Source organism: Paenibacillus sp. FSL R5-0519, from assembly GCF_037974275.1.
Lineage (GTDB): Bacteria > Bacillota > Bacilli > Paenibacillales > Paenibacillaceae > Paenibacillus.
In genome coordinates this window covers 403,699-519,041 of sequence record NZ_CP150234.1, presented here as the reverse complement: position 1 = coordinate 519,041, position 115,343 = coordinate 403,699, and the positions used below count along the sequence as shown (strand labels likewise).

General features: G+C 47.0%; 89 protein-coding genes, 1 tRNA gene, 3 rRNA genes and 1 other annotated feature (2 of these 94 only partly in view). Of the genes, 10 read left to right on the top strand and 83 right to left on the bottom strand.

The annotated features are described in order from the left end of the window. The 22 genes from rpsL to MKY73_RS02020 form a co-directional block, all read right to left on the bottom strand. A protein-coding gene (rpsL, locus tag MKY73_RS02125; RefSeq protein ID WP_017692070.1) for a 30S ribosomal protein S12 crosses the window boundary here: on the bottom strand, positions 1–125 show its beginning. The gene continues 298 nt to the left of window position 1, outside the view; 125 of the gene's 423 nt are visible here — the first part of the coding sequence; its start codon is at positions 123–125; its stop codon lies beyond the left edge, outside the window. Positions 126–278: 153 nt separating this feature from the next. Beyond that, positions 279–527 carry a ribosomal L7Ae/L30e/S12e/Gadd45 family protein gene (locus tag MKY73_RS02120; protein WP_047841123.1) on the bottom strand — a complete coding sequence of 83 codons (249 nt, stop codon included), beginning with the start codon at positions 525–527 and terminating at the stop codon, positions 279–281. A 205-nt stretch (positions 528–732) separates the two neighbouring features. Then, a complete protein-coding gene (gene rpoC, locus MKY73_RS02115) occupies positions 733–4,347 on the bottom strand; it encodes a DNA-directed RNA polymerase subunit beta' (protein ID WP_339238005.1) in 3,615 nt (1,204 codons plus the stop codon). A 113-nt stretch (positions 4,348–4,460) separates the two neighbouring features. Next, positions 4,461–8,006: a DNA-directed RNA polymerase subunit beta gene (gene rpoB, locus MKY73_RS02110; protein ID WP_091039164.1), complete on the bottom strand. Its 3,546-nt coding sequence runs from the start codon at positions 8,004–8,006 to the stop codon at positions 4,461–4,463. A 394-nt stretch (positions 8,007–8,400) separates the two neighbouring features. Further along, entirely contained in the window at positions 8,401–9,021 is a 621-nt protein-coding gene (locus MKY73_RS02105; RefSeq protein WP_339305451.1) for a class I SAM-dependent methyltransferase, read from the bottom strand. Between the two features lie 96 nt (positions 9,022–9,117). Continuing rightward, positions 9,118–9,480, bottom strand: coding sequence for a 50S ribosomal protein L7/L12 (rplL, locus tag MKY73_RS02100; protein ID WP_278298116.1), 363 nt, complete (start codon positions 9,478–9,480; stop codon positions 9,118–9,120). A 71-nt stretch (positions 9,481–9,551) separates the two neighbouring features. Continuing rightward, positions 9,552–10,055 (bottom strand): 50S ribosomal protein L10, encoded by a 504-nt coding sequence (gene rplJ, locus MKY73_RS02095; RefSeq protein WP_278298115.1) that lies wholly within the window; start codon positions 10,053–10,055, stop codon positions 9,552–9,554. 23 nt (positions 10,056–10,078) lie between these two features. Beyond that, positions 10,079–10,226 (bottom strand) — a sequence feature (ribosomal protein L10 leader region). Positions 10,227–10,294: 68 nt separating this feature from the next. Beyond that, positions 10,295–10,987 carry a 50S ribosomal protein L1 gene (gene rplA / locus MKY73_RS02090; protein ID WP_017692063.1) on the bottom strand — a complete coding sequence of 231 codons (693 nt, stop codon included), beginning with the start codon at positions 10,985–10,987 and terminating at the stop codon, positions 10,295–10,297. 94 nt (positions 10,988–11,081) lie between these two features. Beyond that, entirely contained in the window at positions 11,082–11,507 is a 426-nt protein-coding gene (gene rplK / locus MKY73_RS02085) for a 50S ribosomal protein L11 (RefSeq protein ID WP_017692062.1), read from the bottom strand. Positions 11,508–11,575: 68 nt separating this feature from the next. After that, complete coding sequence (gene nusG, locus MKY73_RS02080; RefSeq protein ID WP_024633599.1) at positions 11,576–12,109, bottom strand: transcription termination/antitermination protein NusG; 534 nt, start codon at positions 12,107–12,109, stop codon at positions 11,576–11,578. A 21-nt stretch (positions 12,110–12,130) separates the two neighbouring features. Continuing rightward, positions 12,131–12,322 carry a preprotein translocase subunit SecE gene (secE, locus tag MKY73_RS02075; protein ID WP_017692060.1) on the bottom strand — a complete coding sequence of 64 codons (192 nt, stop codon included), beginning with the start codon at positions 12,320–12,322 and terminating at the stop codon, positions 12,131–12,133. 17 nt (positions 12,323–12,339) lie between these two features. Further along, on the bottom strand, positions 12,340–12,489 hold the full coding sequence (gene rpmG, locus MKY73_RS02070) for a 50S ribosomal protein L33 (protein ID WP_072735843.1): 150 nt from the start codon (positions 12,487–12,489) through the stop codon (positions 12,340–12,342). 304 nt (positions 12,490–12,793) lie between these two features. Next, positions 12,794–13,438, bottom strand: coding sequence for an RNA polymerase sporulation sigma factor SigH (gene sigH / locus MKY73_RS02065; RefSeq protein ID WP_017692059.1), 645 nt, complete (start codon positions 13,436–13,438; stop codon positions 12,794–12,796). Positions 13,439–13,609: 171 nt separating this feature from the next. Beyond that, a complete protein-coding gene (locus MKY73_RS02060; RefSeq protein ID WP_036607162.1) occupies positions 13,610–14,131 on the bottom strand; it encodes an NYN domain-containing protein in 522 nt (173 codons plus the stop codon). Between the two features lie 5 nt (positions 14,132–14,136). Beyond that, positions 14,137–14,883 (bottom strand): 23S rRNA (guanosine(2251)-2'-O)-methyltransferase RlmB, encoded by a 747-nt coding sequence (gene rlmB, locus MKY73_RS02055; RefSeq protein WP_339238014.1) that lies wholly within the window; start codon positions 14,881–14,883, stop codon positions 14,137–14,139. 70 nt (positions 14,884–14,953) lie between these two features. Then, the gene (locus MKY73_RS02050; protein WP_339305450.1) at positions 14,954–15,406 is read right to left on the bottom strand and encodes a ribonuclease III domain-containing protein; all 453 of its coding nucleotides are present in this window, start codon (positions 15,404–15,406) and stop codon (positions 14,954–14,956) included. Continuing rightward, entirely contained in the window at positions 15,403–16,803 is a 1,401-nt protein-coding gene (gene cysS / locus MKY73_RS02045) for a cysteine--tRNA ligase (RefSeq protein ID WP_339305449.1), read from the bottom strand. The genes MKY73_RS02050 and cysS overlap by 4 nt, the downstream gene beginning before the upstream one ends. A gap of 42 nt (positions 16,804–16,845) precedes the next feature. After that, entirely contained in the window at positions 16,846–17,505 is a 660-nt protein-coding gene (gene cysE / locus MKY73_RS02040) for a serine O-acetyltransferase (protein WP_339238019.1), read from the bottom strand. Between the two features lie 539 nt (positions 17,506–18,044). After that, entirely contained in the window at positions 18,045–19,502 is a 1,458-nt protein-coding gene (gene gltX / locus MKY73_RS02035; protein WP_339305448.1) for a glutamate--tRNA ligase, read from the bottom strand. A gap of 33 nt (positions 19,503–19,535) precedes the next feature. Next, positions 19,536–20,012, bottom strand: coding sequence for a 2-C-methyl-D-erythritol 2,4-cyclodiphosphate synthase (gene ispF / locus MKY73_RS02030; RefSeq protein WP_339238023.1), 477 nt, complete (start codon positions 20,010–20,012; stop codon positions 19,536–19,538). Next, positions 20,009–20,704 carry a 2-C-methyl-D-erythritol 4-phosphate cytidylyltransferase gene (gene ispD / locus MKY73_RS02025; RefSeq protein WP_339238025.1) on the bottom strand — a complete coding sequence of 232 codons (696 nt, stop codon included), beginning with the start codon at positions 20,702–20,704 and terminating at the stop codon, positions 20,009–20,011. The genes ispF and ispD overlap by 4 nt, the downstream gene beginning before the upstream one ends. Positions 20,705–20,786: 82 nt before the next feature. Then, a complete protein-coding gene (locus tag MKY73_RS02020; protein ID WP_339238027.1) occupies positions 20,787–21,872 on the bottom strand; it encodes a PIN/TRAM domain-containing protein in 1,086 nt (361 codons plus the stop codon). Between the two features lie 174 nt (positions 21,873–22,046). Here MKY73_RS02020 and MKY73_RS02015 point away from each other — a divergent pair, with 174 nt between their 5' ends. Then, the gene (locus tag MKY73_RS02015) at positions 22,047–22,442 is read left to right on the top strand and encodes a hypothetical protein (RefSeq protein WP_017692049.1); all 396 of its coding nucleotides are present in this window, start codon (positions 22,047–22,049) and stop codon (positions 22,440–22,442) included. Positions 22,443–22,568: 126 nt separating this feature from the next. On the opposite strand, the gene pssA is transcribed toward MKY73_RS02015, so the two are convergent. From pssA to MKY73_RS01955, 12 genes are all read right to left on the bottom strand, one after another. Beyond that, entirely contained in the window at positions 22,569–23,300 is a 732-nt protein-coding gene (gene pssA, locus MKY73_RS02010) for a CDP-diacylglycerol--serine O-phosphatidyltransferase (protein ID WP_339305447.1), read from the bottom strand. 45 nt (positions 23,301–23,345) lie between these two features. Further along, entirely contained in the window at positions 23,346–24,422 is a 1,077-nt protein-coding gene (disA, locus tag MKY73_RS02005; protein ID WP_062836168.1) for a DNA integrity scanning diadenylate cyclase DisA, read from the bottom strand. Positions 24,423–24,435: 13 nt separating this feature from the next. Beyond that, on the bottom strand, positions 24,436–25,803 hold the full coding sequence (gene radA, locus MKY73_RS02000) for a DNA repair protein RadA (protein ID WP_036671578.1): 1,368 nt from the start codon (positions 25,801–25,803) through the stop codon (positions 24,436–24,438). Positions 25,804–26,064: 261 nt separating this feature from the next. Further along, entirely contained in the window at positions 26,065–28,527 is a 2,463-nt protein-coding gene (locus tag MKY73_RS01995) for an ATP-dependent Clp protease ATP-binding subunit (protein WP_339238032.1), read from the bottom strand. A gap of 182 nt (positions 28,528–28,709) precedes the next feature. Beyond that, entirely contained in the window at positions 28,710–29,780 is a 1,071-nt protein-coding gene (locus MKY73_RS01990) for a protein arginine kinase (protein WP_339305446.1), read from the bottom strand. Between the two features lie 28 nt (positions 29,781–29,808). Beyond that, positions 29,809–30,333: a UvrB/UvrC motif-containing protein gene (locus tag MKY73_RS01985; RefSeq protein ID WP_339238036.1), complete on the bottom strand. Its 525-nt coding sequence runs from the start codon at positions 30,331–30,333 to the stop codon at positions 29,809–29,811. A gap of 31 nt (positions 30,334–30,364) precedes the next feature. Then, a complete protein-coding gene (locus MKY73_RS01980; protein ID WP_062836165.1) occupies positions 30,365–30,826 on the bottom strand; it encodes a CtsR family transcriptional regulator in 462 nt (153 codons plus the stop codon). A 461-nt stretch (positions 30,827–31,287) separates the two neighbouring features. Beyond that, the gene (locus MKY73_RS01975; protein ID WP_339305445.1) at positions 31,288–32,463 is read right to left on the bottom strand and encodes a GNAT family N-acetyltransferase; all 1,176 of its coding nucleotides are present in this window, start codon (positions 32,461–32,463) and stop codon (positions 31,288–31,290) included. 177 nt (positions 32,464–32,640) lie between these two features. Next, positions 32,641–32,757: ribosomal RNA gene (gene rrf / locus MKY73_RS01970) — 5S ribosomal RNA — on the bottom strand. Between the two features lie 143 nt (positions 32,758–32,900). Then, positions 32,901–35,825 (bottom strand): 23S ribosomal RNA (locus MKY73_RS01965). 216 nt (positions 35,826–36,041) lie between these two features. Then, positions 36,042–36,117 (bottom strand) — tRNA-Ala (locus MKY73_RS01960). A gap of 107 nt (positions 36,118–36,224) precedes the next feature. Next, positions 36,225–37,776: ribosomal RNA gene (locus MKY73_RS01955) — 16S ribosomal RNA — on the bottom strand. The 16S, 23S and 5S rRNA genes sit together here with 1 tRNA gene alongside, the layout of an rRNA operon. Before the next feature lie 763 nt (positions 37,777–38,539). Between MKY73_RS01955 and MKY73_RS01950 the strand changes: the two genes are divergently transcribed. Continuing rightward, positions 38,540–39,904, top strand: coding sequence for a molybdopterin-dependent oxidoreductase (locus tag MKY73_RS01950; protein WP_339305444.1), 1,365 nt, complete (start codon positions 38,540–38,542; stop codon positions 39,902–39,904). 122 nt (positions 39,905–40,026) lie between these two features. On the opposite strand, the gene ligA is transcribed toward MKY73_RS01950, so the two are convergent. The 15 genes from ligA to uvrB all read right to left on the bottom strand — a co-directional run bounded on the left by ligA (position 40,027) and on the right by uvrB (position 67,436). Further along, entirely contained in the window at positions 40,027–42,048 is a 2,022-nt protein-coding gene (ligA, locus tag MKY73_RS01945; RefSeq protein WP_339305443.1) for an NAD-dependent DNA ligase LigA, read from the bottom strand. 265 nt (positions 42,049–42,313) lie between these two features. Then, positions 42,314–44,668: a DNA helicase PcrA gene (gene pcrA / locus MKY73_RS01940; RefSeq protein WP_339238044.1), complete on the bottom strand. Its 2,355-nt coding sequence runs from the start codon at positions 44,666–44,668 to the stop codon at positions 42,314–42,316. A 481-nt stretch (positions 44,669–45,149) separates the two neighbouring features. Then, positions 45,150–45,854, bottom strand: a complete 705-nt coding sequence (locus MKY73_RS01935; protein ID WP_339305441.1) for a heptaprenylglyceryl phosphate synthase — start codon at positions 45,852–45,854, stop codon at positions 45,150–45,152. Between the two features lie 178 nt (positions 45,855–46,032). After that, positions 46,033–46,908, bottom strand: a complete 876-nt coding sequence (locus tag MKY73_RS01930) for a phosphatidylinositol-specific phospholipase C/glycerophosphodiester phosphodiesterase family protein (RefSeq protein ID WP_339238048.1) — start codon at positions 46,906–46,908, stop codon at positions 46,033–46,035. A 133-nt stretch (positions 46,909–47,041) separates the two neighbouring features. Then, a complete protein-coding gene (rfbD, locus tag MKY73_RS01925; RefSeq protein ID WP_339305439.1) occupies positions 47,042–47,923 on the bottom strand; it encodes a dTDP-4-dehydrorhamnose reductase in 882 nt (293 codons plus the stop codon). Continuing rightward, a complete protein-coding gene (gene rfbB, locus MKY73_RS01920; protein ID WP_339305437.1) occupies positions 47,920–48,945 on the bottom strand; it encodes a dTDP-glucose 4,6-dehydratase in 1,026 nt (341 codons plus the stop codon). The genes rfbD and rfbB overlap by 4 nt, the downstream gene beginning before the upstream one ends. Before the next feature lie 54 nt (positions 48,946–48,999). Then, positions 49,000–49,548, bottom strand: coding sequence for a dTDP-4-dehydrorhamnose 3,5-epimerase (gene rfbC / locus MKY73_RS01915; protein WP_339305435.1), 549 nt, complete (start codon positions 49,546–49,548; stop codon positions 49,000–49,002). Between the two features lie 180 nt (positions 49,549–49,728). Further along, positions 49,729–50,607: a UTP--glucose-1-phosphate uridylyltransferase GalU gene (gene galU / locus MKY73_RS01910; RefSeq protein ID WP_339305434.1), complete on the bottom strand. Its 879-nt coding sequence runs from the start codon at positions 50,605–50,607 to the stop codon at positions 49,729–49,731. 258 nt (positions 50,608–50,865) lie between these two features. Further along, positions 50,866–54,516, bottom strand: coding sequence for a DEAD/DEAH box helicase (locus MKY73_RS01905; RefSeq protein ID WP_339305433.1), 3,651 nt, complete (start codon positions 54,514–54,516; stop codon positions 50,866–50,868). Between the two features lie 110 nt (positions 54,517–54,626). Continuing rightward, on the bottom strand, positions 54,627–57,140 hold the full coding sequence (locus tag MKY73_RS01900) for a DUF3656 domain-containing protein (protein ID WP_339305431.1): 2,514 nt from the start codon (positions 57,138–57,140) through the stop codon (positions 54,627–54,629). 503 nt (positions 57,141–57,643) lie between these two features. After that, the gene (locus MKY73_RS01895) at positions 57,644–59,539 is read right to left on the bottom strand and encodes a stalk domain-containing protein (RefSeq protein WP_339305429.1); all 1,896 of its coding nucleotides are present in this window, start codon (positions 59,537–59,539) and stop codon (positions 57,644–57,646) included. A gap of 43 nt (positions 59,540–59,582) precedes the next feature. After that, positions 59,583–60,752, bottom strand: a complete 1,170-nt coding sequence (locus MKY73_RS01890; RefSeq protein ID WP_339305427.1) for a trypsin-like peptidase domain-containing protein — start codon at positions 60,750–60,752, stop codon at positions 59,583–59,585. 361 nt (positions 60,753–61,113) lie between these two features. Next, positions 61,114–61,326, bottom strand: a complete 213-nt coding sequence (locus MKY73_RS01885; protein WP_017692026.1) for a hypothetical protein — start codon at positions 61,324–61,326, stop codon at positions 61,114–61,116. 337 nt (positions 61,327–61,663) lie between these two features. Further along, a complete protein-coding gene (gene uvrA / locus MKY73_RS01880; protein WP_339305425.1) occupies positions 61,664–64,522 on the bottom strand; it encodes an excinuclease ABC subunit UvrA in 2,859 nt (952 codons plus the stop codon). Positions 64,523–65,444: 922 nt separating this feature from the next. Further along, positions 65,445–67,436, bottom strand: a complete 1,992-nt coding sequence (gene uvrB / locus MKY73_RS01875) for an excinuclease ABC subunit UvrB (RefSeq protein WP_091013102.1) — start codon at positions 67,434–67,436, stop codon at positions 65,445–65,447. A 169-nt stretch (positions 67,437–67,605) separates the two neighbouring features. Here uvrB and MKY73_RS01870 point away from each other — a divergent pair, with 169 nt between their 5' ends. Continuing rightward, positions 67,606–68,403: a flagellar motor protein gene (locus MKY73_RS01870; protein ID WP_339238065.1), complete on the top strand. Its 798-nt coding sequence runs from the start codon at positions 67,606–67,608 to the stop codon at positions 68,401–68,403. After that, a complete protein-coding gene (locus MKY73_RS01865; RefSeq protein ID WP_339257606.1) occupies positions 68,387–69,229 on the top strand; it encodes a flagellar motor protein MotB in 843 nt (280 codons plus the stop codon). Before MKY73_RS01870 ends, MKY73_RS01865 begins: the two co-directional genes overlap by 17 nt. A 177-nt stretch (positions 69,230–69,406) precedes the next feature. Here the strand turns inward: MKY73_RS01865 and MKY73_RS01860 are convergent, their stop codons facing one another. Genes MKY73_RS01860 through MKY73_RS01850 form a run of 3 tightly spaced genes read right to left on the bottom strand, consistent with a single transcriptional unit; the run spans position 69,407 to position 72,722 of the window. Beyond that, a complete protein-coding gene (locus tag MKY73_RS01860) occupies positions 69,407–70,585 on the bottom strand; it encodes an ABC transporter permease (RefSeq protein ID WP_339305424.1) in 1,179 nt (392 codons plus the stop codon). After that, positions 70,578–71,774, bottom strand: a complete 1,197-nt coding sequence (locus MKY73_RS01855; RefSeq protein ID WP_339305422.1) for an ABC transporter permease — start codon at positions 71,772–71,774, stop codon at positions 70,578–70,580. Before MKY73_RS01855 ends, MKY73_RS01860 begins: the two co-directional genes overlap by 8 nt. A gap of 12 nt (positions 71,775–71,786) precedes the next feature. Then, positions 71,787–72,722: an ABC transporter ATP-binding protein gene (locus MKY73_RS01850; protein ID WP_339305420.1), complete on the bottom strand. Its 936-nt coding sequence runs from the start codon at positions 72,720–72,722 to the stop codon at positions 71,787–71,789. Between the two features lie 211 nt (positions 72,723–72,933). Here MKY73_RS01850 and MKY73_RS01845 point away from each other — a divergent pair, with 211 nt between their 5' ends. Together MKY73_RS01845 and MKY73_RS01840 are read left to right on the top strand one after the other, a co-directional pair. Beyond that, positions 72,934–74,145 carry a sensor histidine kinase gene (locus tag MKY73_RS01845; protein ID WP_339305418.1) on the top strand — a complete coding sequence of 404 codons (1,212 nt, stop codon included), beginning with the start codon at positions 72,934–72,936 and terminating at the stop codon, positions 74,143–74,145. Between the two features lie 21 nt (positions 74,146–74,166). Beyond that, positions 74,167–74,856 (top strand): response regulator transcription factor, encoded by a 690-nt coding sequence (locus MKY73_RS01840; protein ID WP_339305416.1) that lies wholly within the window; start codon positions 74,167–74,169, stop codon positions 74,854–74,856. 89 nt (positions 74,857–74,945) lie between these two features. Here MKY73_RS01840 and MKY73_RS01835 read toward each other — a convergent pair whose 3' ends face one another. The 5 genes from MKY73_RS01835 to ftsE form a co-directional block, all read right to left on the bottom strand. Continuing rightward, the gene (locus MKY73_RS01835; RefSeq protein ID WP_339305414.1) at positions 74,946–76,274 is read right to left on the bottom strand and encodes a PDZ domain-containing protein; all 1,329 of its coding nucleotides are present in this window, start codon (positions 76,272–76,274) and stop codon (positions 74,946–74,948) included. 64 nt (positions 76,275–76,338) lie between these two features. Continuing rightward, complete coding sequence (locus MKY73_RS01830; RefSeq protein WP_339238080.1) at positions 76,339–77,811, bottom strand: S41 family peptidase; 1,473 nt, start codon at positions 77,809–77,811, stop codon at positions 76,339–76,341. A gap of 135 nt (positions 77,812–77,946) precedes the next feature. Next, positions 77,947–79,227, bottom strand: a complete 1,281-nt coding sequence (locus MKY73_RS01825; RefSeq protein ID WP_339305412.1) for a peptidoglycan DD-metalloendopeptidase family protein — start codon at positions 79,225–79,227, stop codon at positions 77,947–77,949. A 188-nt stretch (positions 79,228–79,415) separates the two neighbouring features. After that, complete coding sequence (gene ftsX, locus MKY73_RS01820; protein ID WP_339305410.1) at positions 79,416–80,333, bottom strand: permease-like cell division protein FtsX; 918 nt, start codon at positions 80,331–80,333, stop codon at positions 79,416–79,418. After that, positions 80,323–81,009: a cell division ATP-binding protein FtsE gene (gene ftsE / locus MKY73_RS01815; protein ID WP_024631580.1), complete on the bottom strand. Its 687-nt coding sequence runs from the start codon at positions 81,007–81,009 to the stop codon at positions 80,323–80,325. The genes ftsX and ftsE overlap by 11 nt, the downstream gene beginning before the upstream one ends. 254 nt (positions 81,010–81,263) lie before the next feature. Here ftsE and MKY73_RS01810 point away from each other — a divergent pair, with 254 nt between their 5' ends. Beyond that, a complete protein-coding gene (locus MKY73_RS01810) occupies positions 81,264–82,694 on the top strand; it encodes a VanW family protein (protein ID WP_339305408.1) in 1,431 nt (476 codons plus the stop codon). Between the two features lie 230 nt (positions 82,695–82,924). Here MKY73_RS01810 and MKY73_RS01805 read toward each other — a convergent pair whose 3' ends face one another. From MKY73_RS01805 to MKY73_RS01790, 4 genes are all read right to left on the bottom strand, one after another. Next, positions 82,925–84,478 (bottom strand): MDR family MFS transporter, encoded by a 1,554-nt coding sequence (locus MKY73_RS01805; RefSeq protein WP_339305406.1) that lies wholly within the window; start codon positions 84,476–84,478, stop codon positions 82,925–82,927. A 72-nt stretch (positions 84,479–84,550) separates the two neighbouring features. Continuing rightward, entirely contained in the window at positions 84,551–85,234 is a 684-nt protein-coding gene (locus MKY73_RS01800; RefSeq protein ID WP_339305404.1) for a hypothetical protein, read from the bottom strand. 32 nt (positions 85,235–85,266) lie between these two features. Next, positions 85,267–85,995, bottom strand: a complete 729-nt coding sequence (locus tag MKY73_RS01795; RefSeq protein ID WP_339305403.1) for a polymer-forming cytoskeletal protein — start codon at positions 85,993–85,995, stop codon at positions 85,267–85,269. Between the two features lie 14 nt (positions 85,996–86,009). Continuing rightward, a complete protein-coding gene (locus MKY73_RS01790) occupies positions 86,010–86,633 on the bottom strand; it encodes a YhbD family protein (RefSeq protein ID WP_339305401.1) in 624 nt (207 codons plus the stop codon). A 298-nt stretch (positions 86,634–86,931) separates the two neighbouring features. Between MKY73_RS01790 and MKY73_RS01785 the strand changes: the two genes are divergently transcribed. Then, the gene (locus MKY73_RS01785; protein ID WP_339305400.1) at positions 86,932–87,720 is read left to right on the top strand and encodes an alpha/beta hydrolase family protein; all 789 of its coding nucleotides are present in this window, start codon (positions 86,932–86,934) and stop codon (positions 87,718–87,720) included. Positions 87,721–87,915: 195 nt separating this feature from the next. Here MKY73_RS01785 and argH read toward each other — a convergent pair whose 3' ends face one another. From argH to argC, 7 genes are all read right to left on the bottom strand, one after another. After that, the gene (argH, locus tag MKY73_RS01780) at positions 87,916–89,319 is read right to left on the bottom strand and encodes an argininosuccinate lyase (RefSeq protein WP_339308461.1); all 1,404 of its coding nucleotides are present in this window, start codon (positions 89,317–89,319) and stop codon (positions 87,916–87,918) included. A gap of 105 nt (positions 89,320–89,424) precedes the next feature. Continuing rightward, complete coding sequence (locus MKY73_RS01775) at positions 89,425–90,660, bottom strand: argininosuccinate synthase (RefSeq protein ID WP_017692004.1); 1,236 nt, start codon at positions 90,658–90,660, stop codon at positions 89,425–89,427. Between the two features lie 157 nt (positions 90,661–90,817). Continuing rightward, positions 90,818–91,783, bottom strand: a complete 966-nt coding sequence (gene argF / locus MKY73_RS01770) for an ornithine carbamoyltransferase (protein ID WP_047840650.1) — start codon at positions 91,781–91,783, stop codon at positions 90,818–90,820. A gap of 201 nt (positions 91,784–91,984) precedes the next feature. Further along, a complete protein-coding gene (locus MKY73_RS01765) occupies positions 91,985–93,238 on the bottom strand; it encodes an aspartate aminotransferase family protein (protein ID WP_339305398.1) in 1,254 nt (417 codons plus the stop codon). Positions 93,239–93,605: 367 nt separating this feature from the next. Then, positions 93,606–94,445 (bottom strand): acetylglutamate kinase, encoded by an 840-nt coding sequence (gene argB, locus MKY73_RS01760; protein WP_339305396.1) that lies wholly within the window; start codon positions 94,443–94,445, stop codon positions 93,606–93,608. Between the two features lie 336 nt (positions 94,446–94,781). Further along, positions 94,782–96,020: a bifunctional glutamate N-acetyltransferase/amino-acid acetyltransferase ArgJ gene (gene argJ, locus MKY73_RS01755; protein ID WP_339305395.1), complete on the bottom strand. Its 1,239-nt coding sequence runs from the start codon at positions 96,018–96,020 to the stop codon at positions 94,782–94,784. 134 nt (positions 96,021–96,154) lie between these two features. Next, entirely contained in the window at positions 96,155–97,204 is a 1,050-nt protein-coding gene (gene argC / locus MKY73_RS01750; RefSeq protein ID WP_339305394.1) for an N-acetyl-gamma-glutamyl-phosphate reductase, read from the bottom strand. 330 nt (positions 97,205–97,534) lie between these two features. On the opposite strand from argC, the gene cls reads away from it, so the two are divergent. Continuing rightward, positions 97,535–98,983, top strand: a complete 1,449-nt coding sequence (gene cls / locus MKY73_RS01745; RefSeq protein WP_339305393.1) for a cardiolipin synthase — start codon at positions 97,535–97,537, stop codon at positions 98,981–98,983. A 252-nt stretch (positions 98,984–99,235) separates the two neighbouring features. Here cls and MKY73_RS01740 read toward each other — a convergent pair whose 3' ends face one another. The 5 genes from MKY73_RS01740 to MKY73_RS01720 form a co-directional block, all read right to left on the bottom strand. After that, positions 99,236–100,144, bottom strand: coding sequence for a YitT family protein (locus MKY73_RS01740; protein ID WP_339305391.1), 909 nt, complete (start codon positions 100,142–100,144; stop codon positions 99,236–99,238). A gap of 134 nt (positions 100,145–100,278) precedes the next feature. Next, positions 100,279–101,392 (bottom strand): peptide chain release factor 2 gene (prfB, locus tag MKY73_RS01735; protein WP_339305389.1). Its coding sequence is split into 2 segments (ribosomal slippage): positions 100,279–101,319 and positions 101,321–101,392, totalling 1,113 coding nucleotides; the frame shifts between segments, so codons are not numbered across the junction. A 287-nt stretch (positions 101,393–101,679) separates the two neighbouring features. Beyond that, positions 101,680–104,184: a preprotein translocase subunit SecA gene (secA, locus tag MKY73_RS01730; RefSeq protein WP_339238115.1), complete on the bottom strand. Its 2,505-nt coding sequence runs from the start codon at positions 104,182–104,184 to the stop codon at positions 101,680–101,682. Positions 104,185–104,973: 789 nt separating this feature from the next. Then, positions 104,974–105,537, bottom strand: coding sequence for a ribosome-associated translation inhibitor RaiA (gene raiA, locus MKY73_RS01725; protein WP_124116500.1), 564 nt, complete (start codon positions 105,535–105,537; stop codon positions 104,974–104,976). Positions 105,538–105,969: 432 nt separating this feature from the next. Next, positions 105,970–106,167, bottom strand: coding sequence for a cold shock domain-containing protein (locus tag MKY73_RS01720; protein WP_024631599.1), 198 nt, complete (start codon positions 106,165–106,167; stop codon positions 105,970–105,972). Positions 106,168–106,899: 732 nt separating this feature from the next. On the opposite strand from MKY73_RS01720, the gene MKY73_RS01715 reads away from it, so the two are divergent. Continuing rightward, entirely contained in the window at positions 106,900–107,268 is a 369-nt protein-coding gene (locus MKY73_RS01715) for a hypothetical protein (RefSeq protein WP_315937661.1), read from the top strand. Between the two features lie 477 nt (positions 107,269–107,745). On the opposite strand, the gene MKY73_RS01710 is transcribed toward MKY73_RS01715, so the two are convergent. The 10 genes from MKY73_RS01710 to flgK form a co-directional block, all read right to left on the bottom strand. Further along, positions 107,746–108,087, bottom strand: a complete 342-nt coding sequence (locus MKY73_RS01710; protein ID WP_339305387.1) for a flagellar protein FliT — start codon at positions 108,085–108,087, stop codon at positions 107,746–107,748. Then, on the bottom strand, positions 108,080–108,490 hold the full coding sequence (fliS, locus tag MKY73_RS01705; RefSeq protein WP_074096610.1) for a flagellar export chaperone FliS: 411 nt from the start codon (positions 108,488–108,490) through the stop codon (positions 108,080–108,082). Before fliS ends, MKY73_RS01710 begins: the two co-directional genes overlap by 8 nt. Before the next feature lie 17 nt (positions 108,491–108,507). Beyond that, on the bottom strand, positions 108,508–110,388 hold the full coding sequence (fliD, locus tag MKY73_RS01700; RefSeq protein WP_339305385.1) for a flagellar filament capping protein FliD: 1,881 nt from the start codon (positions 110,386–110,388) through the stop codon (positions 108,508–108,510). Positions 110,389–110,405: 17 nt separating this feature from the next. Beyond that, complete coding sequence (locus MKY73_RS01695) at positions 110,406–110,789, bottom strand: flagellar protein FlaG (RefSeq protein WP_339305384.1); 384 nt, start codon at positions 110,787–110,789, stop codon at positions 110,406–110,408. 135 nt (positions 110,790–110,924) lie between these two features. Continuing rightward, positions 110,925–112,673, bottom strand: a complete 1,749-nt coding sequence (locus MKY73_RS01690; RefSeq protein WP_339305383.1) for a flagellin — start codon at positions 112,671–112,673, stop codon at positions 110,925–110,927. A gap of 146 nt (positions 112,674–112,819) precedes the next feature. Continuing rightward, complete coding sequence (gene csrA / locus MKY73_RS01685) at positions 112,820–113,065, bottom strand: carbon storage regulator CsrA (RefSeq protein ID WP_339305382.1); 246 nt, start codon at positions 113,063–113,065, stop codon at positions 112,820–112,822. A gap of 1 nt (position 113,066) precedes the next feature. Beyond that, positions 113,067–113,495: a flagellar assembly protein FliW gene (fliW, locus tag MKY73_RS01680; RefSeq protein WP_339305381.1), complete on the bottom strand. Its 429-nt coding sequence runs from the start codon at positions 113,493–113,495 to the stop codon at positions 113,067–113,069. A gap of 103 nt (positions 113,496–113,598) precedes the next feature. Beyond that, positions 113,599–114,168, bottom strand: coding sequence for a DUF6470 family protein (locus tag MKY73_RS01675; RefSeq protein ID WP_339305380.1), 570 nt, complete (start codon positions 114,166–114,168; stop codon positions 113,599–113,601). 17 nt (positions 114,169–114,185) lie between these two features. Continuing rightward, a complete protein-coding gene (gene flgL / locus MKY73_RS01670) occupies positions 114,186–115,106 on the bottom strand; it encodes a flagellar hook-associated protein FlgL (RefSeq protein ID WP_339305379.1) in 921 nt (306 codons plus the stop codon). A 24-nt stretch (positions 115,107–115,130) separates the two neighbouring features. After that, positions 115,131–115,343, bottom strand: partial view of a flagellar hook-associated protein FlgK gene (flgK, locus tag MKY73_RS01665; protein ID WP_339305378.1) — the final stretch only. It continues 1,326 nt past the right edge of the window; 213 of the gene's 1,539 nt are visible here — the last part of the coding sequence; its start codon lies beyond the right edge, outside the window; its stop codon occupies positions 115,131–115,133.

Here is a 115,343-nt window from a genome sequence, read left to right as displayed (position 1 = left end):
TGTGGGGCACTGATGTTAGTAGATTCACGTTTCAAAGCGTTGAATCCTTTTTGCAAAGCTGGAGATTTTGACTTCTCAACTTTTGCTTGACGTCCTTTACGAACCAGTTGATTGATAGTTGGCATGTGATTGCCACCCCCTTCCTCAAATATTCATGTTTCTTTATAAACCTCTTTTCGCTAAGTCCACAGACCCAGGCGGTTCATAAAAAGACAAATGAAAAGTTTTTGCCTTGGAGAATCCTTAAAAGTTCTCGGACAAAAACGTTCCTTACACTATCATTTTACGACAGCAGCCATAGCTGCTCCCACTCCAATCCCGCAAGCTTTGCCGAGATTTTTCATTGTATCCACTTTCGTGTACTTTACATTGTGTTGTTCACACAAAGCAATGATTTTGGAAGTGAGCTGCGGATCACTATCTTCTGCGACATAGACTTCAGAAGCCATACCTGTCTGCACCATCCGCATGGTCTGTTTGGTACCTATTTTGACATGAGCATCTTGCAAGGCTTTTTCATTAGACATTGTGCATTCCTCCGAATAGAACCATGTACAATCAGCTGCCCACGCACCTTTGATATATTAGCATCTAGCGCAAGCATTGTCAATGCTAATCCTAAAAGATTTTATAAAAGTTTACGTACATCAGGATTCGTCCGCCTGCACTATACAAGCGTCCGCCTCCTGACGCACAAAACTTTCATTCCCCTCTAAATGAGAAGAAATCTATTTAATCAACCGAAACTGGCTCGAGTTCTTCTACTGAAGATTGGCCATCTTCTGGCTCAGCAAACTTGATGCTGCGGTAACGGTGCATACCTGTACCTGCAGGGATCAATTTACCGATGATTACATTTTCCTTCAGACCAAGCAACTGATCGACTTTACCTTTGATCGCTGCATCTGTCAGTACACGTGTAGTTTCTTGGAACGAAGCCGCTGAGAGGAACGAGTCTGTTTCCAGGGATGCTTTCGTAATACCGAGCAGGATTGGTTTAGCAACCGCTGGCTCTTTATCACTAAGAATCGCAATTTTGTTAGCTCTTTCGTACTCATGCGTATCTACGAACGACCCTGGCAACAGCGTTGTATCCCCTGCATCTACGATGCGGATTTTACGCAGCATTTGACGGATCATAACTTCAACGTGTTTGTCATTGATTTCTACGCCTTGGTTACGGTATACGCGCTGTACTTCCTGCAAAATGTAGTTTTGTACGCCACGTACGCCTTTAATGCGCAGCATTTCTTTTGGATCGATGGAACCGTCTGTCAACTCATCACCAGCTTCAATTTCCATGCCTTCGCTTACGCGCACACGGGAACCGTAGGTAACAGAGTATACTTTGGACTCCGCTTCACCTTGAATTTCAATTTCACGACGATCTTTCGCTTCGCGAATCTCTTTAACTACACCATCAATTTCACTGATCGTTGCTTGACCTTTAGGATTACGAGCTTCAAACAACTCCTGGATACGCGGCAAACCTTGCGTAATATCGTCTCCGGCTACACCGCCGGTGTGGAACGTACGCATTGTCAACTGTGTTCCTGGCTCACCAATGGATTGTGCTGCAATAATACCAACTGCTTCACCGATCTCCACATGTTTACCTGTCGCAAGGTTACGACCGTAACACTTCTTGCAGACACCATGACTTGCACGGCAGCTGAGTACGGAACGGATTTGCAATTTGGTTACGCCCGCTTTGATGATTGCCTCTGCTTTGTCGGAGTCAATCAATTCATTACGACCTGCAATGATTTCTTTCGTTTCCGGATGACGAACTGTCTCGAAGCAGTATCTGCCTTCAATACGGTCATAGAGATCTTCAATAACCTCTTTACCATCCTGGATACGACTTACCGTAAAGCCTTTATCTGTACCACAATCATCATCACGCACGATTACATCTTGGGCTACGTCTACGAGACGACGAGTCAGGTAACCTGAATCGGCTGTACGCAGGGCTGTATCCGCCAAACCTTTACGCGCTCCGTGAGTGGAGATAAAGTACTCGAGCACTGTCAGACCTTCACGGAAGTTCGATTTGATTGGGAGTTCGATGATTCGACCAGACGGGTTGGCCATCAGACCACGCATACCGCCCAATTGGGTGATTTGCGATTTGTTACCCCGTGCTTTGGAGTCTACCATCATCATGATCGAGTTGTAACGGTCCATGGACTTCATCAGAATCTCAGTGATGTCATCTTTGGATTTTGACCAGATATCAATGATACGGTCATAGCGCTCTTCATTCGTAATCAGACCACGACGGTACTGATTCGTAACGATTTGTGCTTTATCCTCAGACTGTCTAAGAATTTCAAACTTCTCAGGCGGAACGATAACATCAGATACCGCAACCGTGATACCGGCACGGGTAGAATATGTGAATCCAAGTTGTTTGATTTTATCCAAAATAACGGCTGTTTCCGTTGTGTGATAAATTTCGAAACAACGTGCAATGATGGAACCGAGATATTCTTTGCCGACACCGCCAGCCAGAGGAGCATTCATAATAGCCTCTCTGAGGTCAGCACCTTTTTCATATACAAATGAGTGATCTGCAGTACCTTGGTACAAGTTCGCACGAGTCGCATCATTGATATACGGGAAGCTTGCCGGGAAAATTTCATTGAAGATAATTTTACCGATAGTAGTCAGCAACATTCCTTCTTGTTGCTCTTCCGTGAAGCTTGTTTTACCAAGCGCCTTAACCGGAATAGCTACACGAGCGTGCAGACCAGCAGTACCACGTTGGTATGCCGACACAGCTTCGTTCACTGTACGCAGGATCATACCTGTGCCCTTTTCTTCTTTGTTGTCCATAGTGAGGTAATAAGAACCAAGCACCATATCCTGAGAAGGAGTAACAACCGGTTTACCGTCTTTCGGGTTCAAAATGTTTCCTGATGCAAGCATCAGAATACGTGCTTCCGCTTGAGCTTCAGCGGACAACGGAACGTGCACGGCCATTTGGTCACCGTCAAAGTCGGCATTGTATGCCGTACATACGAGTGGGTGAAGACGAATTGCTTTACCTTCAACGAGAATCGGTTCAAACGCTTGAATACCGAGTCTGTGAAGCGTAGGGGCACGGTTCAACAGAACCGGATGCTCCTTGATTACTTCTTCAAGAACATCCCATACTTCAGGACTTACACGCTCAACTTTACGTTTCGCGCTCTTGATATTGTGGGCAAGCCCTTTATTTACAAGCTCTTTCATAACGAAAGGCTTGAACAATTCAAGTGCCATATCTTTTGGCAGACCACACTGATACATTTTCAGATAAGGTCCGACAACGATAACGGAACGACCAGAGTAGTCAACCCGTTTACCGAGCAAGTTCTGACGGAAACGTCCTTGTTTACCTTTCAGCATGTGGCTGAGGGATTTCAATGGACGGTTACCAGGACCCGTTACCGGGCGACCGCGACGACCATTATCGATCAATGCGTCAACAGCTTCCTGCAACATCCGTTTTTCATTTTGCACGATAATATCTGGCGCGCCCAGATCAAGAAGACGTTTCAGACGGTTATTCCGGTTAATTACACGGCGATACAAGTCATTCAAGTCAGACGTTGCAAAACGTCCACCGTCCAACTGTACCATTGGACGAAGTTCCGGTGGGATAACAGGAAGTACATCCATGATCATCCACTCTGGCTTGTTGCCAGAGTTACGGAAAGCTTCGATAACTTCCAGACGTTTAATTGCACGATTACGACGTTGTCCTTGCGCAGTCCGGAGCTCTTCTTTCAGGAACTCGAGCTCTTTATCTATGTCAAGATCTTGAAGCAGTTTTTTAACCGCTTCTGCGCCCATGCCTGCCTGGAAACCATAACCGTATTTTTCACGGTAGCTGCGGTATTCTTTCTCGGACAACAGCTGTTTTTTCTCCAGTGGAGTTTCTCCTGGATCCGTTACAACATATGATGCAAAGTAGATAATCTCTTCAAGAGATCTTGGAGACATATCCAGAGCAAGACCCATACGGCTCGGAATACCTTTGAAGTACCAGATATGCGATACCGGAGCAGCGAGCTCAATATGGCCCATCCGTTCGCGACGTACTTTCGCACGTGTTACTTCGACGCCACAACGATCACAGACAACGCCTTTATAACGAACGCGTTTGTATTTACCGCAATGACATTCCCAGTCTTTTGTAGGGCCAAAAATCTTTTCGCAGAACAGCCCTTCTTTTTCCGGTTTCAACGTACGATAGTTGATCGTTTCCGGTTTTTTCACTTCTCCGCGGGACCAAGAACGAATTTTCTCTGGGGAAGCAAGCCCGATCTTCATGTATTCGAAATTGTTGACGTCCAACAAGGAGCAACCCTCCTTAACCAATTCCTGTAATCTAGGTTACGCCCTCTCCGGCCGAAGCCGGAGCAAGACGCGAGCCTGATGAAAAACGCCGGTCATCATGCGCTCGAAGCGAATTATTCCGCTCCGACCTCTGTACCCTCAAGGTTGAGGCTGAGCTTATCGCTCGCAGCGTCATCTTCATCGTCCATTTCTCTCATTTCAATCTCTTGCTCATCTTCACTCAAAATCTTAACGTCCATACCCAAGCTTTGCAGCTCTTTGATCAATACTTTGAATGATTCAGGAACACCTGGTTCAGGAACATTCTCGCCTTTGACAATGGATTCATATGTTTTAACCCGACCAACAACATCATCGGATTTAACAGTCAAGATTTCTTGCAGCGTATAAGCAGCACCGTACGCCTCAAGCGCCCATACTTCCATCTCCCCGAAACGCTGTCCACCAAATTGGGCTTTACCACCCAATGGCTGTTGCGTAACAAGTGAGTAAGGACCCGTGGAACGGGCATGGATTTTATCATCAACCATGTGTGCCAATTTGATCATGTGCATGACACCAACGGTAACTTCACGTTCAAACTCTTCACCTGTACGACCATCATACAGGACGGTTTTTCCATTACGTTGCATTCCTGCTTCTTCCATCGTATCGAAGACATCATACTCCTTCGCTCCGTCGAATACAGGAGTTGCTACGTGAATACCCAGTTGCATTGCGGCCATACCCAAGTGAACCTCAAGTACTTGACCGATATTCATCCGGGACGGTACGCCCAGTGGGTTAAGAACGATCTGAACCGGTGTACCGTCTGGCAGGAAAGGCATATCTTCTTCCGGCAAGATGCGGGCCACGACCCCTTTGTTACCATGACGTCCGGCCATTTTATCACCCTCGGAAATTTTCCGTTTTTGAGCGATATATACACGAACGAGTTGGTTAACACCTGGAGGCAGTTCATCACCGTTTTCACGGGTAAATACTTTCACGTCTACTACGATACCGTCGGTACCATGAGGTACACGCAAGGAAGTATCACGTACTTCACGTGCTTTCTCACCAAAGATCGCATGCAGGAGACGTTCTTCTGCTGTCAGCTCTGTTACACCTTTAGGTGTTACTTTACCAACCAGAATGTCGCCAGCACTGATCTCAGCACCGATGCGGATAATACCGCGCTCATCCAAGTTACGCAACGCTTCTTCCCCAACGTTAGGGATGTCACGTGTGATCTCTTCAGGTCCGAGCTTGGTATCACGTGCTTCAGACTCATACTCCTCGATATGGATGGATGTGTATACATCTTCCTTAACGAGTTTTTCACTAAGCAAGATCGCATCCTCGTAGTTGTAACCTTCCCAAGTCATGAAGGCAACAACAACGTTACGTCCCAGAGCCAATTCACCCATTTCCGTTGAAGGACCGTCAGCTAGGATATCGCCAGCTTTGACAGCGGCACCTCTTTTGACAATCGGACGCTGGTTAATGCATGTTCCTTGGTTCGAACGCATAAATTTGTGTAATTTATATTTAACGATATCGCCTTTAACTTCCTGACCGTCCACTTCTTCAACACGCCGGAGCCAAATCTCGTTCGCAGAAGAACGTTCAATAATTCCGTCATAATCGGAGACAATACATACACCAGAGTCTTTTGCAGCTTTGTGCTCCATACCTGTTCCTACAAGTGGTGCTTTAGGAATCAAGAGTGGAACCGCCTGCCGCTGCATGTTAGATCCCATGAGTGCACGGTTGGAGTCATCGTTCTCAAGGAACGGGATAAGCGCTGTAGCGACGGATACAACCTGTTTAGGAGATACGTCCATGTAGTCAACTCGCTCACTCGGCATCGTAAGGATGTTATCCGACTGTTTGTTGTAACGTACAATGATCGCTTCTTCTTCAAATGTACCGTCTTCGTTCAACTTCGCATTCGCTTGTGCGATGACATAGTTGTCCTCTTCGTCCGCTGTCAGGTAATCAATTTGCTCGGTCACAATACCTGTCTTCGGATCAACCCAACGATATGGAGCTTCAATGAAGCCATATTCATTCACACGGGCGAACGTTGACAAGGAGTTGATCAAACCGATGTTTGGTCCCTCTGGAGTCTCGATTGGACACATACGGCCATAGTGGGATGGATGGACGTCACGTACTTCCATACCTGCGCGCTCACGCGTCAAACCACCGGGTCCGAGTGCGGACAAACGACGTTTATGTGTCAACTCACCCAACGGGTTCGTTTGATCCATAAACTGTGACAATTGAGAGCTACCAAAGAACTCTTTAATGGATGCAATAACAGGACGTATGTTGATCAATGCCTGTGGTGTAATGACGTTGGCATCCTGAATGGACATTCTCTCACGAACCACACGCTCCATACGGGACAAACCGATACGGAACTGGTTCTGCAGGAGTTCACCCACTGAACGCAAACGACGGTTACCCAGATGATCGATATCATCCGTGCTACCAATTCCCTGCAGAAGGTTAAGGAAATAACTGATGGACGAAATGATATCCGCCGGAGTCACGTTTTTAACGGACTTGTCAATGTTTGCATTGGCAATCAGTTTGACCACTTTGCCATCTTCAGTTGGTGAGAATACATCAATCGTTTGCATAGGGATATCATTGGCATCCAAAACGCCGTTACCCACGTGATACGTGCGGAATCCAACGCTCTTCTCCAGATATGGCATGATTTCATCCAACAAACGACGATCAACCATTTGGCCTGCTTCAGCAATGATTTCACCTGTTTCAGCGTCAACAAGTGATTCAGCCAAGCGTTGGTTAAACAAACGGTTTTTGATGTGAAGTTTTTTATTCATTTTGTAACGACCTACATTAGCAAGGTCATAACGTTTTGGATCAAAGAAACGTGCTACGAGCAAGCTTTTCGCATTATCCAATGTTGGTGGCTCGCCCGGACGAAGACGCTCGTAGATCTCAATGAGTGCTTTCTCCGTGGAATCCGTGTTGTCTTTGTCCAGTGTGTTGCGGATATATTCGTCATTACCGAGCAGATCCAGAATCTCAGCATCTGTGCCAAAACCAAGTGAACGCAGGAGAACCGTAACCGGTATTTTACGTGTACGGTCGATCCGGACGTAAACAACATCCTTCGCGTCCATCTCCAGTTCGAGCCAAGCGCCGCGGTTAGGAATAACTGTAGCGGTATACGTTTTTTTGGCGTTTTTATCTACTTTGGTACTGAAGTAAACGCTAGGAGAGCGAACCAACTGGCTGACAATAACCCGTTCCGCACCATTAATAATAAATGTGCCCGTGTTGGTCATCAGCGGGAAATCTCCCATGAATACTTCCTGCTCTTTGACTTCGCCGGTTTCCTTATTAATGAGCCGGACTTTGACCCGAAGCGGTGCTGCATAAGTAACGTCACGCTCTTTCGCGTCGTCTACTGTATACTTCGGTTCACCGAGACTGTAATCGATAAATTCCAAAATCAAGTTGCCTGTGAAATCCTGGATCGGCGAGATATCCTGGAACATTTCGCGCAACCCTTCCTCCAAAAACCAATCATATGATTTTTGTTGGATTTCAATCAGGTTAGGAACTTCGAGTATCTCGTTAATTCGTGCATAACTGCGCCGAGTGCGTCGACCATATTGAACAAGATGTCCTGCCAACTTAAACTCACCCCTCAATGTCTACTCACTTTAAAAATTTCGTTGCGAACCTCTGTTTGTAACCTTATAATGGTACACATACAGAGCAAAGCAATGCATCCACAAATAAAGAAAAGCCCTTACTCGAAATGTCGTTCGAAAAAAGAGCAACTTTGATCGGCGGATGTCTTTCCAAAACATTCTTATCCCCAGTTTGCCCAAAATGTACATATTATACGCCAAACGTAGGCATAATAAGCCCGTTCGGCGTAAAAAAAGGTTGACATTTTTAGTTAGCTAAAGCCAAGTAGGGCATCTTAATACTGACATTTTACAATAATACCACGACCTGAATTTCAAGTCAATAGTCCTATTGCAAAAAAAATGATCCCCTGCTTACTTTACAAACTCGGATTCAGCTTTTAGTAGAATCCTCTTCCGATTTCATCGCTTTGAAAATCCGGTAGCCTTTATCCTTCGTCACTTCTTCCACTCTTCCAAACAAAGATTCCAACTTCGCTTTTGCTGATGGAGCCCCTTGTTTCTTCTGAATGACAATCCACAACGAACCACCTACCTTCAGATGACGATGTGCCTGTTCGAAAATAGTATGAACCGTCTCTTTCCCAGCCCGTATAGGCGGATTGGTTAAGATAACGTCAAAATCTTGCTTTTTTACTTCAGCCAGTAGATTACTTTGCAATACGGTAACATTGTTAATCCCATTCGCTTTTGCATTTTCCCTGGAAAGTTCAACGGCTCTCTCGTTGATATCGATCATGGTGACATGTCCGTCCGGTACAAGTTTGGCTGCTGTAAGACCCATCGGTCCATATCCACAACCCACATCGAGAACATGAGCCCCTGATGGCAACTCTATCGCATCAATCAATACTCTGCTGCCATAATCGATTCCGTTTTTGGAAAACACACCGGCGTCCGTCACGAATCGCAGACTGAATCCGCGAAGAACCGCTTCAGTTGCTCTGCGATCATGCGCTACTTGCGGTTTGTCCGAATAATAATGATTGGACATGCCCTCACTCACTTTCCATTTACAATTACAGCAACAAACCCCTTGATATAAGTCAAGGGGTTTGTTGTTTTGTTCATCTAGCTTATAAAAGCTAAATTATTTAACTTCGATTGTAGCGCCAGCTTCTTCAAGCTTAGCTTTAACCGCTTCTGCTTCTTCTTTAGCAACTTTTTCTTTCAGTGCTTTTGGAGCGTTGTCAACCAGTTCTTTTGCTTCTTTCAGGCCAAGACCTGTGATTTCGCGAACTGCTTTGATAACGTTGATTTTGGAAGCACCAGCGTTAGTCAAGATTACGTCGAACTCGGATTGCTCAGCTTCAGCAGAAGCAGCGCCCGCACCTGCAGCAGCTACTGGAGCTGCAGCAGTTACGCCGAATTCTTCTTCGATTGCTTTAACAAGATCGTTCAATTCCAGTACAGTCATGCCTTTGATTGCTTCCAAGATTTGCTCTTTACTCATGAGTGAACCTCCATATATAATATTATTTTTTTAATTCATTTGCCGCCTAAGCAGCGTTTAGATCAAGTTGCTTACGCGCCTTGCTCTTCTTTTTCTGCAACTGCTTTAACCGCAAGCGCGAAGTTGCGCACTGGCGCTTGAAGCACGCTGAGGAGCATGGAAAGGAGTCCATCGCGGGATGGCAGTTCTGCCAACGCCTTAACTTCTTGTACTCCGATTACGCGACCTTCTACGATAGCACCTTTCAATTCCAGTGCATCGTTCTTTTTCGCGAAGTCGTTCAGAATTTTAGCGGGAGCCACAACGTCGTCTGCGCTGAATGCAATTGCAGTAGGACCTGTAAGAACACTATCGAGTTCTGTCAGTTCTGCTGCTGCAGCTGCACGGCGAAGCAACGAGTTTTTCAGCACTTGGAATTCGATCCCTGCTTCACGAAGTTGCTTACGCAACTCAGTTACTTGGGCAACGTTCAATCCGCGATAGTCAACAACAACAGTTGTAACGCTCTCGCGCAATTTTGCTGTTACTGCATCAACGGACTCTTGTTTTGCTTGAATCACTTTTGCGTTTGCCAATCTGTACACCTCCTGGTCAAATTTATCCCATTAAGAAAAGCCTCCGTAGAATCACGAAGGCTTGATATATACTCATCATCGATTTGCATCGTTCTAAGTTCTATAATCACACCTCGGCAGGAAATTAAGCCTAATGGCACCTACTGTCTACGGCAAGCATATTCAAATGTCAACGGTCAGTCACTCGGACTCACAACTTTTATATCTTATCAAAAACAGGACAAGCCTGTCAAGAGATATTATCTAAAAGCTGCTGCGTTCACGCGTGCTCCAGGGCCCATCGTGGAAGAAAGACTAACATTCTTCAGATAAACACCTTTTGCTGCCGCTGGTTTAGCACGATTCAGAGCTTCCATGAGAGCTTTGAAGTTCTCATTAAGTTGCTCAGAAGAGAAAGAAGCTTTACCAATCGGTGCATGAATTTGACCTGCACGATCCAGACGATATTCGATTTTACCGGCTTTAATTTCTTGAACAGCCTTAGTTACATCGAAAGTTACCGTTCCGGCTTTAGGGTTAGGCATCAGACCTTTACCGCCGAGCAGTCGGCCCAATTTACCTACTTCACTCATCATATCTGGTGTCGCTACGCAGACGTCGAATTCGAACCAGCCTTGTTGGATTTTGTTGATCATGTCTGCATCACCAACATAGTCCGCGCCAGCCGCTTCCGCTTCTTTCGCTTTGTCACCTTTTGCAAATACCAATACGCGTTGTGTTTTACCTGTGCCGTGTGGCAAGACAACAACACCACGTACAGCCTGGTCTTGCTTACGAGGGTCTACACCCAAACGAACTGCCGCTTCGATTGTTTCATCGAATTTTGCAGTAGCTGCCTTTTTCACAAGCTCTACAGCTTCTGAAGGCTCGTAAGTTGCTTCGCTGTCAATCAGCTTAGCAGCTTCCAGGTATTTTTTACCGTGTTTAGCCATGTTTTATTCCTCCTTTGTGGTGTTAGCGGATATACCTCCCACATCAACCGGTCGCGAATCGACCGGTTTTACGAAGCCATGTTTCTTATGAAAATTAGTCTTCGATGGTGATACCCATGCTGCGGGCAGTACCTTCGACCATACGCATAGCGGACTCAACGTCTGCTGCATTCAGGTCAGGCATTTTTGTTTCTGCGATTTGACGAACCGCATCACGTTTAACAGTAGCAACTTTTTTCTTGTTCGGTTCTCCGGATCCTTTTTCAACTTTAGCTGCCACTTTCAACAGAACTGCTGCTGGTGGAGTTTTAGTAATGAAAGTAAAGGAACGGTCCTCGAATACAGAAATTTCAACTGGAATAATCAATCCTGCTTGATCAGCTGTACGAGCGTTGAATTCTTTACAGAATGCCATGATGTTGACACCTGCTTGACCCAAAGCTGGACCTACTGGTGGCGCTGGATTTGCTTTACCTGCTGGAATCTGCAGTTTTACCATTTTGATTACCTTTTTTGCCATGATTGACACCTCCTTGCAAAATAGTGGTTAACGGGCCTTGCAGCCCTCCCACAAGAAACTTGAAGAAACTATATCTTCTCCACTTGCGTATATTCCAACTCAAGCGGTGTTTCCCGTCCAAACATGTTCACGTGCACTTTCAACTTGCTTTTGTCTACCAAAATTTCTTCCACGGAGCCTACGAAATTCGCAAAAGGACCGACTTTAATACGCACTGATTCCTTAATATCGAACTCAATTTTCGGCTTAGGTTCAACCATGCCCATGTGCTTCAGAATTTGTTCCACTTCTTCAGGCAACAAAGCAGTTGGTTTGGACCCAGAACCTGTCGAACCGACAAATCCTGTAACACCTGGTGTGTTGCGAACAACATACCAAGAATCATCCGTCTGTACCATTTCCACCAAGACATAACCCGGGTAAACTTTACGCATAACGGTTTTTTTCTTACCGTCCTTGTTTACCACTTCTTCTTCCATAGGAACAAGAACGCGGAATATCTTGTCTTCCATGCCCATAGACTCGACGCGTTTTTCCAAATTGGCCTTGACCTTGTTCTCATACCCTGAATAGGTATGAACGACGTACCATCTTTTTTCCATATCAAGCCACCGGAACCCTTCTTAAATAATCGCTTCGATCACAAAGGAGATGCCAATGTCAATGACCCAAAAAAACAGCGTCATAACCACAACAGTACCAAGTACGATCAATGTGTAGTTGGTCAGCTCTTTACGATTAGGCCAGCGAACTTTTTTAAGTTCAGCCCAGCTTTCTGAGAAAAAGGAAATCAGAGATTTGAAACTTCGTTTCACGCCGACACCTCCAAAAACTATCTGGTTTCGCGATGAGAAGTCTGCTCGTTACAAAACTTGCAAAATTTCTTCATCTCCATGCGGTCGGGGTGATTACGCTTGTTTTTTGTCGTAGTGTAATTTCTTTGTTTGCAGTTAGTACAAGCCAAAGTAATAATTACCCGCATGATGTACACCTCCCGAAGACTTCCACATTCAAGCAGAGTCTCTAAATTGATCCTGAAAAAAAGCCATAAATTTAGGCCTACCTAAAACACTTTATCACAAGGGTATAACCATGTCAATGAAAGAATAGCCTTTCATTCATTGGGTATTACTTCCGTACAACGTACATTCGTTTCGCATCTCTGTTTTTCTCTTCTCCTATACGGACCGAGCGATTACTAGTATAAACATTCTTTGATTTTATAAACTTGAGACAGTAAAAAAAGACTCAAACACCGAGCCTTTTCCATCAACGACAACATGTGTTCAATTATCTCGAACTTCCAGGTACTTTTCAAGTTTGCGCTTGACGCGCTGAAGTGCATTATCAATGGACTTCACATGTCTGTCCAAATCTACTGCAATCTCTTGATAAGATCTCCCGTCCAGATACAACATCAATACTTTACGCTCCAGATCACTTAGAATCTCGGACATTTTATCTTCCAGGCCCACAAACTCTTCCTGATTGATGATTAATTCTTCCGGATCACTGACCTGGGTTCCACAAATCACATCGAGTAACGTACGATCAGACTCTTCGTCATAAATGGGTTTGTCCAGAGATACATAAGAATTAAGCGGAATATGCTTCTGACGTGTTGCTGTCTTAATCGCCGTGATAATCTGTCTTGTAATACACAGTTCAGCAAAAGCCTTGAATGAAGCCAGCTTGTCCCCTTTAAAATCTCGAATGGATTTATAGAGGCCAATCATTCCTTCTTGAATAATATCTTCCCGGTCTGCCCCAATCAGAAAATAAGATCTAGCCTTGGCGCGTACAAAGTTACGATACTTGTTAATCAAAAACTCTAACGCTTCGCTTTCGCCTTCACGGAAAGCTTCGACAATGTCTTCGTCACTTTGGTAATCATACTTAGATAACATGATATCTTTGAGGTCGACACTCACAGACAATCCCTCCGGCTGCAACGCAAGGTACCCCGTTACTCTACTCTATGAAATATAGGATCAGTATATATGATGGTACCTCACACCGTCAACCACGCTCTGCCTAAAAAAGAACATCAATAACATAAATGTCAAGAGTTTCAATATTCTAATTTTTGTAAAAACGAACTGTTATTCCCGGCGCCACCGCTCAAACTCTTTCAATACATCCGGACTCAACTTGCCCCCGAGTGTGTTACGCGTGGTCTTCGCCTGATCTTCTTCCAGTCGTTTTTTTAATTCTTTTTCGTTCTGCTCAACTTCAATGAGCAGTTCCCTTGCAGATACGCGTAGCGCTCCCTGTCCGAAAATGACATGTTGCTCTACCATATCGCTCGTAGCCACATAGATTTGGCGTCTTCGCATGCTTAGTTCCCGAACGAGTCTCTCAATGCATTCGTCTGCCGTCTCTTTTTCCTTTGTAAAATAGATCTGCACTTTGCTCTGTGTAAAGGATTTACCGAGTCCAGGCACGAGGTAGGCGTCAAACACAACAATGACTCGCCGGCCGGAGAAAGCCTGATAGTCAGCAAGACGAAAGAGCAGCCTGTTGCGTGCCTCTTCGAGTCCACTTTCCGCCAGTTTGGTTAACTCCGGCCAGTCGCCAATCATGTTGTACCCGTCTACAAGAAGCACATCACGGGAATCAGCCATACCTTCTATTCCTGCGCTTGACGCGAGCGGAGCACTTCATACATGACAACACCCGCTGCCACGGAAGCATTCAAGGAGTTAATCTGACCTTGCATCGGTAATTTGATCAGTACGTCGCATTTCTCACGAATAAGTCGTCCCATTCCCTTGTTTTCATTCCCGATTACCAGTGCAACAGGGCCAGTAAAGACTCCATTACCAAAGACACCTTCATGAGCTGTGACATCTGTCCCTACAACCCATACACCTTCCTCTTTGAGGCGATCAATGGTCTGACCAAGATTACTTACACGAGCCACGGGCACGTACTCCACTGCGCCTGCTGACGTTTTGGATACCGTTGCTGTTACTGCTGCCGAGCGACGTTTGGGTACGATAACACCATGTGCACCCGTGCAGTCTGCTGTCCGCAAAATCGACCCCAGGTTATGAGGATCTTCGATCTCATCCAGTAGAATCAGGAAAGGATGCTCATTCTTTGCTTTCGCTGCGGCAAGAATGTCTTCTACCTCCACATAAGCGTAAGGTGCAGCTTGTGCAACTACCCCCTGATGCTGAATGCCTGGTACCGTTTGATCCAGCTTACGCTTGTCCACGTGTTGAATGACAATACCTAGTTTTTTGGCTTCCGAGATAATAGGTTGAGTCAGATGTTTCTGTGCTGTATCGGCAATCCATATTTTATTAATGGTCCGGCCTGAACGCAGCGCCTCCGTTACGGAGTGTTTACCGGCAATCCATTCTTCTTCCATCGTTGTTCGATCCTCTCTGTAATGCGTTGTTTTGTTGAAATTTCTATTTTTTTGTCGGCGCTGGCGATTGTTATTCCGCGTGCTCAATGCCAAGCCCGATCAGTTCAATCATGCGATCATGATGACCACTGCTGTAGAGGTAACCAATGAGACATTCAAAAGCCGTGGCATGTCTGTACTCCAACACATCGGCATTTTTGGGTACACTACCCGACTTGGCATTCCGCCCTTGCCGGACAATATCGCGTTCTTCCTCTGTCAGTTCAGCCTCAATCGTTGTAAGTATGCGGCTCTGTGCCTTCGCTGATACCAGCCCGGTCGCACTACGGTGCAGATGATTGGGACGCATGTTGGGCTTCGACAACAGATATTGACGAACAGCCACCTCATATACCGCATCACCAATATAGGCCAGTGCAATAGGTGGAATCAACCTCGCAGGTCTGGAAGGAGGGTACGGGAACCAGCCTCCCTCTGTGACCTGCTCCTGTTGTTTTGGTGTATTTGGATGTCCTTCGCTCATTTGCGCCGCCATCTCATACCCTGCGCCGTATCCTCAAGCAGAATGCCCCGTGCAGACAACTCATCACGAATTTCATCCGCTCTTGCCCAGTTTTTGGATTTGCGCGCTTCTACACGTTCTTCAATCAGATGTTCCACTTCCTCATCCAGAAGTTCTGGCTCTCCATCTGTATAGATGCGAAGCACAGCATTCAATTCACTGAACAATTCAAGGAGCGCACGTATGTCTGCCGCATTGACGACTTCCTGCTGTAACAGTTGATTGGCTTCCCCTGCCCACTCAAACATAGCAGTGATCGCATCAGGAGTATTGAAATCATCCTGCATTTTCTCATGATATTGCTGACGGATTTGGTCGAGTCTTGCCGCAAACGCTGCTGTGATATCCTGATCTACGGTTACCGCGCTCAGACGATGGTTCAGGTTACCTACAGCATTCGCAATCCGGTCCACACTATTCTGTGCCTGCTCCATCGTATCATCCGTGAAATTCAACGGGTTACGATAGTGGGTAGACAACATAAAGTAACGAATCGCTTCGCGTTTATATTGATTCCGCAAATCTTTAACAAGAACACCGTTACCGAGTGATTTCGACATCTTCTCGTTATCAATCCGGATGAATCCATTATGCATCCAGTAGTTCGCAAGTGGTTTACCTGTTAACACCTCGGATTGGGCGCATTCGCACTCATGGTGCGGGAACTGCAGATCCTGTCCACCTCCGTGAATGTCCAGTGTGTCCCCAAGGTACTCCCTAGCCATGGCGGAGCACTCAATATGCCAACCTGGTCGACCATCGCCCCAAGGACTGGACCAATAGATCTCACCTGGTTTGGCAGCCTTCCAGAGCACGAAATCTTCGGGATGCTCTTTGCGCTCGTCCACACCTACACGGATTCCAAATTGCAGCTCCTGTAAATTTTGCTTCGATAGCTTACCATACTCGCTGAATTTGCCTGTACGGTAATAGACGTCACCGCCATTTTCGTATGCGAAACCTTTTTCAACCAACTCACGGATAAAATCAATAATGAGCGGCATGTTTTCCGTTACTCTCGGGTTGCTGCTTGCCTTGGGAATACCCAATCCCTCAAGGTCTTCATAATAGGCTGCAATAAACTTCTCCGCGACGTGAGGAACGTCTGTTCCAAGTTGTTCTGCCTTGCGAATTAGCTTATCGTCCACATCCGTGAAGTTCACCACATAGTTTACATCATGTCCTGTCTGTTCCAGGTATCCACGAACCGTGTCGAAAAAGATAACCGGGCGTGCATTTCCAATATGAATATAGTCATATACCGTTGGTCCGCAGACATACATTTTTACTTTCCCTGGCTCTTGGGGAACAAATTCTTCTTTTGTACGACTCATCGTATTATAAATCTGAAGCGTCATGGTCACTTATCCTTTCATCCTATACTGCCTTTATTTATTGTATCACGTATCATGCACAGTCTCATTTGCACGGGCATTCTGCAGTGTACGTACTTCTTCCTGCAATCGTTCAAGTTCTTTTTGCATACCACGCAAGGAGTCAACGACCGGATCGGGCAATTGTTGACTGAGGCGGTCTACCCGTCGGCCATCCTGTTTAACAATTCTGCCCGGTATACCTACCACGGTACTATTGGAAGGGACCTCCTTAAGCACAACAGAGTTCGCCCCAATGTTGCTTTGATCCCCCACGCTAAATGAACCCAGCACCTTTGCTCCAGATGAGATAACCACATTATTACCAATGGTCGGATGTCTCTTTCCTTTTTCTTTCCCTGTTCCGCCAAGCGTAACCCCCTGATAGATAACAACATCATCGCCAATCTCACATGTTTCTCCAATAACGACGCCCATTCCATGGTCAATAAACAACCGATTCCCGATCGTAGCTCCAGGATGTATCTCAATCCCTGTCATAAAACGGCTAACCTGCGAAATGAACCTGGCCACCGAGAACCATCTTCGCTTGTATAAAAAATGAGCCATCCGGTGTGCCCATATCGCATGCAGCCCTGAGTAGGTTAGTACCACTTCAAACCAACCTCGGGCCGCCGGATCGTTTTCAAACACCGCCTGGATATCTGATCTGATCTTCTTGAACATGCTCGTTCCCCTCTTGTTCAGGTTCCCGTCCTCCGGCTTACCGGACGGCGCGTTCCTTTGGTAGTGTACTGCACACTCGCCTAAACAAAAAACGCCCCTGCAGCATTTAGCTGCAGAGGCGTTTATCGCGGTCCCACTCTGCTCGGTCCATTCTTAAATAGAATGAGCCCTCAAGCGGTTTGGTAACGGAAACCAATCGTCACAACCTATCCTAACGTTTTCCCATGTCATGATCGACAAAGGCGGGGCTGGATTCGGCTGTGCAGCTCACGGGTGCATTTCGACTGATGGACAGTGGATGGTTCACAGCCACCGCAGTCAAAGAAATCATTCTTTGCTGCGGGACCATCCTCTCTGAATCTGCCCGGGTCAGTCTACTCCTCCCGATCTTTGCTGTTCTATTAGATAAATCATATAAATTATTCGTTGTGTTGTTATTATAGCGAAAAGGCCTCAGACTGACAACAGCCTCCTACGTAATCCATACCTGAACAGACGGTGTGCAGATTCCGATTAAACGGAATGCCCCTCGGATAATCTTATTTTACTTGTGCGAGCAATCGTTCGATCACCGTATCACGACCCAGAAGCACGATCGTTTGATTCAGATCCCGTCCATGCGTCTGCCCAGTCAAGGCTACACGAATTGGCATAAAGAGCTGTTTGCCCTTAAAGCCGGTTTCTTTCTGTACTTCCTTGATTAATGCAGCCATTTTGCTTGGCGTGAACTCTTCACTTGTCTGCACTTTATCAGCAAATGCCTTCAGCACGGTCGGCACTTGCTCTTCAGCGAGAACTGAGGCACCTTCAGTTTCTAGCTCAATCTCTGAACGGAAGAACACTTCCGACAATTCTACGATATCGGATGCGGCATTCATCTGTTCCTGATAGAGATGTACGAGGGTATGCGCCCACTCTTTTTGCTCCGCGGATAGATCCCCAGGAAGACGTCCTGCTTTTTGTAGGTGCGGAATGGCCATTTCAGCAATCCGTTCCGGGTCAGCATGTTTGATATAGTGGTTGTTCAAGTGAGCCAGCTTGTGCGTATCAAATACCGCCGGGCTCTTGGACAGACGTTTCGTATCAAAAATGGAGATCAGTTGCTCTTGCGAGAAAATCTCTTCCTCCCCTTCCGGCGACCAGCCGAGCAGGGAAATGAAGTTAAACATCGCTTCAGGCAAATAGCCGAGCTGATCATATTGCTCAATAAACTGAATTACGGACTCATCCCGTTTACTCAGCTTCTTGTGATTTTCATTCACGATCAGCGTCATATGACCGAATTGCGGTGGCTCCCAGCCCAGCGCTTCATAGATCATCAGTTGACGCGGCGTGTTTGAGATGTGATCTTCCCCACGCAGAACGTGGGAGATCTTCATCAAGTGATCATCCACAGCAACAGCATAGTTGTACGTGGGAATGCCGTCTTTTTTCACAATGACAAAGTCGCCGGATTCCTTGCTGTTGAATGAAATTGTACCTTTAACCATGTCATCAAACGTATATACGCGCTCTTCGGGCACACGGAAACGAATACTCGCTACGCGGCCTTCCGCTTCAAATGCACTAATCTGCTCTGGAGTCAGATCACGGTGTTTGCCTGAATAACGCGGTGTTTCTCCACGTGCTGACTGCTCCTCACGCTCTTGCTCCAATTCCTCTTCCGTGCAGAAGCAAGGGTAAGCCAGACCTTTATCCAGCAATTCCTGTGTATATTTACGATAGAGGTCCAGACGTTCCGTTTGACGGTATGGTCCGTATTCTCCGCCCACATCAATACTTTCATCCCACTCGATTCCGAGCCATTTCAGGTATTTCAGCTGGCTTTCCTCACCACCGGCAATATTCCGTTTTACGTCCGTATCTTCAATACGAATAATGAATTTACCGTTATTATGTTTGGCATATAGATAGTTAAACAGCGCCGTACGGGCATTCCCGATATGCAGATGTCCTGTTGGGCTCGGCGCGTAACGCACACGAATTTCCGTGCTCATATGATCCCCTCCGTCATGAATTAATTGATGATATCACACACGAACCAGGCAAACAACGGATTGAGCGGCAATGCCCTCTCCCCGTCCCGGGAATCCCAGTTGCTCTGTCGTTGTTGCTTTCACATTCACCAGTGTCACATCCGCTTCCAGTGCCTTGGCAATAACCTCAGCCATCTGCGGGATGTAAGGAGCCATCTTCGGCTTCTGGGCAATAATCGTAGAATCGATATTCCCTAACCGATATCCGCGATCCTTCACAAGCTGCCATACATGCTCCAGCAATTTCAGGCTGTCGGCATCCTTGAATTCCGGATCGGTATCCGGGAAGTGCTTGCCGATATCCCCAAGTGCCAGCGCACCCAAAATGGCATCACTAATCGCGTGCAACAGCACGTCTGCGTCCGAGTGACCCAGCAGTCCTTTTTCATAAGGAATCGTTACTCCGCCAATAATACATGGGCGTCCCTCTACCAGCTGATGTACATCAAATCCCTGTCCTACACGTATCATCGCTTCTTCTCTCCCCCCAGCAAAAACGCGGCGTATTGCAAATCTTCCGGCGTTGTTAATTTGATATTGGTATAATTACCTTCCACAACCTTGACCGACATTCCCTGCCGTTCAGCCAGCATGGCATCATCTGTTCCCAGAAATCCGTCCTGCTCGGCTGATTCGTAGGCGGAGAGCAGGGAAGAAAGACGAAAAGCCTGCGGGGTTTGAATGCTCCACAGACTGCTGCGATCTGGTGTCGCCGTAACGACTCCCTCCGCATTCACTTGTTTGATCGTATCCTTCACGGGAACCGCCAGTACAGCTGCTCCACCACCGGCTATGGCAGCCGCCATGCATCCTTTGATCTGCTCATGGTTCACAAAAGGACGTACCCCGTCGTGAACGAGAACCCAATCCGTCCCAAGTGCCTCAAGGCCTTTATGGACAGAATGTTGTCTCTCTTTCCCTCCGGGGATAACATGGACACGTGAATCCAGTTGGTATTTTTTTACCCAATCCTGGCAGCGTTCAACATCTGCAGCTCCTGTGACCAGCACCATCTCGCGGATCTCGTCCAGCGCAGCAAATACCTCAAGCGTATGTATGAAAACGGGCTTGTCCTGCAGCAACAGAAACTGTTTGCTCTCGGTCGTCCCCATACGGGTTCCGCGACCTGCTGCCACAATGACAACGCCCCACCCTTTATCCATGCCGCAATCCCTGCCTTGTCTGTCAGTTTATCGTTCAAAGATACACAATATCATTCAACGATACACTACCCATCATACCGCTTTATTGGGCTTTTTCCAACAGTTTCGGCTTGGCAAAAATCATTCGTCCCGCTGAAGTCTGCAGCACACTGGTCACGAGCACTTCCATCATCATGCCAATATACTCGCGTCCGCCCTCCACAACGATCATTGTACCATCATCCAGATAGGCTACACCTTGACCATGCTCCTTGCCATCCTTGATGATCTGCACCATGATCTCCTCACCTGGCAGAACAACTGGCTTAACGGCATTGGCGAGATCATTAATGTTCAGCACAGACACACCCTGGAGTTCGCACACTTTGTTCAGATTAAAGTCATTGGTGACCACTTTGCCCTGAAGCACTTTAGCCAGTTTAACCAGTTTGCTGTCCACCTCGGAGATTTCCTCGAAATCCCCTTCGTAGATCAGGACTTTTACATCAAGTTCCTTCTGGATTTTGTTCAAAATGTCCAGTCCTCGCCGTCCTCTGTTCCGCTTGAGCAGATCCGATGAATCGGCAATATGCTGCAGCTCCTCCAGAACGAATTCCGGAATGACGATCGTGCCTTCAATAAATCCGGTTTTGCATATATCAGCGATACGCCCATCAATAATGACACTGGTATCCAGAATTTTATGTTCTTCCATCCGTCTATCCTCGTCCACCTCGGGATGACCCCATCGCCCAGACATCCAGAATGCCCCCAGATCGTCTTTCTTCGCCATGGCAAGGGTGTAGCCGGAATAAGCACCAATCACCGTCAGCGCCACTTGCAGCACTTCTCCTGCCGTTCCCATCCATCCCACAACAGGGTATAACAACAAAGCCACCAGCAAGCCAGCAACGGTACCTGCGGCACCTGCAGCCAGTTCATTCATAGGTACTTTTGCCAATGATTCGATTCCACTATGCAGTCTGTCTGCCATCAATGTTCCACCAATATTACATACAGCCATAAACATTACAGCTCCCAGCAGCGTTGATATACCAGCTCCCAGTAATCCTGCGGACTGAATCCATTCCGCCATCCATGGGACCGATTTTCCTGCCAGATGATATGCCGTGTAGCCGAACCATGCACCGCACAATCCTGTAAAAGTTAAAATGCCTTTTTTCCACATTAGTCCCTGCACCTCCTTCAATGTATCTTGATCTTGATATCCAGTATGATCCAATTCCTAATTTGCTAATCCCTTCCGGAAGAACTTTTTGGAAATGTTGCAATCGTCAGTTGAAAGTAGGTAAATTATTGGCATATAATGAATTCAATTCATATCCCGAGGTGAGTGGCAAAAATGAGTACGCTAAGTTTACAGGCTTTCCAGGATCAAGTTTCTGAACTGTTGCTGCGTCATCGCAGCCTGATTGATGTACTGTCCAAAACGGGACAAGCCGGAGCGTCTGTTAACCGTGCCGTGTCCAAAGCCATTACCGAATGCGGCTGCATCGAGCTGCACGCCACCAAGCAGAAATATGCCCCGGAGAGCGATATCGCTCAAACCAAGGGCCTGCTGGAAACGCATGTGGAAGGTGAATTGTGTGAGAATTGCCGAGAGGTCATCAGCTCTGAACTAGGGCGGAACCTGTTCTACATGTCGGCTCTCTGCAATCTGCTGGACATTAACATGGAAGAGGTCGTAAATCACGAATCACAGAAGTGTTCAACGTTAGGGATGTTTAATCTGTCGTAAGAAGATATGTATGTCGTTCGCAAGGGTTTCTTTTACCGTAAATAGATCTGAATAAACAAAAAGCACGCATTCTCCAATGCAGGAGAGTACGTGCTTTTTTTGTCTAGTGTCTGTCACCAAGGTTACTTAACGATCGGAAGGACGGGAGGATTTCTCATCCTTGCGCTTTTTCGCCCGACTACGCGAGGCCGCTGTTCGCAGGTTATGCTTCATTCCATAAAAGGCGTATAACACGAGCGGAATAAAGATCAATTTGGATAGTTGCTCCGGGAAAATCACGGCTACGGCTATGGCAAATAACACAACCCATGGGGCAATCCAGATTGCCTTGCGTGGCAGCCCGACCTTTTTGAAATTGGGATATTTAAGCGAACTGACCATCAGATACGATAACAGCAATGTAGCAATCATCATGCTGATGGGACCGATATCCTTGTTAAACAAGGACAATGTGGCCAGCACTCCGCCGGCTGCCGGAATCGGCAAACCTGTGAAGTACCCAGGGATCCCCGGACGAACATTAAACCGGGCAAGACGAATCGCCCCACAGATCGGAAAAGCCGCTGTTGCAATCCAGGCGAGGATCGGCATCGAATCTTGAAACGACACCATAAATATGATCAGGGCTGGTGCTGCACCAAAGGAAACCATGTCAGACAAGGAATCAAGTTCCTTGCCGAATTCGCTCTGGGCATTGAGTGCACGTGCCACTCGGCCATCCAGACCATCCAGCAGCATCGCTACAATGACCATAATGGCAGCCAAACTGTAATTTCCATCAATCGCAAGCAAAATTGCCATCATTCCAAGAAACAGATTACCCAGGGTAAAGAGATTCGGAATGAATCTGGTTAGCATCGTTGTTTCACCTCATCCATTTCAAGCCTTTATATAGGCAAACCCTTACATCTGTCTGTCGATAAACATCTGCTCCTGCAAACGTTTGAGGCCTTCCTTAATGGTCCGGGCTCGAACTTCACCAATACCGTCCACTTCGTCCAGTTCTTCAATTGTAGCCATAATAACATGAGGTAGTTGTTCAAATTGATCCACCAGGTTATGGATAATGACATTGGGCAGACGGGGGATCTTATTTAATACCCGGAATCCGCGAGGTGCAACCGAATCCTCTGACGTGGCCGCTGATGAAGGATAACCGAGCAGACGCACAATATGGTGTGCATCCAGTAATTCATCGTCCGACAATCTTTTCAGTCCCACGATAATTTCACGGATTTTGTCATCACTGTCGTCACGGGCATAGTCTTTATACAACAACCAGGCTTCTTCTTCCGTTGTACCCACAAGCTCTTCCATTTGCATGGAAATGAGTCGTCCCTCATTCCCGAGTTCATGAATGTATCGTTTGATTTCCGTTTTGATCCGCATCACCATCTCGGTACGCTGAATCACATTAACCACTTCGGGAATCGTCACCAGTTCCTCAAACTCAGAGGCACTCAGATTCGTAAGGGACTGTGTTAATACAGCTTTGTATTTCTCCAGGGTTTGAATCGCTTGATTCGCTTTGGTCAAAATAACCCCGATTTCCTTGAGGGAATAACGAAGTGTTCCCTGATACAAGGTAATGATATTCCGGCGCTGTGATATGGATACGACCAATTTACCCGTTTGCTTCGCTACACGCTCCGCCGTCCGGTGACGAATGCCCGTCTCTGATGAAGAGATCGAGGAATCGGGAATTAACTGGGTATTGGCGTAAAGAATACGCTTCAAATCTTCGCTAAGAATGATGGCTCCATCCATCTTAGCGAGTTCGTACAGATAGTTGGGGGAGAAGTCACAGTTAATTGAGAATCCCCCATCCACCACTTCCATGACTTCAGGGCTGTATCCTACAACAAGCAGTGCGCCCGTCTTGGCGCGCAGCACATTTTCCAGACCTTCGCGGAAAGGTGTACCTGGTGCGATCAGCCTTAATAATTCATTCATATTATCCAGTTGGCTCGAATCTTTCATCTTGTTATGCCCCCTAATCTAAAGCAACCGCTAGTGCATCTGCCACGGTATTCACACCGATCAGTTGTATCCCGCGAGGATGTTTCCAGCCCTTTAAGCTTTTTTCTGGTAAAATTACACGCTTGAAGCCCAGCTTCGCGGCTTCCTTCACTCGTTGTTCGGCTCGTGATACGGCTCGAACTTCACCTGTGAGACCAATCTCGCCAAAGATGACGTCATCTGGCTTGGTCGGTACATCTCTCAAACTGGAGGCAATGCTGACCGCAACCGCCAAATCTACCGCGGGCTCATCCAGCCTTACTCCACCAGCCACGTTAAGATATGCATCCTGGGTTTGTAAAAACATACCCATCCGTTTCTCCAGCACGGCAATGATCAGATTTAATCGATGCAAGTCTACTCCTGTTGCCATACGGCGGGGAGAAGGGAAATGGGTGGTCGAGATCAAAGCCTGCAATTCCACGAGCAAAGGACGTGTGCCCTCCATGCTGGCAACTACCGTAGAACCCGCTACACCCAGTGGGCGCTCCGACAAAAAGAGTTCTGACGGGTTGCCCACCTCACGAAGTCCATCCTCGCCCATCTCAAAAATGCCAATCTCATTGGTTGAACCAAAACGGTTCTTCACCGCACGCAACAGTCGATACGTATGATGCCGTTCTCCTTCAAAATAAAGCACACAATCCACCATATGTTCTAACATACGTGGACCGGCAATGGCACCTTCTTTGGTAACATGCCCCACAAGAACCGTTGCAATGCCTCTGCCTTTGGCAATCCGCATGAACCTAGACGTACATTCCCTTACCTGGGCTACACTACCCGGCGCACTGGTAACTTCGGGAAGATACACCGTCTGAATGGAGTCGATGACAAGAAAATGCGGCTGGATCTGATCCACCGCTTCCTCTACACGTTCCATATTGGTTTCACACAGCACATACAACTCGGCAGAGAGTGCCCCGAGACGATCCGCCCGCAATTTGGTTTGCTTGACTGATTCCTCACCGGAAACATATAACACACGTAGACCCGAATGCGTCAAAGCATGGGACGTCTGCAACATCAACGTTGATTTACCGATACCTGGGTCTCCACCCACCAGAACGAGTGAACCTGGAACGATTCCGCCACCCAATACCCGGTTCAACTCGCCGATTCCAGTCTGTACACGCGGTTCCTGACCGCTATCTATATCTATGATAGGAAGCGGTTTATCTTTACTGTCAAACAGAGGAGAATTTCTCCCTTGTGTTTTGACCACCGTCTCTGTTTCTTCCACCATTGAATTCCATGACTGACAACCCGGACACTTCCCGTACCACTTGGGGGCTTCATAGCCGCATTCCGTACATTGAAACTTGGTTTTAACTTTGGCCACTTCAGCACTCCTATAATTTAGTTTTATAACATCATTTTGCATTATTCGACGAATTTTGCCCAAACTCCCTGACGTGCAGGGTCACTAAAAGTTTACCATTGTTTGAGATTTTTCGTAAAGGATTATCGCAAACTTTACACATGTTCCTGACATAATCATGTCCGTCTTCTGTCCAAAATGCAAAAAATCCTCCCCGGCCGAAGCCGAGAAGGATTAACAATCAATACAAGCTTGAGTTCATTCTCCATAGCTTGTTACATATTATTTGGTTTCGATTTCCTCGTTAGAAGGAACAATCACGTCTTTTTTCGTTACTGACAGTGCACCGTTCTCTTCGTCAATGAGTAGTGAATCCCCTTTGGTTACGTTGCCTGTAAGCAACTCTTCAGACAATTTGTCCTCGATATGCTTCTGGATTGCCCGACGAAGCGGACGCGCACCGTAGGCTGGATCGAAGCCTGCTTTGGCAAGGAATTCCTTGGCATTGTCGGTAAGTTCGAAGTCAACCTCATATTCACGCAGCCGTTTGCGAAGCTCCTCACTCATGAGCGTAACAATCTCTGCAATGTGTTTCTGTTCCAGAGAGTGGAATACGATAATTTCATCAATCCGGTTAAGGAACTCTGGACGGAAGGATTTCTTCAGCTCATCCATGACTTTACCCTTCATGTTATCATAATCCGCACCTGCATCCACAACTGCTGTGAAACCAAGTGTCGAGTTACGTTTGATCGCTTCAGCACCCACGTTGGATGTCAGGATAATCAGTGTATTCCGGAAGTCAACAACGCGACCTTTGGAATCGGTCAGACGACCATCCTCAAGCACTTGCAGCAAGATATTGAATACTTCCGGATGTGCTTTCTCGATTTCATCGAGCAGGACAACGGAATATGGTTTGCGACGAACTTTCTCTGTCAGCTGGCCACCTTCTTCATATCCAACATATCCTGGAGGCGCACCGACGAGTCGGGAAGTCGAATGCTTCTCACCATACTCGGACATATCAATACGGATTACTGCATTTTCATCACCAAACATCGCTTCAGCCAGAGCACGAGCAAGTTCTGTTTTACCGACCCCTGTAGGACCGAGGAAGATAAATGAACCCATCGGACGTTTTGGATCTTTAAGTCCTGCACGCGCACGACGAACCGCACGACTGACCGACTTCACAGCCTCATCCTGGCCGATGACACGTTCATGCAGAATGGATTCCAGATTCATCAGGCGCTGTGTCTCTTCTTCTTTCAGCTTGTTGACCGGAATTCCTGTCCAGTTGGCTACCACTTGTGCGATATCCTCAGGTGTTACTTCGGAATCCGTGCGACCTTGTTTTTCTTTCCATTGGTTCTTCGTTACATCCAGCTCTTCACGGATTTTTTGTTCCGTATCACGTAGAGCGGCTGCTTTTTCGAACTCCTGACTTTGAACTGCAGCGTCTTTTTCCTTGCGGATATCTTCCAGACGGCTCTCCAGTTGTTTCAGGTTTGGTGGGATCGTGTAAGAGTTCAATCTTACTTTGGAACCCGCCTCGTCAATCAGGTCAATCGCTTTGTCTGGCAGGAAACGGTCTGTGATGTAACGGTCAGACAGCTTAACCGCCTGCACAATCGCTTCGTCCGTAATTTTCACGCGGTGATGCGCCTCATAACGGTCACGCAAGCCGTGCAAGATCTGAATCGCTTCTTCCGGAGAAGGCTGATCTACCGTAATCGGTTGGAAACGACGCTCAAGCGCTGCATCCTTCTCGATGTATTTGCGATATTCATCCAGTGTTGTCGCACCGATACATTGCAATTCTCCACGGGCCAGAGCCGGTTTCAAAATGTTAGAAGCATCGATGGCACCTTCAGCTCCGCCTGCGCCAATCAAGGTATGCAATTCGTCGATAAACAGGACAATGTTACCTGCTTGGCGAATCTCATCCATGATTTTTTTCAGACGATCTTCGAACTCACCACGATATTTGGTTCCAGCAACTACTGAACCCATATCCAGGGTCATTACGCGTTTGTCGCGCAATGTTTCGGGAATCTCATTGGCAATGATTTTTTGTGCAAGGCCTTCAGCAATCGCTGTTTTACCTACACCTGGCTCACCGATCAATACCGGGTTGTTCTTCGTACGACGGCTGAGCACCTGGATGACACGTTCAATTTCTTTGCTACGTCCAATAACCGGGTCAAGGTTATTCTCTCTGGCGTATGCCGTGAGGTCACGTGCCAGACTGTCCAGCGTTGGTGTGCTAACATTGGCAGGTGTTCCATTATGGCTGGATACAGCTTCACTGCTGCCAAGCAGCTGTAACACTTGTTGACGTGCTTTGTTCAGGCTGATACCCAGGTTATTGAGCACACGCGCTGCAACACCCTCGCCTTCACGAATCAATCCGAGCAGGATATGCTCTGTGCCTACATAGGTATGGCCCAATTTACGAGCTTCATCCATAGACAACTCAATTACTTTTTTCGCACGTGGCGTATATGCAATGTTGGTAGGCTGCTCTTGGCCACGGCCAATCAGCGTTTCTACTTCATCCTGAATTTTTTCCAATCCGAGTCCCAGGCCGATCAGTGCTTTGGCTGCGATGCCTTCGCCTTCACGAATGAGGCCGAGCAAAATATGCTCAGTACCGATGTTATTATGACCGAGACGGACAGCTTCTTCCTGCGCGAGTGCGAGCACCTTTTGGGCCCGTTCCGTAAATCTTCCAAACATCATATCTCCTGCACCTCCATGGTTTTGGATAAAACGAGGGGTTTCAAAACATACCCGTCGTATTCTTCATATCATTTTTGTTTGCAGCCGTGCTGCGAATAAAGTCATTCGGCATCGTACATGCCTTATTATATAAAAGCCGCAATGCGGCATGAAACCATAATTCAATACAATACCAGGCTAAGCTAGGACTGCTTCGCTGCATTGATCGTATCACGAATCAACTGAGCTCGATAGATGTCACGCTCATCTGTACGCATATCTTCCCCATATGTTTTCTGCAAAAATCCCGGCTGTGTCATCACATTCAACTCATTCATGACCGTGATCGACAGTCCATCCAACAAGCCGAGATCCACGCCGAGGCGTACATCCGATAAGCGCTGTGCTGCTTCCTTGGAATCAACAATAGCTGCATGGGACAATATGCCGTAAGAACGCATGACACGATCCGTAATTCGAAGTCTGGAGTCGGTAATTAACCGTTCTCTGGCAGTACGTTCATGACCAATCATCTGTAACACAACACCATGCAGGTTCTCGATGACTTCCTGTTCGGTCTGTCCCAGTGTAATCTGATTCGAGATCTGGAACAGGTTACCCATAGCTTCGCTGCCTTCACCGTATATGCCTCTTACAGTCAATCCCACTTGGGAAACTGCGGTTAAAATACGGCCAATCTGCTGCGTCATCACCAGGGCAGGCAGGTGCATCATGACAGATGCTCTGACACCTGTACCTACATTCGTAGGACAACTGGTTAAGTATCCTCTGCGATCATCAAAAGCATAATCCACGTGCGCTTCAAAAGCATCATCTATTGCGGAAGCTTTCTCCCAGGCTTCTTTCACCTGGAACCCCGGATAGAGGCACTGGATACGAAGATGATCCTCTTCATTAATCATAATACTGACAGACTCATCCTCACTGAGAATAACCGCACCATGTCTGGATTCATTCGCAAGACTTGGACTGATGAGATGCTTCTCCACCAGCACCCGTTTGTCGAGTTCGTCAATATCGATTAGATCCAAAGTATGAAAATCCCCAAAGGCATGAACGTCATCGTATTGAAGTACTTCGCTCAGCTTATTCAGCACCTCTTCCGATTGCTCATTGGAAGCCAGCATCGGAAACGGAACATGCTGAAGGTTGCGCGCAATCCGGACACGGCTGCTAATGACAATTTCGGAATCAGCCGCATCACTGCGCATCCAGTCGCTGAGCGCCTTCTCTGTAAAGCGCAGATTAGGCATTACGCATCCCTCCTACTCATGACAAACTTTACTCCTGAGCTATTCCTTTTTCAAGTTCTCGAATCTGGTCACGGATCTGAGCCGCCTCTTCAAATTCCTCTTGGGCGATGCTCTCTTGGAGCTCACGCTTCAAATCAGCAATTTGACGTTTCACCTTGATGCGACCACCAGCTCGTGCAGGTACTTTACCTACATGGGACGTACTACCATGAACCCGCTTGAACAAAGGGTCCAGACGGCTGTCAAAATATTTATAACATGAACTGCAGCCAAATCGGCCTATCTTGCTGAATTGTGCGTACGTCATACCGCACTCTTCACACTGAAGTGCCTTTGCAGGTGGTGTTCCTGCCGATCCACTTTTGCCTGCTGGATCAAAATCAAGTAACCCGGACAACAAGTTGTGAATGGAAAATCCACCTGCTGTTCCAGGAATCATTTCCCCTTTTTCACGGGCACATGACTCACAAATATGGAATTCCGTCTTCTCTCCATTTACGATCTTCGTAAAATGCAGTGTCGCCGGACGTTTATTGCATTCTTGGCACAGCATAATGATGTACCTCCTTTGACCCCGATAGTTTTCATTTACCGAGCAAAGATATTAGCATCGCCTTTAACATTCTGGCACGAATTTGATCCCGGTAAGGAAGTTTGACCAATATAACCTCTCTAGATACAGCAGCTCGCATCAAACCAGCTTCACGCTTGCTCAAGAAACGTGCTTCTTCCAATTGATAAATCAAACCTTCGGCAGCTGTCTGCCCGATCTCATCACCAATACTATGGTGCAAATGGTTATGCAGAGCTGATTGGGCTGGTAATTCAATGCGCTGTATGCGAACATAACCACCACCGCCGCGTTTACTCTCTACCAGGTATCCCTTCTCGAGTGTAAAACGTGTGCTGATGACATAATTGATCTGGGAAGGTACACATGAGAATTGATCTGCCAGATCATTACGCTGAATTTCAACCATTCCTTCGGGACTTTCATGCAAAATACTCTTCAGATATCGTTCGATAATATCAGAGATATTACGCATCCAATCATCCTCCACTGTCTGAAACGTTAAGTCAATAAGGACCCACACGCCCCCACAGAGTACACCTTCTCTACCCATTTAACCAATCCAGGAAACAGCGAATCTTGCTTCCACAGGAGTCAACAGGAGAGCGAAGGAAGCACGAAGGTCCTTTAATATTCCCTTGATCCTCCGATGAGATGAATCACGTATAGTGGCGATCATGCATCAGATTGTAGAAAGAAAGCTACTTAAGTATTAAACCTTTAGTTGACTTTGACTTTCTTTGACTTTATATACATTATAGCATATTTTGTGGGTTTGCCAAGTGGGGGCACTATTCATTTTTTACGATTTTACACGAAATATTCCCCAGACACAAAAAAACCTCTCCAAAACTGCTGGAGAAGTCCATTTGTCTTTCAATTACGCCTTATTTGTATATAAGCTAATCCAGTTAAATCGAGTAGTGGAAGTAGTCATCAGAAGAAATCGAGTAAATAGGTTTCCCGTTCAGGAATCGCTTGTTCCAAAGCCTTGATTGCTGAGTTCGGTCCGTGAATTCTTCCCATTCCTGCCATTTCCGTTGGTCTGCGATATCCCATCAGCACCGCAGTAAGGGCTTGAATATCTACCTTAATAGTCTGATCCTCAGTAACTGGCTCCGAAGTTTTCCATATGGATGCTGTTCCATTCATTGCTACGTTCAATTGCCATACTCCTTCATTCCACGAAGCGTGGGAATCCTCTACCTGTAGAACAATCTGAACTGGTGAGTCCTGACTTGCAAATGGATATTGAGATATAAACTGCTCCACACTAACGATACGCGCCATAAAATAAGGTACGATCTCCTGCTGAATCCGTGGATTATCCAACTGGAAAGCAAGCGTATCACTGGCAGGTGCCTGTAACGTAACTTCCTGGATCATGGAATCATGGTTAGCAATAAAGGTCCATAGTCCTTGCCGAGCCTCTTCATTTAGATAGATAATCTCTTTAATGGTAAACTTATTTTCCTTAACCTCATATAAAAGATAACCTTGTGCTGCATTAGCTTCATCGTAATATACAGCCTTTTGGCTGCTTCCATTAACAAGAACTGAATTCTCCCACCTTGCATCGTCCCGTACCAGCGTTCCGTTATAGCGTTCAGCATAAGCACTGTATACTTCCTTTAATACACTGAGGCCCGGATCCCCACGCCGAATTGTTCCAGGTGTCGCTTTTTTCGAAGGCAAATGAGCAGTTGGCACTTTATACCGTTTAAATTCCACATATGTCTCCCATCCATACTTTCGATAGAAACCAAAAGAGAATGGATGCAAGAACGATATACTTTGTTTGTTACGATTCATTTCCTCCAACGCATGCTTGAGCAGACCCGCTACCCAGCCTTTGCGTCTATATTCTGGCCAGGTGGCTACACCCGCAATACCGCCCATCTCGAACGATCTACCATGAATATAGGTTTGAAAAGGAATAATGTGAAGTTTGGCTCCTAACTGGCCATCCTCATATACACCCCATATATCCTGTGACGAAAATTGACTCAGCCGTTTTTCTTTTTGTTCTTCACTCATTACTACTTGAAAAGCGTATTCGGAGAGTGCCATCGCCGGTTCAAAATCATCTACCGTCAATTTTTGAATTTCCATGTCGTCCTACACCCCATTCACTAGAGTTGTTATCAATCCATGATGGCCTGATATCTGATATATGTACCTCTTTGAGTGTGTCAGAGGATTCCTATAAAGTCAAATAAGAGATGCTTGCGCATCCCTTAAAATAAACAAATAAAAACCACCACCGAATAACATCGGCAGTGGTTCTTCGCTTGGCGGCGTCCTACTCTCCCAGGACCCTGCGGTCCAAGTACCATCGGCGCTAGAGGGCTTAACGGTCGTGTTCGGGATGGGTACGTGTGGAACCCCTCCGCCATCGCCACCAAACGCGATTTGTCGAAGCAAAGCTTCTTGAAATCAGTTATGGAACTGAAAATCATACACACGTTCTGTGATGTACCAATTTTCATTTCAGAGATCATTCTCTGAAAACTAGATTCGAAACGAAACATGCGAATTACAACCTGCTATTGGATAAGCCCTCGACCGATTAGTACTGGTCAGCTCCATGCATTGCTGCACTTCCACCCCCAGCCTATCTACCTCGTCGTCTTCAAGGGGTCTTACATACTGGGAAATCTCATCTTGAGGGGGGCTTCACGCTTAGATGCTTTCAGCGTTTATCCCGTCCGTACATAGCTACCCAGCGGTGCTCCTGGCGGAACAACTGGTACACCAGCGGTACGTCCATCCCGGTCCTCTCGTACTAAGGACAGCTCCTCTCAAATTTCCTACGCCCACGACAGATAGGGACCGAACTGTCTCACGACGTTCTGAACCCAGCTCGCGTACCGCTTTAATGGGCGAACAGCCCAACCCTTGGGACCTACTTCAGCCCCAGGATGCGATGAGCCGACATCGAGGTGCCAAACCTCCCCGTCGATGTGGACTCTTGGGGGAGATAAGCCTGTTATCCCCAGGGTAGCTTTTATCCGTTGAGCGATGGCCCTTCCATGCGGTACCACCGGATCACTAAGCCCGACTTTCGTCCCTGCTCGACTTGTAGGTCTCGCAGTCAAGCTCCCTTATGCCTTTGCACTCTTCGAATGATTTCCAACCATTCTGAGGGAACCTTTGGGCGCCTCCGTTACTCTTTAGGAGGCGACCGCCCCAGTCAAACTGCCCACCTGACACTGTCCCCGCACCGGATTACGGTACCAGGTTAGAACCTAGATACGATCAGGGTGGTATCCCAACGTTGCCTCCACGCAAGCTGGCGCTCACGCTTCAAAGGCTCCCACCTATCCTGTACAGATCGTACCCAAATTCAATATCAAGCTGCAGTAAAGCTCCATGGGGTCTTTCCGTCTTGTCGCGGGTAACCTGCATCTTCACAGGTATTAAAATTTCACCGGATCTCTCGTTGAGACAGCGCCCAAGTCGTTACGCCATTCGTGCGGGTCAGAATTTACCTGACAAGGAATTTCGCTACCTTAGGACCGTTATAGTTACGGCCGCCGTTTACTGGGGCTTCGGTTCACAGCTTCGGATTGCTCCTAACCACTCCCCTTAACCTTCCAGCACCGGGCAGGCGTCAGCCCGTATACTTCGCCTTACGGCTTCGCACAGACCTGTGTTTTTGCTAAACAGTCGCTTGGGCCTTTTCACTGCGGCCCCCTCGTGCTATTCACACTACCGGGGCACCCCTTCTCCCGAAGTTACGGGGTCATTTTGCCGAGTTCCTTAACGAGAGTTCTTCCGCGCGCCTTAGAATACTCTTCTCGCCTACCTGTGTCGGTTTGCGGTACGGGCACCTTCACCTGGCTAGAGGCTTTTCTTGGCAGTGTGAGATCATGACCTTCGCTACTATAATTTTCGCTCCCCATCACAGCTCAGCCTTATGATGTGCGGATTTGCCTACACATCAGCCTCACTGCTTAGACGGACATCCATCAGTCCGCGTCACTACCCTACTGCGTCCCCCCATTGCTCATAACGGCTTACGGTGGTACAGGAATTTCGACCTGTTGTCCTTCGACTACGCCTTTCGGCCTCGCCTTAGGTCCCGACTTACCCTGAGCGGACGAGCCTTCCTCAGGAACCCTTAGGCTTTCGGCGGATCAGATTCTCACTGATCTTTTCGTTACTCATACCGGCATTCTCACTTGTATAATGTCCAGCGCTCCTTACGGTACACCTTCAACCCTTATACAACGCTCCCCTACCCCTGATGCAAGCATCAAGCCATAGCTTCGGTGGTGTGTTTAGCCCCGTTACATTTTCGGCGCAGAGTCACTCGACCAGTGAGCTATTACGCACTCTTTCAATGGTGGCTGCTTCTAAGCCAACATCCTGGTTGTCTGTGCAACTCCACATCCTTTCCCACTTAACACACACTTGGGGACCTTAGCTGATGGTCTGGGCTGTTTCCCTTTTGACAATGGATCTTAGCACTCACTGTCTGACTCCCGGAAGTAAGTCTATGGCATTCGGAGTTTGACTGAGCTTGGTAACCCTTGCGGGCCCCGCACCCAATCAGTGCTCTACCTCCACGACTCTGTTTTCCGAGGCTAGCCCTAAAGCTATTTCGGGGAGAACCAGCTATCTCCGAGTTCGATTGGAATTTCTCCGCTACCCCCACCTCATCCCCGCACTTTTCAACGTGCGTGGGTTCGGGCCTCCAGTGCGTGTTACCGCACCTTCACCCTGGACAGGGGTAGATCACCCGGTTTCGGGTCTACGTCCACGTACTATGTCGCCCTATTCAGACTCGCTTTCGCTGCGGCTCCGGCTCTTCACCTTAACCTTGCACGGGAACGTAACTCGCCGGTTCATTCTACAAAAGGCACGCCATCACCCCTAAAACGGGCTCTGACTTTTTGTAAGCACACGGTTTCAGGTTCTATTTCACTCCCCTTCCGGGGTGCTTTTCACCTTTCCCTCACGGTACTGCTTCACTATCGGTCGCTAGGAAGTATTTAGCCTTGGCAGATGGTCCTGCCGGATTCATACGGGGTTTCACGTGCCCCGCACTACTCGGGATCCGTCTCGGAGGGAACAGACTTTCAATTACAGGGCTTTTACCTTCTTTGGCGGGCCTTTCCAGACCTCTTCGCTTAACCGGTTCCTTTGTAACTCCATGTGAGACGTCCCACAACCCCAAAGAGCAAGCTCTCTGGTTTGGGCTTCTCCGCGTTCGCTCGCCGCTACTGACGGAATCACTATTGTTTTCTCTTCCTCAGGGTACTTAGATGTTTCAGTTCCCCTGGTATGCCTCTACACAACCTATGTATTCAGTTGTGAGTAACTGGAAATTACCCCAGCTGGGTTTCCCCATTCGGACACCCCCGGATCAAAGCTTGCTTACAGCTCCCCGAGGCAGTTTCGTTGTTCGCCACGTCCTTCATCGGCTCCTAGCGCCTAGGCATCCTCCGTGTGCTCTTAGTAGCTTAACCAAATTGCTCCGGTTTCGATCGCTCGCTTCCCTTGTTTTGGACTGCGTCCAAAGCCAAAAGTCGCTCCCACTCGATACCATCGCAACAGCAATTAACTACCGTTTTTATTGAAACTTGTTATACACAAGTTCAGCTAAAAAGGAATGTTCTAATTCGCATTTTACTTTCGTTTCGATATCTAGTTTTCAAAGAACAAGCCAAATAGATGAAATTGTTTGGTGGAGCCAAGCGGGATCGAACCGCTGACCTCCTGCTTGCAAGGCAGGCGCTCTCCCAGCTGAGCTATGGCCCCTCAAATTCCATCAAAACTGAACAAATGGATAAGTAACTGTGTTGCTGTTGCAGGTTCTAAGAACCTGCATATTTGAATGTTTCCACTCGGGAAACGATTCTCCATAGAAAGGAGGTGATCCAGCCGCACCTTCCGATACGGCTACCTTGTTACGACTTCACCCCAATCATCTATCCCACCTTCGGCGGCTGGCTCCTTGCGGTTACCCCACCGACTTCGGGTGTTATAAACTCTCGTGGTGTGACGGGCGGTGTGTACAAGACCCGGGAACGTATTCACCGCGGCATGCTGATCCGCGATTACTAGCAATTCCGACTTCATGCAGGCGAGTTGCAGCCTGCAATCCGAACTGAGACCGGCTTTTTAGGATTCGTTCCACCTCGCGGCTTCACAGCCCGTTGTACCGGCCATTGTAGTACGTGTGTAGCCCAGGTCATAAGGGGCATGATGATTTGACGTCATCCCCACCTTCCTCCGGTTTGTCACCGGCAGTCACCTTAGAGTGCCCATCCGAAATGCTGGCAACTAAGATCAAGGGTTGCGCTCGTTGCGGGACTTAACCCAACATCTCACGACACGAGCTGACGACAACCATGCACCACCTGTCTCCTCTGTCCCGAAGGAAAGATACATCTCTGTACCGATCAGAGGGATGTCAAGACCTGGTAAGGTTCTTCGCGTTGCTTCGAATTAAACCACATACTCCACTGCTTGTGCGGGTCCCCGTCAATTCCTTTGAGTTTCAGTCTTGCGACCGTACTCCCCAGGCGGAGTGCTTAATGTGTTAACTTCGGCACCAAGGGTATCGAAACCCCTAACACCTAGCACTCATCGTTTACGGCGTGGACTACCAGGGTATCTAATCCTGTTTGCTCCCCACGCTTTCGCGCCTCAGCGTCAGTTACAGCCCAGAGAGTCGCCTTCGCCACTGGTGTTCCTCCACATATCTACGCATTTCACCGCTACACGTGGAATTCCACTCTCCTCTTCTGCACTCAAGTCACCCAGTTTCCAGTGCGATCCGGGGTTGAGCCCCGGGATTAAACACCAGACTTAAATGACCGCCTGCGCGCGCTTTACGCCCAATAATTCCGGACAACGCTTGCCCCCTACGTATTACCGCGGCTGCTGGCACGTAGTTAGCCGGGGCTTTCTTCTCAGGTACCGTCACCTTGAGAGCAGTTACTCTCCCAAGCGTTCTTCCCTGGCAACAGAGCTTTACGATCCGAAAACCTTCATCACTCACGCGGCATTGCTCCGTCAGGCTTTCGCCCATTGCGGAAGATTCCCTACTGCTGCCTCCCGTAGGAGTCTGGGCCGTGTCTCAGTCCCAGTGTGGCCGATCACCCTCTCAGGTCGGCTACGCATCGTCGCCTTGGTGAGCCGTTACCCCACCAACTAGCTAATGCGCCGCAGGCCCATCCCCAAGTGACAGATTGCTCCGTCTTTCCAGTTTCCTTCAGGCGAAGAAAACAACTATTCGGTATTAGCTACCGTTTCCGGTAGTTGTCCCAAACTTGAGGGCAGGTTGCCTACGTGTTACTCACCCGTCCGCCGCTAAGTCTCAAAGAAGCAAGCTTCTTATCAACTCCGCTCGACTTGCATGTATTAGGCATGCCGCCAGCGTTCGTCCTGAGCCAGGATCAAACTCTCCAATGAAGATGAATTTCGTCAGCGTGGTTAACGCTGTGAAACTCATCGGGGTATTGAAAAGAGCGATAAGCTCATTTTGAATCTGACGATTCATTGTGAATCAAAAGTTACTATCCATTTGTTCAGTTTTCAAGGAACTTGTATGTCCGTTTTTGTTGATGTTTGTCAACCGGACAGGAATCTTATCGTATCATGTTAACTAATTTACTGTCAACACTTTGTTTTTGTCACCTTTCAAGTGATTATGATAATCATTCGTTTGAAGCGACAAGAAATAATATATCATGTCATGATTTATTTAGCAAGCATTTTTTATCAACCATCTATTATCATAAAATCTTCTTAAACGGCACCTTGCTTCCAACCTATATGCGACACATTAACACAATATCTGAAACAAAGATGAAAACCTTACAAAGGCTGCTCTCTATATCAATGAAACGATCATTTCTATATACATTGTATACTTCTATAACCATGAATAATAAGGATCTAAATAAAGATTAGCTAGAGCCCCGATCGGTATAACACCCTTGCCCTCCTGTTGGTTTGAAGAAAGTGATCCAAAAACTCTATAATAAGGTATATAGATATAGGGATGGGATAAGCAATTAAATGTAACACTTCATGTGGTGTGGTTAATTCATGAACATACGTTAGCTGTTTCATACGAACTTTTAACTCAGATATCGTACTCCATTCACAACTGGCTATTACATAACCAATTTCTGAATAAACTCATTACTAAATCTATATGGGGTGATCACACTTGAAACAATGGCTGAAGAATAGACGCAAAGGTTACGGCAAAAAGTTGGTTTCGATCCATGCTTGGAATGCCTGGATTGTTGTAATCCTTGCTATATCAGGTCTTATGTTAGTTGGAGGCTTTTGGCGTGAGATCCTTGGAATCGGGCGTGTATGGTTAAAATGGCTGCATATCATCGTTGGGCTAGCTATGCTGGCACCCGTCGTATATTACTTGATTTTGGCCGGAAAGCACTGGAAACAGCTTCGTAATAGACCTTGGCAAAGGGCGAACACCGTCTTTGTTCTTGCGCTGCTGGTAGGATGGCTACTCTCAGGTATAGTATTATGGCAGTTCAAGCTGGCTGGACCCCGATGGTCGAATGCTGCACTCTTGATCCATGACCTGCTGACTTGGGTGGGCTTACCTTATATTATCTATCACTCAATAACTCGGACCAAATGGTTAAAGGACCCTGCACGTCGTGCGGTTAAAACCACTACAACTTCAACACGAGCTCAAAATGCAGCTGATTCAATATTAGATGAAAAAGAAACTCCGGCTGCTATATCTTCTTCCCAGTTTGATCGTAATCCCGAGAGAGATTCTCTCAAACCAGAGCAGCGACCTCAACCTGTGTATACACGCCGAGCTTTCATCCGTTCTGCCGTGGGGGTTGGTCTTGCCGTCACACTCGGACCTACTTTTATATCCTGGGTAGGACGCAATCTCAAAATTGATAACAGTATCGACAGTATGCTGGAGAACGATCCTAACCGTATGGTTCCTTTGCCACAACCGCTGTCTGCATCTTCACCTCCCATTGGAGGCGGAGCTGAAGGTCATTTCCGCGTATATACGGTTACGCCCATACCGTCCTTCTCCAATGCTAACTGGTCTTTCCGTATTGATGGATTGGTTGAAAGGGCACAGGTCTGGAATTGGGAACAGTTCGTGAAGCTCGCGCGTACCGTACAGGTTAGTGATTTCCACTGTGTAACAGGATGGTCTGTGTATAAAAATACCTGGGAAGGGATTTCACTTGCACAGCTTTTGAAGCAAGCCGGGGTCAAACCCGAGGCTCATAGTGTGAAGTTTTATTCCGGTGATGGTGTGTATACAGATGCGATTACAATGGATCAAGCACAAATGGAGGATATTATGGTGGCTGTCATGCATGATGGCAAACCCATCCCAGCCGATCTTGGCGGTCCGGTACGGCTCGTCATCCCTCAAATGTATGCATACAAATCAGTAAAATGGTTGAATCGCATTGAACTCATCGACAGTGAACATATTGGTTACTGGGAAGAGCGAGGATATGACAAGGATGCATGGCTTACAGGCGCATCTCAGCGCATCCCTAACAATTTGAGTGGATCATGATTAGATAAGATTGATGAGCGTTCATTCGTTGTATCAAATAATTCAATAAACAGCAAAAGCCCCCGATCACGTATCCGTGTCTTCGGGGGCTTTCTTTAGAAACTCTTTTGTTCGTTTATCCTCTAACCCTGTGGGTTCAAAAGGCGTACAAGTTCGTCCTCATCCTCAATCGTTGGAATACCGAGATCATGGGCTTTGGTTAGTTTACTACCTGCCTTCTCTCCGGCAATAACCAGATCTGTCTTTTTCGATACACTGCCAGTCACCTTCGCTCCGAGCGCTTCCAGTCTTTGCGTCGCCTCTTCCCGCGTCAATTGGTGGAGCGTTCCGGTCAGGACGACCGTTTTACCACTGAAGAAGGAATCTTCCACAACAACAACTTCTGACACCTCAGGTGCCTGGGCTTTCACACCCAAGTTGAGCATCTTCTCAATCGCAGCCTGTGTAAACGGATCTGCAAAGAAAGTTACGATACTCTCCGCCACAATACCACCAACGTCAGGTAGTTCAACCAATTCTTCTACAGTTGCATTCATAATGGCGTGCAGATCTCGGTAATGATCCGCAAGCATACGCGTGGTAGATTTACCTGTGTTCGGTATACCCAGTGAGTATAGGAACGAAGCCAGATCACGATCCTTACTGAGCTCTAGCGCAGCAAGAAGGTTGTTCGCTTTCTTTTCGCCAAACCGTTCCAGCTTCACCAGATCATCAAACTGTAACGTATACAGGTCAGCAGGCTCACGCACATTCAATTCATCGTACAGCTGAATCGCTGTTTTCTCACTGAATGTCTCAATATCCATGGCATCACGGGAAGCAAAATGGGAAATACGCGCCACCGTCTGTGGTTTACATGCCAGTCTGTTGTTACAGAACAGGTGCGCTCCACGTTGCTCGAGCGGGAATCCACATGCTGGGCACTGCTCAGGGAAGACGATCTCCTCGCCATCACTTTCCTCAGTCACTTTACCCAAAATTTCTGGAATGACATCATTGGAGCGGCGAATAAAGACCCGAGTGCCCAGAGCAAACTTCAGATTTTTGCGCTCAATATCGCCAACATTGTTCAGGGTACAGTTCTGTACCGTTACCCCGGCAAGTTCAACCGGTTCTACGCGTGCCAGCGGAGTTACTTTGCCAGTACGGCCCACATTCCATACCACAGCATTAAGAACCGTCGTAGTCTCTTCCGCCTCGAATTTATATGCTACCGCCCAGCGAGGGAATTTATCGGTATAACCCAATACCTCACGGGTGCGCATGTCCGTAATTTTGATTACCGCTCCATCGATCAGATAGTCCAACTGACCCCGGTTCTCCTGAATCGCAGCCAATTGTTCCATGACATCATCAAATTCGTGGAAGTACGTGATGGATGGATTAACTTTGAAGCGGTTCTCACGCAAGAAGTCCATCATCTGCTCATGATTGGCGAACTGAATGTCATCCGAATAACCTACGTTATAGAAATAAGCATTCAGTCTACGCTCAGCCGTCGCCTTTGGATTCAGGTTACGCAGTGCTCCCGCTGCTGCATTCCGCGCATTCTTGAGCGGTTCTGCCGCTGTCTCGTTGTATCGCTCCAGGACAGACAGGTTCATGATACCTTCACCCTGTACTTCAATCGTGCCGCTTGTGTAAGGAATTTTGAGCGGGACCGATCTGATCGTTCTTACTTGAGCCAAAATACCTTCGCCTACAGTACCGTTCCCTCGTGTGGAGGCTTGCACCAACTCACCGTTGGTGTACGTCAGGTTCAGCGTCAATCCGTCAAATTTCAACTCAATGACGTAACCTGGTTCTGGTAAAGGCGTGTCAGGATTTTTACTGTTATAGTCATTAATCAGTTTCAGTACACGGGTATTCCAGCTGCGTAGCTGCTCAATATTCTGCGCTTTATCCAGACTCCATAATGCAGATAAATGGCGATGTGGGGTAAACCCTTTGAGCAGTTCGCCGCCCACACGCTGTGTTGGAGAATCAGGCAGAACCATGCCGCTTTCCTGTTCCAGCGTAACCAGTTCATCGTACAGAAGATCATACTCCTTGTCGCTAATCTGTGGCTGATCCATCGTGTAGTACTGATAATTATGCTGGTTCAGCTCGGTAACGAGTTGCTCCATCCGGTGCATCGGGTCCATACAGGGCCATCCCTCCGTTAATTTGATCTATATATGTAGAACGAACACTCCTCTTGCGCGTGAACTCCGATAACAGAATAACTTTCCGATCGCTGTTATCCCCAGATTTCTTTTAATTCATCTTAAAAGGTAGAAATCCAGGGATAAAGGCGAACGTCTTGCTTCTTCAAGTTATTTCTGTTCTCTCCGTTAACGTGCGGATGCAGTTTTCCTTAGAAAAGTTATTTCTGTTCTCTCGCTAATCGTGCAAAAGGAAGTTTCGTTCTTATTCTACTTTGGTAATCGGGGCAAAACCGGCAAGCAAACGTTTCACGCCAACCGGAGCCGGGAATGCAATCTGCAGTTCGGTGTCATTCCCTGTTCCTTTGACTGCAACGATTGTGCCTGTCCCCCATTTGCCATGTTGCACTTTGTCTCCTGCCTTAAACCCTGCTTCACCATTCGAAGCTGCCGGCTTGGAAGCAGATGATGGCGTAGAGTATGTCGGGCGGGAAGTACTTGTAGTCACACGCGAAGTTGGCGTGGATGAGGTAGCAGATGAACCGCTCTTGCTTTGATGATCAAAGAGCTTGGTACCACCACCGAAGTTACTTCCTCCACTGGAACCTAGTCCCCGTCCACCATATGAGCCGCCTCCGCTACTGCCACGGCGGTAACGATCACGAGCCATGGAAGTGTCTTCCTTCAGCTCATCCGGAATTTCGTCCAGGAAGCGGGAAGGTGGATTTGCGGTGGTGCGTCCAAACAAGGTACGCATCTGGGCACAAGACAGGAAAAGTTGCTCTTCTGCACGAGTAATCCCTACATAAGCAAGTCGGCGTTCTTCCTCCAGCTCTTCATTATCCATAAAGGCACGGCTATGCGGGAAGACTCCTTCTTCCATACCCACGATGAAGACAACCGGGAACTCCAGACCTTTGGCACTGTGCATGGTCATCAGGGTAACCGCATCGCTCTGATCCTCTTCATCATCGTTCATGCTGTCGATGTCCGCAATCAATGCAAGATCGGTGAGGAATGATACGAGCGTTTTGTCTTCATTATTTTTCTCAAATTCCATGGTTACGGACAGGAACTCATCAATGTTCTCGAGCCGTGCACGAGATTCGAGTGTATTTTCATTTTGCATCTCAAGACGATATTGGCTCATCTCCAGGATCTTCTCGGTCAATTCAGTTACAGACAGATATTCTACCATCTGATGCAGAGCAGCGATCATGTCATAGAACTCCACCAATGCATTACGCGTACGTCCAGCAAAACCAAGATCATCCACGACCTGAAGTACTCGGAAAATGGAAATTCCACGCTCTCCTGCCGCAGCCGCGAGCTTCGCTACCGTTGTATCCCCGATGCTACGCTTCGGTACATTAATGATCCGGGTAAGACTGATATCATCGTCGGGATTGGATAACAGGCGCAGATACGCCAGAATGTCCTTGATCTCTTTGCGATCATAGAACTTGATGCCGCCGACAATCTGATACGGAATATCAGACTTGATCAGAATTTCCTCTATAACCCGGGACTGGGCGTTGGTACGGTATAAAATGGCATGGTTCTGATAGGATTTGCCGTTCTTCACATTTTTACTAATCTCGGAGGTTACAAAATACCCCTCATCATGTTCGGAATCCGCACGGTACACCTTGATCTTCGAACCACCCTCTTTGTCCGTCCACAGTTTCTTCGGTTTACGCCCTGTATTAAGGCCGATCACTTCATTCGCTGCATTCAGGATATTGGACGTAGAACGATAGTTCTGTTCCAGCAAAATCGTATTTGCTTCTGGGTAGTCTTTCTCAAAGTTCAGGATATTGCTGATATCGGCCCCGCGCCAGCGATAGATCGACTGGTCACTATCCCCTACAACACAGATGCGGTGGTGACTGTCAGCAAGCATGCGGCACAGCATGTACTGTGCACGGTTCGTATCCTGATACTCGTCGACATGGATGTACTGGAATTTCTTTTGATAAAAGTCGAGGACTTCCGGTACTTCCTTGAACAGTTGAATCGTCTGCATAATAAGATCATCGAAATCGAGTGAGTTGTTGGCTCTTAACCTTTTCTGATACATCTTATATATTTTGGCTACAATACCCTCGAAATAGTCTCCTGCCTGCTTCTCATATTGCTCCGGACTGATCAGTTCATTCTTGGCCGTGCTCATCATCGATTGAACTGCTTTGGGTTCGAATTTCTTCGTATCGATATTCTGGTCTTTCATACAGCTGCGAATAACAGATAATTGGTCCGATGAGTCCAGAATACTGAAGTTGGATGTAAAGCCAATACGTTCAATATCTCGGCGCAAAATACGCACGCACATGGAGTGGAACGTGGATACCCAAATATCGCGGCCTTGGGAGCCACCAACCAGTTGGGAAACCCGGTCCTGCATCTCACGGGCGGCTTTATTCGTAAAGGTAATCGCTAAAATGCCCCACGGGGGTGCTTTCCGTGTTGCAATGAGGTAGGCAATCCGGTGTGTCAGCACCCTTGTTTTGCCGGAGCCCGCTCCGGCCATAATCAGCAGCGGGCCATCCGTCGCCTCGACGGCTTGCCGTTGAGGGGTGTTAAGCCGTGCAACGGCATCATGTATATTTACAGGTTGCATGCATGCATGCTCCTTTCGTTGGTTGGTCTTGTATAAGTGATCTATCCATTACACTTGGACTTCGATTACAGCAGCATCTTCCGATCGTCGTTATCCCCAGATTTTTTGATTCCCTTTATTAAAGGGAAAATCCGGCGATAAATACGAACACTTCGTTTCTTCAGATTGCTCCTGCACTCTCCGTTTCCGTGTAAACATAGCCTATATACGAATTGTTGGTAAGAGGTGAAAATCCGGTAATAAAGGCGAACGCTCCGCTTCTCCAGCTTTTTTCTGTCCTCTGCGTTCTCGTGTAAAAATTAGTTTAGCTTATATTTAAGAGTAGTAAAAAAAGAGAAAACTTCGTTTTTGTGTAAATATAGTTCCTTTATACGAATTTCCTACTCGTGTAAACGACATTACGCTCATATAACTTCTTAAAATTAGTAAGGGCAAAGTTCTATTTTAACAGATCATAAGGGGAAAATGGGGGAATGGTAAACTAAACCGTTTCATCGGTACCTTTTACGGCAAACACCGTTTCAAGCGCTTTGTTCAAATCACTATACACGATGTTACCTACAACGATGGTATCCGCCACCTGAGCAGCTTGCGCGGCTTTCTCCGGCTCATCAATTCCGCCGCCGTAGATGAGGTGTGCCCGCTCCAACTGTCTGTGTGTCTCACCAACAAGCTCCATATCTCCGAACGTTCCGCTGTACTCCATGTATACAATAGGAAGATGGAGCAGACGTTCCGCAGCCTGGGCATATGCCACCGCAGCTCCTGTCGTCAGATCCGTATCCGCACCCGTCAACCGTGCTACCGTGGAGTTTGCATTAAGCACAATATAACCCTCGGCAATCAGCAGATCCCATGGGATCAGATAGCCGTAACGCTCTATAGCCTTCTGGTGGTGCCCAATCATCCATTTGCTGTCCGTTGCATTCAGGACCATCGGGATCAGATATCCGTCAAACCCGGGAACAACAGCCTCCAGATCCGATACTTCAAGCACACAGGGCAGCTCATAGCGACGCACACGGGACATCAGGTCTACCGTGTTATCATAAGTAATTCCTGAAGATCCACCGACGATAATTGCATCGGTCCCCGACATGCAGACCTGATCAAGTTCTTCGTCCGTAATCTCCCGGTCCGGGTCAAGCTTAAATACATGTCTCCACTGCTTAATCATGTCTATCAACGAACATTCCTCCAGAGGTTCTTCTGCATCCTAGAAAGCTTGTAAACTAAGTCTAAGTCAGCAGACAGTGAGTGTCAATGTTCGTATAAAAAGGGGAACAGAAAATCACAGACATTTCCCTGTTCTGGTATGGAAAAGCCTGTGATTTGGATTTTGTAATGATTGTAATTACGACATTTTACGGTTTCCAGGCAAACCGTGTATTCATCTCATCCAGTTCCTGCTCCGTCAGCACGTCCGAGTACACCCCATACACGCCCCACTTCTCATAGTTAGCCACCTGTTCAGTGTCATTTATGGTATGCACGTAAGTAACTGAGCCTGCACTATTAAGCTTGGCGACGAAATTCTGGTTTACTTTATACTCCGGCATGGTCACGGCATCAATATCATTTTTTTGCACAAAATCAACAACCTGATCTTCTGTATCCTGTGTGGCGTATAACGTATAGATAATGGAAGGGAATGCATAGACTTCTTTCACCGTTTCAAGCATGGGTTCGTTGTAGATCTGTACAACCACGCGATCAAGCACGGAGGGATCATGTTCTTTGGCAGCATCCACGAGGGATCTTAACACCTGCTGTATATCTTCATCCTTCTGTTCCTTGGTATCGGTTACGATATACATATCCGGGTATTTAGCCAGTACATCTATAATGCCGTCGGCATCCATGGGTTGGTACATACCCAGAATAGGCGTATTCATGAACTCATCATGTGTCAGCGCCCCGGCTTGTTTTTCCTCGGGAAGCTCTTGGTCCTGTCCTAGCATTTTACTCATATTAGCGGTCCACTCATGTCTGGCTACGGCTTTGCGATCCGAGGTCAGCATAAAGTCGATCTCAAAAACACGTGTGCCTTTCTCGTAATTGGCGATCATCGCTTCATATGCGTTGGTATATGGTTGATCACGAATGCTGCCCATCGCATGGGCGATTAATCTATAAGCGGTAAATCCGTCCCGTTGTTCCTCACTCTCGCTTTCATAGGCGAAAAAGAGTGTGCCCACGGTAACGATCAGTAGTATTAACACGGCGGCAATGCGTTTCATATCACATTCACATCCTCAGTATCTTTTTGTTAGCTAACTACCCGAATTGAGGAGATGTAAAACAAAATAGCCGCTTGAAGGCGGCTGTTAAATAGAGGATATATTTTAGATAAATCTCGGACTATCAACATGCTCAGTCCTTTTGCTGTACACTCAACTCATTCAAAAATGCAATCAGCGCCTCACGCCAGTGTCTCAGAGGTTGCAGACCGTTCGTTCGAATCGCCAAATGATCCATGACCGAGTATGCAGGACGAGGGGCAGGACGCGGAAACTGAACGGTTGTGCATGGCGTAAGTTCGGCCGTTGGCTTGAATCCATTCTGCTTATTGGCTTCTTCTTTTATTGCCTCTGCAAACTCGTACCATGTGCACGTTCCTGAATTTGAAGCATGGTAGATACCATATTTTCTGCTCGTAGAAAGGGTATGAATGAATCGGGCAAGATCCACCGTATAGGTAGGTGAACCTTGTTGGTCATGAACCACTTGAAGTTGTGGACGCTTCACCATAAGTTCCAGCATGGTTTTGACAAAATTACTGCCATGCACGCCAAACACCCATGATGTTCGAATGATAAACCATTGCGTACACAAACTTTGAACCAGCCGTTCCCCGGCAAGCTTCGACTTGCCATAAACACTCTGTGGATTCGTTACATCGTACTCCCGGTATGGTGTACTCCCGCTCCCATCGAATACATAATCGGTGCTGATATATACCAGCTTTGCTTTCACACTCTGGGCGGCAACTGCAATATTTCTAGTACCTGATGCATTGATTGCGAATGCTGTATCCTCATCTGCCTCAGCCTGATCGACAGCCGTATAAGCAGCGCAGTGAATAATGATGTGCGGGCGGAACGTTGTAATTATATCTGTACACTGCTGTTGATCGGTAATATCCATCTGCTTCTTGTCACAGGCCAATACCTGATGACCCTCTGCTTCAAAGGTCTCCACCACATCATAACCCAGCTGTCCGGCTGCGCCAGTCACCATAACTCTATAGTTCATTTGGATGAATCACCCATCCGTTTACCGTACTGAAGCTGAACATAGTCCTGATATGTGCCTGATTGAATTCTCGTCCACCAGTCTTGATGCTTCAGATACCATTGAATAGTCTCCTTGATCCCTGTCTCAAAATTGTGGGCGGGTTGCCAGCCAAGCTCTGTACGTATCTTGGTAGGATCTATACCGTAACGTCGGTCATGTCCCAACCGATCTTGTACATATTGTATCAAACTCGCTGGCTTACCCAGTTGCTCCAATACGCTCTCCACAATGTATATATTAGTACGTTCATTATTACCACCAATGTTGTACACTTCTCCAGATTGTCCATTATGAATTACCAGATCAATCGCGCTACAGTGATCCTCGACATAAAGCCAGTCACGAATATTGAGCCCGTCACCATATACCGGGATGGCTTCATCATTCAATGCCCGGGATATAATCAGCGGAATCAGTTTCTCCGGGAATTGAAAAGGCCCATAGTTATTGGAGCAACGTGTAATATTTACGGGAAGTCCAAAGGTTTCATGATAGGCTCTTACAAGCAGGTCCCCGCCAGCTTTACTTGCAGAGTAAGGACTGTTTGGCATCAAAGGTGTATTTTCAGTAAATAAACCCGTCGGACCTAGTGATCCATATACCTCATCCGTCGATACCTGAACAAATTTGGTGACTTGATATTTCTTTGCCGCATCCAGCAGAACCTGAGTACCCATCACATTGGTACGTACAAAGATATCCGGGGATAGAATACTTCGATCCACATGAGACTCGGCAGCGAAATTCACTACCACATCAATGCCTTGGGAAAAAACAGTTTCCATCTGCTGTATATCTGCAATATCTGCTTGGATGAAGGTATATCGGGGATTGGACTCTACCGTATGCAAGTTCTCCAAGTTCCCCGCATACGTTAATGCATCCACATTGATAATCTCATAACTCGGATGTTCACGAAGCATATATAGCACAAAGTTGCTGCCGATAAATCCGGCCCCACCCGTAACCAGTAGTTTCATGCTGTCACTCTCCCTCTGCCTCCAGATACAGAAGTATCTGAATAGTCTGATTAATTAGTCGAAATTCAGTTCAGCATCTTTCAGTAAAGGATGCTTCTGATCCTTCTCCGATAATATAGGTTTCGTCACAGGCCAATCAATGGCGAGTGCCGGATCGTTCCACAGAATTCCACGGTCATGTTCAGGAGAATAATAGGCGTCTACCTTATAAGTTACCTGGCAATGAGGCACCAAGGTACAGAATCCATGAGCAAATCCTTGAGGAACAAGCAGCTGCCGCTGGTTATACTCACTTAGAATGACACTTTTCCATTGACCAAAGGTAGGGGATGAAGTGCGGACATCCACGATCACATCATATATAGCCCCTGATATAACCCTCACCAATTTAGTCTGTGCTTTGGGGTGAAGCTGGTAATGAAGCCCACGCACAACACCTGCTTCAGCCGACAAGGATTGATTGTCCTGAATAAAGACGTGCTGTATCCCCTGTTCATGAAGAACCTGCTCATTATAACTCTCCATAAAATATCCACGGTGATCACCATAAACCTTGGGTTCCAAGATGACAGCACCATCCATAAACAGCGGAAGTACCTTCATGACATCCCTCCGTTTTGCTGTTGACATCATTTCTTCATATTGACTATGTATATGTAAAGTGTCAGGTAAGTGTTTGTTCATTAGCCTGCATAATCCTCATATTTACCCTTCCAGAAAATAAATTAAAGCCCAGCCGCGATATCATTCTTCGGCTGGACTTCAAGGACATGCAGTAACCAATTATTGACCCTTTACAACCTGTTCCAAATACTTCAAAAGATCTTTCCGCAGATCCGGGCGCTGCAATGCGTAGTGAATCGATGTTTCGATAAAGCCCAGCTTCTCGCCAACATCATGACGCAGTCCATCAAAATGATACGCGATAATCTGCCGCTGTTCATTCAATCGGGACAAGGCATCCGTGAGCTGAATTTCGCCCCCAACGCCAGCAGATTGTTGACCTAGTATTTCAAAAATATCTGGCGTAAGAATATAACGTCCCATAATGGCCAGGTTTGAAGGCGAATCCTCGGTCTTCGGTTTCTCAATTAAGCGGCGGGCACGAAAGACACGATCATCGGTAGGGGTCAGCAACTCCCCATCTACAATCCCGTAGCGAGATACCTCGCTCCAATCCACAGGCTGTACACCAACAATCGGAGATTGCAGTTCATCGTAGACATCGATCATCTGCTTCAGGCAGGGATGGTCGGCTTCCACAATGTCGTCCCCTAACAGGACGGCAAAAGGCTCATTGCCGATAAACTTGCGGGCGCACCAGATGGCGTGACCAAGTCCCTTCGGTTCCTTTTGACGGATATAATGGATATCTGCCATCTCGGAGGGTTTGCGAACTTCGTTAAGCAAGTCCCACTTCTGTTTGTCCGCCAGATTCTGTTCCAGCTCAAAAGAATAGTCGAAGTGATCTTCAATAGCCCGTTTCCCTTTACCCGTCACAATAATGATATCTTCAATACCTGAAGCTACGGCTTCTTCAATAATGTACTGGATCGTTGGCTTGTCCACGATGGGCAGCATTTCCTTAGGCATCGCCTTGGTGGCAGGCAGAAACCGGGTACCCAGCCCTGCGGCTGGAATAATCGCTTTGCGAATACGCACACGAACCCACTCCTTTTGCTAAACAAGTGAACTAAAGCATATTTACACTTACCACTCCGATGACAGAACAACCTTCCGATCGCTGTTATCCCCTGATTTTTTAATTCACTTTTACAAAAGTGAAAATCTGGTGATAAAGGGGAGCGCTCCGCTTCTCCAGTTTTTTTCTGTCCTCTACGTTTCTCCTGTAAATCATTAGTCCATCTTGTATAGTTTAATATATTTAATGATTCTTATTGCTACGATGCTTGGACTTCATTATACCATCAACAATTCACGGATATCCTGTTCGGATAAGGTCGTTGAGCCCCCGTCTCCCGGTTCGATCACTTCGGCAATTAAATCCTTCTTCCGCTGCTGGAGTTCTAGAATTTTCTCTTCAATCGTACCTTCGGTAATCAAGCGGATGACTTGCACCACCTGTTTCTGTCCCATGCGATGAGCACGGCCAATTGCCTGTTCTTCCACCGCGGGATTCCACCACAGATCATATAATATAACGGTATCTGCCCCTGTTAAGTTTAGTCCGGTACCGCCAGCTTTCAGAGAGATTAAGAACAGTTCAGCTTCACCCTCGTTAAATCTGTGGCACATCTCGACCCGGCTCTGCGCAGGGGTTTGACCATCGAGGTAGAACAGATTCCTTCCCTGTGCCGCGAGCGTCTGACGAATCAGGTTCAACATGCTCGCAAACTGGGAAAAGATGAGAATGCGTTTGCCTGCTGCCAAACAGTCTTCGACCGTTTCTAGCAACTGTTCCATTTTCCCGGAATCGCCTTGATAGCCTTCGACAAAGAGGGCCGGGTGACAACACAACTGACGCAAACGCGTGATACCAGCCAGAATTTTGATACGATTCTTCTGGAATCCGTTATCCTCCATATCCTTCGACGCTTCATCCTGAAGCTGGGAGAGGTATGCGGCATACAGTTTCTTCTGTTCAACCGTGAGCTCCGACCGCTGTACCGTTTCAATTCGATCAGGCAATTCTTCCAGCACATCCTTCTTCAGGCGGCGCAGAATAAACGGACGCACCATCCGCGAGATCCGTTCCGGAGGAAGGTCGCGAAATCTTCTGTAGCTTGGAAACAACCCTGGGAATACCGCTTCAAAAATGGACCACAATTCATCCAGCGAGTTCTCCACAGGTGTACCTGTGAGTGCAAAGCGGCGCGGTGCCTGAATCTGTTTCACTGCCTGCGCGGTCTGGGAAGAAGCATTTTTGATTGCCTGAGCTTCATCCAGAATGAGCGTATGGAAGGTTCGGCCCAGGTAAGTGTCCAGATCCCGACGCAACAGAGGATACGATGTCACAATCACATCTGCCTCATCCATGCCTGAAAGCATATTGGCTCGTTCTTCTTTCTGCCCGGCTGCGATCAGGACGTTCAGATGCGGGGCAAACCTCGCAAACTCATTAGCCCAGTTATAGGTCAGCGAAGCAGGCGCCACGACAAGTACCGGAGGATGAATGACCTTCGTTCGGATCGTCAATCCATCCTGCTGCATCGTGGACCATGAACCATCCGTATTCTCTGAAGCCACCTTATCCAAAGGCAGTCCCGTTTCGGGATCAGTGTCGGCAGTGCCCAACGTGTCACCGCCCCATAATGATCCGCTCTCCCGGTACTTATCACTACCCGTATGGTCAATGTTGTACTGGGGCTTCTCTTGAAGTACCGCTGTGATATAGGCGATGCTTTGCAACGTTTTGCCAAGTCCCATATCATCCGCGAGAATGCCGCCAAACCGATAATAAGCGAGGGTACGCAGCCACTGGTATCCACTGTTCTGATAATCCCGCAGGATGGGGGTCAGAGATCCCGGCAATGCAAAATCCATCCGTTCGGGATCTCGCAGATCATCAAGGAAACGTTTCAGGGAGCCTCCCCACTTCACATGACCAGAAACCTCATCCCTGCCTGGCAATTGCAACGCCCGAACAGCTGGCAGCCGGATATGGCTGCTCTTGATGTCATCTGCTCCCAGTCCCAGTGAATCGGCCATGTGAGCGAAGCTGTCTGCACCTTCATTTTCAAGCGAGAGAAAGACACCGCTCTTGAGGCGGAAATACGGTTTCTTTTCGACAATGCGGCGCATAAGTTCCTGAAGTTCCTGCTCGTCCACACCTTCCATCTCAAATGAAATCTCCAGCCAGTCCAATCCTCTCCCCAAATCTGCTCGCACTTTTGGCGGTGTTGGATAGGATTGCACCATCGCTTTCACGGCGTTTGGCATATAGATTTCTACCTGTTTCTCAAGTTCAGGCAACAGATGATACATGACATCATAGATGGCATCTTCCCGTTCACTTGCCCAGACACTACCATCCCTTTCGAGAAAGGAACGATCAAGCCGTTCAATCAGATTCCGCTCTTTGTATCGATCACGCACCAAAATAACTTTTTTCTCTTCTTCATCGATCAAGTACTCTGCCAGCGGATTAATTACCATGACTTCATAGTCGAATTCCAGACGTGCTGTAATACGTTCACGATAGAAGTCGATATACAGCTTCGGTGAGAGTTCCGGTTCCGCGATCTGTTCACGCACCTGCGAATCAATGGACAGATGTCCAAGCGTACGCAGTTCAGGCACAACATGCTGCACAAATTCATCCACCTGCTGGGTCGAAATATCGATGCTTTCCTTGATCCCATATGAGGTGAGTGCCGCACTCAAGTCCTCCAGACTTCGCATCTGCATCGGCTCCAACATGTGCAACTGTCCTTCCACCACAGCAGCATCATAAGCAGGGAGAAGAATCAGCTCACGCAGTCCGGAAATCTCAAGCTGATACCCTTCATTCGTTCCCTGGGCAATCCGGTAAAACAAAGGCAATACACCTTCACCAAGTGTGAGTGGTCCATTGGCAAATCCTGTCCCCTCCATCCGACTGTCAGCCTGTAGCAGCAATTCCAGCAGCGGCTTCCATACGAGTGGAGCAATCAATATATCACGTCCATCGGAAGCTCCCAGATAACCGGAAATGGATTGGCGATATGCTTCTTCACTCTGTCTCATTCGAATAAGCATCGTGAGAATGGCCTGATCCTGGGGATTGAAAACATGCATCAATGGATCATAGTGGAACAACTTGGTGAATGACATCGGTTCGCCTTTCTCGATACAGTTCAGGAATTGCTTCACTTTCTGCACCACATACAGACGTTTGTTACCCACTTTCAGTTCAAGAGCGAGTTTCCCTCCGCCCTTATGAACCTGTATCAGCTTGCATATAAACTGTACCTGCAACTCTTCCCGCAGGGAGGATCGGTTGACAGGAGCAGTGTATTTACGGTCATTTCCATGCAACGGTCTCCGATCCTTGGCAAACATGGACAGAATCTGATCCGCCGTACGGTAAGAAGGTTTATCCGCCGAACGACCCCACCCCGAAGCTGAGCTTGGCCGACCTGCTTGGGCAAAATGAACCGGAGGACGCTCTGGAGCATCATTCAGTTGCTCTCGTTGTGAAGCAGACTGTGGGCGCTCCCACACGCTCTCTTCGACTAGCGTCCCGACCTTGGACTTGGAACCTAAGATAGAACTGGTATTGGCTCCTTGGCCTGTAGGAGGTTGAGGAGGCTTCCCAAAGGCAATCGTGGCATTACGCTCCTCCTGCTCACCCCATTCGTGAATAGCCAACAGGACAGCAGCTACATGTTTGCAATAGTCATAATGCCTGCCATCCCCCGGACAACTGCAGCCTGCCACAACCTCACCCGTTCCATCTATATCCACCGTCACCTGATAGCGCTCCGATCCACGTACCTGTGCTTCATAATGAAGCTGATCCTTACTGACCACCAGATTGGTCACCCTGCCAGATTGGTTATAATCTTCTCCGCGCTTGAATGCCGTGACCCCGCACAGCAATTTGATATCCATAATTGTGAATGGCGCCACGCTTCTTCGCCTCCTGTGTCATGATGTAAAAAAACCCCAAGAGCTCCGTAAAGCAGAGTTTGGGGTTGCTTAATGCTTGCTTGTAAATGTTGATGTACCATACAATCTAATTATTTCACCAATTGACCACGTGTAACGCCCAGTTGGTTCGTTGCTTTGAGTGTTTTCCACACTTGTGTACCACTGATCTCGCCGCGCAGTGCACGGTTGTACAGATCAATAACTTCACGTACCTGCTCCGGTGTCTCTTCCAGGAATTCCACACGGTAACGCGATACACCCAGATCCATAAAGTTGGTCAGATACTCGGCACCTGACTGCTCCACTGCATTGTATACCGTATTACGGCAGCCTTCATCCACACGTACCGGGTGGGACATACCAATTCGATCTTGCAGGGATGCACGCTGTTCCTCACAAGGACGTCCACAGTTCGTGAAGTCCGTTCCTTCACTCATAAACGTACAGTACACACAGTGCTCGGTGTGGAACATCGGCAGATGCTGATGGATAACCACTTCAGTCTGACTTGTACGGGAGTGGCCCAGCAAATCAACCATTTGTTGAATGTTCAGGTCATAGGATGGGGTAATCCAGTCACATCCGGCTTCCAGGAACAATTCAACGGCTTTGTGATTGGCGATGTTCAATGAGAAGTCGCCGATCAGTTCCGGGTGCTTCGCATCCGGATTTTCCATCCGGTGACGCAGGTAGAAGTACAGTGCGCCTGTATTACGTACCAATACTGCATCCGGCTTCAGACGCAAGATATTGTTATGATATCCGTTCTCCCCAGGCATGTGAATACGCGGTGTTGCCAGCGCGATCTTGCGACCAGCGGCATGCACAGCTTCCACGGCTGCCGGGAACTGCTTGATGAACTCGAAGTCGGCATAGATCATGCCGATGCCCGCTTCAATCGCTGCCTCCACTTGTGGCAGGCTACGACAGAGCGCGGTCAACTCGGCTTGACCGCGAGCGGCTGGCGATGCCGGTTTAACCGAATCGCCGTACACATCAACCGCCCGTTTCACGTAGACAGGTGGTTTAGGACGTTCGCCCGCAAGTTGTTCTACCGCCTGACGGCGAATGTTATTCAACTCGCGCATCGGGATGATGACATCACCGTGCAAGTTGACGTCCATTCCTTCCAACTGGAACACGGTGCCTCCCAGACGACCGAACTGCTCTTCGAGCAACTCATGCGTCATTGGACGCTTCTGTGCAATGTCCAGTTCCATCTCAGAATCAATCCGAACGGTCGTACCTTTCTGCACGTCTGTCCACCAGGTGCTAAGCGGCTGGCCTGGGCTGCCGATGACCTTCACCTTTACGGGGAATACACGGAACGGTTTCTCGGTCTCAAAGCTTTGACGCAGACGTTTGTCCAGCGCCGGGTCATTCGTTTTCCAGACTTTGTCGCCAACTTTCACGCGGCGCAGATCCACGTCACTGCGACCTGGCACAACGTCAACGATCCAGCCCTCTTCGGCTTCGCCTTCGAGTTTTACGCCTTTGCGACGTACATCGTATACCCGTCCGCCTTCTTCCTTCTTCGTTGGGTCTCCAGCGTCAAATACAATCCCGTCTCCACGTTTCACGGGTGCATCCAGCTTCAGGACCACACCATCACGCAACACTTGATCTACACGACCAAGGTAGACACCACGGCTTTTCGGGAACGTTCCATCCACTAGTTCTTTGTTGTTTGTACCGCTGAGGAATCCATGCGTGAATCCACGGGAGAAGCTTTGCTGCAATTCGCGAACTTCTTCCTTGCTTGGCGGTGTGTTATCTCCATCAAAATAACGGTCAATCGCTTTACGATATTTGCTTACCACGTTTGCTACGTATTCCGGCGTTTTGAGACGTCCTTCAATTTTGAAAGAAGTTACTCCTGCTTCGATCAGTTCCGGCATCAGATCAATCGCTGCCAGATCCTTCGGAGACAACAGATAGGCTACATCACCCATCGGCTTGTGCACTCCATCCACCATTAGGTCGTATGGAAGACGACAAGCTTGTGCGCACTCCCCGCGGTTCGCCGAACGTCCTCCCCACATTTCGGAAGTCAGACATTGCCCAGAGTAGGATACACACAATGCACCGTGAACGAATACTTCCATTGGAAGCTTCGCCTGTTCACCGATTTTCTGAATCTGCTTCAGGTTGTTCTCCCGTCCCAGAACGACACGTTCCATATCAAACGGCTTCGTAAACTCGACCGCTTCCGGTGACGTAATCGTCATCTGTGTTGAACCGTGAATCGGGAAATCCGGCGAGATCTCGCGGATCATCTTCACCAGACCCAAATCCTGAACAATTACAGCGTCTACACCTGCATCGACACATGCATCAATCAGTTCTTTGGCATCCGTCAATTCATTTTCAAAAATCAATATATTAAAGGTCAAAAAACCTTTTACGCCATAACTGTGCAAAAACGCCATAATCTCCGGCAGCTCGTCCATGCGGAAATTGTTCGCCCGTGCCCGTGCATTAAACTTTTCGACTCCGAAGAAAATTGCATCTGCGCCATTGGCTACCGCCGAACGCATACAATCCCAGTCACCAGCAGGTGCCAGAAGTTCAACGTCTTCTCTTCGTATTGTTGCTGTTTTCATGTAGATCCTCCCCATAGCCGGCTATCCGCCGGATTTCATCCCTATATCCTTAAGCGCCTGAACATACTAAGCTTGAGACTGCACCTTATCGGGTACACCTGCATTGTCACGGTATTTACTATATCTATCTATTATGTCTGTATTGCCTGAACTCCAAGCTTACAGTCATTCATATTTACCAGATCAGCAGTCATAACTCCTGAACTAGTATAGTGTACCACTTCTGCACCGACTCTTCTACGTTTTCCTGAAAAAACCGTTTACCATTTTCATTTCCATTAAGATTTACACTAGGCACTCCGATTGCAGTACCATCTTCCGATCGCTGTTACCCCCAGATTTTTTTTATTTCCTTTTCTAAAGGAAAAAATCTGGTGATAAACGCGCACGCTTCGCTTCTTCAGATCGGTTCTGCACTCTTCGTCCCAGTGTAAATATTTAATTTATCTTATAAAGGAAACAAATAAGCCGGAAGGTCACTGACCCTCCGGCATGCATCAATATTATTTAATAAAAGTAAATGAGTTCACTGCTTTTTCCAAGGCTGCCGCCTGAACTTCTGTCTTGTTGGCATCATTCAGGCCACTTGTGATCGTATAGGTCGTTCCGTCCTTTTCAAACACGATCTGGCGACCCGCATATGGCACGCCTTTGTCCAGCTCATGATACGTGAAGGAAAATGCAGGCACACCCGCAAACGTCAGTTCCTCACTGCGAAGCAGCTGAAAGTTTTCTCGCGTTTTGGTGGCTTCAGCGTAAGCTTCTCTCAGTTGACTAACTGTCATCTCGATCGACTTGTCTTCGCTCGCCGCAATGGAGAATTCTCCGCCCGTGAAGGTGTATACCACAGGTGAATACTCGAATCGATCACTGTAAGGCGTCCAGTAACGGGGGATATCCACACTGTATTTATAACGTTTGGACGTACGTGTAAGTGTCTTCGTTTTGTCTGTCAAATACGGATCTTCATCCAGCTGACCGAAATTATCGGCAACCGTATCAAAATCAATCTCGACACTCTTCATAATCCGTTCAAACCATGCCCGATCTGCATTTTGCTCTTCAGGGAACGTATACTCTGCATAATATCGATACCCATTCTTCTGCAAAAGAACATCGAACTCGGTCTGCCAGCCGCCGCCAAAGTTATAACGGAATTCATTCACCTCGGCAGTCTCTCCCGAGATATCCATCGTATATGAGCCAATTGGCTCATAACTCTCTGGTGTAAATGTCTCGCGCATCCACTTATCCAGTTGGCCGCTCCAGTCTTTGACCGTTGTACCTGCCTTCGCCGATGTGACACGCCATTGCAGGTATGCACCATCCTTGGCTTCATAGATCATCTGATTGTTGTCGATCGACCAGCCCGCAGGAATCTTCAATTCAATACCATAGTCATCATTCCATGCGGAGCGCATGCCGTTATCTACGGTGGACAGATCCTTGATCGTTCGATCCGATTCTGCAAAAGTTGGTTGGAATGAATTAAGCAGCGCAGCGCGTTTTCCCAGATCCTTGTAATTCAGGGCTTCGTAATCCGCGAGGTACACATCATATTGACGACCTTCGCTCAGATACTGACGCATCTCCCACAACATGCCATCTACATCTTTCACGATAATGCGTGCATAAGGCGTTTTGCCTTTCGACACCGCTTCACGATCCAGCACCGTATCTCCCGATTGTTTGGCCTCCTGCACGAGTTGCTGCAACAAATCATCCGCATCCAGAGCCACGTCCTGATCGCTGACGTACACCTCAAGATAATAACTGTTGTCCGCAGCGCCAAAAGTCATCATGCGCTCCTGCTCACCGGTCTGGAAAACCATAAGGTCTGCCGGATAGTTAATGGACCAGCCGTAAAAGCTGTTGCCAATTCTGGTTTTGCCTTCATCCGGATGGAGGCCGTCCTCATCGTCTACCGAATCATCGGTTTGCAACAGACGAATCACCATTTCTCCGGAACTGTTCGGAGCCAGCGTTGCTCCAATCCCGGCGGCAACCGGACGAAGTGGAACCATAAGTACGCCATTCACCATCTTCGGAGCGGCACCCATCTCATGCTTTACACCATCTACCCAGGCAATTGAATTGCCAATCGTTAGGGTAACCGTGTGCGGACCTTCCTTGATTTTGACAATATCATTTTTCTCCAGCCGGATTTCACTGCCAAAAGCTTTCTTGAACACACCGACAGGCACCATCGTAACACCCTTGAACTTGTAAGGTTTGGCTATGGCCTGCTTATCACCGTTAATATAAGCGCTCGTGCTGCCCGCTTTGACCCGTAATTCACTTGTCGTCAGATCAGATGCCCATACAGGTAATGCCGCTCCAATGGTCAGCATCCCGGTTAATACACCTGTGCTTAGCACACGTATCCATGACTTTTTCATTCCGTTCTTTCGTCCTCTCTCCATCCGGGCTGATCGCCGGGCTTTATTGTTCTTCATCTGCAAGGAACGCTTCATCTTCCTCGTCTACGATGTCTGCGCGATCAGCAAGTACCAACGTGCGGGTGACGATATCGCCATCCGATTGCATCAATAGCTTTACCTTTTGCCCAGGCAGATACGTTTTGAGCAGCTCATTGATATCTACTACAGAGGAGACACGTGTACCTGCCACACTATAGATGAAGTCTCCCTCTTTGATTTTGGCTTTCTTCGCTTCAGGAGACAGTACGCCTGTAATTGTTAATGGATCATCTGTAGGAAGGCCCACAATCGCAGACCAGCTTTCTTCCAGCTGTAGTCCCAGACTTGCACGTTTTATTTTGCCATATTTAAAAAACTGATCGATGATATATTGAACGGTATCCACCGGAATCGAAAATCCCAAACTCTCTACACCAACGGCAGAGAATTTCATGGAATTGATACCCACCACTTCACCCTTCAGGTTGATCAGCGGTCCTCCACTATTTCCTGGGTTAATGGCCGTGTCGGTCTGAATTAACCGATAGGTCGCCTCAACACCACGGTTCAAGCCGCTAATGACCCCTACCGTTGCCGAGTTACGCAAAGAAAAGGAAATTGGCGTACCTAAGGCAATCACCGTTTCACCAACAGAGGTTTGTGAAGCTTTGGCGAAGCTCGCCGGTTGGAGTGATTTGGCATTGATTTTGATTAGCGCCAGATCACTGAGTGCATCACTGTATGTTTTCGTAATTTTGTATGTATTGCCATCCGTCGTTACGACCACCGGATTCGTTAATCCATCGACCACGTGGGCATTCGTTACGATCCATCCGTTGGACCGGATAATGACACCTGTACCATGTGCAAGATTATAACGGTTGTCTGATGAGGCACCGTCCTGCACTTCGGTAGATTTCCCAATAATGCCTACGACCGAAGGAGATAACTTTTCGATCACTTTGGGAATGGCTTCACTTCCCTTGTACGTGTACGTTCCAGATTTGGCATCATATTGTCCACTTCCACCAACTGCCTTGAGCAGATCCTTGGTGTTCACATAGACTTGACCGTCTACCACTTTCGCTTGCATCGCCGCTTTGGATTCAGCTGCACCGGCCGTTGCCGCTACACTAATCGAGAGTACAGCAGCCATCAGTATGGCTATTCCCTTTTTACCCAACACGCTCATATTCTCACCTGACCCTCTCTATACATCCTTCTTGCGCGACTCGACATCGGATTCATCGCTGAATCTATTTTCTCTTTCTCTCATCTGCAATTCCGGTATCCTTCAATGTATCATACAAAATCTGGATATACAATTGTTTTAAGTCCTATTTTAGTAGAGAAGATAGAATCATGTTCAATCGCTCGATATAAACGAAAAAAACACCCTCCATGTCTCCCCTGGAAAGTGTTCCTTCATACCTCTTTTAGAGGTTGTTCAAAAAGTCCGCTTTTGATTACGAATCATGCCTAGTGGCATCATCAGTACCGACCTTTTTGAACATGAATTATTGGCTTATATTCCATTCACTTCAGTGGCCTTTCTACTGAGCAAACCAACCGGTTATCATCGCATAATCCGTCATCAAAAATACAAGCAGACTGACTACTGCAAATCCGATCGCAAACAGATTCTTCTTCGGTGCCCGAAGAAGCCGAACGACTCCAATGAAAATCAGGATCGTAAATAAGATGACAAAAATATCAAATGCATTAAAATTCGATGTACTCGCCGTGGCAGCTTCTGCAAACAGCATGGATAGACAGACCTCCTTACCATAGTTGAACAGCTAACGCATACCCTAATATCTTCCTCTATGTTATCTGTACCCTGCTTGTAATGCAAGCCCTATCATCCATAAAAATGAAAAAAATCCAAATTGGCCGAATATTCCTGTAATGCTCGTCATAATGCATATGTAAACACTTTCAGGCAATAACCTTAGACCGACTAAAAACTGTGCCTCATTCAAACTTAAAAAGCCCTTCTTCCCGGAAGCAGAGCACGTTAGATCGTAATCCAACGTCTCAACCATTTCGGAAAGAAGGGCCAATACTGTCATTCATATGGTTCTAACTACTGGTTAGAGAATCTTAGTCCACCAATTGCAGTGCTTTGCTCCGCTCGGTATCCCGTTCCAGAACTGGCTTCAAGTACTTGCCCGTATACGAAGCTTCCACTTTGATGATGTCCTCAGGGGTTCCCGTTGCAACAATGGTTCCTCCACCGCTACCGCCTTCCGGACCCAGATCAACAACATAGTCTGCTGTTTTGATTACATCCAGGTTATGCTCAATCACCAAGACTGATTCACCTGAATCAACGAGACGGTGCAATACGTTGAGCAAACGGTCGATATCATCGACATGCAAACCGGTCGTCGGTTCATCGAGGATGTAGATGGTTTTCCCTGTACTGCGCCGATACAGCTCAGAAGCGAGCTTCACCCGCTGGGCTTCACCACCAGACAAGGTCGTTGCAGGTTGTCCCAGGTTGATATAACCGAGGCCCACATCCATCAGAGTCTGCATTTTACGATGGATCTTCGGAATGTTCTCGAAGAATTGGGTTGCATCTTCCACCGTCATTTCCAGCACATCGGAAATATTTCTGTTTTTATATTTCACTTCAAGCGTTTCCCGATTGTATCGTTTTCCTTTGCAGACTTCACAAGGCACATAAACGTCCGGCAAGAAGTGCATCTCGATTTTGATAATACCGTCTCCACGGCAGGCTTCGCAACGTCCACCTTTGATATTAAAGCTGAATCGGCCTTTCTTGTATCCACGTACCTTGGCTTCGTTCGTCTGAGCAAACAGATCTCGGATATCATCAAAGACGCCTGTATACGTAGCCGGGTTGGAACGTGGGGTCCGCCCGATTGGAGACTGGTCAATATCGATGACTTTATCGATATGTTCCAGACCACGAATTTCTTTATGCTGACCCGGACGTACCCGAGCACGGTTCAGATCACGTGCCAGCGTTTTGTATAGGATCTCATTGATCAATGTTGATTTACCTGAGCCGGACACACCCGTCACCGCAGTAAATACACCCACTGGAATCTTCACATTCAGATTCTTGAGGTTATTTTCTTTGGCTCCACGTACTTCCAACCAACGGTCTCCTACACTTCTACGTTCCGTACGAATCGGAATGAATTTGCGTCCACTCAGATATTGACCGGTTAAGGAGTTCTCATCGTTCATGATCTCCTCCGGTGTCCCCTGTGACATGATGGTACCTCCGTGGATACCTGCACCAGGGCCAATATCAATAATATAGTCGGCAGCCATCATCGTATCCTCATCGTGTTCAACCACGATCAACGTGTTACCAATGTCGCGCATATGTGCAAGCGTTGAGATCAGACGGTCATTATCCCGTTGATGCAGACCGATACTCGGCTCATCCAGAATATACAGTACACCCATCAGGCTGGAGCCAATCTGTGTAGCCAGTCTGATCCGCTGGGCTTCTCCACCAGACAAGGTTCCGGCAGCACGACTCAGTGTAAGGTAATCCAGACCAACATTCACCAGGAAGCCGAGACGGCTGTTGATTTCTTTTAAAATAAGCTTGGCAATCGTCCGCTCCTTCTCCGTCAAATCCAATGTTTCGAAGAATCGGCCAGCTTCACCAATGGACAAACTAGTCACATAGGCCATGTTGTGATCATTGATTGTAACTGCAAGGCTCTCGCGTTTCAGACGCTGACCTTTACACGTACCACAAGGCTTCGCACTCATGTAACCCTCAATAAATTCACGGATACCTTCCGATGCTGTATCACGGTAACGACGCTCCAGATTGTTCACGATACCTTCAAAGGTAACCAGTGCTTCCTTCCGTTGTCCAAAATCGTTCTCATATCGGAAACGGATTTTCTCCGAACCCGTACCCTGCAGCAACTTGTTCATCTGCTCAGCGGGTAGATCTTCGACAGGTACATTTTGCGGAATGTTAAAGTGCTCACATACCGACTTCAAAAACTGCGGATAATAAGTAGATGTGCCACCTGTCCAGGCATCAAAAGCACCGTCTTCAATCGTCTTGCTGCGATCCGGTACGAGCAGATCAGGGTCAACAATCATTTTGACACCTAACCCATCACAATCCGGGCAAGCGCCGAAGGGACTGTTAAATGAGAACATCCGTGGTGCAAGCTCTTCAATACTGAATCCACACACCGGGCAGGCAAAGTTGGAACTGAAGCGCAGCTCTTCTTCGCCCATAATGTCCACCAGGAGTTGTCCACCGGACAAATTAAGAGCTGTTTCAATAGAGTCGGCCAGACGCGCCTGTACATCATCTTTAACAACGATCCGGTCAACAACGACTTCAATCGTATGCTTTTTGTTTTTCTCCAATTGAATATCTTCTGACAGGTCACGCAATTCCCCGTTCACCCGTACACGGACAAAACCCTGCTTGGACACATCAGCAAATACACTTTTGTGCTCACCCTTACGGCCCGAAATAATGGGTGCCAAAATCTGCAACCGAGTACGCTCTGGATATTGCATGATACGGTCAACCATTTGTTCTACGGTCTGGGAACTGATCTCTACGCCGTGGTCTGGACAATGTGGATGACCCACACGTGCAAATAACAGACGCAGGTAATCATAAATTTCCGTCACAGTTCCAACCGTGGAACGCGGGTTACGACTTGTTGTTTTCTGATCTATTGAAATGGCAGGTGATAATCCTTCGATGGAATCCACATCCGGTTTCTCCATCTGTCCGAGAAACTGCCGTGCGTAAGCTGACAATGATTCGACATACCGTCGCTGTCCTTCTGCGTATATGGTGTCAAAAGCCAGCGAGGACTTGCCTGAGCCACTCAGGCCGGTCAATACAACAAAGCGGTCACGCGGGATGGTAATGTCGATATTTTTCAGGTTATGCGCTCGTGCGCCTTTAATGACAATGTTATCGCTCGCCAATAGTATTCATCCTCTCAGTGTGTTAATCCAAACCTTTATAAAGGCTTTTCGATCCCTCCCAAACCCTCCCTTCCAAGGGAGGGCCCCAGAGGGCGCAGCCCTCTGGACACCCGAAACAAGCGGTGCAGCGGTGAGGGGTCGGGTCTTGCTATGTGAAGGGTTGTCGTGTGCCCGCGGTTTCCCATAAGATTCCGGCCTATTGCCGGAACCTTTATGGGACCGCTCTACTGCGAGATGGCGCTCTCAGCTTCGCCACGTTCGCGACAGGTCGCCATTGCCTTCGGCTCGGCTCCAAGGTCAAGGGCGGGACGCTCTCGGCTTCGCCTTGGTCGCGACAGGTCGCCATTGCCTTCGGCTCGGCTCCAAGGTCAAGAACGGGACGCTCTCGGCTTCGCCTTGGTCGCGACAGGTCGCCATTGCCTTCGGCTCGGCTCCAAGGTCAAGGGCGGGACGCTCTCGGCTTCGCCTTGGTCGCGGCAAGTCGCCATTGCCTTCGGCTCGGCTCCAAGGTCAAGAACGGGACGCTCTCGGCTTCGCCTTGGTCGCGACGGGTCGCCATTGCCTTCGGCTCGGCTCCAAGGTCAAGGGCGGGACGCTCTCCGCTTTGCCACGTTCGCGGCAGGTCGCCATTGCCTTCGGCTCGGCTCCAAGGTCAAGAGCGGGACGCTCTCCGCTTTGCCACGTTCGCGGCAGGTCGCCATTGCCTTCGGCTCGGCTCCCAGGGGACACGACTCCCAATTGCTTTCCTATAAACCTTTTAACCAATTTCAACATTTCTATCAGTATAGACCCGAATTCAAGATTTCAACATCTCTTATTACCGGTACATATCAACGATTTCCTTACTCAACAAGAGAACGGCCAATTGGCCGTTCTCTTGTTACAGTTCCATCTTTATTGGAGCATATGAATGAGCTGTATCTTATTCAGCGCGAAGTTCCAGCAACGCATCACGAAGCTCGGCAGCACGCTCAAACTGCAGGTTTTTGGCTGCATCTTTCATCTCTACCTCTAGGCGCTGAATAAGCGCCTGACGGTCTTTCTTCGACATCTTCTCGGCAGCACCGGTGAGATAGTCTTTCTTGGATTCGGCAACTTTGGTTGCCTCAATCACATCACGCACTTTTTTGCGAATCGTCTGTGGTGTGATTCCATGCTTCTCGTTGTACTCGATCTGGATTGCACGACGACGTTCTGTTTCCTTTATCGCTTTATCCATCGAATCCGTCACTTTGTCACCGTATAGAATAACGCGACCCTCGCTGTTCCGTGCTGCACGGCCAATCGTTTGGATCAGTGAGCGTTCGGAACGCAGGAATCCTTCCTTATCGGCATCCAGTATAGCTACGAGGGATACTTCAGGCAGATCGAGACCTTCCCGGAGCAAGTTGATACCAATTAGGACATGGAAAACGCCCAACCTTAAATCACGTAAAATCGCCATCCGTTCCAACGTCTTGATCTCGGAGTGCAGATAACGAACCTTGATTCCAACTTCCTTCAGATAATCCGTCAGATCCTCGGACATCTTCTTCGTCAATGTGGTAATCAATACACGCTCGTCTTTGGCAATTCGGTCATTAATCTCACCGATCAAATCATCAATCTGCCCCTTGGTTGGACGCAGTTCAATAATTGGATCAAGCAATCCGGTTGGACGAATAATCTGTTGCACCATCGTATCGGTATGTTCAATCTCATACGGGCCCGGTGTTGCTGATACATAGATAATCTGATCCATTTTGCCTTCAAACTCTTCGAATTTGAGCGGACGATTATCCAGCGCTGACGGCAGGCGGAAACCATGTTCAACCAATACCGTCTTCCGCGCTTGGTCACCATTGTACATCGCACGGATCTGTGGCAGAGTCACGTGAGACTCATCGACCACGATCAACATGTCATCCGGGAAATAGTCCATCAATGTATATGGAGTATCGCCACGTTCACGGAAAGTCAATGGACCGGAATAGTTCTCAATCCCCGAACAGAATCCGACTTCCTTCATCATCTCGATATCATACCGTGTGCGCTGCTCCAGTCGCTGAGCCTCCAGCAATTTCCCCTGCTCACGCAACACTTCAAGACGTTCCTCCAGTTCACGCTCAATGTTCACCAGTGCAACCTTCATCGTCTCTTCTTGCGTTACGAAGTGAGACGCCGGGAAGATGGCAATATGTTCACGTTCGCCAATCAGTTCTCCGGTCAACACATCAATCTCCGTAATTTTCTCGATCTCATCACCAAACAATTCAACACGAATTGCATGTTCACCCTTGGAAGCAGGGAAAATCTCAACAACATCCCCACGAACACGGAACGTACCCCGTACAAAGTTAATATCGTTCCGCTGATACTGGATCTCTACCAGACGGGACAAAATCTGATTGCGAGGTTTCTCCATGCCTACCCGAAGTGACAGCAACATGCTTGAATACGAGTGCGGTGAACCCAAACCATAGATGCAAGAAACACTCGCTACAATGATGACGTCCCTACGCTCAAACAACGAACTTGTCGCTGCATGCCGCAGTTTGTCGATCTCTTCATTAATACTTGAATCCTTCTCGATATACGTATCGGAGGACGGGATATATGCTTCTGGCTGAAAATAATCGTAATAACTGACAAAATACTCAACCATGTTATTAGGAAAAAAGTCTTTGAACTCACTTGCAAGCTGCGCTGCCAACGTCTTGTTGTGTGCAATAATCAGCGTCGGACGTTGCAATTGGGCTATCGTCTGGGCTATCGTAAACGTCTTACCCGTACCGGTTGCACCCAGCAGTGTCTGGTATCTCTTCCCCTCCTGAACACCCTTCACCAATTCCTTAATGGCAGCAGGTTGATCACCTTGGGGAGAAAACTCTGACTCGATTTCGAACGTTTTGTCGCTCATTATAATATCGCTCATTGCCGTATCTCACCCTATCGTCTAAAATAATAGTCACTATATATTGTCGAAGTTCCCCGAATTTTCATATGGGAAAACTTATAGTAATAGGAATATTTGTTCCCTTTTAATTATACCTCGTTCGTTTTAGTGATGCAAACGTGAAATGAAGATAGGAGTGGGTTAATTTATGGATATTGCGACACTTATCGGTATTATTGCCGGAATTGCCGCAGTCATTAGCGGTTTTTTGTGGGAAGGTGGTCAGTTGTCTGGTCTCCTGCAAAAAACGGCTGCTTTAATTGTATTCGGTGGAACGATTGCTGCTGTGGTTGCCAGTTTCCCAGCACATCGTCTTCGTACGATTCCAGCTGCCCTGCGTATGGCTTTTGGACGTCACAATAATGATTCAGGCTTGTGGGTTGAAGAATTGGTCGAGATGTCTTCGATCGCACGCCGCTCAGGTGTGCTTGCATTGGAACGCAAGGTTATGGATCATCCGCATCCATTTTTGCAAGACGGTATTCAGATGGTTGTCGATGGTACGGATCAGGATGTGGTTCGCCAGATCCTTGAGATGGAGATTGACTCTATTGAACAAAAACATGAGGGCTACGCCAAAATTTTCGAATCTGCTGGTGGTTATGCCCCAACCATGGGGATCATCGGAACCGTGATGGGACTTATTCAGGTCCTTGGCAGTTTGACCGATCCCACCGGACTCGGACCTGCTATTGCTGTTGCCTTTACCGCAACCCTGTATGGGGTCGCCAGTGCCAATCTTATCTTTTTGCCCATTGCCTCCAAAATCAAATCCAGAGGTGCTGACGAAGTGCAGACCATGGAAATGCTTCTCGAAGGTGTACTTGCCATTCAGAACGGTGAGAATCCCCAGCTTGTACGCAAAAGACTGGAGTCTTTCACCCTTACGCATCGTCAGCCTATACGCCCCCTAGCAAAGGAGGGATTGGATGAGTCGGCGCAGTAAACGGCGCGGAAAACGTGAAACAGTTGATCATCGGGATCGCTGGATGATTACTTATGCCGATCTCATAACCTTGCTTCTGATCTTTTTTGTCATCATGTACGCCATGAGCAATCTGGATTCCGGTAAATATGACGTCGTTACTCAGTCGTTACAAAATACATTCAATGCGTCCGACTCGATCCTTGAACTTGGTGAAGGACTCGGCGAGAAACCCGGACAGACGATTACAGAGACTCCACCATCCGGAATTCAAGGGGAAGATTCTTCAAAAGGTGAAGGAAACCCTTCCGATTCCGGGACAGCAACGCCAGATGATGATGACAAGCCCCTCACAGAACGGGAAGAACAATTCAGATCACAGGAGCAGGAATTGCAAAATCTGTTCAATGTGATTACCCAATATATCGAGGATAATAAACTGGAAAATCAGATTTTTGTTGCGGACAAGCCACAGGGCCTATCCATTACACTTAGTGACCGCTTCCTGTTTGATCAGGGACAGGCCGCTCTAAAGGACGGTGCAGCACCAACGCTCAGTAAGCTTGCCAGCCTGTTCCGGGATCTAAATACCGTTGTCAGCATTGAGGGTCATACCGATAACGTTCCTGTCGGAGCAAACTCGGCCTATACCGATAACTGGCAGCTTTCCGGGGAACGCGCACTGTCTGTATTACGCTTTTTTCTGGATACAGAGAAACTTAACCCGGACGGATTCCAGTATGCCGGATATGCGGATACTCGCCCAACGGGTGACAACACCACAGCGGCGGGAAGACAAAAGAACCGTCGGGTCGAAATCACTGTCTTGCGTCAACTCCAACCTTAATCATCTATATCTCGTTTAATGCATCATTAACATTCTTCAATCTTCATTCTTATTTAAAAGAAAAGACACGTTCTGCTGAATCAAGTTCAGGCAGAACGTGCTTTTTGTTTGATATCTTTTTCGGTTGACATTAGCTCTCCAAAACTCGTCTTGATCTTGATCTACTACATCCTATGCCTATGCCTCTACTCCTGGCTGGCTAGGACGCAGAATAGCAGAGCCTACAGTCAGCAAAATGGCAGCCATGCCAAACAAAATTAATAATGGCAGTGTAATATCTGATAACGTACCGCCAGCCGAGATTGTCTCCACCGCCTGAATCGCCCATTTCTGCGGAACAAAGTTGGCAAGCTTTTGCATATAATCAGGCATGAACGAGATGGGCCAGAAACAACCACCTATCATGCAGGTAGGCATAATGACAAGTGAATTCAGCATATTCGCATTTTTGGGATTACGGATTAATCCTGCCACGGTACTTGCGAGCCCTATGGAGACCAACATGAATGCTGCCAAGATCAGGAAATGAATGCCAATAGGAATACCAGCATCATAATGAATCAGCCACCTGCTGACTCCCAAAACGATTACAATCTGAATCATACCAATGACAAAGCTGCCCAGGAAATTGCCAAGCGCAATCTCATATGCACGAACGGGTGCCGTATATACTCTCGCCATCGTACGTTTCCTGCGATCTTCCATGATCACAGCCACTGCACTGGTCAGCAGCCCCATCATAAACATGATTGTAAATCCAGTCACATTGTTCAGGCCTGGCTTGGGATAGATCTGCAGAGCGGTGACTTCACCAGCAACCTGATGCTTTCCTATCTCCTGTAAAAGCTGTTCAAACCGCTTCTGTATACTCGATAGTTTATCAGTCTCCCTTGAGACAGGACCTGCCGCCACGATAACAGCTGAAGCAGACTGTTGCAATCCGCTCGTCAAACCTTCAACAGCTGATCGCAGTGTGTAGGAAGCTTCGCTTATCCGCAGCTCCACCAGTTGAATTTCGGTTGACTTGCCTTGTAAGAGATCTTCCGTATACCGCTTCGGAATAATGATGCCAGAAGTTCCTTTTTGCTGAGCGATGGCTTCCTTCACTTCTGCTTCGTTGGTCATCGGCTTGAGCAGATACTCCTCTTTGGCAGCAAGTTCTTGAATCATCCACGCACCTGCTGCCCCTCCATCTTCATTGACATAGGGAATAACAGTACGTGCACTCTGCTCGTTTCCAAAAAGGGCAACCGCCCCTGTAACCACCAGGCAAGGCAGAAGCAGGAACGTAATAAAGCCCATTTTACGACCAAGTGTACGTCTAATCATCAACCAGGCGATGTGTAGACTATTCATATCGGTATCCTGCCTTTCTATAGATTAATCCTGAAATCAACAGTAATACAGCACATACCACGCCCAGCATCAGAATGCTATATACAATCTCGCCTACTGGTGCATCCAGCATCATTCTCAGAAAACTCTGGAGCGCCCAGTGGTTAACCGTGAATTCGCTAAGCCGTTGTACAAAATCAATCGGAATGGGTCTAAACCCGCCACTAATAAATGTCATGGCAATGATGATACCTTGGATGGTTGCGCTGGCCGATGCCGTGGTTTTGCATATCAATGCCACGATCACGCCAAGGGTCATGGACGCCAATGTGATTCCTACACAAGTCAGCACAATATACCAGGGATGCGTTCCCCAATCCACACCGTAGAACCAATACGTCATAAGGATAATCGTAGTTGCTTGCAAGAAAGCGAGCAGACTATTGCCTGCAATTTTGCCAGCGAAAATAACTCCGTTACCAATCGGCGCAGCCTGAAGGCGAATCAATGTTCGGTTATCCCGCTCTCCAAAAAGGCTGGTACTTGTTGTCATACCCGAGTACAACATAAACATGGCCAGCATGGATGCGGCATAGTATTGAGAAGCGCTGTAGGCTGTGTCTGTTTTTCCGGGATTAACCACAGCAATGGAGGTTGAACTCGCCGCACCAGACTCCGAAGAAGAGGCCATGGCAGCAATTGCTTCCGGACCAAGCACTTTGGTCATCGCCATCTGTCGGTTCCATTCATCCGTAAATCGTGTGAACAAAGTTTCACCCAAGGTGTTGAGCGTATTATCCTTCCCTCGTATCCACTGTAACCTGGCCTCTTTCCCCATCATCACGTTCTGCTCAAAATCCGAAGGAATCATTACAGCAAAGTCCAGCTTACCGGTACGCAGCGAATGGACAGCCTCTTCTTCTGTCTTGAAGTCCTGCACTTTGACCATCTCAGCTACCGCTGGGGAATGAACGAATGTATCCAACGCTTCATTAAGCGTATCTGATCCTCCACCAGATTCAGTACTCAAATGGATAATTCCCACACGTACACTATCTGGAATAACATCATCCGCCGTCCCCATCGTACTGGAAAGGGCCGTGCCCAATATAAAAATCAGTAACAACGGCAGAATGAACAGGTTCAACACCACAGATCGAATCTTAAGAATACGCCTCAATTCAAAGATGCAAATATGCCATATATTCATCTCTTGCTCCCCCTAGTCCCGCAGCGTACGCCCGGTCAGATTGAGGAACAACGTTTCCAGGTCCGGCTCTTCGACCTTGAGCGACTGAATGGATATTTCATGTTTGCTGCAAATGAAGAGCAGATCCTGGAGATCCTGCTGTGCTGAAGGCAGCGTTATGGTCAGTGTATTCTCTAGAACGTCTACCGATCGCACGCGAGGGTGAAGTTTCAATTCTTCCACGACGCCCGGACCGATACCAGAAGTGGAGAGCACTACTTTTTCCTCCGATGCCACCCGTTCTCTCAGCTCTGCTTCCGTGCCACAGGCAATGATTCGCCCTTGATCCATAATCGCAACCCGGTGACTAATCGCCGCCACTTCCTCCATGTAATGACTTGTATATATAATCGTTGAACCCATCTTGTTGAGTGTGCGTACCGATTCAAGGATATGATTCCGCGATTGTGGATCAATGCCTACTGTCGGTTCATCCATAATAATGAGATCCGGGCGATGTGTAATCGCACATGCGATGTTTAACCTGCGTTTCATACCGCCGGAGAAGGTCGAGGGAGCATCCTTTGCTTTATCCTGTAACCCTACAAATTCAAGGGACTCCTGCACTCTTTCCTTAAGCAATTTGCCACGTAATCCATACAGGCGGGCGAAAAAGGTTACATTCTCGGCAGCCGTCATGGTTTCGTACAAAGCCAGATCCTGCGGAACCAGTCCAATTTTGCGCTTTACCTCAAGTGGCTGCTCCTTAACCGATATCCCATCTAATCTGATCTCCCCCTGATCCATGTTCAGGAGCCCGGCTATCATGCTGATGGTGGTACTTTTGCCTGCTCCGTTGGGACCGAGCAATCCGAAAATTTCGCCTTTGCCAACACTCAGGTTCAAATGATCCACGGACAACTTACTGCCGTATCGTTTCACTACATGATTCACTTCAAGTATATCCATCCCTTATACGCCCCTCTTCCGTCTCGGCATCTGCCGCTGGATTTCATATTTGTATTGTAACGGATCGCAATCTGTAACGAAGGTACAAAAAGTCATGAATCGAAGGTGACTTAAGTCATCTCCTGCTTCGAATGCTGCTTATGGTATAATCAAGGGCGCATTACCGAGAGATTTTCTACTCCACTTTTTATATAAAGGATGTCACAACCCTATGCCGATGCGGTTTCTGCAATATGGATTAATTATCGTTCCAGCCGTGCTGTACATGTTGATGCTGCCCTTGGAAAACGAAGCTGTCTACACCCTGTATATCATTATCGCGCTTGGACTCTCCGTGTGGAAAGATTTCACTCGTGCAAGTACACAGCAGTGGCTGTTGCTTCTGGCCGAAATACTCTGGAGCTGTTGGCTGATTGCTTCGTATGGACCCATCCTGCTATTCCTCTCTCTATCCGTGCTCTACGTGTATATATACAGACTCGAGGGAAACCGGAGATGGTTGATGTTTGCCATTCAGCTTGCCGCAAGCAATGTCGCTTTGGGATGGTATTATTCTGTGCCACAGGTAACGCAGCCAGGGTTAACCACACTAAATACAATCACCACCACATTATTCTCCGCAGAGGCAACAACGATGGTCCTTGGCAACCTGCTTCTGCTCATCACAGCGGCTCTCTCCTGGCAGGGATCAAGAACAGCGAGCAGCCGCGGACAACTGGAACAAGTCTATGACGAGCTCCGCAGTAAACATTACGAGCTTCAAGAAGCACGTGCACAGCTCCTGTTATTTACAAAGCAACTTGAAGGAGTAGCTCAGGCAGAGGAACGCACACGTATCTCCAGACAGCTTCATGATGATATCGGACATCGGCTGATTCGCACCAAAATGATGTCGGAAGCCGCTCTGATGACTCTCCCCCGAGATCGGGAAAAAGGAACGGAATTGGTGAGACAGATTCGTGATCAATTGGCCACCAGTATGGATGATATGCGAAGTACACTTCACAAACTGCGACCGGATTCCTATGGTTCCAATGCCTATGCACTGGATCGTCTTCTTGAGGAAGTGGGCAGAGATACCGGGGTGAAGACACATTTTGAAGTTCAAGGCGCATCCCATGTGCTGTACCCCAGCATACAAATCGTTTTATACAAAAATGCCAAAGAAGCCGTAACGAATGCACTACGGCACGGAAATGCCTCTTCTATCACATTGGAGTTGGTATTCGCGGATCAGGAAATCTGTATGAGCGTAAGTAATGATGGCAAAATTAATCCGCATTCGTCTAAGACAAGTGGCATAGGACAGGAAAGCATGTGTCTACGTACACAAATGGTGGGAGGAACCTTGGAGATTCAATCAGCTTATCCGTATACCGTGATTACACGCATTCCAATAACGAACCAGATGGATCTACTCTGAAAAAAGGAAGTGAATGTGCTCATGTCCGAACGGAATGATGTGAACAACAAAAAGGATTCAGCCCAGCACCCACTTATTCGGCTGCTTCTCGCCGATGATGACTACTTCATCCGCGAAAGCCTTAAAGTGTTGCTTGAACTGGACTCCGGCATTTGCGTTACAGGCACAGCCTCAAATGGACAGGAAGCGTTGAAATTACTTGAAGCGGGGACACCTGCGGACGTGGTCTTGATGGACATTCGGATGCCCGAATGCGACGGAGTCGAAGGTACTGGGCTGATCAAGGCACATTTTCCTGAAATTCAGGTGCTCATGCTGACTACGTTTGACGACGATGAGTATATCATTCAGGCATTACAGAATGGAGCAAGCGGTTATTTGCTTAAAAATGTGCCGCCTGAACGGATTATTCAAGGCATCAAGACCGTACATAACGGCGATATGTTAATCCATCCGGATATTGCCCGCAAGCTAACAGGCCTTCTTCGTCCTTCTCCAACTTCCCAGACTCATCACCCAATCGAAGCCTATGGACTGACCCGTATGGAGCTGGCGGTTGCCGAGGCCATATCGGAGGGGCTATCCAACAAGGAAATTGCCGCCAAACTGTTCCTCAGTGAAGGCACGGTCAAGAACTACGTCACCGATATTCTGGGCAAGCTGAACTTGCGTGATCGGACCCAGATCGCCATCTTTATGTTGAAAAAATAACAAAAAGGTATTTCCCTTGCCTATGACGGCGCTCGGAAATACCTTTTTCATTGCTTGATGTATGCAACATACTTCATCACGTATGCTAGTTACATCTCCACGGACCCTTTATCACTGGCCACAGGAGCTGGCGGTAATGCCAAGGGAGCTTCGTCCCTGTGTGGTTTTTTCAGACGGGCAAGCAACTTGAGGTTGATGATATGGAACAGCGTCAGTGGACGCAACCGAATCGCCCAGACCTCGTGATTGTCAGGTGCCATAATGACCCCAAGCTGATGATGTTCCCCTTCATATATTGCTCGCTGCATGAATTTGCTTTCTCCCTGGTGATTTCGTACCTCTAGCTTGCAAAAAGCCGGGTTCATCCGCAGGGCGCGATGCAACTCTTCCGGTGAATGAACCAACTTGCCATTCACCTTGTACAATGTCTCTCCTGCTTCAATCCCCAAATCTGCAGCAGGACTCTCCGGTATAACAGCCAATACCTTCAACCCATGCTGCGGATGGACAAATACCGGACTGCGGTTTTGCTCTTCAAATGCACTGTACCATATCAGAAATTCATGTCCAATAAATGCAATCAGCGCAGCAACCACCATGAGTGGAGACCACCATGCAGCAAGTAAACTGAACACGAGCAAAGTTGCTCCATACATCATCAATCGCTTGGATGATATCTGCACCTTTTGTCCCGGAAGCATACTCTGCGTTATCTCACCAAATCCGAGCATAATTGGCAAGGCAACCAGCATATAACTATGACCTGCATTCATCAGTGGATTCCATGCCAGCTCAGCGCCACCTCCTGTGACTGGGACAAGAATCAGTAGGGGAATGGCCCAGAACTGCTGCAGTTGATATCCACCAACCAGTTTCCCGCGTTTTCCCTCGAAGAGAAGCGGTGATGCCATGGATACTCCCTGCATGCGTACCAACAGGGCTTCACCCATATGTAGAAGGGCCGCCAGAACAAGCAGTGCAGGCATATCCAAGGTACGTAACGTTTCCGTTATACTGCCTATCCAACCTGAGGGTTGCCAGCCTGAAGCCAGATTCAAACCAAATTGCAGCACACCCAGTAACCCGGCCGCGTAGGCAAAACACAGATACCGGATACGAAACAAGGATAGAATTAACGTTGCAGCCCATATGCATATCAGGCTTCCCAGTGTAAGATGTGCACCGAGGAATAGGGATACAATCGAGACGATGGTACCAATGAGTATGCCTCCCAGTACGGCACGAATCGTCTGTGTAATTGAGCTTTGCAAACGAACATGAAACAATTTACGCTCCTGCAGTAATTGACGATGATAGATGAGCGCAATCAGGATCACCGCAATATAATAAAACGGTTGAATAAACAACTGCAACACTGCTTCGCCTAATGTAGTTAACCACGGCCATACCCATTCCATCGTGGTTCTTCACCCCTCTCTTTCAGCCGGTTCAGAAAAAAAGAAGGCTGAAAATCAGCCTTCTTTATGGCTTCGACACAGCGGACGAAATATCCTTTGAGACATTTTCGATCGCGCGTTTCAGCTGTGCATCATATTGAGGATTGGCAATACGTTCAATCAGAGCCGCTTCCAGTGATTCAGCGGTTTTCTCGTCAATCTGGCCTGTGGCCTGAATGCCTTTTTGCTTCTGGAATGCCTTGACCGCTTCTTCCGTCTTCTGGTCGTAGTATCCATCCACACGATCCGGTTTGAAATCGAGTCCTCTCAGCATCGTCTGCGCACTTTTCACATCCGTGCTATTGCTGTCATATTTCAGTGGTAACTTCTCTTTATTAATCGGTGCCACCGAGAAATAATCCGGCTGGTCTACCGCAATATCCGGTTTGATTCCTTTTTCATGAATCCAGTCCCCGTTCGGCGTGAGCCATTTAGCAATGGTAATCTTCAGCAAGCTGCCGTCACCCATTTGCTTGTCATAACTCGTCTGCACGGTTCCTTTACCAAAGGAATTTTCACCAATCAACTTCGCACCTGCTGACTGTTGTAATGCACCGGCCAAAATCTCCGACGCACTGGCACTGCCTTTGTTCATCAGGACTGTGACTGGATAAGCTTTGGCTGATCCATTGGATTTGCTTTGTTCCTTTTTGCCGTTCTTGTCTTCGACTTGCACAATAACCTTGCCTTTAGGAACAAACTGTTCAGCAATATCAATCACGACTTGCAATACACCGCCTGGGTCATTCCGTACGTCGATGACCAGACCTTTCATGTTCTGCTTCTCAAGCTTCGCCAACTCTTCCTTGAAGCGATCGCCTGTATTCAAAGAGAATTGAGTAATGGCAATGACGCCAATTCCGCCATCCTCCATGTGAGCATATACGGTCTCCAGATCAATGTCATCCCGCACAATAACAAACTCAATCAGTTCGGTAGATCCGGCACGTTTGACCTGTACCTTAGCTTCACTGCCCTTGGGACCTCTGATTTTGTTGACAGCCTTGTTCAGTTCCAACCCTTGCAGGGATTCGCCGTTCACTGACATAATCATGTCTTTGGCACGAATACCCGCTTTTTCGGCAGGTGATCCTTTGATTGGGGAAACAACAACGACATTTCCATCCTGTGAGGATACCTCTGCGCCAATACCGGTAAATGAACCTTCGATCGACTCTTCAAACTGAGCAGCCGTTTCCTGCCCCATATAGTTGGAGTACGGATCACCAAGGGATTCCATCATGCCGTTGATCGCACCGTCAATCAATTTGGTCTGATCCACGTCTTTATAATAGTTGCTTGAGATCAAATCCATCGCGGTTTCAATCTTCTTCAAATCGTTCTTCTGCTGTGTACTGCCGGTTACACTGGCTAGCAAACCCTCGCCAGCTGTGGTCTGGTTCGCTATTCCTGGGTAAGTCATTAGTACCAGGGTTAGCAAACTACCACCCAGAAGACCCAAAATGACAAGCAGTAGCGCCGATCTTTTTTTCATCATCCGTTTGTCACCGCCTTTCGTTTTAAAGCGTGTCCGATTCCATTGTTGCTTGGACCCATTCCCTGAACATGCCAGCTTAGTATATGTCTAGCTTGTACGGAATATGTTTTTTCCATTCGGTCAATGGAGCAATAATTACAAATAGTTCATCGGATTTACCGCGGTACCGTTATCTCTTACTTCAAAGTGCAAGTGAGGTCCCGTGGAGTTTCCTGTATTACCTGACTCAGCAATGGTATCACCTTTGCTTACAGTGTCTCCCTTGCTGACTTTAAATCCACCTTCGCGCAAGTGACCATATAACGTCCAAAGACCACCGCCATGGTCCACAATAACGGTATAACCATAACCGCTATACCATTCAGCCATGATCACGATTCCGCCAGAGGCCGCGTGAACTGAAGTTCCTTGAGGAACAGCAAAATCGACACCGGCATGCATCTTACCCACTACACCCGTAATTGGATGGGTACGGGGACCGAATCCAGAAGAAATACGTCCTCCAGATACCGGTTTTGAGAAGATACCATTACCGGATGAATAGGTAACCTCACTGCTGCTATCCGCGCTGACTCTGGTTGGTGCCTTGGCGGCAGCTTTCGCCCGGGCAGCAGCTGCTGCTTTGGCTTTGGCCGCTGCGGCTGCTTGCTGTTCACGCAATTTATTTTTCTCTTGAAGAAGGGCCGAACGTTTGCTGGCAATCTGCATCAATACGTCTTCCTGCTCTTGTGTCAACTCTTCTGACTCTTCGATTTTAGCATCATATGAAGCGAGAAGCACTTGCTTTTCCGCTTCTTTTTCATTCAATTGGGACTTGCGCTGTTTCTTCTGTGCATACAGGCTCTTGGCTTCCGCATATTGCACATCCAATTCTGCCTTTTTGTCCACGACAAGTTGCTTGTCCGCTTTGTGCTCATCCAGCAGATGCTGATCCTGATCCACGATCGTTTTGAGTGAATCCGCACGGGTCAGAAAGTCAGTGAAGCTGGTGGAGGACAACAATACATCCAGATAGGATACAGCACCGTCTGTATACATCAGGCGTACACGTGACTCCAACAATTTCTCCCTTGCAACGATGCGTTCTTCTGCCGCTTGCAGATCTTTCTTCGTTGTACGGAGATCTTCCTCCGTGTTCTCGATTTGCAAGGATACGCTAGCCAGTTCATCACTAACGATATTAATCTGTTCCATGACAACCTTCAGATAAGCGTTGGTTTTGTTCTTGTAATGCTGCGCTTCCTTTTTGTTGGAAGCCGCTTTTTTTTGCTCCTGCTTGGCAGAAGCTGCCTTGCTCTCCAGTTGCTGAATCTGTTGGTCAATATCGCTGATGCTGCTCTTGGCATATCCGTCAGAAGGTTGAAGCGTCAGACTGGCCAATAACGTTAAGGCCAGCAGCGAAGCAGTTTTTTTCAAAATGATGATCCCCCATCCTATGATTTCACAAGAAAGCAACCTGCACAGGTGGTGAACAGCATGTTCTTTGCTTTCTTCCATCTTAAAGACTCCGTCTTTCCTACATATCGTCAAACAGCGTCCATTAATGAACCTGCTTTGTCATTCTTTTCGACATATTCTGCAATTTGATCGTTTCAAAACAAAATTTAAACGTTAAGTGATTTTCGAATGGACAATGTACTTCCCAAAATACCTACCAGCACACCGAGTCCGATCAACAGGGTTCCAAACAGCAGCCAGATTTCGCTGAGCGGAATCAAGTTAAGCATCTGCATGAAGACATCCTGACCAATCGTGGACATCAACTGGCTGTATCCGACGAACAGTACCGCAACCGTAATCACAGAGCCAATAAATCCAATGAGTGCACCTTCAATAAAGAAAGGCCAACGGATAAAGGTGTTGGTTGCACCAACCAGCTTCATAATACCAATCTCCCGGCGACGGGCCAGAATCGTTACGCGAATCGTATTCGAGATCAGGAACATGGACATGAGACCCAGTCCCCCAACAAAAATAAATCCGATGTTACGAACAAGCTTCGTAAATTTGAACAACACTTCCACCGTTTCCTTGCCGTAATTCACTTTCATGATTGGCTTCTCCGGGTGTTTTTCGTTCAAAGCTTCGATTTTTTGCGCCACAAAAGTGACGGTTTCCGGTTCAATAACCTCAACTTCAATGGTCTCCGGCAGTGGGTTGTTGTCCACATCGAAACCGCTAAGCACGTTATCTGCACTCTCTCCAAGACGATCACGGAACTCCTTGAGTCCTTCTTCCTTGGAAACAAAACGAATCTCACTTACTTCAGGCATCGCGCTGATTTCTTGTTCCAATGTGTTACGCAGGTTCTCGTCCACATTCAGTTCGAGAAACGTGCTGATCTCCACCTGACTATCCACTTGATTCGCCATGGAGTTCACATTAAGCACCAGCAGCATAAACACACCAAGAATCAATAGCGATACAATGATGGACATGATGGAGGCCACAGACATCCAGCCGTTGCGGAATACGTTTTTGAATCCCTCCCGCAGATGGCGCAAGAGAGTACTAAAATTCATAACCGTATTCCCCTCTCATCTGATCCCGTACAATCTGTCCACGTTCAATGGCGATAACCCGTTTACGCATCGTATTCACGATATCTTTGTTGTGGGTTGCCATAACAATGGTTGTTCCCCGGAAATTAATCTCATCCAGCAACTGCATAATGCCCCACGACGTCTCCGGATCGAGGTTACCTGTAGGCTCATCCGCGATAATAACCGATGGGTTATTGACGATAGCCCGTGCAATGGCAATACGTTGCTGTTCCCCGCCTGAGAGCTGAGAAGGTTCACGATTCGCTTTGCTGCGCAGTCCCACCAAGTCGAGTACTTCCATGACCCGTTTCTTGATGTGCCGCTTAGGCGCCTCAATGACTTCCATGGCAAATGCCACATTCTCAAAAGCCGTCATTCTCGGCAACAGACGGAAGTCTTGGAACACAACACCGATGTTGCGGCGCACATAAGGAATCTTTCTTGGCTTCAACTTACCAATATTAAATCCGTTAATGGATATTTGTCCTTTTGTCGGAACTTCTTCTCTGTACATCAATTTCATAAATGTCGATTTGCCTGCGCCGGACGGACCGACGATATAGACAAATTCATTGCGGTCGATCTTCACCGACACCCCTTGTAATGCGTGGGTCCCATTGGCGTAGGTCTTCCACACGTCCTGCATTTCTATCACATCATCACTTCCTGCTCGCATAGTTAGCCATTATCATTTCGACACAATCCCGGCATTTCCTTTAAAAAGACCTGAATTTCATCAGGAAAAAATCCACTTCGTTCCTGTTTCGATGGTGAAGCATGGATTCATATGAAGTTTATTGTAACAAATTTGTTACCTATTGAGTACCCGAAAGTTTTCCTGCAATGGATCATATATATAGAAAGTGTTACAAAATCGGGAACAACAGAAGTATAAAGGAGCGTACGGTTATGAAAAAAATACATTTAACGGTCATTGTTCTATTCTCCATCCTCTTGATCGGCTCCGCGTCATATGGACTGCTGTATATGTATGTGAACCAGCCTGCGCTGCCCAAGAATGTGTATGTTGGCGGCATGCTGGTGGAAGGCAATCGTAAGAACGTATTGCATGAATTGAACGAACAGATCCAAAAGTTGGAGGACTGGCCTGTCACCTTTGAAGTGGCTGAACCCGATCCCCAGACGATGACGTATACCGCAGATCAGGTGGGGGTGAGCTACAACGTTAAAAGCGTGGAATCCGCCATACAGCAGCTGGAGGAAGGTAACCTGTGGGAACGGGCATATGCACGTTATCATTTTCCAAAAGAGTTCTCCCTTCATATGAGTTATAACTTAGAACCACTTAAAGAACATCTAAGCCCTGCTTGGGAAAAAGAAACCTTCGGTACACCTGCGAACGCTGTTCGGCGCATTACCGCAAGTGACAAAGTGCAGTATATCCCGGAAAAGGGTGTCCGCCGGATTGATTGGGAAACGCTCGCAAGTCTCATTCAGGCAAAGCTTCACAGGGATTTCAGTGTACTGAGCGCGGATGAGAAACCCACCCCATTGCTGATCCAGGTACCACTGTATACGCTGAAGCCTGAAGTAACCCTTGACTCACTACGCCAGGAAGGCATTGACCGAAAGATCATCCAGTTCTCCACAGGTCTGGGCAATAGTAGTGAAGGCCGGATACATAATGTCAGCGCAGCGGCGGAAGCGATTAACGGCATGATTCTGCCACCGAATGCCACATTCGATTATGAGAAGGTCATCCGTAAAGCGGAGAAGGATTATGGGTTTCGTGAGGCCCCGGTCATTGTCAATGGAAGACTAACCCCCGGCATTGGCGGGGGAATCTGCCAGGTATCAAGTACGGTGTATAATGCAGCGCTATTGACGGGTCTTGATATTATTGAGCGTCGCAACCACTCCCTGCCGGTCAAATATTTGCCGAAAGGACTGGATGCCACCTTTGCCTCCGGAGCCATTAACTTTCGCTTCAAAAACAACACAGGAAAATCCTTACTCATTCATGCAGAAGTGAAGAACCACCAATTGATCGTAAAATTTTTCGGCACATTCCCGGAGAATGTCAGCTATGCACTTGAATCTCGCACCATTGAAACATTAAGTGTTCCGGTGAAATATGTGTCCAGTGCGGTACTGCCTGATGGCGCTCAGCAGGTGCTACAAGACGGACAGCCTGGTTATATTGTCGAGACGGTAAGAACCAAGAGGCTGGACGGCAAAGTGGTCGAATCCAAAACGATTACACGAGATACGTACAAAGCTCAGAATCGTCTGATTGCCCGCTCAGGTCATAGCAGCCTGCCAGATCCACAAGAACCTTCTGTGGTTGAAGATGGAATCAGCGATACGAAACGGCCATAATTTTTCTCAAAGCAACCGACAACTTACAGATCACGGAATGGTACAAACAAGGTCCTGCCGTAATTCATGGATAAGCATAATCTGATCACACGAAAACAAAAAGACACACTTCACGTCCCTTTTGAGGATAAGCGAGAAGTGTGTCTCTACATTTTCAAGAAAAGTTATTCGAGTTTTACCAAGCTAAGATTAGCTTTACTACCGTAACTTACGGTTTACTGCATTACGGTCTAGTGACCGCCTGTGTATTCGCCTTGCTCTTCGCCTACGACCATCTTCTCTTTTCCCATGAAGAAAGAAGCAACCAACGCGAGTGCAGCCGGAATCACGGCCCAAGCAAACAACTGCACGATGGAAGAAGATAGGGCATGTGTGATGCTATCCAGCACCTGAGGCGGAATCGCCTGTCTGAGTTCTGGTGAGAGCAACGCATGTGGATCGGTCAGATCCATTCCCTGAGGCATACCACCCGCGGAAGCACCACCTGTCTCCGCAGCTGCTCCTGCGAGAGCATCATTCATTTTACGCGTAAATACCTGGCTCTGCACGATACCAAAGATCGTAATACCCATCGTCATGCCGAGGGACCGCAAAAAGTTAAGCGTGGAGCTTGCTGCTCCGCGTCTTCGCGGTTCAAATGCGTTCATGGCTGCATTGCTGAGTACCGAGAACGAAGCCCCGACACCCAGACCAACCATCACCATGTAAATACGTATCGTCCACAGGGAAGAACTCTCATCCAACGTAGTCAGCAATCCGAGTCCAATGACAAGTAAGGCCAACGTAGGAATCATGATATTCCGATATTTGATTTTGGTCATGAGCACCCCGCCAAGGGATGCCGTCACAACGGACCCCAGCATCATCGGTAAAAGTACGAGACCGGAGTTGGTCGCTTTACCACCGAGTACGCCCTGTATGAAGATCGGAATGTACACGGATGCTGTAATGAACGCCGCGCCACTGAACATCCCGATAACGTTACTGGACCAGTAGACCCGGTTGCGGAACATGCCGAAAGAGATGATAGGTTCCTTCGCTCTTGTTTCTGCAAACAGGAACAGCAGCGCTAGTGCTACAAATCCGGCAAACAAGCCAAGAATCTGCCACGAACCCCAGGCAAACGTCTTGCCGCCCAATTCCAGACCAAAGATCAGGCACACGACAGCGCCAATCAGCGTTACAGCACCCAGCCAGTCGATCTGTTGGGATTGATGCTGATGAGACTCCTTGTAGAAGAAGGCAATAAACACAAATGCAATCAAGCCGAGCGGCAGATTGATATAGAATACCCATTCCCATGTCGCATACTGAGTAATGTAAGCACCCAGCAGTGGTCCAAATACACTGGACAAACCGAAGACCGCTCCAAACAGTCCACCCAATTTACCACGAGATTCTGGTGCTACGACATCAAACATGATCGTAAAGGCAATCGGTACCAGAGCACCTGCACCAATACCCTGAATTGCTCTGTACATCGTCAATTCCACAATAGACGTTGCCGTTCCGCACAGTGCTGAGCCAAGCATAAATACAATAATACCAAAGACAAAAAACTTCTTCCGTCCATACATATCGGATAACTTACCGAAGATTGGCATCCCCGCCATCTCAGCCACCATGTACGCGGAGGTAACCCAGACGAACTTGTCGAGCCCACCCAGCTTCCCGACAATATCCCCCATAGCTGTTGCCACGATGGTATTATCCATCGAAGCCATTAGTATGCTGAGCAGTAACCCTGCCAGCACCAATCCAATACTGTTTTTACGTGCAACCATTGTACTCAATCTCTCCATTCACGCTCTATTCATATGACTGCATTAGTATATCCGAAAAGAAGTTTTCGTTAATCAGTCCAAGGACCGATTGCTTTGCAGCAAAACTTCCGATTGCGGATGAATTTGCAGAGATGAACGGTATTCCACTTTACCGATCCGGCAGCCAGGACCGATTTTTATTTTATCGCCACGCACAATTTCGGCCTCGGTATTTTCTAATTCAATATCGTCACCTTCGATAATCTGTGCCTTAAGAATTGACTTATTGCCCGTGAACAAGTCATTCAACCGGCCACTCTTCACGGAGATGATGGAACCGCCCATTTCCTTGACCTCGGATGGACCCATGATTTTGAGTGTCATATGTTCAGCACTAAGCATCCCCGCTATCGTCAACCGTCCGTTCAGCTTGATATTTTCCGCCTGACAATCCCCGGACAGATGAAGCTCACCGACCACTTTGATCTGCTCAGCTTTGGCGTGCAGGCCAGAAGCCTGGATGCCATCCTCACCTTCGTTTCTGGCCGATCGCTCTGTCAGAGTAAGGGTTCCCGTGATTTTAATATCTGTGGACTCAAGCGATCCGTATACAACCGATGTACCCGTACATTTGAATTGATTACAAGATAGATTGTCGTTGAAGGATGCGTCCCCTACAACCTTGACCTTGCCGTACACGCCACCTGCAGAACTGCCGTCACCCATGATGCTGATATCCGATTTTTTGTCCATTGAACGCCCATGATTATTATTCATGCCTATCCCTCCCGTTCTCTCCTAATCAAACTTTAAATCCGCTGACTGCTGCCCACCTTGGCATCCGGATCCACCTCAAGTTCACCTGAGTACTCGACCAGCCTGATATTACAGCCACGACCGATATGAATGTTGCTTCCCCGCACAATATCAGCTTCGGTATCTTCCAGCACAATCTCATCGCCCTCAATTAAGGATGTTTTAAATGACGGGGTCCCGCCCAGGCCAATACTTTTCCAAAATCCATTCTGTTGTTCCTTGCGACGAATATCGATACGCTCTCCGCCAATCTCTTTAGCCGAAGAAGAGGTATGCAGCCTGATCTCTACTGTTCCCGCATTCAGAAAACCACTGATCTTAATATTGCCCTGTACATTCAGGGACTCGCATTGCACATCACCTTCTACATCGATCACACCGCCAATATGAATGCGTTCCCCATCCACTCTTCCGCGTACGGTGCACTTTCCGTTCACTTCAAGCTCAGGGCTATGGAGATCTCCGTTAATCGTCGTCATGCCATCCACACGAACACGGGAACTGGTCAAAGGACCGTTCAATGTACACATGCCGTTAATCGTTGCACTCTCGGAATTCAAAGCGCCGTGCATCTTCAATGTTCCATTCACTTCCATAGAGGTGCAGTCCAGGTTGCCGTTCACTTTAGCCATGCCATCAATCGATACACGGTGAAACTCCCCGCCTGCCGTTTGACTCATGCCCGCCACATTCAAATCATTCCGCTTATTTCGTTCTACCATAGATGATCCTCTCCTTATCCCAATTTGAGTTTTAATTCTTCCATAAATGTTCCCATGGACTGCCTAAGAACCACCTTCACACCATTGTCAAAATAGAACTCCGTTCCTGCTGTAACCAGCATGAATGAAGGAACACCCATCTTACGAATAAGCACGAGTTCGCTCGGTTTGCCTGTGAAACGATAATAATGTTCGGACATCACATCAATGAGCAATGCACCCTCTTGCCTTGTGATGTCTCCGCTCATTAACAACTTATCAAGGACGTAGAGCATCATAATCTGCTCCAAAGCATACAGCGGTTGTTCCCGACCTGCCTCTTTCAACAGATTCAGCGATATTTGTGAAACAATGTTTCGCTCTAACAGATGTTGTGCCGACATCTCCACGTCACCCAACGTGGGCGAGAACACGTCTGCCAGCTCATCCAGCGACAATCCGTCTTTCATATTGAGTATCTTGTCAATGCGAAGTAATATCTGCTGTTTGGGAAAAAAGGTCTCTTGTCCGGTATAGGACGACTTCCGAATAAACCATTCTTCCGGAATGAGATTTTTCCGCTTCCAGCGGTATAACTGGCCGTAGGAGATTCCCGTCAGGTCCAGCAGTTCTTTTTTGGAGATCAAATCATCCGTCATATATGGTCCCCCTTTATAGTAAAATCAGTGTAACATAACATTGTTACGTTGTAAACAACGTCGTAACGAGGTTGATCTTCCCTCCATGCCACTCATCTGGCTTAGCCTGTTGAAACCTTACAAGTTAGAGATACTTCTGCATAATTTCTTAATGTGCATCTTGTTATTGCATTGCACCAGCAATGCGTATAACCTGTTAAATATGGATACTTAAAAGCTAATAGGGAGCAATCCCGGCTCATCCTCTCAAGTCAAAAACACGTGGTTAACGAACTTATGAAAGGGGTTTCTTATACTCATGGCACTTATTAAATGTGATTTTTACTCCGATACACTTGGGCTGAGTACCAGCATGCATGTCATTCTGCCGCAACAAACCCACAATCAGATCGGTATGGAGAATGTAACAGGCAAAGGACTTCATCCAACCCTGTACCTGTTACACGGTCTATCGGATGATGATTCCATCTGGCTGCGCCGCACATCGATTGAACGTTATGTAGCGAACCTGGGAATCGCCGTTGTTATGCCACAGGTACATCGCAGTTTCTATACAGATATGGTCGAAGGCGGAAAATACTGGACGTTTATCAGCGAAGAACTGCCCTCACTCGCTCGTTCTTTCTTCCCTCTGTCACCAAAGCGTGAGGATAACTTCGTTGCTGGATTATCCATGGGTGGTTATGGAGCGTTCAAGCTGGCTCTTCGTAAACCAGAGCAGTATGCGGCAGCTGCCAGTTTGTCTGGAGCTCTCGATATGTCTGCACATATGGATAGAAACGCATCCTCAGCCTTACAACAAACGGAGTTACAGCGGATTTTCGGACCCGATGTGACAGGTACAGAGAACGATCTGATCCATCTGTTAAAAGAAAATCAATCTGGCGAAAGCCCACGACCTTTGCTCTACCAATGTTGCGGAACGGAAGATTTCCTGTATGAGGATAATCAAACGTTCCGTCAAGCCTGCGAACAAACAAACTTCGAATTGACGTACGAGGAAGGGCCTGGTGAACATGAATGGGGCTACTGGGATGCCAAGATCCAGGATGTATTGAAATGGTTGCCTTTGCCCAAGCGCGATTAGTAGAGCATCAATAACCGCTGCAGACAATGAAGACTGGCATTCAGATGGCAACAACCTTCCATTGCAATGGAGCTGGAATGATCCACATCATATCGCTGTAAAACACAAAAAAGCAGGCCATGGAGAACAAAGTTCTCTGGCCTGCTTCTTTATTGTCCTGTCGTATCTGTACAAATACCTATAGTAACCGTGATATTAACCGCGGTTCGTAATCCATTGCTCGGTAATCTCCAGTACCTTCTCACTGCGTGCGATGGCTTCGGCAACTTGACCCGAAGCTGTTCCACCGTATACGTTACGAGCGTTCACTACAGCTTCCGGTTGAAGTACATCATAGATCCGGTCATCGAACAGTGGTGAGAACTGCTTGAATTCATCGATCGTCAGATCCAGCAAATACTTGCTGTTCTGGATGCAGTACAGCACCGTTTTACCAATCACTTCATGCGCCTGACGGAAAGGCAAGCCTTCGCCTACGAGGAAGTCCGCAATATCCGTAGCGTTTGAGAAATCCTGGTTGACCGCTTGACGCATGCGATCCTTGTTCACGGTCATTGTTGCGATCATCGGAGCAAACAGTTGAAGTGCACCTTCCAGCGTTGCTACCGTATCGAACATGCCTTCTTTGTCTTCCTGCATATCTTTGTTGTATGCCAGTGGAAGAGATTTCAGTACGGTCAGCAAACCAATCAGGTTGCCGTACACACGTCCTGTTTTACCACGAACCAGTTCAGGAACGTCCGGGTTTTTCTTCTGAGGCATAATGCTGCTGCCTGTGCAGAAAGCATCGTCCAGTTCAACGAATCCAAACTCTGTGCTGCTCCACAGCACCAGCTCTTCACTCAGACGGGACAAGTGAGTCATGATCAGCGAAGCTGTTGCCAGGAACTCAACGATGAAGTCACGGTCGCTTACTGCGTCCAGACTGTTCTCATACACGCCGTCGAAGCCCAGTTGTTCCGCCACAAAATGACGGTCAATCGGGAATGTTGTGCCCGCGAGCGCACCTGCACCCAGTGGCAGGATGTTAATGCGTTTGTAGCTGTCCATCAGACGCTCCGCATCACGTTGGAACATGGAGACATACGCCATCAGGTGATGGGCGAACAGAATCGGCTGTGCCCGCTGAAGATGCGTATAACCCGGTACGATGGTATCGAGGTTATCTTTGGCTTGTCCAATCAGTGCTTCCTGCAAGGAATGCAGCATACCTACAAAACCAACCACGCGCTCGCGCAGGTATAGGTGCATATCCGTTGCAACCTGGTCGTTCCGGCTACGGCCTGTATGTAATTTACCGCCTACAGGGCCAATCGTATCGATCAGGTTTTTCTCAATGTTCATGTGAATATCTTCGTCCGATACGGAGAATTCCACTTCGCCTGCACGGATTTTGTGCAGAACGGTGATCAATCCTTCTTTGATCGTTTCCACATCTTCCGCAGGCAGAATGCCGCATTTGCCCAGCATCGTTACATGGGCCAGACTTCCTTGAATATCTTCCTCAGCCAAAGCTTTGTCAAAATTGATTGATGCCGTATATTCCTCAACCAAATGATTGGTTTGTTTCGTAAAACGTCCTCCCCACAGCTTGCTCACAGTGAGTACTCCCCTTTCGCTCATGGACAAAGCCGCTCCTGCCAGATGTGCAAGAACGGCCTGCCTTGTCAATTATATTAATGTCGCTCTAGTATGCAGGTGAACTTAGTTTTTGTTTTGCTCCACACCGGAGTTTACTTTCAAACGCAGTGCGTTCAAGCGGATAAAGCCTGTTGCATCCCCTTGATCGTAAGCTTGCGTTGGATCAGCTTCCATCGTTGCGATGTCCGGATTGTAGAGGCTGACAGGACTTTTCACACCTGCGCCGATGATGTTGCCTTTGTACAGTTTCACACGAACCGTACCTGTTACGTTCTTCTGGCTCTCAGTTACCAGCGCTTGCAATGCAAGACGCTCTGGTGCAAACCAGAAACCGTTGTATACCAGGGTGCTGTAACGTGTGATCAGGCTGTCACGCAGGTTCATCACTTCACGGTCCATCGTGATGGATTCCATTTTGCGATGTGCGGTGAACAAGATTGTTCCACCTGGTGTTTCGTACACGCCACGGCTCTTCATACCCACAAAGCGGTTCTCAACCATATCTACACGGCCAATACCATGTTTGCCACCAAGCTCGTTCAGTTGCTCCATCACTTGCAGCGGGCTCAAGCGCTCACCGTTCAATGCCACACAGTCGCCTTGTTCGAACTCCAGTTCAACATATTCTGCTTGATCTGGTGCATCTTCAGGTGCACTGCTTAGCAGGAACATGTCTTTGTTCTCGTCCGCACTTGGATCGAACCAAGGATCTTCGAGCACACCGCTCTCATAGCTGATATGCAGCAGGTTACGGTCTGTAGAATACGGTTTAGCCGCAGATGCGGTTACCGGAATACCATGTTTCTCAGCATACGCGATCATCTCGGCACGTCCCGGGAACTGGTTACGGAATTCTTCCAAACGCCAAGGTGCAATGACGTTAATGTCTGGTGTCAGCGCGGCCGCGTTCAACTCAAAGCGAACTTGGTCATTTCCTTTACCTGTAGCGCCGTGAGCGATGGCTGTAGCACCTTCTGCACGAGCAATATCCACCATGCGTTTAGCGATCAGTGGACGGGCGATACTTGTGCCGAGCAGGTATTGTCCTTCATAGAGGGCACCTGCCTGGAACATAGGATAGATGAAATCTTTGGCGAATTCATCACGCAGATCGTCAATGTATACTTTGGAAGCGCCTGTTGCCAGTGCTTTTTCCTCCAAACCATCCAGTTCATCCTTTTGTCCGATATCCGCTGTGAAAGCGATAATCTCTGCATCATATGTTTCTTTCAACCATTTCAAAATTACAGATGTGTCCAACCCGCCTGAATACGCGAGTACAATTTTTTCCTTAGCCATGTTCAGTGGTCCTCCCCAAGATCAGTTAAGTTAAACAGAGCCTTCATACACTGAATCCTACGAGCTTCTTGTTTAACTAACTTTTTAAAGTACATTATAGATGAATCTATCATCGCGAAATCTGCGCCTAAAATCAACCCATAAAGGCAAACAACATCTATTCGCTCATTAACGCAGCCATTAATGCTTTCTGTGCATGCAAGCGATTCTCCGCCTGATCAAAGATCAGGGAGTTCGGTCCGTCAATTACACCGGCACTCACTTCTTCGCCGCGGTGTGCTGGCAGACAGTGCAAGAACATGTAGTCCGGCTTCGCACCTTTCATCAGTTCCTCGTCTACTTGATATGCTGCAAATGCCTGCTCCCGAATCTTCTGCTCTTCTTCAAAGCCCATGCTTGCCCACACATCCGTATACACGATATCTGCATCTTTCGCTGCTTCTTGTGCACTGTAGGTCACAGTCACTTCAGAGCCGCTCTCCTGTGCGATAATACGCGCCTGCTCCACAACTGCACTATCGGGCTCATAGCCTTCTGGTGTTGCGACAGCAACATGCATACCCATCTTCGCTGCACCGAGCATCAGGGAGTGTGCCATGTTGTTGCCATCTCCGATGTAAGCCATTTTCAGACCTGCAAGCTTGCCTTTATGCTCCAACACCGTTTGGAAGTCGGCCAGTACCTGACAAGGATGCGCTGCATCGCTCAGGCCGTTAATGACCGGAACATCAGCATGCTCTGCCAGTTCAGTTACATTATGGTGTCCAAAGGTACGGATCATGATGCCGTCCAGGTAGCGGGACAATACTTTGGCTGTATCATGTGTGGTTTCCCCGCGACCCAGTTGGATATCATTTTTGCTCAGGAAGAGCGCGTGTCCGCCCAATTGGAACATGCCCACTTCAAAGGATACACGTGTACGTGTGGATGATTTTTCAAAAATAAGGCCGATCGTTTTGCCTTTCAACGGTTGAAACGGTACACCGCTTTTTTGCTTGCCTTTAATCTCGATCGCGAGATCAAGCAGATAACGAATCTCCTCTGCCGTGTAGTCCGTGAATTCGATAAAATCCCGGCCTCTCAGATCAATCTTCTGAATCTTTTCCGTCTGTTGTGCTGTCATCTATAATGTCCTCCTTATTTCCGGTTCCCTGCACCCGCATGGGCAGAAGAGAGAGCAACGTTGACACGATGTCTGAGTGCTCTCAAGTTGTGTAATCATTGCCGCCTTCCGCAAGTTCACCACGCGGCTACAGGGATTCATCATCTCATTCTGCTTCGAGGCCGGTAATGGCCCCGAGACAGAAAGGTTCTCATTTTTATATTAGGCTTTCGCCGCTACGTGCTCTTCAATCAATGTGCCTACCAGCGATACGGCCTCGTCGATCTCTTCTTTGCTCACATACAGGTTCGGAAGCAAACGAATCACATTTGGTCCTGCAGAGACAAACAAAATACCGCGTTTTTGCCCAGCAAGTACAATATCACCTACCGGCTCAGCACATTCAATACCAACGAGCAATCCCATGCCACGTACTTCCTTCACAAAGGAATTGCCTGCCAAGCGATTCCGCAGGGAGCTCATCAGGTATTCACCCATCTCCGCTGCACGCTCTGGCAAACGATCTTCCAGCATCGTTTCGATGGTCGCAATCACAACGGATGAAGCAAGTGGTGTTCCACCAAAGGTGGTCGCATGGCTACCTGGCGTGAACGCATCCCGCAGGAAACCTTTACCCAGCATCGCACCTACAGGGAAGCCACTACCGATACCTTTGGCAACGGTGAACACGTCTGGCTCAATACCATAATGTTCGTGTGCAAACAATTTACCAGTACGTCCCATTCCAGTCTGCACTTCATCCACAATGAGTAACAATCCGTGCTCGTCACACAGTTTTCGTACATGCTTGACGAATTCCGGCTCAACCGGATATACACCACCCTCGGCCTGAACCATCTCCAGCATAATTGCTGCCGTCTTAGGTCCAATTGCCGCTTCAAGTGCAGGGATGTCATGCAAAGGTACGGTTACAAATCCGGCTGGCAATGGCAAAAATCCTTCTTTCACCTTATCCTGTCCGGTTGCTGTCAATGTTGCAAGTGTCCGTCCGTGGAAGGACTGGGCGAAGGTAATCACTTCATAGCGATCTGTTCCTTTCACCTTCTGGTGATACCGGCGGGCTACTTTGATTGCCGCTTCGTTCGCTTCGGCACCACTGTTACAGAAGAACACGGCATCAGCGCATGTATTGGCTGTCAACAATGCTGCTGCTTTCTCCTGGCCCGGAATTTGGAACAGGTTGGACACATGCCACAGCTCATCGATTTGAGCTTTCAGCTTGGCGCCGACTTTCTCTGGTGCATGGCCCAGGCTGGTTACAGCAAGTCCGCACATGAAATCGAGATAACGGTTGCCCTGGTCATCCCATAACCAGCTGCCTTTACCTTTGACCAGACTGATTGGATAACGCGCATACGTTTGAAAAAGCGAGCTTTCCGTCGGTGCCGCTGCACCTGTTGCTGCTGCGCCCGCTACCGCTGTGCCAGAACCTGGCTGTTCGTTGCCTTTTGCCATGACCATATCACTCCTATTGGTTGGTGCAACGGCAATCATATAAGAGCTATAATTTACACTAGACCACTCCGATTGCAGAACCATCTTGTGAACGTACGCATACTCCACTTCGATGACAGAACAACCTTTCGATCGCTGTTATCCCCGGATTTTTTTCATTGCCCCCTAAAGGGGAAAATCCGGGGATAAAGGCGCACGCTTCGCTTCTTCAGGTTATTTCTGTCCTCTCCGTTATGCATTTTTATTCTTCAGATTGGTTCTGCACCCCGTTATTGTGTGTGTAATATTAGATTTCTTATATAAAAAAGCCGTGCACATATTTTTTATTTATTATCAGACAATGAAGACCCTAGCGCACTGAGAATAATTATTGCATACGGATAATTTTTGTTCCGATAATTTCTCCGCCGAGCACTCGGCTTAGGATCTGGGGTTCGCTTCCGTCTACGATGATGACCTCACGTACTTGACCATGAATACATGCGATAGCTGCACGCACTTTGGGAATCATGCCACCATAGATTTCTCCGGTTTGGATCATATCCTCGATCTCCTGTACAGAGACAGATGGCAGTACTTTTTTCTCGCCGCCTACGTTCTTCATGATGCCAGGAACGTCGGTTACGACAATCATCCGGCTTACGCCAAGATGAGACGCCACAGCACCCGCAGCTGTGTCTGCATTGATGTTGTAGCGTTGTCCGGTGGCATCCACACCAACTGGCGCGATAACCGGCATGTATCCCATGTTCACGATGCCTTGGATAATCTCTGCATTCACACCCGTGACATCGCCAACCCAACCGATCTCTGCGTGGTTTGTAACAGGTTTAGCCTGGATCAGGCCACCGTCCACGCCGGACAAGCCTAGTGCACGACCGCCCACACGTTGGATCAGGCGCACGATCTGTTTGTTGATACTGCCCGCAAGCACCATCTCCACTACGTCCAGCACAGGTTCAGTTGTTTTGCGCAGGCCATTAACGAATTCGGTTTCGATACCAAGCTTCGCCAGGTTATCCGAAATTGCAGGGCCTCCACCATGCACGATTACCGGCTGTGTGCCCTGAGACTGCAAATCACGCAGATCCGCAAAGAAGGACTCTGGCAATGCCGCCAGTGTGCTGCCTCCACATTTCATGACAAACATCTGTTTCTCTGTGCTCGCTTCCGTTGCGGTACTGTTGTTTGGCATTGTTGAATTCATGAGGGCAAGCTCCTTTCTTAGTAAAAATCACATTCAATAAAATTCAACACCTTTAAAAGATCACATTGGCTCGTAGGAGTCCATTCCGAATTCGGATTGTTCTTTCGATCGCTGTTGTCTCCCAGATTTCCTGAATTATCCCTATTATAGGGGGAAACTTGGAGACAAAGGCGACCGCTCCGCTTCTACAGAATCAATTCCGTCTTCTCCATTACTATTGCGATATATCATGCATCAAATAACAAGTTTAAATTTCTATTGATGATTTTTGAAATAGTTCAAACCAGCTTCACAATAGAAGATAGCTGTTTATAATTTTTTTGGGCTGAAAACTTATTACGTGCGGTATGCTGCGTTAATTCGGACGTAGTCATACGTCAGGTCACAGCCCCAGGCTGTTGCTATTCCTTCGCCGTGGTGCAGATCCACCACGATGCGCACTGTATCGGTCTGCAAATACGCCAATGCTGCTTCTTCGTCGAAAACGACTGGACGGGACTGTTCGAGTACCAAGATCTCTCCCAAACGAATATTTACCGTATCCGGGTTCACTGGTTGTCCTGCACGTCCTACGGCTGCAATAATCCGTCCCCAATTGGCATCAGCGCCGAACATAGCGGATTTCACCAGACTGGACCCGATAACGGTTTTGGCAATCGCTTGCGCGGATTCATCACTTACTGCTCCTGTAACTTCTACCTCGACCAGTTTGGTCGCTCCTTCACCATCGCGAGCAATGGCTTTGGCCAGCACTTGGCATACATAGGTGAATCCGGCTGCAAAAGCGTCCCAATCCGGATGCTCTGTGGTCAGCTCTTCATTGCCTGCATATCCACTGGACATGGCTACCAGCATGTCGTTTGTACTTGTATCCCCATCAACGGTAATCATGTTGAATGTATGATTCGTTGCCTGGCGCAGCAGGCGCTGCAACGACTCTGCACCAATGACCGCGTCAGAGGTCATGAAAGCAAGCATTGTCGCCATATTCGGATGAATCATTCCCGAGCCTTTGGCGGCACCCGCAATCGTAACCGTCTTGCCGTTAACCAGAACGGAGACGCAAGCTTCCTTTTTCACCAAATCCGTTGTCAGAATCGCTTGTGAAAATTGTTCCGCCTCATTCGGCTCCTTGCCCATATGCGCCGGAAGGCCGGTAATGCCTGAATGCACGGCATCCATTTTGAGCAATTCCCCAATGACACCTGTGGAAGCCACCGCCACGTCCTCTTCTGCCACACCCAACTCACGCGCAGCAGCCGAGCGCATCGCATATGCATCTTCTTCCCCTTGTTGCCCTGTGCATGCATTAGCGTTACCGCTGTTAACGATAACAGCCTGGAGTCGTCCGTTGTTCAAGCTTTCGCGCGTTACTTTGAGTGGCGCGGCCTGAAACACGTTCGTAGTATACACAGCAGCAGCTGTAGCCGGTACATCACATCGGATTGCTCCGATGTCATTACGAGAAGTTTTTTTCAATCCGCAGTGAAGTCCACCAGCAGTGAATCCCCCAGGGGTTACAATTGTTCCGTTCTCAATCACGGTAAAACTCTGTTGCTCCACATTCGTTCCCATATCATATCCCCCGTATGCGTTCAGCTATATGCCGATGATCCGCCTGCTTAACCTGATCCGATCTCCCTAAGTTCACTCCAAGAATGCACTCTTACTTTAACTTTGAATATTCCAGTGCCTTCTGAATTCCAAACTTATGGATATACCGGTGTCATGTTCAGCCCGAGGTTCTCCTCCCATCCCATCATCAGGTTCATATTTTGAATCGCTTGCCCGGATGCACCCTTCACCAGGTTGTCGATGACCGAAATAATCGTCAAACGCCCTGTGCGAGGATCCACCGCAAATCCGATATCACAATAGTTGGATCCGTACACTTCTTTGGTAGAAGGCCAGATGCCCGGTTCACGTACACGTACGAAAGGTCTGTTCTCATAATATTTGCGATACAAATCCACGATCTCCCGGTCGCTGTGTTCCCCAACGAGTGTTGCATACATCGTACTCATGATTCCACGTGTCATTGGCACCAGATGTGTGGTGAAGGTAACCGTAACTGGGGTTCCCGTTATATCACCAAGCACTTGTTCAATCTCGGGAATATGTTGGTGTTTGTTGAGCTTATAGGCTTTGAAATTCTCATTCATCTCTGCATAATGGTTCGTCAGACTTGTTCCGCGTCCTGCTCCGGATACGCCTGATTTGGCATCTATAATAATAGTAGAAGGATCAATCCAGCCTGCCTCTACTGCAGGAATCAGTCCAAGAAGTGTAGCCGTTGGATAACAGCCTGGGTTAGATATGAAATTCTGTCCCTTCACCTTATCACCGTACACCTCAGCCATGCCGTACACCGCTTGTTCCAGCAAATCAGATGAAGGCGCCGGATGTTTGTACCACTCTTCATACACCGTTCCATCCTTGAGTCTGAAATCGCCAGACAGATCAATGACCTTAAGCCCTGCTGCCAGCAAACTTGGTACGAGCTTCGCACTTACGCCGGACGGGGTCGCTGTGAATACCAGATCCGCACGACTCGCAATCTCAGCCGGATCTACGCCGTCAAGTGGCCTGTGAATCACGTCCGTCAAATGCGGAAATCCATCTGCGATGGATTCACCACTGCTCGATGATGAGATCACCGATGTGATTTCAACCTGCGGATGGTTCTGGAAAAAACGAATCAGCTCCACCCCGCCGTAGCCGGTGGAACCGACGATTGCTACTTTTAATTTGTTATTCACTCTCGCTCCCCCAATCTCGATGTATGCGCTACTTGTGCTATGTCCTTGCATGAATGAGGCTCGAACACAGCAATTCCGTCGCTTATATGCATATTTGTGTATTATTATACGACTCTGGTTATATAAATACAACACTCTATCATCAATTTCACATGGATTTCCACCCAATCCGAACATATCTTTTTTAACATCCGGGACGAACAGGTATACTTCTGTTAAAATACGTATTAGTAGGAAACATTACAATCAGGGTCTCATTCATAACAAACCTGCTAATCAAGGACATATGAATAGATTCATGATGGTCATTATGAGACGTGGGGGACTATAGTGCATATCGAATCCATTTTACTTATTGTACTCCTGGGCCTGAATATTATTTTTGCGGCAGCCGTTGTTTTCTTCGAACGGAAGGATGCTAGTGCTTCATGGGCTTGGCTGCTTGTCTTGAACTTTATTCCGGTGTTTGGGTTTGTACTTTATCTTTTAACCGGTCAGAATCTGACCCGATATCGGCTTTTCCAGTGGAAAGAACGCAAGAAGCTCGGGCTCGAGGAACGCATTGAAGCCCAGCTCGCACAGTTGCACGATAACCGCACCCCCTTCCGCAACCAGGCAACCGAGAGTAGCCAGGACATGATCTATATGAACCTGAAGCAGAACGGTGCCCTGCTGACCGAGGATAACGCGGTTGAGATCATTACGGACGGAACAGACAAGTTCCAGCGGCTCTTGGATGACATCGAAGCGGCCAAGGATCACGTGCACGTGCAATACTACATTTATAGAGGTGACCGTCTGGGCAAAAGAATTCGGGATGCACTCATCCGTAAAGCGCGGGAAGGCATCAAAGTTCGTTTGCTGTATGATGCGCTCGGCTCGCGGCGGGTATCCAAACGCTTTTTCAAAGAATTGCGCGAAGCAGGCGGACTGGTTGAGGTCTTTTTCCCGTCCAAATTCAGTCTGATCAACTTGCGTATGAACTATCGTAATCACCGTAAGATTGTCATCATTGATGGTAACCTGGGGTACACGGGCGGATTTAATGTTGGAGATGAGTATCTCGGCTTGAACTCAAAATTCGGTTACTGGCGTGACACACATCTGCGTATTCAGGGGAATGCCGTTCATGCATTGCAGACCCGTTTCCTTCTGGATTGGAATGAAGCGTCCAAGCAACACGATACCCCTTATGTTCCGGCACATTTCCCTCATATCGAGGGTACGGGCAACACGGCCATGCAGATTGTCTCCAGTGGACCGGATGCAGAGACTGAGCATATCAAGAACAGTTATCTCAAGATGATTAATGGTGCCAAACATTCGATTATGATCCAAACGCCTTATTTTATCCCGGATGCCAGCGTATTCGAAGCGATTCGTCTCGCGTGTCTGTCCGGTATCGATGTTCGCATTATGATCCCGAATAAACCAGACCATGCTTTCGTCTATTGGGCAACGTTATCTTATATTGGCGAGTTGTTGAAGGTTGGCGCCAAGGTATTTATATATGACAATGGCTTCATTCATGCCAAAACACTTATCATTGACAGTTTGGTTGCATCCGTGGGAACCGCCAATATTGACTACCGCAGTTTCCGGTTGAACTTTGAGGTCAATGCCTTTATGTACGATGAAACGATTGCAACAGCACTTGTACAAACCTTTGAGCACGACCTGCATGTATCGCGCGAGATGACACTCGAGGAGTACCAGAAACGCAGTCTGATTATTCGTTTCAAAGAAGCGATTTCACGTCTGCTGTCTCCGATTCTGTAGTGATAACACTCCGATGACAGAACATCCTCCCGAAGTAGCTCTCTTTCAGAAAGCTTTCAGGCGAACGTTCCACTTCTTCAGGACATTTCTGTCCTCTCCGTTATCATGTAAATGTTAAGTTGAAACTTTTAATAGTAGAAAAGCAGGTACTCCCTCTCTGACATTGCAGAGAAGAATGTACCTGCTTTTTTTGAATTTTTATTTCCAAACGTATGAGTCCTACACGGCTCGCTCCCTATTTTTCACACCCGTTCACACATGCTCTCCCCGCTTAAAACCTTCGCCGAGCACTTCGTGCGCGTTACTGATAATAACAAAAGCCCCCGGGTCTACGGACCGGATCAACGTTTTGAGCCTTGGCACCTCATTTTGCCCAACCACCACCATCAGGACGGTTCGCTGATCATCGGTGTAACCACCTTTAGCTTCAAGCTTCGTCAAACCGCGATCCAGATCATCCAAAATCACTTTGCTAATCGCTTCAGTCTGGTTGGAGATAATATAAGCCACCTTGGAGAAACCCAGCCCCATCTCAACGGCATCGATCACTTTCCCCGTAACATACAATCCAATCAGTGCATAGAGAGATTGCTCTAATGACAATACAAATGCAGCCATAATAATAACGGTAGCATCCATAATCACCACACAGATTGAGTAACTCAGCCCACTATATTTCTGCACGATTCTGGCCAGAATGCTCATGCCCCCTGTTGATCCTCGACCGCGGTATACAATGCCGATCCCCAGACCCACGCCAATACCGCCATACAGTGAACCAAGCAACGGATTTGTTGTTGGAATGGCCCAATCCTTCGTCAGATAAACTAACAGCGGCAGGACGATACTGCCGAGGACTGAGCGAATTCCATACTGCTTACCAATGAGCAGAAATCCTGCAATCAGAAGTGGTATATTAATTGCCCACTGCGTATAAGCCGGCTCCCAATTAAGCCATTCCTTGCCCAGGATCGATAAACCAGACACCCCGCCTGAAGCGATCTGATTCGGTAATAAAAACAAATTAAAGGCCACTGCAATTAAAAACGAACCTACAATAATGGATAACGTATCCACGACGTTTCTCCATGGCCCATTGAGGGGGATGAGGCTGGTTAACCTCTTTTTGCGTTGATTATGAAATTGTGATCGTTGTTGCATGTTCTCGTGCTCTCCTTTGTTGTGACTGATCAGTTGTTCGTTCATGTTCTCTATATCTTATAAAATGATTCAAAAAAAAGCTCCTGTATACACCAGCATACGCCTAGACGTATGGGTCCATACAGGAACTTCTATTAATCGGTTTCTACTTTAATCTGGCTACGCAAATAACCATCGATGAATGCATCGAGGTCGCCGTCCATTACTGCTCCTGTGTTTCCTGTCTCTACACTTGTACGGTGATCCTTTACCATACTATAGGGATGGAACACATAGGAGCGAATCTGGCTACCCCATGAAATATCCGACTGATCTCCTCGGATTTCATCCAGTTGTTGTTTTTGCTCTTCAATTTTACGTTCATACAATTTCGAACGAAGCATCGTCATCGCTCTCTCACGGTTCTTGATCTGTGAACGTTCATTCTGACACGTTACAACTACACCTGTTGGAAGGTGAGTAATCCGTACGGCAGAGTCGGTGGTATTGATATGCTGTCCACCCGCGCCACTTGCCCGGTACGTATCAATCTTGAGATCCTCTGTACGGATGTCGACTTCAACCGTGTCATCAATCTCCGGTACCACATCACAGGATACGAAGGACGTATGTCTACGGCCCGATGAGTCAAAAGGAGAGATCCGCACCAGTCGGTGTACACCCTTCTCGGCTTTTAGATAACCATAAGCGTTATGTCCCTTGATCGACAACGTAACACTCTTGATCCCAGCCTCATCACCTGGCAGATAATCCAGTACCTCAACCTTGAAGCCACGCTTCTCGGACCAACGCGTGTACATCCGGAGCAGCATCTGCCCCCAATCCTGTGACTCAGTGCCACCCGCACCCGGGTGAAGCTCCAGAATCGCATTCATCTTGTCGTATGGCTGATTCAGGAGAAGCTGAAGTTCGAACTCTGCGACCTTATTCACGATGGCGGTAATACTGTTACCAATCTCGGTAGCGAGGTCTTCGTCGCCTTCTTCATCCGCGAGCTCGATCATCATCACTGCATCATCATAGTCCTGTTGGAGTTTGGTGTATTGATCGACCGATCCCTTCACCGCGTTTAGCTCAGCGATGATGGATTGCGCTTTGTCACTATCGTCCCAGAAATCCGGAGCGGACATCTTCACTTCGAAGTTGCCGATCATCTCTTGCTTCAGATCTAAGTCAAAGAGACCCCCTAAGGTTTGTTAGTTTCTTGCCTATTTCACGCAGGTCATGCTTCACATTTGGATCGATCATGTGCAATTCCTCTTTTCATTAAGATAAGCTCCCCGCATCCAGGGTATTCCTCCAGTTCAAGTATCAGATGCGCGCCAGCTGGTGTTGAGACAACTGTTATTTCAGTATATCTCTTCTCCATGTTCATGGTCATATGATTATAACTATGCACCATTCGTTGGTTTTGCATCCTTCACTTCATCCTATGGAATACCCGGCTGCGAGGAGCCGTTCATGTCATGCTATATAAGTTGATCTAGTTAATGTTACACCTGTTACTCCGATTACTGTAGCATCTTCCGATCGCTCTACTCTTGACCGTGGCAGTGTTTGAACTTCTTGCCACTACCGCATGGGCATGGATCGTTACGTCCGATTTGGTCAGAAACCTTCACTGGACGTTTCTCAGCAGGTTCACCGCTTGTCGAGATCTGACTTTCCTCAACAACCGCTTGACGCTCCTGATTGCTCTCGATCTGTGCTCTCATCACATAAGTCGCTACTTCTTCTTGAATTGAAGCGATCATCTGATGGAACATCTCGAAGCCTTCGAACTGGTACTCACGCAGTGGATCTGTACCGCCATAGGCGCGAAGGTGGATACCTTGACGCAATTGATCCATTGCATCAATATGATCCATCCACTTGCTGTCTACTGCACGCAGCACAACCACTTTCTCGAACTCACGAACCATCTCTTCGCCAATTCGCTCTTCACGTGCATTGTATTTGTTCTGAACTTTCGTGAACAGGTACTCGATGATCTCTTCTGCTTCCTTGCCCCACAGATCATCTTTCGTTACCGAACCATCATCCAGCAATTTGCTGTTCATGTAATCGGCAACTTCCTGCAGCTCCCAGTTTTCCGGAATATCGTCACTACAATGTGCTTCAACGATACGTTCAATGGAAGGTTTGATCATATCCATAACGATCTGTTTGATATTTTCGGACTCCAGTACCTCGCGGCGCTGTTTATAGATAATTTCACGTTGTTGGTTCATGACATCATCGTATTGAAGAACGACTTTACGCACGTCAAAGTTGTTACCTTCAACACGCTTCTGCGCCGATTCTACTGCACGGGTAATCATCCGGCTCTCGATCGGTTGGTCTTCTTCAAAACCAAGACGCTCCATCATGTTCAGTACATTGTCTGCACCGAAACGTCTCATCAATTCATCACCCAGTGACAGGTAGAATTGTGTTGAACCCGGGTCACCTTGACGTCCTGCACGACCACGAAGCTGATTATCAATCCGGCGTGATTCGTGACGCTCTGTACCGATGATATGAAGGCCGCCTACTTCAGCTACACCTTCACCCAAGATAATATCTGTACCCCGTCCTGCCATGTTGGTAGCAATCGTTACTGCTCCCGCTTGGCCTGCTCCTGAGATGATCTCTGCTTCTTCCGCGTGGTACTTGGCGTTCAGTACCTGGTGTTTTACACCACGGCGCTTAAGCATGTCAGACAGGCGTTCCGAGTTCTCGATGGATACTGTACCTACCAGTACCGGCTGGTTCTTGCTGTGGCGTTCCACGATCTCTTCCACAACCGCTTTGAACTTGCCATCGATGCTCTTGTACACGACATCTGCCATGTCATCCCGTTTGTTCGGACGGTTAGTTGGAATCTGCAGTACTTCGAGACCGTAGATTTTTTTGAACTCTTCTTCCTCGGTTTTCGCTGTACCCGTCATACCCGCAAGTTTACGGTACATCCGGAAATAGTTCTGGAAGGTAATCGTAGCAAGCGTCATGCTCTCGTTTTGTACTTCAATGCCTTCTTTGGCTTCAATCGCCTGGTGCAATCCATCACTGTAACGACGTCCAGACATCAGACGACCTGTGAATTCATCGACGATCATAACTTCTTCATCGCTGACCACATAATCTACGTCACGACGCATAATTACGTTGGCTTTCAAGCCCTGTACAATGTGATGGTTGAGGGTAACGTTGGCATGATCATACAAGTTCTCGATACCAAATGCTTTCTCTGCTTTGGCCACGCCCGCCTCAGTCAACGCTACGGATTTCACCTTGATGTCTACCGTAAAGTCTTCTTCTGGCACCAGACGCTTCACAAAACGGTCAGCTGCATAGTACAGATCTGTCGATTTCTGAGCTTGTCCAGAGATAATGAGCGGCGTACGCGCCTCATCGACCAGGATGGAGTCAACTTCATCAATAATACAGAAGAACAATGGACGTTGGACCATTTGCTCTTTGTACAGAACCATGTTGTCACGCAGATAGTCAAAACCAAACTCATTGTTCGTTCCGTACGTAATATCACATGCATATGCATGCTGTTTCAAAGCATGGTCCATACCGCTCAGGTTAACCCCTACCGTCATGCCCATGAATTCGTAAATTTGTCCCATTTCCTGGCTATCCCGCTGTGCCAGATAGTCATTGACCGTAACCACGTGAACACCTTTGGACATCAACGCGTTCAGATATACCGGAAGTGTTCCTACCAGCGTTTTACCTTCACCCGTTTTCATCTCGGAAATACGGCCTTCATGCAGCGCGATCCCGCCCAGCATCTGTACATCGTAGTGACGTTTGCCCAGTACACGGCGTGATGCCTCACGTACGGTTGCAAATGCCTCTGGAAGAAGCTCATCTGTTGTTTCTCCCTTTTCGATACGAGCACGGTATTCCTCCGTTTTACCTTTCAGTTGTTCATCAGACAACGCCTGAAATTGTGGTTCCAGTTTATTGATCACATCGACCGTCTTCATCAGACGTTTAACATCACGTTCATTCATGTCGCCGAAGATCTTTTTGACAAGTCCTAGCATGGTATACCCCTTTCGTGCAAAACAGAATAGACCCCCTGTTGCCGCCACGCGACACCATCGGATGGATGTTGCATCCACTTGCCCGGGGGTGACAAACAATATAAAAAGTAATATAGATGAATCAACTCCAGGCTTGCCAAGGGTTCCTCATGAAGCTGATTCCGTATTCAAACGGATTCGGTTATTAAAAATCTAGCCGAAGCCCGAGCCTTGCGAATCATGTTCATGGTGCTGTGCCTGTCATTGATTATGATTAGCGATCATTCGTTGACAATTCCTCATCAGGACAATGATTCTCTTTGCATAAATTGTAACAGTTTGTAAGGGCCGCCGCAACACGCCACGGCACACTTCTTTGAACTTCTGAGACATATCAAATGGAGTTTAAGTGCAAAAAATCATAGTCGTTAGCGGAAGCGTTCAATTGTCATGTTTTATTTTACAAGGCAGACGGTCCTGTCAGCGAATTTTGATGGTAAATTTGGATGATAATCTCAAAATTAAGTTCTCGATATTAGGTGTACGAATATTTTCGTACCCATCGGAATCTGGTGGTTAAATTGTACCGATTATTGATTCTTCATACTATCTATTAGACGCAGCATCATAAGGAATAGTTTCACCATTTTATTTCCACACATCATTTCCCAGTGCCTCTACGCACAAAAGAGCCCCATCCCCTAAGGGATGGAAGCTCTTGTTAAGTCTAATCCAGGAAGCAGTTCCTGTTCATTATTTAAATTCAGATATTCTTATTCAATTCCGATCTGATGATCCTGTACGTTTAAATTAACCTTGTTCGATCAATCCGTACTTACCATCGTTCCGTTTATAAACCACGCTAACTTCTTCACTGTCAATGTTGGAGAATACGAAGAAATTGTGACCAACCATGTTCATTTGGAGGATGGCCTCTTCCACGTCCATTGGTTTCAGCATAAAGCGTTTCGTACGTACAACTTCCAAATCATCTTCATCCGTGTCCGCATCCAGTTCAGCTGTAGCTACAGTACCTGTTGGATCTTCAACGAAGAGTGTTTTCAGGCTGCCTTCCTGGCGGAACTTACGGTTAATTTTTGTTTTGTGTTTGCGGATCTGACGTTCCAGCTTGTCCACCACGGAGTCAATGGATGCGTACATATCGTCGCTCTCATCCTCAGCGCGGAGCACAATGCCTTTCAAAGGGATCGTCACCTCTACCGTATGCAAACCTCTCGTCGTGCTCAATGTAACAGCACCGTCAGAGTTAAGGGGTGCATCGAAATACTTCTCGAGTCTACTCAACTTTTTGTCGACATAATCCTTCAAAGCATCAGTAACCTCGATTTGTTGACCTCGAATACTTAAATTCATAGGGCACTCCTCCTTTTTCCTTTGCCACTTCATTATAACACGAATGTAAGCGCCATGTAAAAACTCCCGGTGACCGAATAATGACATCTGTTGAAGCCACATCTGCCAACATAGGCATAACGCCATATTTCGCGATATTTCATCATATTCAGCCATAATCGAATATTTAGTTGGTATGAATTATTAGGCGCTTGATGATGTAATTAACCGTTTTTGAGCCACCTCAATCTAATATGTAAAATGAACTTCACTCGATCTCTTGGATCTACTGCTTTAATCTATTAAACTCACAAAAATACTGTTCCCGGAATGATCTTAATCTCGAATCTATTGAAACAAAAAAAGACCCCGGAACATACCGGAGTCTGATGCTAGCGATAATTCAATTTGGTAACCATCTAACCATATATGTAGGTCGGATTGTCCGGATGATTATAATTTGATTACGTTAGCTGCTTGCGGTCCACGCGCGCCTTCGACGATGTCGAATTCTACGGATTGACCTTCTTCCAAAGTTTTGAATCCTTCGGATTGAATTGCGGAGAAATGTACGAATACGTCGCCGCCATCTTCAGTCTCAATGAAACCGTAACCTTTTTCTGCGTTGAACCATTTTACTTTACCTTGCATGCACTAACATTCCCTTCGTCATCAAATGAAGTGAAGCTTTCGGCCTTAACCTCTGCCCACAATTCAGATAATACCATCCAAAGTTATCCATTGTCAATTGGTAAAGTAAATGTTTTCTTGGAATTTTTTGTAGATTAATTGGGGATTGTGTTGAATGGTGGGGTATCTTGAATATATCAGTTGTTAAAGTACGGATGTGACCTGATATACAAGTAAGATTAACAAACGCAACGCTAATAGGGTAACATAAAATATATATTACATCGCGCAAATAACAATCTAACTGTAGCTACAACTATAGCAAATGTAATCAAACTTATGTAGCAACTTATAGGAGTAACCTCTGAGCAGAGCATCTTTTAGAATGTTTTTTTCTGTTACATACCAAGCAACACAACAACGAAAATTGCGAGACTCATCGATGTAAAGAACTAAAGCGGATTATAAGCGATGATTGAAATACAATGTAATTGCCTCTGAACATGGTGAAAAGCTGGGATACAACGAACGGCATGAATAGAGAACAAGGTGCATTTACAGAAAATTATAACGCGAAAGTAGACCAGCAACATCCACATTATGTATAGCTATAGTCGTCTGATATCTTATTAGTACATATGATAACAGATACAATATGTAACAATTTGGATTTATAACAAGTATTTAATAAATAAATATTTATTTGTGATATATTTAGAACGATAGTAAATATATTCCAAGGAGATGTTCAATTTGTTTAATTCTAAAAAAGTACTACTTACTGCATCTGCACTTCTATTGCTCTCACTAAGCACTGGCATTGCATCTGCATCAGATGCAACAATTAAACCCGTAGCAAAAGCAGATGTCACGATTCAAATGCTTACTTATCAAGTAAAACTTAAAGTTGGTGAAACCTATCAACTGCCATACGGTCGTAATTACAAATACTATCCTAGCCAATATAGCGAAGGCGGGCCCTATTTCAGCGTTACAAATTCAGGTCTAGTAAGAGCTTTAAAATTACCACCCACAATCCCTGGTGAGGCTGTTGGTTCAGTTGGAGTCGTACAAGAAGGCGTAAGGGATATTGCTGAAGTTTTCATTGAAATAACATATTAATCTTTATAAAAAGTAGAGGCTTTAACTTATTTAGAATCCATTTCTAAGACGTTTGAAAAAGTGTAATGCTCATTTAATAAGCGGACAATAGATGATTCCTGTATTAAACAACTCTATTGAAAACTAACGCTTTGTGAAACATCAAAACTTTAGGGGATCATACGATTTCCAGGACGCAAAACGAGCCTTAGAAGTGATTCTAAAGGCTCGTTTTTTGACGTTTCATATTAAGAGGCACTTTTTCAGCGACTGAAGAATTGCCTCTTAAGGGGACTTATGCCCCCCTTTAATATCTGTTCAAGTCTTCTTTCGTGAATTAACTCTTGCTCATGATTTATTCCCCGAGTTCTTACTCTAGCATACAAAATACAAAAAAAGTACCCATAGACCGCACACCTTTTATCAAGTGTCTGGACTTATGGGTAACCGTGTAATTATGCATTCATTTTCTACGCATGAAGGCTTCTTATTAAGTTCTTATTTCTTTTTGTCCATCAAAAAACTATCTGGCGTATAACCTGACTCATAAGCATTTCGTTGTGTTTTCGCTTGTCCTCGTTTATGCAACCAATCCTGGGCTTCTAATCTCAGAACATTCATACGTGCTACAATTTCGTTGTCGTTGCCCAAGAGCTGTTCGATCTCTATCTTCTCAGTTACACTTGCGGGCTGGAGAGAAAACTGCTCCACAAGTCCATTAATAATCACTTGGCGCTCTTCAACAAAAGCTTCGAGTTGCTCATACTCGGTTTCATATAACACGTCCATGATATTACTCGTCAGCTGCTGTAACTGAGTCAGATATGACGATTTATCCATGAGCACTTTCAGTAGTAACAGGTGGCGCTTCCTGACCTGCAGCAATCTTAGAAGCTTGTAGCCACGTTTCACGAAGATCCGTTAAATAGCCTACTGCTTCTTCAGCTTTGGTCACATCTTTGCGAATGTTTGCCTCCACAAGCAGATAATTTGTATATTCATATAATGAATGTAGACTCTTGGAAATATCATAAGAACGGTCCAAGGTGCTCATCAATTCACTAATTATGGTCTGGGCTTTCCCCAAATTCAGACTTGTCTTCTCATTATCCTTCTGGGTCAATCCATCAATAGCTGTCTTTACAAAACGAATTGCTCCATCATACAACATAATGACCAATTGCGCCGGATTCGAAGTCTGAACTGAGGATTGACGGTATTTATCATAAGGAGATGTAATCAAAAGTCTCACCCTTTATATTAAGATTGTCCTAAACTGGAAAAGAGACTGGACGACTGTGTTTGCATCTTGTTCATTGCCGCTTCCATTGCAGCAAATTGTTTATAGTATCTGTTTTCGGTTTTTTGCAAGTTCGTTTGCATCATTAGAATTCGATTGTTATAATCCTTCATTTTGCGACCCATGATGTTTTCATCTCTGAACGCACTAGTAATATCAGTTGTGTATCTGTTCGTACCTGCACGCTGGTATACTTTCTCAATTGCATTAGATACCTTATCTGCCAATTTATCAAACAAACCTTCATTTGGAGCATTGGATGGTCCTTGGAACAGATCCAATGCCATTTGTGGATTGGAACTGATCATATTTTTAAGTTTTGTCTCGTTCTCAATCACCAACTTACCATTCTCAGAATAGCTGCCGGTTGTAATCCCAAGAGCACTTAAAGGACCAAGTTTATCTGTAATGACTTGACGCATTTCAGACAACACCGATTTGATGATATCATCATTTTTTAGCAAGCCACTTTTTGCTTTCTCAGTCCAAGTATCAATCTCGGATTCTTTTAGTTCTTTCTTTTGCTCGTCTGTTAACGGTTTAAAATCACGATATTTTGTTTCTTCTACCTTTGAGTTAAGAGCTTTAATCAAGCTATTGTAATCTTCAATGAAACCTTTAATGGATTCCAGCGCTTTATCTGGATCACTTTGGTTCTTGATAATAGCCGGAGTATCCACTCCATTCTTTGTGGTAACATCCATCAAAGTTATTTGCACACCATTCAGAGAAAACGTATTACTCTTGATATCTTTCAAAGGCTCATCATTCACAGTTACTATCGCATCATGACCTGCAGTAGTCGTGAGCTGACCTGCCATATCCTCATAAGATTTAATTCCCTTAAACAAATTCAAAAATTCATGCGATCCACCGCTCATTTTCAATTCCTCACCGGACTGAGCAGTAATCGTTAATTTCCCATCTGCAAAATTCGCTGTTGCCTTGGCATCACCAGATTTTATCTTGTCTACTACATCTGATATTTTATCCGTTTCGTTGAAACTAAACGTCTTTCCATTCAATACAAAACTGTACGTCTTCGCAGGGGAACCTGGTTCTGGATCCTTACCACCACTCAGTTTATATAGATCAGCCAATGTCTTATCATCGGTCACTCCCGTACCTGCGCCATTCGTTTCAATCACCGTTTTTTTAGAAAAGAGGGCTAACAAGGAATTGCCACCAGTAGGGGTTTCTACTGTCACTTTACTATCCAGACCTCCTGTTTTGGAGGCTATTGATAACTTACCTGTAATCTCATCATAACTTGCAATTGCATTTGCCTGAGCATTGGAGTTAATGGTAGATACCAATGTAGAGATGGAGGTCATACCGTTGAATAAAGACTTCCCATCTTTATCGGTAAAGCTTACACCATTAATCTTGATATCAAATCCCTTTTGAAGATACTTAGCCATGTCCGCTGAACCCATTTTGGACAAGTCTACACCTTCCAATGCTGCTAATGATGTAGATCCGCTTACTCCTTGTCCCAAACCTGAGGTAGCTACTGTTGCACTTTTAGCTAACTGAGTAACACTTACCTTCATTTCAACTCCGTTAGCGGATGCGGACGCTTCTGCTTTGACAGCATCAGTATTACCCGTAACAGTTGCTTTATTTGCATTCAGTGCTGTGGAATTACCATATTTTGTTATTAACTTATTGGATCTAAAGTCATATAATTTACTGCTTAATTCACGGTAACTTTCCCGCTGCCACTGCAACAGTTGCTTTTCCTGATTGAGTTTGTCCAAAGGCACACGTTTTGTCGCCATCATACTTTTAACCATACTTTCAATATCCATACCGGAAAATCCATTAATACGTGTAACCATTTCGCCACCCCCGTAATCTATATTTTTTCGTCAATTAAAATACCCGCAATTTCCATCATCTTGGCTACTAAATCTAACGTTTTCTCCGGTGGTATCTCACGGAGCAATTCCCCAGTTTCCTTATTTAAAACTTTGACCATAATATCATGTGTCTTCTCGTGAATACTAATATCTAATGTCGTTTCTGGACCTTGCAAGGCTTTCACCGCTCGATCAATGTTGCGGATCAGCAGTTCTTCCCCTACAGATAAGTGTACACCTTGTTTTTCTTTGGCATAAGCTTCCTTCGCTGTCCTGATGTTTGCTGTGTCGGTTACCGCTTGAGAAGCGCCTCCAGGGTGACTCACCTCAGTAGCAGTGTTTGTTACGGATGAGGCAGATAAAGAAAATTGAATATTCACCCTTCAACGACCTCCAACTTGTTCGCATTTATATTATATATCGGTCAAGCAAGTCCCCAGCTTTAGGAAATATGTAAAATCAAATAAAAAAACCTTGGATCAAAGATCCAAGGTTGAGTGCAGAGCCTGATAAAATTAACGAAGCAATTGCAGAACGCCTTGCGGCTGTTGGTTTGCTTGTGCCAACATTGCTTGAGCTGCTTGAGCCAAGATGTTGTTTTTCGTTTGTTGCATCATTTCTTTCGCCATATCAACGTCACGGATACGGGATTCAGCAGCTGTCAGGTTCTCAGAAGCTGTTCCCAAGTTGTTGATTGTGTGCTCCAGACGGTTTTGAACAGCACCCAGTTTAGAACGTTCGCTGGATACACTAGCAGTCGCTTTATCCAGAACTGCGATTGCAGCAGCTGCGCCTTCTTTAGTGGAGATGTTCAGAGCAGCTTCACCTTTAAGGTCGTTAGTACCGTCAGTAACAGTGTTCTCTTTAGTGAAACCAGCATCGCCAGCTTTACCAGTGATACCAAGAGCTTTCGAACGCATATCAGTAATTTCCAAACTCATGGATTGTCCTGTATTTGCACCGATTTGGAAAGAAGTTTTGAAAGCTTCTTGCACTCCACCATCTGTTACTTTAACTGCACTATCTTTTCCTTTTTCATTAGATGTTACAACAAGATTATTAGTTACTGCTTCTTTGCCTAGAGTGACACCTTCAATTTTAGCCTGTGTGACAATAGCATCAACCAGTGAAGATTCATTGGTAATATCACTGATATCAATACCAATAGCATCGCCTTTGTAAGTGCCTTTATCGGCATTGTAAAACTCAATTTGTTTTCCATTGATTGTAAGGCCTTTATCAACCAATTTAGACAAATCTGTGAAGTCTAGAGAACCTAGATCAATTGAAGTACTTGCTGCTGTAGCATTAGTGTTTGTGCCTACTACTGCAACACCTGATGTATATGCTGCTAGAGCTCCGTTAGCACCAGTGTTAGCTTGTAAAGTCACCTGAGCAGGTGTACTTGAAGTGAGAGACACATTACCTTTAGCTCCAGAGAAAGCACCTTCTTTGAGGGCTTCAATTGTGATAGTACCGTTATTCTCTGACACTTTAAAGTTACCTTTGAGATTATCATCGTTATCAATTAACTTTTGTAATGCGGAAGCAGTTGCTTTTGTTACTGCGGAGTCAGAAGAAGTATTTACTGCATCACCCAGATCAACAGTTGCCTCAACATTGTTTACGTTATAGGATGTATCCCCGGCTACTGCTGTACCACCAGCGTCTGCAAAATTAACTTTCAAATCAGTTCCATTAAGGTTAAGAGTAAGTGATTCTCCATCTGCCAGTGTAGCACCTAAGTCAGCCGTAAACTTAACTTCTTTAGAAGTTGCGCTAGTTCCAGCTGTATTAGTAGAAACAGTAGCAATATCTAAGCCAAGTCCGGCCAAGTTTTGTTTGCCATCACCTTGCAACAATTTCTGAGTATTGAACTCAGTAGTGTTACCGATACGGTTGATTTCAGAAGTCAGTTGGTTCATTTCGTCTTGCAGAGCTTGACGATCTGAATCCGTGTTGGTTCCGTTAGCAGATTGGTTAGCAATCTCGCGTTGACGTTGCAGGATGGAGTGAGTTTCGTTCAAAGCACCCTCAGCTGTTTGGATCAAAGAGATACCATCTTGAGCGTTACGGGAAGCTTGGTCCAAACCACGGATTTGACCGCGCATTTTTTCGGAAATTGCCAGACCTGCAGCATCGTCACCAGCACGGTTGATACGAAGACCAGAAGACAATTTTTCGATATTTTTGTTAGTGTTAGCAGTGTTTGCAGACAGTTGACGGTGTGTGTTCAATGCCGCGATATTATGGTTGATAATCATTAGAGTATTTCCTCCCTGAAAATAAATTAGTTCCACATCCATGTGGTAAACGCCGCGACATTAAGGTCGGCCGCCCTGCCGAAGCAGCGTCTAAATTATATATCGACGGAAGGTGAGCAACTGTTTATAGCAAATTGGAATATTTTTTAATCTTTTTTATTTTCCATTTTTCTTAAACGTTCCATAAACGCTTCAATATTGGCTGCGAGAGGTGTAGCAGACTCCCGATTTGCATCCTGAATGGACGCGTAAATCTCCTGCCGAAAAATATCTATATGCTTAGGTGCAGAAATACCAATTCGCACGGTATCTCCTTCTACAGCAAGTACGGTCACCTCAATATGATCCTGAATAACAATGGATTCACCCTTTTTTCGTGATAATACCAGCATATCAGACTCCACCCTTCACTGAGTTTGCTTCATCTTCGGCCCAGATGAGATGACGTGTCTCATAGCTGGAATGATGGAGTACCACTTGTTTTCCCAGACGTTTCTCTGGATTGAGTACAACCGGAGCCAGTAAATTCATGGTAGATTTATTGGTGTCGGAATGAATAGTTACCAGAGAGAAAACCAACACCTGCTCTTCAATCCCTAACTCTTCCTTATCCACCTCACCCAATTCAAAACTATAATCAGGTACAAACATAAATGGACTAACCAACAAGAATGATAAGCCAGGTTCTTCTACTGATTGTAAATAACTGAACGGTGTATCTTCCCACGGAATTAACGCGTACTCCGTCTCTTCTTCAAATCCGGGTAACCCTTTGGGAAATTGATACAGATCTTCCTCTTTGACCTCTAGTTCTCCCCACATGCTTGTATGAATATGAATGGTAAACGCCTCCTTGGCGAAGATTTATACAAAAAGAGCCATAGATGGCTGCATATCGAGACCGTCTATAGCTCTACATTATAACTTACAACCCGATATCTATGTCAGGTGGAGTATATTGAACTGACGCATACTGTTTCACATAAATATCAAGCTTGCCCCGTTGATATTCAATCTCGGGTTTGTTAACAATAACGTTCATTTCAGAAACGGCGGGTTGAAAGTTAATATCCGGTGGCCTTGTATCAACACGTGTCTCAACATTATCAAATGAAGCCGGCGTACGCGTTTCAGGGAATGGCTGTGGTTTCCAGTCCATGCCCACTATATTGGCAATCGTATTACCTGACTTATGGATCGCTGCCAATTGATTCCCCTGTTGAACGCGTTCAGCCATGTTTTGAAGAAATTGTTGTTGTATTCCCGAATATATTCGTGCGTTCATATCGATCATATTCCCGCCATTGTAAGCCGAGAAAGCCTTACTTTGATCTACACGAAGAGTGATAGGATGACTCTCTACCGTTAGCTTGGCAGGTCTGGTGTTTAACTGTACTTCTGCCTTAGGCTGACGAATAGAGTACTGACCAGGATCAGCATCCATATTGAGAATGGACGGCGTTGTTCGAATCTGGACAACAGAAAGAGTGTTCACTAGTTAAGTCCTCCTTTTTATCTCAGGAAGTCTACCAGAGAAGGAGAGATAATTTTGGCACCTGCAGATAAAGAAGCATTGTAGATGTTTTCCTGAATTTTGGATTTCATCGCCAATTCTGCATAGTCCGCATCCTCGACTTTGGCTTGCAGATCTGTCAGATTGATATTAAGGTCATCGAGACGCCCCATCATCAGATCAACACGATTGGTTTTTGCCCCAAGCTCCGAACGTATTGCTAGCATTTTGTTCATTCGGGTATCTATATTATCCAGTTGCTTGGATAACGCCTCTGTATCACCTTCTGTTAGAGCCTTCATAATGTTATTAACCGTTACGAATAGATTATCCTCTTCCATTCCAGTACCAAATACCTCATTCCCATTCACATTGATGGGTAACTGTACACTCTCACCAACAATAAAGTTAATTTTACCCTTGTCCGTTACAATAGATGCAGCATTAGAGGTATCAAAGGACCCATCTGGATTGGTAGGAAATTCATAAGGTTTTACGTCATAGGTTTCACCGTTGAAGATATACTTGCCGTTCAGTTTACTATTAGATACATCAATTAGTTGTTCATTCAACTGTTTTACTTCCTCGTTAATGCTGTCTAGTGCAGATTGAGGATTAGTGCCTGTCGATCCCTGAACTACCAGTTCACGTAGGCGTTGAACAACGTTCCCAGCTTGATTCATAACGGTATCATTGAATTCCAACCAAGAAATAGCACTGTCTACGTTTTTCTGATACTGCTCATTGGAGGATAACTCTGCACGATAACGAAGGGAGTATGTGATCCCTACCGGATCATCTGAAGGTTTGTTAATTTTACGGCCTGTTGCCAGTTGGGTCTGAGTATTGTTCATCTGCTGTGCATTCCGGTTCAGGTTCAACAGTAGCTGTGAACTAAGCATGTTATTCGTTATTCTCATGGTCTGTTATGTCACTCCCTTCTATTATCTGCCTACTGTCCCAGTAGAGTTAATTAATTTATCAAGTAATTCATCATATGTCGTCATAAATCGAGCAGAAGCGTTATAGGCATGCTGGAACTTGATCATATTGGACATCTCTTCATCCAATGATACTCCGCTCACGGATTGGCGACGTGTCTCCACTTGCTCCACCAGAAATTCCGAGTTGGATGTCTGACGTGCGGCTTCCTGAGA

Coding starts and splice junctions, on each gene's coding strand:
- ispF (WP_339238023.1), bottom strand. CDS start 20,012: ATGATACGTGTAGGACAGGGATTTGATGTACATCAGCTGGTAGAGGGA.
- ispD (WP_339238025.1), bottom strand. CDS start 20,704: ATGGATAAAGGGTGGGGCGTTGTCATTGTGGCAGCAGGTCGCGGAACC.
- ligA (WP_339305443.1), bottom strand. CDS start 42,048: ATGGACCCGATGCACCGGATGGAGCAACTCGTTACCGAGCTGAACCAG.
- MKY73_RS01895 (WP_339305429.1), bottom strand. CDS start 59,539: ATGAAAAAGTCATGGATACGTGTGCTAAGCACAGGTGTATTAACCGGG.
- MKY73_RS01710 (WP_339305387.1), bottom strand. CDS start 108,087: ATGGATAAATCGTCATATCTGACTCAGTTACAGCAGCTGACGAGTAAT.
- pcrA (WP_339238044.1), bottom strand. CDS start 44,668: ATGCAACCTGTAAATATACATGATGCCGTTGCACGGCTTAACACCCCT.
- secA (WP_339238115.1), bottom strand. CDS start 104,184: ATGCTAGGACTTGTCAAAAAGATCTTCGGCGACATGAATGAACGTGAT.
- MKY73_RS01775 (WP_017692004.1), bottom strand. CDS start 90,660: ATGGCTAAGGAAAAAATTGTACTCGCGTATTCAGGCGGGTTGGACACA.
- gltX (WP_339305448.1), bottom strand. CDS start 19,502: ATGAGCACGGAAATTCGTGTGCGTTACGCGCCGAGCCCAACAGGACAT.
- disA (WP_062836168.1), bottom strand. CDS start 24,422: ATGAAAGATTCGAGCCAACTGGATAATATGAATGAATTATTAAGGCTG.
- MKY73_RS02120 (WP_047841123.1), bottom strand. CDS start 527: ATGTCTAATGAAAAAGCCTTGCAAGATGCTCATGTCAAAATAGGTACC.
- MKY73_RS01845 (WP_339305418.1), top strand. CDS start 72,934: ATGCCGATGCGGTTTCTGCAATATGGATTAATTATCGTTCCAGCCGTG.
- MKY73_RS01795 (WP_339305403.1), bottom strand. CDS start 85,995: ATGGTAGAACGAAATAAGCGGAATGATTTGAATGTGGCGGGCATGAGT.
- cysE (WP_339238019.1), bottom strand. CDS start 17,505: ATGTTCAAGAAGATCAGATCAGATATCCAGGCGGTGTTTGAAAACGAT.
- argJ (WP_339305395.1), bottom strand. CDS start 96,020: ATGGGAACGAATGTGGAGCAACAGAGTTTTACCGTGATTGAGAACGGA.
- argF (WP_047840650.1), bottom strand. CDS start 91,783: ATGACAGCACAACAGACGGAAAAGATTCAGAAGATTGATCTGAGAGGC.
- fliD (WP_339305385.1), bottom strand. CDS start 110,388: ATGGTTACACGTATTAATGGATTTTCCGGTATGGATATTGAAAGTATG.
- MKY73_RS02020 (WP_339238027.1), bottom strand. CDS start 21,872: ATGTGGAAAAAAGGCATTTTAACTTTTACAGGATTGTGCGGTGCATGG.
- MKY73_RS01850 (WP_339305420.1), bottom strand. CDS start 72,722: ATGGATATACTTGAAGTGAATCATGTAGTGAAACGATACGGCAGTAAG.
- rpmG (WP_072735843.1), bottom strand. CDS start 12,489: ATGCGGGTAATTATTACTTTGGCTTGTACTAACTGCAAACAAAGAAAT.
- nusG (WP_024633599.1), bottom strand. CDS start 12,109: ATGGAAAAAAGATGGTACGTCGTTCATACCTATTCAGGGTATGAGAAC.
- MKY73_RS01720 (WP_024631599.1), bottom strand. CDS start 106,167: ATGCAAGGTAAAGTAAAATGGTTCAACGCAGAAAAAGGTTACGGTTTC.
- MKY73_RS01855 (WP_339305422.1), bottom strand. CDS start 71,774: ATGAATATATGGCATATTTGCATCTTTGAATTGAGGCGTATTCTTAAG.
- MKY73_RS01790 (WP_339305401.1), bottom strand. CDS start 86,633: ATGACGGATGATTTGATCTCCAAAAAAGAACTGCTGGACCTGACGGGA.
- MKY73_RS01975 (WP_339305445.1), bottom strand. CDS start 32,463: ATGGAAATTCAAAAATTGACGGTAGATGATTTTGAACCGGCGATGGCA.
- MKY73_RS01690 (WP_339305383.1), bottom strand. CDS start 112,673: ATGATTATCAACCATAATATCGCGGCATTGAACACACACCGTCAACTG.
- MKY73_RS01900 (WP_339305431.1), bottom strand. CDS start 57,140: ATGAAAACAGCAACAATACGAAGAGAAGACGTTGAACTTCTGGCACCT.
- MKY73_RS01885 (WP_017692026.1), bottom strand. CDS start 61,326: ATGCTGTTTGCAGAAGCTGCCACGGCGAGTACATCGAATTTTAATGCA.
- rfbB (WP_339305437.1), bottom strand. CDS start 48,945: ATGAAACTACTGGTTACGGGTGGGGCCGGATTTATCGGCAGCAACTTT.
- MKY73_RS01785 (WP_339305400.1), top strand. CDS start 86,932: ATGGCACTTATTAAATGTGATTTTTACTCCGATACACTTGGGCTGAGT.
- rplL (WP_278298116.1), bottom strand. CDS start 9,480: ATGAGTAAAGAGCAAATCTTGGAAGCAATCAAAGGCATGACTGTACTG.
- MKY73_RS02105 (WP_339305451.1), bottom strand. CDS start 9,021: ATGTCCAATCATTATTATTCGGACAAACCGCAAGTAGCGCATGATCGC.
- MKY73_RS01860 (WP_339305424.1), bottom strand. CDS start 70,585: ATGAATAGTCTACACATCGCCTGGTTGATGATTAGACGTACACTTGGT.
- rlmB (WP_339238014.1), bottom strand. CDS start 14,883: ATGGAAGAAGAATGGATTGCCGGTAAACACTCCGTAACGGAGGCGCTG.
- MKY73_RS01800 (WP_339305404.1), bottom strand. CDS start 85,234: ATGAATAATAATCATGGGCGTTCAATGGACAAAAAATCGGATATCAGC.
- MKY73_RS01810 (WP_339305408.1), top strand. CDS start 81,264: ATGAAAAAAATACATTTAACGGTCATTGTTCTATTCTCCATCCTCTTG.
- rplA (WP_017692063.1), bottom strand. CDS start 10,987: ATGGCTAAACACGGTAAAAAATACCTGGAAGCTGCTAAGCTGATTGAC.
- ftsX (WP_339305410.1), bottom strand. CDS start 80,333: ATGAATTTTAGTACTCTCTTGCGCCATCTGCGGGAGGGATTCAAAAAC.
- MKY73_RS01765 (WP_339305398.1), bottom strand. CDS start 93,238: ATGGCAAAAGGCAACGAACAGCCAGGTTCTGGCACAGCGGTAGCGGGC.
- MKY73_RS01740 (WP_339305391.1), bottom strand. CDS start 100,144: ATGCAACAACGATCACAATTTCATAATCAACGCAAAAAGAGGTTAACC.
- MKY73_RS01865 (WP_339257606.1), top strand. CDS start 68,387: ATGAGTCGGCGCAGTAAACGGCGCGGAAAACGTGAAACAGTTGATCAT.
- rfbC (WP_339305435.1), bottom strand. CDS start 49,548: ATGAAGGTACTTCCGCTGTTTATGGATGGTGCTGTCATCTTGGAACCC.
- MKY73_RS01805 (WP_339305406.1), bottom strand. CDS start 84,478: ATGGTTGCACGTAAAAACAGTATTGGATTGGTGCTGGCAGGGTTACTG.
- uvrB (WP_091013102.1), bottom strand. CDS start 67,436: ATGAGCGATATTATAATGAGCGACAAAACGTTCGAAATCGAGTCAGAG.
- rplK (WP_017692062.1), bottom strand. CDS start 11,507: ATGGCAAAAAAGGTAATCAAAATGGTAAAACTGCAGATTCCAGCAGGT.
- MKY73_RS01835 (WP_339305414.1), bottom strand. CDS start 76,274: ATGGAATGGGTATGGCCGTGGTTAACTACATTAGGCGAAGCAGTGTTG.
- MKY73_RS01995 (WP_339238032.1), bottom strand. CDS start 28,527: ATGATGTTTGGAAGATTTACGGAACGGGCCCAAAAGGTGCTCGCACTC.
- flgL (WP_339305379.1), bottom strand. CDS start 115,106: ATGAGAATAACGAATAACATGCTTAGTTCACAGCTACTGTTGAACCTG.
- cysS (WP_339305449.1), bottom strand. CDS start 16,803: ATGACGCTTCAGATTTATAATACGATGAGTCGTACAAAAGAAGAATTT.
- MKY73_RS01985 (WP_339238036.1), bottom strand. CDS start 30,333: ATGCTGTGCCAAGAATGCAATAAACGTCCGGCGACACTGCATTTTACG.
- MKY73_RS01930 (WP_339238048.1), bottom strand. CDS start 46,908: ATGAAACGCATTGCCGCCGTGTTAATACTACTGATCGTTACCGTGGGC.
- pssA (WP_339305447.1), bottom strand. CDS start 23,300: ATGCTAACCAGATTCATTCCGAATCTCTTTACCCTGGGTAATCTGTTT.
- MKY73_RS01830 (WP_339238080.1), bottom strand. CDS start 77,811: ATGATGAAAAAAAGATCGGCGCTACTGCTTGTCATTTTGGGTCTTCTG.
- MKY73_RS01990 (WP_339305446.1), bottom strand. CDS start 29,780: ATGCCTAATCTGCGCTTTACAGAGAAGGCGCTCAGCGACTGGATGCGC.
- argB (WP_339305396.1), bottom strand. CDS start 94,445: ATGAATTCAACAATGCCAAACAACAGTACCGCAACGGAAGCGAGCACA.
- fliW (WP_339305381.1), bottom strand. CDS start 113,495: ATGTGGGGAGAACTAGAGGTCAAAGAGGAAGATCTGTATCAATTTCCC.
- MKY73_RS01980 (WP_062836165.1), bottom strand. CDS start 30,826: ATGCGTAATATCTCTGATATTATCGAACGATATCTGAAGAGTATTTTG.
- rfbD (WP_339305439.1), bottom strand. CDS start 47,923: ATGAACTATAGAGTTATGGTGACTGGCGCAGCCGGACAGCTGGGTTAT.
- csrA (WP_339305382.1), bottom strand. CDS start 113,065: ATGCTGGTATTATCACGAAAAAAGGGTGAATCCATTGTTATTCAGGAT.
- raiA (WP_124116500.1), bottom strand. CDS start 105,537: ATGAATTTAAGTATTCGAGGTCAACAAATCGAGGTTACTGATGCTTTG.
- MKY73_RS01870 (WP_339238065.1), top strand. CDS start 67,606: ATGGATATTGCGACACTTATCGGTATTATTGCCGGAATTGCCGCAGTC.
- MKY73_RS01890 (WP_339305427.1), bottom strand. CDS start 60,752: ATGAGCGTGTTGGGTAAAAAGGGAATAGCCATACTGATGGCTGCTGTA.
- MKY73_RS02060 (WP_036607162.1), bottom strand. CDS start 14,131: ATGGCTGATTCCCGTGATGTGCTTCTTGTAGACGGGTACAACATGATT.
- MKY73_RS01840 (WP_339305416.1), top strand. CDS start 74,167: ATGTCCGAACGGAATGATGTGAACAACAAAAAGGATTCAGCCCAGCAC.
- MKY73_RS02050 (WP_339305450.1), bottom strand. CDS start 15,406: ATGAGCGAAGGACATCCAAATACACCAAAACAACAGGAGCAGGTCACA.
- MKY73_RS02015 (WP_017692049.1), top strand. CDS start 22,047: ATGAGTACGCTAAGTTTACAGGCTTTCCAGGATCAAGTTTCTGAACTG.